Annotated in this window: 108 protein-coding genes and 2 pseudogenes (1 of these 110 only partly in view); 45 read left to right on the forward strand and 65 right to left on the reverse strand. The window is 62.9% G+C overall.

The genetic code is table 11. From position 1 onward, the window contains the following. Positions 1-132 precede the first annotated feature (132 nt). The 6 genes from XI06_RS01495 to XI06_RS01520 form a co-directional block, all read right to left on the reverse strand. The gene (locus XI06_RS01495) at positions 133-315 is read right to left on the reverse strand and encodes a hypothetical protein (RefSeq protein ID WP_271604481.1); all 183 of its coding nucleotides are present in this window, start codon (positions 313-315) and stop codon (positions 133-135) included. Between the two features lie 103 nt (positions 316-418). After that, on the reverse strand, positions 419-580 hold the full coding sequence (locus XI06_RS01500; protein ID WP_271604482.1) for a hypothetical protein: 162 nt from the start codon (positions 578-580) through the stop codon (positions 419-421). 273 nt (positions 581-853) lie between these two features. Further along, entirely contained in the window at positions 854-2,254 is a 1,401-nt protein-coding gene (locus tag XI06_RS01505) for a ThiF family adenylyltransferase (RefSeq protein WP_271604483.1), read from the reverse strand. Further along, positions 2,236-2,700, reverse strand: a complete 465-nt coding sequence (locus tag XI06_RS01510) for a Mov34/MPN/PAD-1 family protein (protein WP_271604484.1) — start codon at positions 2,698-2,700, stop codon at positions 2,236-2,238. Before XI06_RS01510 ends, XI06_RS01505 begins: the two co-directional genes overlap by 19 nt. After that, positions 2,700-3,137 carry a putative metal-binding protein gene (locus XI06_RS01515; protein WP_271604485.1) on the reverse strand — a complete coding sequence of 146 codons (438 nt, stop codon included), beginning with the start codon at positions 3,135-3,137 and terminating at the stop codon, positions 2,700-2,702. Before XI06_RS01515 ends, XI06_RS01510 begins: the two co-directional genes overlap by 1 nt. Then, positions 3,137-3,433: a hypothetical protein gene (locus XI06_RS01520; protein ID WP_271604486.1), complete on the reverse strand. Its 297-nt coding sequence runs from the start codon at positions 3,431-3,433 to the stop codon at positions 3,137-3,139. The genes XI06_RS01515 and XI06_RS01520 overlap by 1 nt, the downstream gene beginning before the upstream one ends. 126 nt (positions 3,434-3,559) lie before the next feature. Between XI06_RS01520 and XI06_RS01525 the strand changes: the two genes are divergently transcribed. Both XI06_RS01525 and XI06_RS01530 read left to right on the forward strand, forming a co-directional pair. Beyond that, a complete protein-coding gene (locus XI06_RS01525; protein WP_271604487.1) occupies positions 3,560-3,925 on the forward strand; it encodes a helix-turn-helix domain-containing protein in 366 nt (121 codons plus the stop codon). 10 nt (positions 3,926-3,935) lie between these two features. Next, positions 3,936-4,553, forward strand: coding sequence for an ImmA/IrrE family metallo-endopeptidase (locus XI06_RS01530; RefSeq protein WP_271604488.1), 618 nt, complete (start codon positions 3,936-3,938; stop codon positions 4,551-4,553). A 29-nt stretch (positions 4,554-4,582) separates the two neighbouring features. Here the strand turns inward: XI06_RS01530 and XI06_RS01535 are convergent, their stop codons facing one another. The 3 genes from XI06_RS01535 to XI06_RS01545 all read right to left on the reverse strand — a co-directional run bounded on the left by XI06_RS01535 (position 4,583) and on the right by XI06_RS01545 (position 8,400). Next, positions 4,583-5,983, reverse strand: a complete 1,401-nt coding sequence (locus tag XI06_RS01535) for a DUF2130 domain-containing protein (RefSeq protein WP_271604489.1) — start codon at positions 5,981-5,983, stop codon at positions 4,583-4,585. Between the two features lie 258 nt (positions 5,984-6,241). Then, positions 6,242-7,531 (reverse strand): hypothetical protein, encoded by a 1,290-nt coding sequence (locus XI06_RS01540; protein ID WP_271604490.1) that lies wholly within the window; start codon positions 7,529-7,531, stop codon positions 6,242-6,244. Between the two features lie 89 nt (positions 7,532-7,620). Continuing rightward, positions 7,621-8,400 carry an AbiU2 domain-containing protein gene (locus XI06_RS01545; protein ID WP_271604491.1) on the reverse strand — a complete coding sequence of 260 codons (780 nt, stop codon included), beginning with the start codon at positions 8,398-8,400 and terminating at the stop codon, positions 7,621-7,623. A 93-nt stretch (positions 8,401-8,493) separates the two neighbouring features. Here XI06_RS01545 and XI06_RS01550 point away from each other — a divergent pair, with 93 nt between their 5' ends. Together XI06_RS01550 and XI06_RS01555 are read left to right on the forward strand one after the other, a co-directional pair. After that, positions 8,494-10,269: an ATP-dependent nuclease gene (locus tag XI06_RS01550; RefSeq protein ID WP_271604492.1), complete on the forward strand. Its 1,776-nt coding sequence runs from the start codon at positions 8,494-8,496 to the stop codon at positions 10,267-10,269. After that, complete coding sequence (locus tag XI06_RS01555) at positions 10,259-11,716, forward strand: UvrD-helicase domain-containing protein (protein WP_271604493.1); 1,458 nt, start codon at positions 10,259-10,261, stop codon at positions 11,714-11,716. The genes XI06_RS01550 and XI06_RS01555 overlap by 11 nt, the downstream gene beginning before the upstream one ends. 49 nt (positions 11,717-11,765) lie before the next feature. Here XI06_RS01555 and XI06_RS43640 read toward each other — a convergent pair whose 3' ends face one another. From XI06_RS43640 to XI06_RS01565, 3 genes are read right to left on the reverse strand one after another with little or no spacing between them, the layout of a single operon-like run. Next, positions 11,766-11,912 (reverse strand): HepT-like ribonuclease domain-containing protein, encoded by a 147-nt coding sequence (locus tag XI06_RS43640; RefSeq protein WP_442868384.1) that lies wholly within the window; start codon positions 11,910-11,912, stop codon positions 11,766-11,768. A 6-nt stretch (positions 11,913-11,918) separates the two neighbouring features. Then, positions 11,919-12,128 carry a HepT-like ribonuclease domain-containing protein gene (locus XI06_RS01560; RefSeq protein WP_271604494.1) on the reverse strand — a complete coding sequence of 70 codons (210 nt, stop codon included), beginning with the start codon at positions 12,126-12,128 and terminating at the stop codon, positions 11,919-11,921. Continuing rightward, positions 12,128-12,469 carry a nucleotidyltransferase family protein gene (locus XI06_RS01565; protein WP_271604495.1) on the reverse strand — a complete coding sequence of 114 codons (342 nt, stop codon included), beginning with the start codon at positions 12,467-12,469 and terminating at the stop codon, positions 12,128-12,130. The genes XI06_RS01560 and XI06_RS01565 overlap by 1 nt, the downstream gene beginning before the upstream one ends. Before the next feature lie 345 nt (positions 12,470-12,814). On the opposite strand from XI06_RS01565, the gene XI06_RS01570 reads away from it, so the two are divergent. Next, complete coding sequence (locus XI06_RS01570; RefSeq protein ID WP_271604496.1) at positions 12,815-13,483, forward strand: hypothetical protein; 669 nt, start codon at positions 12,815-12,817, stop codon at positions 13,481-13,483. Positions 13,484-13,496: 13 nt separating this feature from the next. Here XI06_RS01570 and XI06_RS01575 read toward each other — a convergent pair whose 3' ends face one another. Then, positions 13,497-14,171 (reverse strand): hypothetical protein, encoded by a 675-nt coding sequence (locus XI06_RS01575; protein WP_271604568.1) that lies wholly within the window; start codon positions 14,169-14,171, stop codon positions 13,497-13,499. Continuing rightward, positions 14,068-14,559 (reverse strand): WGR domain-containing protein, encoded by a 492-nt coding sequence (locus tag XI06_RS43645; protein ID WP_442869397.1) that lies wholly within the window; start codon positions 14,557-14,559, stop codon positions 14,068-14,070. The genes XI06_RS01575 and XI06_RS43645 overlap by 104 nt, the downstream gene beginning before the upstream one ends. Before the next feature lie 684 nt (positions 14,560-15,243). On the opposite strand from XI06_RS43645, the gene XI06_RS01585 reads away from it, so the two are divergent. The 8 genes from XI06_RS01585 to XI06_RS01620 all read left to right on the forward strand — a co-directional run bounded on the left by XI06_RS01585 (position 15,244) and on the right by XI06_RS01620 (position 22,918). Next, positions 15,244-15,372, forward strand: a complete 129-nt coding sequence (locus tag XI06_RS01585; protein ID WP_256379163.1) for a hypothetical protein — start codon at positions 15,244-15,246, stop codon at positions 15,370-15,372. Positions 15,373-16,039: 667 nt separating this feature from the next. Continuing rightward, the gene (locus tag XI06_RS01590) at positions 16,040-16,369 is read left to right on the forward strand and encodes a helix-turn-helix domain-containing protein (protein WP_271604497.1); all 330 of its coding nucleotides are present in this window, start codon (positions 16,040-16,042) and stop codon (positions 16,367-16,369) included. 4 nt (positions 16,370-16,373) lie between these two features. After that, positions 16,374-17,081: an ImmA/IrrE family metallo-endopeptidase gene (locus XI06_RS01595; protein WP_271604498.1), complete on the forward strand. Its 708-nt coding sequence runs from the start codon at positions 16,374-16,376 to the stop codon at positions 17,079-17,081. 99 nt (positions 17,082-17,180) lie between these two features. Further along, on the forward strand, positions 17,181-18,032 hold the full coding sequence (locus XI06_RS01600) for a hypothetical protein (protein WP_271604499.1): 852 nt from the start codon (positions 17,181-17,183) through the stop codon (positions 18,030-18,032). A gap of 23 nt (positions 18,033-18,055) precedes the next feature. Further along, positions 18,056-19,543 (forward strand): ThiF family adenylyltransferase, encoded by a 1,488-nt coding sequence (locus XI06_RS01605; RefSeq protein WP_271604500.1) that lies wholly within the window; start codon positions 18,056-18,058, stop codon positions 19,541-19,543. A 111-nt stretch (positions 19,544-19,654) separates the two neighbouring features. Beyond that, a complete protein-coding gene (locus tag XI06_RS01610; RefSeq protein WP_271604501.1) occupies positions 19,655-20,590 on the forward strand; it encodes an SIR2 family protein in 936 nt (311 codons plus the stop codon). Between the two features lie 59 nt (positions 20,591-20,649). Next, the gene (locus tag XI06_RS01615) at positions 20,650-21,150 is read left to right on the forward strand and encodes a hypothetical protein (RefSeq protein ID WP_271604502.1); all 501 of its coding nucleotides are present in this window, start codon (positions 20,650-20,652) and stop codon (positions 21,148-21,150) included. A gap of 829 nt (positions 21,151-21,979) precedes the next feature. Then, positions 21,980-22,918, forward strand: coding sequence for an N-acetylmuramic acid 6-phosphate etherase (locus XI06_RS01620; RefSeq protein ID WP_271604503.1), 939 nt, complete (start codon positions 21,980-21,982; stop codon positions 22,916-22,918). A 61-nt stretch (positions 22,919-22,979) separates the two neighbouring features. Here the strand turns inward: XI06_RS01620 and XI06_RS01625 are convergent, their stop codons facing one another. The 4 genes from XI06_RS01625 to XI06_RS01640 form a co-directional block, all read right to left on the reverse strand. After that, positions 22,980-23,792 carry an ABC transporter permease gene (locus XI06_RS01625; RefSeq protein ID WP_271604565.1) on the reverse strand — a complete coding sequence of 271 codons (813 nt, stop codon included), beginning with the start codon at positions 23,790-23,792 and terminating at the stop codon, positions 22,980-22,982. Beyond that, the gene (locus XI06_RS01630) at positions 23,792-24,622 is read right to left on the reverse strand and encodes an ABC transporter permease (protein ID WP_442869402.1); all 831 of its coding nucleotides are present in this window, start codon (positions 24,620-24,622) and stop codon (positions 23,792-23,794) included. Before XI06_RS01630 ends, XI06_RS01625 begins: the two co-directional genes overlap by 1 nt. A gap of 88 nt (positions 24,623-24,710) precedes the next feature. Beyond that, the gene (locus tag XI06_RS01635; RefSeq protein ID WP_271604505.1) at positions 24,711-25,841 is read right to left on the reverse strand and encodes an ABC transporter substrate-binding protein; all 1,131 of its coding nucleotides are present in this window, start codon (positions 25,839-25,841) and stop codon (positions 24,711-24,713) included. Between the two features lie 33 nt (positions 25,842-25,874). Further along, positions 25,875-26,987 (reverse strand): ABC transporter ATP-binding protein, encoded by a 1,113-nt coding sequence (locus tag XI06_RS01640; RefSeq protein ID WP_333909302.1) that lies wholly within the window; start codon positions 26,985-26,987, stop codon positions 25,875-25,877. 118 nt (positions 26,988-27,105) lie between these two features. On the opposite strand from XI06_RS01640, the gene XI06_RS01645 reads away from it, so the two are divergent. Together XI06_RS01645 and XI06_RS01650 are read left to right on the forward strand one after the other, a co-directional pair. Continuing rightward, positions 27,106-27,618, forward strand: a complete 513-nt coding sequence (locus XI06_RS01645) for a 2'-5' RNA ligase family protein (RefSeq protein WP_237872789.1) — start codon at positions 27,106-27,108, stop codon at positions 27,616-27,618. A gap of 96 nt (positions 27,619-27,714) precedes the next feature. Next, positions 27,715-28,392, forward strand: coding sequence for an RraA family protein (locus XI06_RS01650; protein WP_271604506.1), 678 nt, complete (start codon positions 27,715-27,717; stop codon positions 28,390-28,392). A gap of 19 nt (positions 28,393-28,411) precedes the next feature. Here the strand turns inward: XI06_RS01650 and XI06_RS01655 are convergent, their stop codons facing one another. From XI06_RS01655 to XI06_RS01680, 6 genes are all read right to left on the reverse strand, one after another. Further along, entirely contained in the window at positions 28,412-29,371 is a 960-nt protein-coding gene (locus XI06_RS01655) for an amidohydrolase family protein (RefSeq protein WP_237891520.1), read from the reverse strand. Beyond that, the gene (locus XI06_RS01660) at positions 29,368-30,690 is read right to left on the reverse strand and encodes an MFS transporter (RefSeq protein ID WP_271604507.1); all 1,323 of its coding nucleotides are present in this window, start codon (positions 30,688-30,690) and stop codon (positions 29,368-29,370) included. The genes XI06_RS01655 and XI06_RS01660 overlap by 4 nt, the downstream gene beginning before the upstream one ends. Positions 30,691-30,715: 25 nt before the next feature. Continuing rightward, positions 30,716-31,630 (reverse strand): NAD(P)-dependent oxidoreductase, encoded by a 915-nt coding sequence (locus XI06_RS01665; protein ID WP_271604508.1) that lies wholly within the window; start codon positions 31,628-31,630, stop codon positions 30,716-30,718. Between the two features lie 2 nt (positions 31,631-31,632). Then, positions 31,633-32,997 (reverse strand): MFS transporter, encoded by a 1,365-nt coding sequence (locus XI06_RS01670; protein ID WP_271604509.1) that lies wholly within the window; start codon positions 32,995-32,997, stop codon positions 31,633-31,635. Positions 32,998-33,337: 340 nt separating this feature from the next. Next, a complete protein-coding gene (locus XI06_RS01675; RefSeq protein ID WP_237891523.1) occupies positions 33,338-34,261 on the reverse strand; it encodes an SMP-30/gluconolactonase/LRE family protein in 924 nt (307 codons plus the stop codon). A gap of 99 nt (positions 34,262-34,360) precedes the next feature. Continuing rightward, a complete protein-coding gene (locus tag XI06_RS01680; protein WP_237872782.1) occupies positions 34,361-35,107 on the reverse strand; it encodes an IclR family transcriptional regulator in 747 nt (248 codons plus the stop codon). Positions 35,108-36,146: 1,039 nt separating this feature from the next. On the opposite strand from XI06_RS01680, the gene XI06_RS01685 reads away from it, so the two are divergent. Next, entirely contained in the window at positions 36,147-37,175 is a 1,029-nt protein-coding gene (locus XI06_RS01685; RefSeq protein WP_237872781.1) for a glycosyltransferase family 2 protein, read from the forward strand. A 3-nt stretch (positions 37,176-37,178) separates the two neighbouring features. Here the strand turns inward: XI06_RS01685 and XI06_RS01690 are convergent, their stop codons facing one another. The 6 genes and pseudogenes from XI06_RS01690 to XI06_RS01715 form a co-directional block, all read right to left on the reverse strand. After that, positions 37,179-38,267, reverse strand: coding sequence for a Gfo/Idh/MocA family protein (locus XI06_RS01690; protein ID WP_271604510.1), 1,089 nt, complete (start codon positions 38,265-38,267; stop codon positions 37,179-37,181). Between the two features lie 3 nt (positions 38,268-38,270). Then, a complete protein-coding gene (locus XI06_RS01695) occupies positions 38,271-39,290 on the reverse strand; it encodes a Gfo/Idh/MocA family protein (protein ID WP_237865304.1) in 1,020 nt (339 codons plus the stop codon). A 25-nt stretch (positions 39,291-39,315) separates the two neighbouring features. After that, positions 39,316-40,089 (reverse strand): carbohydrate ABC transporter permease, encoded by a 774-nt coding sequence (locus XI06_RS01700; protein WP_237865507.1) that lies wholly within the window; start codon positions 40,087-40,089, stop codon positions 39,316-39,318. 91 nt (positions 40,090-40,180) lie between these two features. Next, a pseudogene (locus XI06_RS01705) lies at positions 40,181-41,041 on the reverse strand (carbohydrate ABC transporter permease); the annotation flags it as partial. Between the two features lie 89 nt (positions 41,042-41,130). Further along, the gene (locus tag XI06_RS01710; RefSeq protein ID WP_271604511.1) at positions 41,131-42,423 is read right to left on the reverse strand and encodes an ABC transporter substrate-binding protein; all 1,293 of its coding nucleotides are present in this window, start codon (positions 42,421-42,423) and stop codon (positions 41,131-41,133) included. Positions 42,424-42,601: 178 nt separating this feature from the next. After that, positions 42,602-43,549, reverse strand: coding sequence for a LysR family transcriptional regulator (locus XI06_RS01715; protein WP_271604512.1), 948 nt, complete (start codon positions 43,547-43,549; stop codon positions 42,602-42,604). 197 nt (positions 43,550-43,746) lie between these two features. Here XI06_RS01715 and XI06_RS01720 point away from each other — a divergent pair, with 197 nt between their 5' ends. The 5 genes and pseudogenes from XI06_RS01720 to XI06_RS01735 all read left to right on the forward strand — a co-directional run bounded on the left by XI06_RS01720 (position 43,747) and on the right by XI06_RS01735 (position 47,785). Then, positions 43,747-44,721, forward strand: coding sequence for an MBL fold metallo-hydrolase (locus XI06_RS01720; protein ID WP_271604513.1), 975 nt, complete (start codon positions 43,747-43,749; stop codon positions 44,719-44,721). A 13-nt stretch (positions 44,722-44,734) separates the two neighbouring features. Beyond that, entirely contained in the window at positions 44,735-45,751 is a 1,017-nt protein-coding gene (locus tag XI06_RS01725) for an alpha/beta hydrolase (protein WP_271604514.1), read from the forward strand. Positions 45,752-45,892: 141 nt separating this feature from the next. Next, on the forward strand, positions 45,893-46,219 hold the full coding sequence (locus tag XI06_RS01730; RefSeq protein WP_237865278.1) for a hypothetical protein: 327 nt from the start codon (positions 45,893-45,895) through the stop codon (positions 46,217-46,219). A gap of 129 nt (positions 46,220-46,348) precedes the next feature. Next, positions 46,349-46,714 (forward strand): annotated as a pseudogene (locus tag XI06_RS43650) (tetratricopeptide repeat protein); the annotation flags it as partial. Positions 46,715-46,774: 60 nt separating this feature from the next. Then, positions 46,775-47,785, forward strand: a complete 1,011-nt coding sequence (locus XI06_RS01735) for a glycosyltransferase family 9 protein (RefSeq protein WP_442869403.1) — start codon at positions 46,775-46,777, stop codon at positions 47,783-47,785. Positions 47,786-47,885: 100 nt separating this feature from the next. Here the strand turns inward: XI06_RS01735 and XI06_RS01740 are convergent, their stop codons facing one another. From XI06_RS01740 to XI06_RS01790, 11 genes are all read right to left on the reverse strand, one after another. After that, the gene (locus XI06_RS01740) at positions 47,886-49,238 is read right to left on the reverse strand and encodes a carbohydrate porin (RefSeq protein ID WP_271604516.1); all 1,353 of its coding nucleotides are present in this window, start codon (positions 49,236-49,238) and stop codon (positions 47,886-47,888) included. A 231-nt stretch (positions 49,239-49,469) separates the two neighbouring features. Next, positions 49,470-50,267: an adenylate/guanylate cyclase domain-containing protein gene (locus XI06_RS01745; protein WP_271604517.1), complete on the reverse strand. Its 798-nt coding sequence runs from the start codon at positions 50,265-50,267 to the stop codon at positions 49,470-49,472. 91 nt (positions 50,268-50,358) lie between these two features. Next, positions 50,359-51,564: an adenylate/guanylate cyclase domain-containing protein gene (locus XI06_RS01750; protein ID WP_271604518.1), complete on the reverse strand. Its 1,206-nt coding sequence runs from the start codon at positions 51,562-51,564 to the stop codon at positions 50,359-50,361. Between the two features lie 106 nt (positions 51,565-51,670). Continuing rightward, on the reverse strand, positions 51,671-52,255 hold the full coding sequence (locus XI06_RS01755) for a HutD/Ves family protein (protein ID WP_271604519.1): 585 nt from the start codon (positions 52,253-52,255) through the stop codon (positions 51,671-51,673). Between the two features lie 151 nt (positions 52,256-52,406). Then, positions 52,407-53,225 carry a hypothetical protein gene (locus XI06_RS01760; protein WP_237872769.1) on the reverse strand — a complete coding sequence of 273 codons (819 nt, stop codon included), beginning with the start codon at positions 53,223-53,225 and terminating at the stop codon, positions 52,407-52,409. 599 nt (positions 53,226-53,824) lie between these two features. Continuing rightward, positions 53,825-54,979, reverse strand: coding sequence for an ABC transporter substrate-binding protein (locus tag XI06_RS01765; RefSeq protein ID WP_271604520.1), 1,155 nt, complete (start codon positions 54,977-54,979; stop codon positions 53,825-53,827). A gap of 25 nt (positions 54,980-55,004) precedes the next feature. Then, positions 55,005-55,838: an amidohydrolase family protein gene (locus XI06_RS01770; protein WP_271604521.1), complete on the reverse strand. Its 834-nt coding sequence runs from the start codon at positions 55,836-55,838 to the stop codon at positions 55,005-55,007. Positions 55,839-55,858: 20 nt separating this feature from the next. Further along, positions 55,859-56,698 (reverse strand): shikimate dehydrogenase, encoded by an 840-nt coding sequence (locus XI06_RS01775; protein ID WP_237865265.1) that lies wholly within the window; start codon positions 56,696-56,698, stop codon positions 55,859-55,861. A 203-nt stretch (positions 56,699-56,901) separates the two neighbouring features. Beyond that, entirely contained in the window at positions 56,902-57,747 is an 846-nt protein-coding gene (locus tag XI06_RS01780; RefSeq protein ID WP_237865264.1) for an SDR family NAD(P)-dependent oxidoreductase, read from the reverse strand. 9 nt (positions 57,748-57,756) lie between these two features. Further along, entirely contained in the window at positions 57,757-58,308 is a 552-nt protein-coding gene (locus XI06_RS01785; protein ID WP_237865261.1) for a carboxymuconolactone decarboxylase family protein, read from the reverse strand. After that, positions 58,286-58,981, reverse strand: a complete 696-nt coding sequence (locus XI06_RS01790; RefSeq protein WP_237865259.1) for a TetR/AcrR family transcriptional regulator — start codon at positions 58,979-58,981, stop codon at positions 58,286-58,288. Before XI06_RS01790 ends, XI06_RS01785 begins: the two co-directional genes overlap by 23 nt. A gap of 96 nt (positions 58,982-59,077) precedes the next feature. Between XI06_RS01790 and XI06_RS01795 the strand changes: the two genes are divergently transcribed. Together XI06_RS01795 and XI06_RS01800 are read left to right on the forward strand one after the other, a co-directional pair. After that, entirely contained in the window at positions 59,078-59,617 is a 540-nt protein-coding gene (locus XI06_RS01795) for a VOC family protein (RefSeq protein ID WP_271604522.1), read from the forward strand. A gap of 101 nt (positions 59,618-59,718) precedes the next feature. After that, positions 59,719-60,531: a class I SAM-dependent methyltransferase gene (locus XI06_RS01800; RefSeq protein ID WP_237865254.1), complete on the forward strand. Its 813-nt coding sequence runs from the start codon at positions 59,719-59,721 to the stop codon at positions 60,529-60,531. 31 nt (positions 60,532-60,562) lie between these two features. On the opposite strand, the gene XI06_RS01805 is transcribed toward XI06_RS01800, so the two are convergent. From XI06_RS01805 to XI06_RS01820, 4 genes are all read right to left on the reverse strand, one after another. Beyond that, on the reverse strand, positions 60,563-62,134 hold the full coding sequence (locus tag XI06_RS01805; protein WP_271604523.1) for a L,D-transpeptidase: 1,572 nt from the start codon (positions 62,132-62,134) through the stop codon (positions 60,563-60,565). A gap of 277 nt (positions 62,135-62,411) precedes the next feature. Continuing rightward, on the reverse strand, positions 62,412-63,602 hold the full coding sequence (locus tag XI06_RS01810) for a CaiB/BaiF CoA transferase family protein (RefSeq protein WP_237865248.1): 1,191 nt from the start codon (positions 63,600-63,602) through the stop codon (positions 62,412-62,414). A 135-nt stretch (positions 63,603-63,737) separates the two neighbouring features. Beyond that, positions 63,738-64,751, reverse strand: a complete 1,014-nt coding sequence (locus tag XI06_RS01815) for a fatty acid desaturase (RefSeq protein ID WP_237865246.1) — start codon at positions 64,749-64,751, stop codon at positions 63,738-63,740. A 720-nt stretch (positions 64,752-65,471) separates the two neighbouring features. After that, positions 65,472-65,777 carry a GlsB/YeaQ/YmgE family stress response membrane protein gene (locus tag XI06_RS01820; protein ID WP_237891540.1) on the reverse strand — a complete coding sequence of 102 codons (306 nt, stop codon included), beginning with the start codon at positions 65,775-65,777 and terminating at the stop codon, positions 65,472-65,474. A gap of 343 nt (positions 65,778-66,120) precedes the next feature. Here XI06_RS01820 and XI06_RS01825 point away from each other — a divergent pair, with 343 nt between their 5' ends. Continuing rightward, a complete protein-coding gene (locus XI06_RS01825; RefSeq protein ID WP_271604524.1) occupies positions 66,121-66,801 on the forward strand; it encodes a Crp/Fnr family transcriptional regulator in 681 nt (226 codons plus the stop codon). A gap of 108 nt (positions 66,802-66,909) precedes the next feature. Then, entirely contained in the window at positions 66,910-67,188 is a 279-nt protein-coding gene (locus XI06_RS01830) for a hypothetical protein (protein WP_333909303.1), read from the forward strand. Between the two features lie 10 nt (positions 67,189-67,198). On the opposite strand, the gene XI06_RS01835 is transcribed toward XI06_RS01830, so the two are convergent. The 3 genes from XI06_RS01835 to XI06_RS01845 form a co-directional block, all read right to left on the reverse strand. Further along, positions 67,199-67,537: a hypothetical protein gene (locus XI06_RS01835; RefSeq protein ID WP_271604525.1), complete on the reverse strand. Its 339-nt coding sequence runs from the start codon at positions 67,535-67,537 to the stop codon at positions 67,199-67,201. Between the two features lie 13 nt (positions 67,538-67,550). Continuing rightward, positions 67,551-67,739 carry a hypothetical protein gene (locus XI06_RS01840; protein WP_271604526.1) on the reverse strand — a complete coding sequence of 63 codons (189 nt, stop codon included), beginning with the start codon at positions 67,737-67,739 and terminating at the stop codon, positions 67,551-67,553. Positions 67,740-68,158: 419 nt separating this feature from the next. Further along, positions 68,159-69,589 (reverse strand): oligosaccharide flippase family protein, encoded by a 1,431-nt coding sequence (locus XI06_RS01845; RefSeq protein ID WP_271604527.1) that lies wholly within the window; start codon positions 69,587-69,589, stop codon positions 68,159-68,161. 259 nt (positions 69,590-69,848) lie between these two features. Between XI06_RS01845 and XI06_RS01850 the strand changes: the two genes are divergently transcribed. After that, on the forward strand, positions 69,849-70,937 hold the full coding sequence (locus tag XI06_RS01850; RefSeq protein ID WP_271604528.1) for a glycosyltransferase family 1 protein: 1,089 nt from the start codon (positions 69,849-69,851) through the stop codon (positions 70,935-70,937). Between the two features lie 100 nt (positions 70,938-71,037). Next, on the forward strand, positions 71,038-72,108 hold the full coding sequence (locus tag XI06_RS01855) for an endo-1,4-beta-xylanase (protein ID WP_237891545.1): 1,071 nt from the start codon (positions 71,038-71,040) through the stop codon (positions 72,106-72,108). A gap of 56 nt (positions 72,109-72,164) precedes the next feature. Here XI06_RS01855 and XI06_RS01860 read toward each other — a convergent pair whose 3' ends face one another. Next, entirely contained in the window at positions 72,165-72,959 is a 795-nt protein-coding gene (locus XI06_RS01860) for a protein-L-isoaspartate O-methyltransferase family protein (RefSeq protein WP_271604529.1), read from the reverse strand. Beyond that, entirely contained in the window at positions 72,956-76,414 is a 3,459-nt protein-coding gene (locus XI06_RS01865; protein WP_271604530.1) for an ATP-binding protein, read from the reverse strand. Before XI06_RS01865 ends, XI06_RS01860 begins: the two co-directional genes overlap by 4 nt. Positions 76,415-76,549: 135 nt before the next feature. On the opposite strand from XI06_RS01865, the gene XI06_RS01870 reads away from it, so the two are divergent. From XI06_RS01870 to XI06_RS01885, 4 genes are all read left to right on the forward strand, one after another. Further along, positions 76,550-82,987 (forward strand): non-ribosomal peptide synthetase, encoded by a 6,438-nt coding sequence (locus XI06_RS01870; protein ID WP_271604531.1) that lies wholly within the window; start codon positions 76,550-76,552, stop codon positions 82,985-82,987. Between the two features lie 143 nt (positions 82,988-83,130). After that, the gene (locus XI06_RS01875; RefSeq protein ID WP_237865223.1) at positions 83,131-83,298 is read left to right on the forward strand and encodes a hypothetical protein; all 168 of its coding nucleotides are present in this window, start codon (positions 83,131-83,133) and stop codon (positions 83,296-83,298) included. Between the two features lie 262 nt (positions 83,299-83,560). After that, positions 83,561-84,259: a 4'-phosphopantetheinyl transferase family protein gene (locus tag XI06_RS01880; RefSeq protein ID WP_237865222.1), complete on the forward strand. Its 699-nt coding sequence runs from the start codon at positions 83,561-83,563 to the stop codon at positions 84,257-84,259. Beyond that, on the forward strand, positions 84,256-85,236 hold the full coding sequence (locus XI06_RS01885) for an LLM class flavin-dependent oxidoreductase (protein ID WP_271604532.1): 981 nt from the start codon (positions 84,256-84,258) through the stop codon (positions 85,234-85,236). The genes XI06_RS01880 and XI06_RS01885 overlap by 4 nt, the downstream gene beginning before the upstream one ends. 68 nt (positions 85,237-85,304) lie before the next feature. Here the strand turns inward: XI06_RS01885 and XI06_RS01890 are convergent, their stop codons facing one another. The 3 genes from XI06_RS01890 to XI06_RS01900 all read right to left on the reverse strand — a co-directional run bounded on the left by XI06_RS01890 (position 85,305) and on the right by XI06_RS01900 (position 89,417). Next, positions 85,305-86,330, reverse strand: a complete 1,026-nt coding sequence (locus XI06_RS01890) for a histone deacetylase family protein (protein ID WP_271604533.1) — start codon at positions 86,328-86,330, stop codon at positions 85,305-85,307. A 128-nt stretch (positions 86,331-86,458) separates the two neighbouring features. Beyond that, on the reverse strand, positions 86,459-87,400 hold the full coding sequence (locus XI06_RS01895; RefSeq protein ID WP_237872747.1) for an SMP-30/gluconolactonase/LRE family protein: 942 nt from the start codon (positions 87,398-87,400) through the stop codon (positions 86,459-86,461). Then, a complete protein-coding gene (locus XI06_RS01900) occupies positions 87,357-89,417 on the reverse strand; it encodes a PQQ-dependent sugar dehydrogenase (RefSeq protein WP_249803658.1) in 2,061 nt (686 codons plus the stop codon). The genes XI06_RS01895 and XI06_RS01900 overlap by 44 nt, the downstream gene beginning before the upstream one ends. A 222-nt stretch (positions 89,418-89,639) precedes the next feature. Between XI06_RS01900 and XI06_RS01905 the strand changes: the two genes are divergently transcribed. Further along, complete coding sequence (locus tag XI06_RS01905; protein ID WP_237865214.1) at positions 89,640-89,873, forward strand: DUF6894 family protein; 234 nt, start codon at positions 89,640-89,642, stop codon at positions 89,871-89,873. Between the two features lie 9 nt (positions 89,874-89,882). Beyond that, a complete protein-coding gene (locus tag XI06_RS01910) occupies positions 89,883-90,059 on the forward strand; it encodes a hypothetical protein (RefSeq protein WP_237865212.1) in 177 nt (58 codons plus the stop codon). Positions 90,060-90,151: 92 nt separating this feature from the next. On the opposite strand, the gene XI06_RS01915 is transcribed toward XI06_RS01910, so the two are convergent. Then, positions 90,152-90,925 carry an enoyl-CoA hydratase-related protein gene (locus XI06_RS01915; protein WP_237865211.1) on the reverse strand — a complete coding sequence of 258 codons (774 nt, stop codon included), beginning with the start codon at positions 90,923-90,925 and terminating at the stop codon, positions 90,152-90,154. Positions 90,926-91,041: 116 nt separating this feature from the next. Between XI06_RS01915 and XI06_RS01920 the strand changes: the two genes are divergently transcribed. Further along, positions 91,042-92,631, forward strand: coding sequence for a gamma-glutamyltransferase family protein (locus XI06_RS01920; RefSeq protein ID WP_271604534.1), 1,590 nt, complete (start codon positions 91,042-91,044; stop codon positions 92,629-92,631). Between the two features lie 2 nt (positions 92,632-92,633). Here XI06_RS01920 and XI06_RS01925 read toward each other — a convergent pair whose 3' ends face one another. From XI06_RS01925 to XI06_RS01940, 4 genes are read right to left on the reverse strand one after another with little or no spacing between them, the layout of a single operon-like run. Continuing rightward, complete coding sequence (locus XI06_RS01925; RefSeq protein WP_237865207.1) at positions 92,634-93,917, reverse strand: NAD(P)/FAD-dependent oxidoreductase; 1,284 nt, start codon at positions 93,915-93,917, stop codon at positions 92,634-92,636. A gap of 13 nt (positions 93,918-93,930) precedes the next feature. Further along, a complete protein-coding gene (locus tag XI06_RS01930) occupies positions 93,931-94,662 on the reverse strand; it encodes an amino acid ABC transporter ATP-binding protein (RefSeq protein WP_237865205.1) in 732 nt (243 codons plus the stop codon). Then, positions 94,659-95,312 (reverse strand): amino acid ABC transporter permease, encoded by a 654-nt coding sequence (locus XI06_RS01935; RefSeq protein WP_237865203.1) that lies wholly within the window; start codon positions 95,310-95,312, stop codon positions 94,659-94,661. Before XI06_RS01935 ends, XI06_RS01930 begins: the two co-directional genes overlap by 4 nt. Positions 95,313-95,336: 24 nt before the next feature. Continuing rightward, positions 95,337-96,101: an ABC transporter substrate-binding protein gene (locus XI06_RS01940; protein WP_237865201.1), complete on the reverse strand. Its 765-nt coding sequence runs from the start codon at positions 96,099-96,101 to the stop codon at positions 95,337-95,339. Positions 96,102-96,282: 181 nt separating this feature from the next. On the opposite strand from XI06_RS01940, the gene XI06_RS01945 reads away from it, so the two are divergent. Beyond that, positions 96,283-96,936 (forward strand): helix-turn-helix domain-containing protein, encoded by a 654-nt coding sequence (locus XI06_RS01945; protein ID WP_237865199.1) that lies wholly within the window; start codon positions 96,283-96,285, stop codon positions 96,934-96,936. A 95-nt stretch (positions 96,937-97,031) separates the two neighbouring features. On the opposite strand, the gene XI06_RS01950 is transcribed toward XI06_RS01945, so the two are convergent. Both XI06_RS01950 and XI06_RS01955 read right to left on the reverse strand, forming a co-directional pair. Further along, entirely contained in the window at positions 97,032-98,297 is a 1,266-nt protein-coding gene (locus XI06_RS01950) for a D-amino acid dehydrogenase (RefSeq protein ID WP_237865197.1), read from the reverse strand. 61 nt (positions 98,298-98,358) lie between these two features. Next, the gene (locus XI06_RS01955) at positions 98,359-99,687 is read right to left on the reverse strand and encodes an aspartate aminotransferase family protein (protein WP_237872739.1); all 1,329 of its coding nucleotides are present in this window, start codon (positions 99,685-99,687) and stop codon (positions 98,359-98,361) included. A gap of 149 nt (positions 99,688-99,836) precedes the next feature. Between XI06_RS01955 and XI06_RS01960 the strand changes: the two genes are divergently transcribed. The 3 genes from XI06_RS01960 to XI06_RS01970 all read left to right on the forward strand — a co-directional run bounded on the left by XI06_RS01960 (position 99,837) and on the right by XI06_RS01970 (position 102,345). Beyond that, the gene (locus tag XI06_RS01960) at positions 99,837-100,385 is read left to right on the forward strand and encodes a cupin domain-containing protein (RefSeq protein ID WP_237865193.1); all 549 of its coding nucleotides are present in this window, start codon (positions 99,837-99,839) and stop codon (positions 100,383-100,385) included. Positions 100,386-100,570: 185 nt separating this feature from the next. Then, positions 100,571-100,723 (forward strand): hypothetical protein, encoded by a 153-nt coding sequence (locus XI06_RS01965; protein WP_164934218.1) that lies wholly within the window; start codon positions 100,571-100,573, stop codon positions 100,721-100,723. 104 nt (positions 100,724-100,827) lie between these two features. Continuing rightward, complete coding sequence (locus XI06_RS01970) at positions 100,828-102,345, forward strand: lysozyme inhibitor LprI family protein (RefSeq protein WP_271604535.1); 1,518 nt, start codon at positions 100,828-100,830, stop codon at positions 102,343-102,345. A gap of 60 nt (positions 102,346-102,405) precedes the next feature. Here XI06_RS01970 and XI06_RS01975 read toward each other — a convergent pair whose 3' ends face one another. From XI06_RS01975 to XI06_RS01985, 3 genes are read right to left on the reverse strand one after another with little or no spacing between them, the layout of a single operon-like run. Then, positions 102,406-104,667 (reverse strand): xanthine dehydrogenase family protein molybdopterin-binding subunit, encoded by a 2,262-nt coding sequence (locus XI06_RS01975; RefSeq protein WP_271604536.1) that lies wholly within the window; start codon positions 104,665-104,667, stop codon positions 102,406-102,408. Next, entirely contained in the window at positions 104,660-105,715 is a 1,056-nt protein-coding gene (locus XI06_RS01980) for an FAD binding domain-containing protein (RefSeq protein WP_271604537.1), read from the reverse strand. The genes XI06_RS01975 and XI06_RS01980 overlap by 8 nt, the downstream gene beginning before the upstream one ends. After that, positions 105,712-106,209, reverse strand: a complete 498-nt coding sequence (locus tag XI06_RS01985) for a (2Fe-2S)-binding protein (RefSeq protein WP_237865185.1) — start codon at positions 106,207-106,209, stop codon at positions 105,712-105,714. Before XI06_RS01985 ends, XI06_RS01980 begins: the two co-directional genes overlap by 4 nt. Before the next feature lie 241 nt (positions 106,210-106,450). Here XI06_RS01985 and XI06_RS01990 point away from each other — a divergent pair, with 241 nt between their 5' ends. Both XI06_RS01990 and XI06_RS01995 read left to right on the forward strand, forming a co-directional pair. Continuing rightward, on the forward strand, positions 106,451-107,101 hold the full coding sequence (locus XI06_RS01990) for a TetR/AcrR family transcriptional regulator (RefSeq protein WP_271604567.1): 651 nt from the start codon (positions 106,451-106,453) through the stop codon (positions 107,099-107,101). Between the two features lie 65 nt (positions 107,102-107,166). Then, a complete protein-coding gene (locus XI06_RS01995; RefSeq protein WP_237865184.1) occupies positions 107,167-107,574 on the forward strand; it encodes a DUF4864 domain-containing protein in 408 nt (135 codons plus the stop codon). Here the strand turns inward: XI06_RS01995 and lspA are convergent. Then, positions 107,571-108,062, reverse strand: a complete 492-nt coding sequence (gene lspA / locus XI06_RS02000) for a signal peptidase II (protein WP_271604538.1) — start codon at positions 108,060-108,062, stop codon at positions 107,571-107,573. The genes XI06_RS01995 and lspA overlap by 4 nt on opposite strands. A 53-nt stretch (positions 108,063-108,115) precedes the next feature. Next, the gene (locus tag XI06_RS02005) at positions 108,116-109,303 is read right to left on the reverse strand and encodes an MFS transporter (protein ID WP_271604539.1); all 1,188 of its coding nucleotides are present in this window, start codon (positions 109,301-109,303) and stop codon (positions 108,116-108,118) included. 252 nt (positions 109,304-109,555) lie between these two features. Here XI06_RS02005 and XI06_RS02010 point away from each other — a divergent pair, with 252 nt between their 5' ends. The 5 genes from XI06_RS02010 to XI06_RS02030 all read left to right on the forward strand — a co-directional run. Next, positions 109,556-109,972, forward strand: coding sequence for a hypothetical protein (locus tag XI06_RS02010; RefSeq protein WP_237865179.1), 417 nt, complete (start codon positions 109,556-109,558; stop codon positions 109,970-109,972). Positions 109,973-110,045: 73 nt separating this feature from the next. After that, positions 110,046-110,330 carry a hypothetical protein gene (locus XI06_RS02015; protein ID WP_237865177.1) on the forward strand — a complete coding sequence of 95 codons (285 nt, stop codon included), beginning with the start codon at positions 110,046-110,048 and terminating at the stop codon, positions 110,328-110,330. A 9-nt stretch (positions 110,331-110,339) separates the two neighbouring features. After that, positions 110,340-111,779, forward strand: a complete 1,440-nt coding sequence (locus XI06_RS02020; RefSeq protein WP_271604540.1) for a TolC family protein — start codon at positions 110,340-110,342, stop codon at positions 111,777-111,779. A gap of 13 nt (positions 111,780-111,792) precedes the next feature. Continuing rightward, entirely contained in the window at positions 111,793-113,124 is a 1,332-nt protein-coding gene (locus XI06_RS02025) for a copper oxidase (RefSeq protein ID WP_237872729.1), read from the forward strand. Positions 113,125-113,160: 36 nt separating this feature from the next. Then, positions 113,161-113,214 carry the beginning of a cupredoxin domain-containing protein gene (locus tag XI06_RS02030; protein ID WP_237872728.1) on the forward strand. 402 nt of this gene lie beyond the right edge of the window, so 54 of the gene's 456 nt are visible here — the first part of the coding sequence; the start codon lies at positions 113,161-113,163; its stop codon lies beyond the right edge, outside the window.

A 113,214-nucleotide genomic window follows, 5' to 3' on the forward strand; every position in this document is an offset into this window, starting at 1 on the left:
AGAAGCTCAGCAGTCCTTGCGCGAGGGATCGAAGCCGCACGGCGGCCGAGACGCAAAGCGGCTCGGTTCACGAGAGCCCGCTGCGGCGGAAGCCGCACGCGCGCAAGCGGAAGAACCCGCCAGTTGAAGGACCTAAATTTCCTCGCGCGCATTTGTCTGCGCGTCATAGATCCTGATCTGAAGCATGGGAAAACGCTTCTTCAGTTCTTCTCCACCTGCCCTGGCGCCATCTCTGGTCGCAAATTCGGCTTTGAGTCGGCCGTCCACTTCGAGCGCGTAACCAGAGGCGGACAATTCACGGGTGACAGCAACCATTTCATTCCCATTTCGCAGCGAGGTAGTTGGGCATGATGAAGTAGCGTGAGTCGCCTAAACCGCGCTAGACTAGAGGCGCCCGCAAAACTGCGGTGATCGCCCATCACACATTGTGGATTGACACGCACATAGTACCAGTTCCAGCAACCGGTTTTGGGTCGATGGGCAGGCTGGTAACGCCGGGCGTGAAAAGGACTACGCCGCCGAAGACGAGTAACTGGCGGAAACGGTCGTTCGGGCTGCGGATTTTGATGGTGTCGGTCATGTGCGGTCTCCCTTTGTTATCGGCTGCGCCATTGCGGCCGGTCGGGAGAATTCAAGGCCCGCAGGCCTGAGCGGGCAGGCAAGGAGGCTCGCCCGAGGCCCCGTCTTCGGGATGCGGGTGGATGCCTTGCCGGCACACGCTGCAGGTGTATTCACCCGACCTCACCGGCCGGGTGGTGCAGATCTTTAACGGGAGCAGGCGTAAGATCGAACGAAACGAGATGGCCGTGCGGGGTCGACCTTTGCTTCACCGTCACATTGACCAATGCCGGCTTCAGCTTGCCCATAGCCTCGTGCGCAAACCACGCATCGCTCGCGCCCGGACCGAGTCCCCGCAGCACTCGCACGCGTTGAACCGGAGGCGAGTCAACCGACCTCGACTGAACGGCTCACGCCACGGCGAAACATGCCATTCGTTCGATTGTACCAATCCGGGCCGCGCGAGTCTGGTCATGACTTCGAACAGCAACAGCGTACCTGCCAAAACAGACACAAAGGCGAAGGGGGCAACGACTTGTTTGCCTACCGACGCATGCAGCTTGCCTGTTGCGCAGAGCGTCTTGTAGAGAGAATCGAATGCCTCGCCTTCGATTGTCGCCGGATCGAGGTGCGGGTGCTTTTGGGCAATCGCCGCCGCTGCGGCCGGCGATACCCGACTGGTCTTGACCTCGTCGACACTCACGCCAAGGTGTTCGGCGATGATCTGGTCTTGCGAGGCCTCTTTTTCATCCGCCTTATACAGGCATCCCAAGCAGGCGAGGTCCGAGCCCGCGCGGTTATAGTGGATGACCACCTCGCGAATGTCCGTGGTGGAGGCGTCAAACACCTCAGCCGCTAGCTCGTTCTGCAATTCACGGCGAGCACGGCGGCTGTCCACCGCGACGATAAGGCGCTTCAACCAGGCGCCTGATCGGTTCGGCAGGTCTTGCAAGCGCATGGGTTCAGGCTTTAGCCGGCAGCGGGGGATGTGTGGCTGCGCCTTCTCGCAAAGCGTTGAGGCCTTGGGATCGTCGATATCACCCTCGCCGAACCAGACCTGGCGCTGGAGATTGCCGGAGGAAACAACGTCATCATCGCAGACGCTGAGTTCTCCGCGCAGGTCAACGTGGCGAGCTGCCCACAGAAAGCCGTTGCCGATAGCGCCTGCACCGGCCAGGTGGGTCTCACCGATATCTACGGCTTCATTTAGGACACTCAGGTCGGACAGGATCTCGTCGTACCTGATTTCCAGGTGTTCCGGCGGGGGATTGGGAATGCCCTCTCCAACCGCACGGTGAACCGCGACAGCGGCACCGTAGCAGGCGGCGACGACCGAAAGCGCACTGTGAACCGGCTTTGAGCTGTGCACGCCTTCCGGCACGGGACCGAAGCAGCAGCTGTCGGGCCCGAGCCCGACGAAGACCGTAGTTGCACTTCCTCGCGGTTCGACTTCGCCGATGACCATTTCGACCAGGTAGCGCCGGCCGTCAGGCGTGTCGTGAACGTCTATGGTTCTCCCCAACACCGGCCGCAGTTCTTCATAGAACTGGCAGGCAGCAGCGTCGTCACGATCGAACGTGCAGAGCACTCGGCCATCAAGGCGCTCGGCGGCCTGTTCGGGCGTAATGCCCGCCGCGAGCGCCAGCGCCTTGACGTTTTCCTGGCGTGCCTCGGGTGTCAGGATATTTGAAGCCATTTGCCAATCTCCCAAGCCGCCAGTTCTTGCCAGTGATTGTCGGCGCTGAGCTTGAAGGTTTTTTGATCCTGCATGAATGAGAAAGCGGTGGTCTGGGCCGCGAAGTACGGCACGACCAGCGACAGCGCATTTTCATGTCGCACGATGGCCCACTTGTCGTCGGCCAGTGAATGGAAGGCCTCGCGCGGGTGCGAATGAACCTGCGCGGCAATCATCCAGCCGTGTTGGGCGAGGATGCCGATGATCTCGCGCATCGCCGGAGGGGGAATGCGGAAGATGTCCGCGCCCGCAACCTGCGCCGGCCGGCACACGGCCTCGATCTCGATGCCTGCAGCCGATTCGCGACCGAGCCAGAGCACCACGCACTCGTTGCCACGCCGGCCCGCTTCCTGGAGATGCTTCAGCGTCTCCTCGATGTGCTGGCGCTTGCAGATGACCTTCGACATTATCCGGCTCCTTTCAGCCATCCGTGCCACAGCTTGGTCATAAGGTCGCCGATGCCGAAGCCTGGCTTGCCCCTGAATTGGCTCCAAGGCTCACCGAGGTGGCTTGAGTGTGTGTGAAATTCCCGGGAGCCCGCCATGCAGACGAACGGCCGGCCGGTGATGGGGTGAGCTGATGGGTTGTAGATATTTGAGAGGTTGGGAGGCAGGGACGACAGCAGAGCGCCGGCCGAGGAAAGCAAGGCTATCGACGGCGGCAGGTCATCCCATTCATCGAACGACATCTTCAGCCTCAGCGGTGTCCGGCCGGGGCGCGTGAACTCGTAATCGATCACCGGGTAAGAGACCTCGTGCATTATCCAGCCGCGTGTAGAGGCGAGATCGGGCGGCCAGCGTCCGACCTCTTCTTCGAAGATCAGCTTGGAAGCTTCGGGGTGCATTAGCAGCCCCCGCCGCCTTCGCGCGGACCCCAGTGGATCACGACCGTGCCCGTCAGATGATTCTGCTCGTAGGTCTTGTTCGGGTCGATGACATTGCCGTCGACCGTCGCTTCCCAGCCGGTGACATCCGTCAGGTGCAGCGCGTGCTGCGCCTGCTTCAGGATCTTGTCGATCAGATCATCCGACTTGACCGATTCGCTGCCCTTGCGGGGAAACGCGCCAGACGTCGTGTAGACCGACGCCTGGATGGTCTTCGGATGCTTATCGTCCTGCTTCAGAACGTTCTCCGTCTCCATTTCAACCACCTCCTTTCCTTCGACCATCCTGAAACAGGATGATTCCGTCCTCATAAAGTAATGTTGCGGGAGGCGAACTGTCAAGCTATTCTAGGACAAATCAATCCCAAAACAGGAGAAGTCCGGATGGCGAATATTTACAACCACATAGGAGAAACAATTCAGAGGCTCCGGACAAACTGGCCAGAAGGAAAGCTGAGTCAGGAGGGTCTGGCCGAGAAACTGGGGACAGCCGCAAACACGGTTTCGAGGTGGGAGACGGGTACTTACAAGCCAACCGCCGAAGACCTAGATAGGTTGGCACGCCTATTTAAGGTTTCAATCACCGTTTTTTTCCCGGATCTGCAACATGATGACAAGCGAATCGCGGCGCTAACTTCAGCGACCGGCGGACTCGATAACGATGATTTTGAGGAAGTGATTCGGTACGCCGAGTTTAGAAAGGCGCGCCAAGCTCTTGAGAAGGCCAAGCGGCCGAAAAGCAAACGTTAGGAGATCCTAAATGACCCGCGATGAGTATTTTGAAGGGCTTAAAGCCCTCGCGCGAGAAAAGCGCATGTACCACGCGGTGCGTACAAACTCATTCGGCCTGCGAGAGGTCCGCCAAATCTACAAGAAAGAGGGCATCCGAATCGACCCCTGGCCTTTGCCCGCCAAGATCAAGGCCATGTACATGTGTGCGGACGGTGATTATTCCGTCGCCGTCCAACGGTCCTTGCCGGACGAGCCCAAGCTTTTCGCTCTCGTCCATGAACTCAAGCATCACTATGTCGACCAGGAGCAGATAGCCAACGGCGTGGTTACCTGCGGCGACTACAACCGCAATGAACTGATTGAGAAGGGCGCCGAAGTTTTTGCCGCCGAGTTCATTTATCCCGAGCAGGAGTTTTCAGAACTCGTGAAGTCCATCGGCATATCGACTTGGCGCCCGGAAGATATCGTCCAGCTCAAGCGTCGTATAGCGGCTAAGATTAGCTATACTTTCGTTCGAAAGCGTCTCGAACGGCTTGGGTTAGTGAGCCGCGGTGCGTTTGCGACGGTGCAGTTCAAAAAGCTCGAGGAGCAAATGTTCGGAGTGCCGTATTGGAAAGCTCGGATGCGCAGGAGGGCAGCGGGGTAGCTAGACGCACTGCAGGTCAAGTATGCGCCTCATTCAGCGGCCTGGCTTTTTAGCTCTGCAAACTTCGCCGCCATCGTCGGATTGCCCCGGGTCAGCTTCTTGATCGTCACATCCTGCGCCTTGTCGTTTGCAACGCGAAGGTTGCGATCTGCACCTATCAAGGCATCCTTCGTCTTCTGAAGATGGTCGATGGACTTGTCGATCTCAGCGATCGCCGTCTGGAAGTTCCTGGAAGCAAGATCATAGTTCTTCGAGAATGCGGTCTTGAAGGTCTCGAGCTGGCATTCAAACTGGGTGATGTCGATATTCTGCGCCTTCACAAGCGCCAGCTCGGTCTTGTATTTGAGCGAATTGATCGCCGCATTCCGCAAGAGCGTAATCATCGGTAGGAAGAACTGCGGCCGGATGACGTACATTTTCGGGTAGCGGTGGAAGACATCGACGATGCCGGTATTGTAGAGTTCGTTGTCCGGTTCAAGCAGTGAGACCAGGATGGCGTATTCGCAGCCCTTCTCGGTGCGATCGCGGTCGAGCTCCTTGAGAAAATCTTCGTTCTTGCTTTTCGTAGCGGTTTTGTCGCTCTCGTTCTTCATCTCGAACATGATCGAGATGATCTCCGTGCCGGCCTCGTCCAAGTCCCGGAAGATGTAATCGCCCTTGCTGCCGGTCCGCGCGTCGTTGTCTTTCTCGAAATAGGCTCGTGGGAAGGCCATCGACCGCACCCGGTTGAACTCGGTCTCGCAGTGTTGTTCGAGGGTCTCGCCGACCATCTTGGTCGATAGGCGGGCCTTCATATCTTTGAGGCGCTCGATCGCGTCATCCCGATCCTTGATCTGAGTTTCGTACTTGTCCTTGAGCGACTGCTCGGAGAGCTGCTTTTCAAGCTGTACCTGCTTGATGCCGCTTTTCAGCTCATCGCGCTCTTTCTCAACGGCGCCAACCGCTTCGGTCACGGCCAGCTTCTTCTCAAGCTCGACGGATTGAAGTTTGGCCTTCAGCTCTTGGATTTCTTTTTCCTTGGCAGCAGTGATTTTATGCTGCTCGCTGGCCAGAAGCGCTTCAGCAAGCTCCGAGGCTGCCTTCTTTTCGCGCTCGGACTCGGCTAGCGCGTTCGCGAGCCTGTCCCGCTCCTTCTCGACGGCGCTGAGCGCTTCAGCAACCGCGAGCTTCTGGGCGACGCCATTCCCCTCAACCTTGGACTTCAACTCCTGAATTTCAGCGTCCTTAGCAGCTGAGGTCTTCTGCAGATCGCTGCTTACCTGGGCCTTGGCCAATTCAACGGCGCTCTGCTTGTCGCGCTCGGCCAGTTCCAGCCGCTCGTGCAGTTGCTGTGCGAAATCGGCGTCACGGACCTGCTTCAGAATCTCGGCATAGCCGGACTCATCTACCTTGAAGGCCTTGGTACAGTGGGGACAGAGGATCTCGTGCATGGTGCCTGTCCGGTTCTTGGCAGCTGGTGTCGTCATTTCAAAATGGCATGGGTCGGCAGAATCGCACCCATGAGAACAAAATTAGAACATGCCAATTTGGAGGGTCAAGCCGGGAGCAATGCTTTTGCGCATTTTCATTCTAAAATCCCCCGATTTCGGAATAAAAGTCGCAGGTTGAGGTGCACACGAGAAGGCTCCGCGCGGGACTCAGGGATTCGCTTAGATGCTCTTGCCCGCATGGGGCTGGACTGGAAAAAATCAATCCCACATCGTCCTTACGCCAAATCCGACGTCTGGAAAGCGCTTTTCCATAACGTGCTTGGCGGCTTCGACGCCCGCCTCCGCTACAGAAAGTGCTTGGTCTTTGCGTCGCCCATGCCTTCCGAAATCAGACACGCGATACCCAACGCCCCCAATGATTGTAGTCTCGCCCAACGCGATTAGCGCCGATACGACAGAAGATTGCGAATCGTAAATCACTAGGTCGGCCCACCCGCATCCATCCGCGACAAATTTGCCACCTTCTACATATCGAGCCGTGAGAAGAAAGCTATCGACCGCGGCCTCGGCCGCGGTGTGGGCTTCCGCCAACGCGGATTTGACTTTAGCGATCAGCTCAGGCGTTGCCTCGGGTTGTTCGAACGTCTTGAGGGAGCTGGACGGCAGATCCTCCAGCCGGAGGTTTGCTGCATCTATGGTTGGCGAGATTGAAGCCAATTGTTCAAGGGAGACGATATGGGTGCCGAGCAGGGTCTTCCGCCTATACTCGTGACCATAATTGTGTGAGCCTGCATCGTGAAGTTCTTTGAGGAGATCAAGAATCCGGTGAGCTTCGCGATCGGAGGGTACAACAATCATGGTTTGAGAAAACTCTACCAGTTCTCCCTTCAGCCAAAGGGGGAGGCCGGGACATGAGCACGCGCCGTCGCTATCCGCCCAGCGCCACTCTCGCTCATGGGACCAGTCAATTGGCCTCTTTGAATCAAGGTTCATCGCGACGTAGCGATATTGCTCCCGCTCAGAGATGCCGCAAGATGGATCAAGCTTCCTAGGCCACAAATAGTGCGGTGGAGACGGAAGGGGCTTGGATATTTCCTTGTGGGGGCCACTCAAGCCATAGATGACCGGTCTCCCGCCTGCCGCGAAGAACTCCTGCTTCAATAGGCCGATAGCATATGCACCCACATACTCCTTTGAACGCTGCTTGGCGTATTCGATCAGGCCGTAAAGGGGCATCTCAGTGAAACAGCAGGCCGATCGTGGACCGTAAATCGTGGGGCGGTCGTTCCGAAACGACCATCCTGAGCGAATGTGCCCGTCCGATATAATTTTGAGGAGAACCGAGAACGCGTCGGCATCGGGCTCTAGGCCGTAATCGTTGTCGGCCCACTCCCATTGCTCAAACCGAGAAGGCGGCTGATCTTCTTGGAACGGAAAGAAGGGGGTCTCCTCACCCTCGTTTATATTGTACGCCGGGTCGTTGGCGTAATTTCTATCGTGAATAAAGTGCATGACCCAGCTGGTCATGTCTTTTCTGCTGCCGACCATTCAATCTCTCATCCGTTGGCTATCATTTCGATATGGTATCCGGCGTAGAGCGCCTTCGCCGCGGCCGGCAATTCGCCCAAGGCTCATTTCTAGGTAGAGGCTTTTGATGCTTCCTTTGACTTATCGATAATTTCGAATTTGCAGCAATTCCAAAGCTCCTCGGCGCATTTTTGGTCGATCTTCCGGGACTCCGCGAACGAAACCGCGATGCCATTGACCCACGAATACAGCAACTGGATGATCGCCAACGATCCGTCGAGGATTGGTCTCTCGTCACCCACCTTCATCGGCGGAATCGCATCGCCGCGGCGCTCTGCGCTGGATTGCGTCAAATAGTGGGCGATATGCTTGTCGCGCAGGTTCTTGAGCGATTTTAGCCCCGCAGATGATTTGATCTTGCGGGCGGCAGCTATCGCACCGCGCAGCCCTTGAGCTGCATTTGCGGCATGCTCTTCGCCGCGTATCCTGTTGGCTTCCTTCAACAGCTCAAGTGTCGCTTCATTACTCTTTTTGCCATCGGCCGGTTCGGGCAAACTGATGTATCGGGCACGAGCATTCTCGGCCAATGCCGCGATGACCTTGTCGTCATCGATCAACTCCACAACGGTCATGATCGCTTCGTTGTCAACGTGGGCTTGATCCCAGAGCGCGCTTAGCCTCACCATCTCGATCTGATGCATGGCTTCTCGAAGAACATTGAAGGCATTTGCGGCGTAGGATCGCGGAATTTGCTTCGACAGCCGGTCTGAATAGACAACGATCGCGTTGTTCTCCCGGATGTCGAGCAGGTAATGCGCATGATCGACTAGACGCTCGGTCAGCCGCTTGGCCTCGCTTATACGCTGATTGACGTCCCAAGTGTCGTACACCTGCCGGTCTCCCCTGAACGCGGGCTAAACCGCCAACGGCTACCACTAGTTGCGGCGCCGTGGTAGCCTCTTCGCGGCAGGGGGAGGTACGACTTGCGGATCGTCCACGTCGAGGTAGTTAACTTTAGAGGAATCAAGCAGCTCTCATGGTACCCGGCGCCAGGCACCAATTGCCTGGTGGGTCCGGGCGATTCGGGGAAAACGACCGTTCTCGATTCCATCGAGCTGGTATTTGCGCCACGCAACGGCGTCACCTTCGATGACACTGATTTCTATGCAGTTGACCCCGAAGCCAACCCAATCGCGATCACCATTACCATCGGTGATCTGCCCACTGAATTCCTGAAGGAGGATAAGTACGGCCATTACCTCAGGGGATGGGATGAGAGCGGTAAGAAGCTGGAGGACGAGCCGGATGAGCAGTCGGGCCTCGAGCATGTCCTTTCAATAAGACTCACGGTGGATCATAGCCTTGAGGCGGAGTGGACACTGTTTAATGAGCGGCTCAAGCAAGGCCAGCTAAGCACGCGGGCCTTGGCCTTCCAGGACCGCCAGGACATCGCGCCGAGCCGGCTCGGGCCTTATGCAGATCGGCATCTGGGCTGGGGTCGTCAGTCCGTACTCAATCGGATAACCAAGGGTCCAGCGGCATCCCGCGGGCTGATGGCGGAAGCTGGACGTGTCGCCCGCCAGGAGTTCTCGAAAGACTCGCAATCACTGTTCGCTGACCCGATAAAAGAGGCAAAGCTAGCCGCTCAGCGGCTGGGCGTGCCGGTCGGGGACCGGCTTCACGCGATGCTCGACGTTCAGGCCATGGGGCTGTCCGGTGGCGGGATCTCCCTGCACGACGGAGACTTGCCTTTGCGCCGATTGGGCGTCGGTTCGTCGCGCCTCTTCACGGCCGCCTTGCAAGATTACGCCAGAGCCAAGGCCTCGGTAGCTCTCATCGACGAGGTTGAACACGGCCTGGAGCCTCACCGCATATCCAGACTGCTGCGAGAGCTGAAGAAGGAAAAGGCCGACGGCAAGACTAAAGCTCAGGTGTTCATGACCACACACTCTCCAGTGGTCCTCCAGGAACTCAGCGTTAATGAACTGAATGTAGTCAGGCGCCATCCGAAGACGGGCGCTGCGACCATCGTTCCTGCCAACACTCCTTACCTGGTGCTAGACGTGCAGTCTCAGCCGCGGGCAAACCCACAGGCCTATCTGGCGCCGGCCATCCTGGTTTGTGAAGGAAAGACCGAGGTCGGGCTTATTCGCGGGCTCGACGACTATTGGGTTGGGCAACGGCTCTTGCCGTTTTCGACAGCTGGCGTCGTGCCGATTTCGGGCGGCGGAGTTGACAAGGCGCCGCCGATAGCAGGCTATTTCCGGTCACTTGGCTATCGGGTAGGCCTGCTGCTCGATAGTGACTGCGAACCGGACGATACAGAGATACTCAACAAGCTCACCCGCGCGGGTGTGACAATTTTCCGTTGGGCACCTGGCTACGCTACCGAAGATCATCTCTTTCGAGATCTTCCTACCAAGTCCGTGGCCGCCCTTATTAAGACGGCGGCCTCCTTCCAGGACAGCGAACAGTCGTTTCTCGACCGTCTCGCCAAGAAATACCCCAAAAAGCAATTTAAATCGGTCTCTGAGGTTGAGAACGCGGCGTCGGAGGTCGAACTTCGGATTGCCTTGGGCGAGCTCGCGAAGTCGCGAACCAAGGATAAAAAAGACGGCCGTGAACGCGGATGGTTCAAGGACATCAGCCACGCTGAATGGATCGGGCGCAGCCATGTCGGACCGAATCTCAGCGAATTGAAAGGAACGTTTCCGCAGACAATCGCCGAAATTCGGGCTTGGGTGGATCGTGAGCAATGAGCCCATCGTAGCCGCGGTTCTAACTTCGAGGATCGGGTCCATCGTAGCGCCCGCCGGCTGCGGCAAGACCGATTGCATTGCCGACGTGGTGAAGGCCGCGGGCGGCCCGGCCAAATGCCTGGTGCTCACTCACACCCTGGCCGGCGTCGATTCACTGCGTCAGCGGCTGAAGGAGAAAAACGTCAGTCTTCACCGCACCGACCTGGAGACGATAGCCGGCTGGTCATTGAGATTTGCGGCAGCCTTCCCGCAGAGGTCAGGCCTCGGAACCCCCGAGCCTCGCGGTGAGGAATGGCCCGCCGTATACGCCGCTGCCACGCAGCTTATTCGCGGCGGATTCGTCACAGGGGTTCTAAAAGCGTCTTACCAACGGGTGCTTGTGGACGAATATCAGGACTGCACCATCGAGCAGCACGCCTTGATCCTCGCGCTGTCGCAACATCTACCGACTTGCATATTTGGTGACCCGCTGCAGGCCATCTTCGGGTTTCGCGATGAGCAGCTCGCGGATTGGAGAACCGTCACTACCGACTTTCCAAAGATCGGCGCACTCAAGGAGCCTTGGCGGTGGAAGCGGGTCGAGAACGCGAAACTCGGGGACTGGCTCATCGGCATCCGTGACCAGCTAGAAAAGCTTGACCGCGTCGACCTGACCGCAGCGCCAAGATGCGTGTCATACATCGTTCCGCAATCCTCGACCAAGCAAGACCTGCTTAAGGCGAATATATCGGCAGGACGCTCGGTCAAGCTTCGGGGCGAAGAGACGCTGATCGTTATCGGCGACAAGGCCAGCGAACTCATCCGCGCATCACTGGCGGCGAAGCTGAAATGCTCCGCAATCGAGCCGGTAGCCTGTCAGACCCTGGGCAGCTTCCTCGAGGCTATAGAGAATTGTACAGGGCGGGACCGGCTCGCCCTCGTCCTCAACCTTGCGGCCGGTGCCATGTCGGGCTTGGCAAAGACCGCCTTCGAGCGTCGCGCGATCCGCATAGCGGGAGGATGGAAGCCCCGGAACAAGCTCTCCGAGGCCGAACGTGCAGCTCTTGACCTCCTTGCATCGAACGAGTTTGCGCACGTGCTGCGCCTGCTAGAGTGTCTACGTCGGCAGCCCGGCGTCGTGCCCTTCCGGAGAGAATTGCTATCAGCCGTGCAGAACACCCTCAAGCTGGTCGCGCGCGGTGAGTACTTGAGCCTCGCAGACGCTGCTTGGCATGTTCAGAACAAAATGCGACACGCTGGGCGGCGCCTGGCGCAACGGTCCATTGGAAGTACGCTCCTGGTAAAGGGCCTTCAGTTCGATCACGCCATCATCGTTGCGCCAGAAAAGCTGAGCCGGAATGACCTGTACGTGGCCCTCACGAGAGCTTCCCGGACAATCACCGTCGTATCAGCATCCCCGATATTGAATGCGAAGGTCGCCCCTGCCGAGTTCAAGAAGGGCAGCTAGACAATGAATAGCCGTTCAAAGGTGCCAAGCAACGCTGCTGACAGGAGGACTAGACTGGTTCCGCCTCACGCAAGCTGTCCGCGAGACGCCGTGCAGCTGCTAAGAGATTTGGCAAGTAGTCCTGCGTGATGCTCCAGATCAGCTCAGGGTCGACGTCGCGATACTCGTGACGTAGGAAATTGCCTAAGGTTTCGATCTTTCGTCATGCAACGTCCGGGGCATCATCCTTTAGCTCGAGGGGCAGCGTTTTTGCAGCTTCCGAGATAATAAGCAGTCCATGCTCTACGGCGCGCTGTAGGACCCAGGAATCCTGAAAGCTCGCGCTCGATACCCCGACGAGCGCGCGGCCGATTGCCTCGGCTTCATCTACAATGTGCAAAAGGCGGATAACAGGTGTCTTGCTGGGTGCCATTAGAACACTCGGATGGCTTCCCGCTCGACCTCGTCCCGGATGAACTTCGACAGGCCGGTACGCGTTCCACAATCGACATGGACTGGCAGAGCGGATTTCAAAACGTCGTAGGCGCCGATGAATGCATCGAGATCCAGTTCTGTGCCGGGAGCCCTGTCAATGAAGATGTCAACGTCGGAATCGGGCCCTGCTTCGTTTCTGGCGTAGGAGCCGAACAGGTATAGTCCACCCACGCCAAAAGCCCGCAACTGCGGTTCTACAGCCTTCAGGCGCGAAATGACGTCTGCATGCGCGTACAATACCACAGCTACATGGATGACGGCAAAAGCGCCTGCTGACATCCTCCATCGTTGCGGTCGCGATGTTGACTTGCTTGACACGCATCGTTGTAAGATCGCAAATGCGATTAGGCGCCGGCGACACCGTCCCCGTAGTCAATAGGAGGGACCCGGACGCTCGCGAAGTGCACTCACGGCTTACATAGCGATGCGCGGCGGGAGGTTCCTGTTGGCCCACGTGGGCGGCCGGAATGGTGCAGCCCAGCGTGGTGCGTCCAAGGAAAAAAGAGCCCACTATCCTTTGCTTACATCTCTCGCAGGAAAAGGATACGTTCCTGGTCAGCCTCGCCGCAGAAGGTTATGTACATTTCTGAGTGCGCCGCATGGCCCAGCGGATAAAGGAGCAAAGTGCAAGACGATCCGATCGAAACCGAGGAAGAGGGTGAATACTATTCACTGCCTGAAGAGGCGCTTCCGTTTCTTCCCGAGGAGTGGCGGGATCATTTCCAGGCAGTGGCTGACAATGGGAACGCCATTCTGGAATCTGTCGACAAGGAGTTGTCGCAGCTTGTCAGAATATCAAAGTCATTCACCTCTCTGGTGGCCTTGAAGTACGCGGCAAAACGCCTATCAGAATACAAGTTTGCCGCCGACATGGATGCCATTCTGGAGCTCGATATGCTCACGACGGCATTTGTCGTGACCTATGTTCGCCTGCATCAAGGCGGAAGCGGCAGCGGCTTTTCGCGCGACAGCCTTCCCGACAAGCTTCGCGGAGTGCACGATCAGATCCTCGAAATGAGGAACAAGAGATTCGCTCATAACGACGATCATCACTCCGTCTCGAACGCGATGGAGATTGGATTCGAGGGCACCCGCTTTCTCGTCAAATTCGATCTCACGCTCGAATATCAAATTGGAGGGGCCACAGAGTGGCAGGAGCTGGTCAAATTCCTTGACGCAATGACCGTCGATAAGATGAAAAAGCTGCTCGCCAGGCTCAAGGAGAAAACCGGCCACGACTGGGTCTGGCCGGCCGGCCCTGAGCCAGACGAAGCGGCTGGCACAGCTGCTTGATTCTGGTGCCGGCCTAACTCACAGTCACGGCTCGTACGTGCTGCACCGTCAACGCATCATGCACCCTTCCGTCTTCCCAGCTCATCGTGAGCCAGCATGTCGAGGTCGGGTACGATATGGTGATTCTTCCAGGCCGATGCTTCGCCCCTCGTAAGAAGGGATACTTGCTGACATCCAGCGGCTCGAGCAACAACACGAAGCTCAGGCCTAAGATATTGAGCGCCAGCGCTTCAATATCTTCTTGAGCGTTTGTGAGGGGCTGCAAGTGGAAGCGCGGGTGATTGGACATCCGGTCGCCCGCGTTCATGGTGCAATAGAGTCCGGCACCCTCCGGCCAATGGCGCGGGTCGTCGAGCATGTCCATTATCGCTGAATCCCGCGAGAACGCACCGGAAAGGGGTGTCCGCCCTCTTGCTAGATTCTTTGAGACGGCGGCAGCTTTGGCTGTCTTTAGAAGCCACCGCTCGACGTCATGCCCCGAAACTAGGGCATGCCGCATCCCCTCATCGCGTTCGAGATAGGATTTCAGCGACGCGAAGAAATAGCGCGCTGCGTCGTCAAGCGGATGCAGCGTGCTGTTGTGCTTAGTGCATAAGCAGTTCGTACGCAGGCTTTGGGGCGCCAGAATCTTCTCCTCGTCCGGCGCAAGCCAAGGTAGGCCCCCGATCGAGAACTCGCCGTTTCCCATCAAAACCCGTATTACCGACTCCGAGATGATGTGTTCGCCTGAAATCGGGGCAACGCAAGACCCCAACCCCTTCATGTAGCACTTGGGGACAATCGACGACCGCGGAAGCGTGGGTGAGGCGAAGCGAAAACGAGACGCGGTTCTCAACGGCCCCTGTCCGTGCGGCTCGAAGAAAGCGGCGCGCCTTTGTTGTTTCAATGGCAAGGAGTGGCACAAGCCAGCCGTCACTCTCGGGCTGAAGTTCGACGCGAACCGTACCGGCACGGCCGATGCGCCCCCATACCCTGACGAGCGAGCATTCACCGAATAATGTCGGTTGGACATCTAGCTTGTAGAACCGCGCCATATTGCGGTGGTTGTCGATGCGGGTGAGCATGATCGCGGCCATGCGATATCCTTCTCTTGTGGTTGGACGCTCTGCGCAGCTGTCTTGGCGGCACGCAAGTAGCGGTGGACGGTCTCCCGGCTAATACCGAACTCCCGCGCGAGCGCTGCCTTTTGCCATCATCCCGCTTTCTGTGCTTCCTGCGCCGATTGCCAGCTGACCGAGCATTGCAGTTTTTTGAATGCATCCTTTGAGGCCGACGAAGAGTTTCCCGAACTCCTAGATTCTAGCGGAGCGTTGGTTGCGGGGATAGGATTTGAACCTAAGACCTTCAGGTTATGAGTCTGAACGTTGGGCTTCAACCGCACCAGTTTCGCACCAGAAAGAACGCGAACGAATGGCCGTAAACACAATCGAACTCCAACAAAAATGCAGCAGAATCAACCTATCTGATCGATAGTCTGCCGCTCATAACGGTCTGGTTGCAGGTTCGAGTCCTGCCGGGCCCACCAGCCTTCGCTCGCTTCGCGAGCTCGGCTCGGCGAGCCGGTGCCACGAAAGGCAAGCGAAGGCTGCCGCGCCGAAGCCCACCGGGCGAAGGCGGGCGGAGCAGCCACGCAGGAGCCGAAGGGCGAAGCGTGTCCGGCATAGCTGGAGCGCAGCGGAAGCGACGACGGACTGGCGCTCTTGCGGACACAAGCTCTTACTAGCCACCAGTCGCCCCCACTCTCACGGCAGGAGATTTTCATGGCCAGCGAAAAAGGCCCGAACATCAAGAAGAAACAGAAATGCAAGAACTGTGAAGGCAAGGGCTTGCTCAAGAAGGGCGACAAGGTGGTGAAGTGCCAGCGCTGCAAAGGCACGGGGGTGCGGTAATGTTGGGTTGATGGCCCTTCAATTGCCAGAAGCTGCGGTGACAGTGCACTCGATGATCGACCGTCATCGAGCACCCAAGCTTGTGATTCACTGTAATCCCTACTCTGTGAGGAAATGTTCGGGATGGTCGAAAGCCGGTTCATGCTTGCAACTCCAAGGACCTTTTCGATAAATTTGCGACTATGACCTCCTTTGCTCAAGTCTCGGAGAAAGAGGCACGTACACTGCGATGGTTGCCCCTTGTTGCCGCTATTGCCGCGGTCACGACTGCGGCTCCCTTTGCATGGGATAAGGACTTTGGCACGTTTCTGCTTCTCATCTCACTCTACTTGCCCGCGGTGGCATTGGTTTGCCTCGGGCTCTGCATCTGGGCAGCAGTTGAGAGGAAATCACCCCGAGCGCGTTCAATCGTCATCTCGCTCGTGGTGATGCTCGCGCTGAGCCTCGGTGCCTCTGTGCATTTTTTTGTCCTCGACATCTCATTCATGACGCCTAAAGCGTGAAAGGATCGATAGATCAGAGCTCGGGCCGACCAGACCTTGCACAATGTCAGCCGTTTGAATGTATTGGTATGTCTTATCTTAATGCCTTGTTTGCGAAACTTGCGCTACATACTGACATGACAATCCGCTAATAAGCGGATAAGTTATGAACGAAGGGAGCCTCCATGCCTGTCGATATGTCATCCTTTGGGAGCGCCGTCGCATCCGCGCGCAAGGACATAGGATGGAGTCAGAAGGAGCTTGCCGCGAAAATTAAGAAGGAAGATGGAGAGGCTATCACTCCGCAGTATCTCAACGACATTGAACACAGCAAGCGAAGCCCGTCGTCGGACCATTTAGTAGGAGAGTTCGCGCGCGTCCTGAAAATCGATGCCGCGGCTCTTTTCGCCGTCATTGGAATGCTACCTGTCAATGAACGCAAGCTTGTAAGGAAGGCAACTCCGGATCAGGTCGAAAAGGCGTTTGTAGCGTTCCGGCGAACACTTTCAGGATAACACCTTGGTCAAATACGTCCGCGACACCCTGCACGGCTTCCGCGAGCGGCCTCACTATGAGCCGGCGGAACTCGATATGATGTTCGAAAAGATCATCGTCGATTTCTTGCGGAAGAAGCACGGGAAAGTGGACTTCCCGATCACTACGGACGACATCACCGTCCTCATCGAGCAGGACGTTTCCGACCTCGATCAGTTTGCCGACCTAACGCCCTACGGATCCAACGTCGAGGGCGTGACCGAGTTTGTGCGCAGTGGGAAACCCAGGGTTTCTATTTCCAAGGCTGTGCGCCGCTTCGAGAATCGGCTGCGCACGACGCTCACCCACGAGTACGGGCACGTCAGGCTGCACGGCTACTTGTTCGCGGCCGAGGAGCGCCGCCTTGGATTGCTCTCAGGACAGAAGGCTAACGCCATCTATTGCAAGCGCGACGCCATCCTCGGGGCCAACAAGACCGACTGGTTAGAGTGGCAAGCGGGCTACGTGTCCGGCGCAGCGCTCATGCCGAAGACCTACGTCCGCAACACCGTTGCAGCGATCCATCAAAGCCGAAACATCTATGGCCCAGTTTCGCCCACCAGCGACAACGGCAGGGCCTTAATCGAGGCCGTCATGGCCGGATTTGCCGTCTCCTGCGATGCGGCCACCGTTCGCCTGAAAATTCTGGGGTTTCTTGGCGTCGAGCCCGCGACCCGTTCCCTCTTCTCCTGAGCGCGTTCACTGCCGGGACTGACAGTCTCGGCTTCCGCCTTATTTTTACCAAAATCAGCTAATTAGCTGTTTTCAGTAAAAGTCAGCGCGGAGATCAATATGGATACCGACCCAGGACATGAAATTCCCGTCGACCATCCTCAGCCCGAACAGGATCAATGCGGCTGCGGCGGCGACACGGAGCAGAAGGCCCTTCACGAGATCGAAGAGGCCGAGGCCAAGATCGCGAAGGGGCAAGATGAAGTCCAGCATGGGCTGCATGATGTCGAAGAGGGCGTGCATCTGCTCGACAAGGCCAAGGCGGACCTCAAGGAGGCCCAGCGCCACCACGTCATTCACTTCACCGTGAACGGCGAGCCGGAGAAGACCGAACAACGGGAGTGGACGCCGGACGACATCATCACGAAGTTCGGGGAGGTCGATCCCGCCTCCAATTACCTCGTGCGAATCAAGGGCCATCACAAGGAGAGCTTCCAGGGCAAAGGCGAGATCCCGATCGAAATCCACGATTGCGACGATTTTCAGATCGTCTCCACCGGTCCCACGCCCGTGTCCGACGGCAGCAAGCTCACAGGCGCGAGCCTCTTTGTGGCCGGCTTGGAGGCGCTCGGCTACAAGCCGACCTTGCTCTCGGGCACGACCGATCACGTCGTGTTCGAATACCAGGTTCCGACCGGCAAATACGCGGGCCGGACCTTCCGGCTAGGCGTGGTGGTTCCTGCGGACTTCCAGCTGAGTTCCCCCGGAGGCCTCCATGTGTCGCCGCGCATCCATCCGAACAAGGGTGGGAAAATGCATCCGACTGAAGGCATCGCGGACAGCGCCGCCTTCCAGAGCAAGGCCGGTGGCGAATGGCACTATTGGTCGCGACCGGTCCCGGATTGGGCCACGAGCAAGAAAACGGTTGCCGCCTACATGCACCACGTTTGGTGGCTTTGGGACACACAGTGAGCCGCGCTCGACACAGCGTGGCGATGGCGGAGGCCATCGACGCCCAAGCGCGGCGGCATCTTCTTCGCGCCGATCGTCAAGAAGACCTGTGCTTCGCCCTTTGGCATCCCAGCACTGGACGCAGCCGACGAACGGCGCTCATTGAGCGCTTGATCTTGCCGGAGGACGGCGAAAGAAATGTCCACGGCAACGCGAGCTTTCAGCCTGCTTATTTTGAACGCGCGCTCGGCCTCGCCTCCGCCGAGGGCGCTGGTCTCGCGCTCTTGCACAGTCATCCCCTCGGCCGCGACTGGCAAGGGATGAGCGGCGACGACATCCGAGCCGAGCAAGGGCATGCTGGCGCCGTCTACGGCGCGACTAAGCTGCCTTTCGTCGGCTTGACGATGGCGGGCGATGGGGCGTGGAGCGCAAGGTTTTGGGAGCGCACGGCGCGCCGACACTATGGCCGATTCGACTGCGCCACCGTCCGGGTCGTTGGGCAGCGTCTGCGCATGACCTACATGAACCAATTAGCACCGGCGCCACGGCCTATGGAGGCGCAAATCCGCACGATCTCGGCTTGGGGTGAGCGCAAACAAGCAGATCTCGCCCGCCTACGCATCGGCGTTGTCGGTGGCGGCAGTGTCGGCGGCTTCATCGCCGAGGCTCTGGCGAGAACCGGCTTCGAAGACGTGCTGGTCATTGACTACGACTACATCGAAACCAAGAACCTGGACAGGCTCGTCTACGCCACCCGTCGCAATGTCGGCGAGCCCAAGGTTTCCGAATTGGCCACTCATCTTCGGGAGGCCGCCACGGCCGAGAAGTTCGAGGCCGAGCCGATCATGGCTGCCGTGTACGAGGAAGAGGGCTTCCGAGCCGCCCTCGACTGCGATGTCTTGTTCTCGTGTGTGGACCGACCATGGGGTCGGCACGTGCTGAACCTTATCGCCTATGCCCACCTCATCCCGGTCATCGACGGCGGAATTGCGGTTCGGCGCAACCGGAAGGGCGAGTTAGCCGCCGCAGACTGGCGCGCTCACACCGCGACGGTCGACCACCGCTGCATGCAATGCGTAGGGCAATATGATCCTGGTCTCGTCGAGCTCGAACGTCTCGGCCATCTCGATGATCCGACCTACATCGAGAACCTAGCGAAAGACCATCCGCTTCGCGTGCGCGAGAACGTCTTCGCGTTCTCGATGGCCTGCGCTAGCCAACAGATGTTGCAGATGCTGGCTATGGCGCTCGACCCTCTCGGCCAGCCCAACCCCGGTGAACAGCTCTATCACTTTGTGGGCGGCCACATGGAACCGCCAATATACGGTGTTTGCCATCCAGAGTGCCTATTCCCCGGTTTTGTAGCGCGAGGCGATCATTGCGGCTTCGTCGTTACCGGTGATCGACCGGCGCGACTGTCGCCTGGCAGCAAGAAGCCGGCAGCTCCCGATTCCATCGTTCGCCGTGGATTCGTAGCCATATCGACTGCCTTAGCCTTCATCGGCCGCGCCATCGGAGCGCGCTTGAAATAGGAATTGTTGAAGACTTTGCAGGCTAGCCGATCCGGCTGCTACTTTCGCAACTCACAAGGCCGCTCCAATTCAGTTTGTCGTCTCGCGGACCGGCGACCAAGAGTCTAAGCCATGACCAATCTTCTTCTAACCGGCGCAGGATTTTCCTACAATTGGGGCGGCCCGCTTGCCGCCGACGTTTTCAGTAACCTACTGACCGATAACGATATCGATGATCCTACTCGCCGCTCGTTGCTGGAGGCGGACGGCAAAGGCGGGTTTGAAAAGGTTCTTGCCGATTTGGAGCTATCCGGCGATTTAGACGACAAAAGACGTCATGGCGTCCTCCTCACGGCACTAGCCGGAATGTTTAACTTGTTGAACGGCAGCTTTTTGCAGCTAAAGCAGTTTGAGTTCGAGAATCCGCCCGACACCCGATATTGGCTTCACGGCTTCCTCAGCCGGTTCGATGCGATCTTCACCCTTAACCAAGACGCGCTTCTCGAAATTCACTACATCCCCCTCGTCATGAACAGCCGATGGGGTCAGGCTCATCTCCCTGGGCTAAAATACCTCGGAAACTTCCAGCCAACCGGGTCGATCCACGACCGAATTGCAATCATGGAACCGAATCCGCCAGAATTCAGGCTGGCACCCGGTGCTCAGCCCTATATCAAGCTCCATGGTTCGGCGAATTGGAATGAAGGCGGTTCTGGCGGCCGTGTGCTCATCATGGGCGGCGCGAAGTCAGCCAGCATCGATCGCTTCGCGATTTTAAGATGGTATCACAAAGAGTTTCGCGAAATGCTGATGAGGTCGGACGCCAGGTTGATGGTGATTGGCTATGGCTTCGGCGACGAGCATATTAATGACGCCATTCTCGATGGCCTAAACAAGAAGTTGAAGTTGTTTTTGGTCGACCCCAATGGCCATCGAGCGCTCGATGCCGATAAGCGCTTTGAGCCGTTTAAGCACCAGCTCATTGGGATATCACGTAAATCCCTCACCGAGACCTTTGGCGGCAACCGCCCGGAACACAACAATTTATCAAAGTTTTTCGACCGATGACACAGCGATGGCCGACATATGAGGTCGCCGACGACGAGGTCGTTCGCGCACTCGGCATCATGAATATCAACTACGTTCGCTTTGAACGCACCCATGTCTGGATGCTTGCCGCGACAGCAAACTTGACGGAAGAGCAAGCGGCCATCTTTGTGTCCCGCACGAACCCGAATGAACGTGCAACATTTATCGATACGTTCTTTAAGCGACGGCAATGGTCCGAGCCCGAGAGCTCCACCATCAGGCATTATATCGCTGCGACGCGCGTCCTGACCGAGAACCGCAACGCTCTCATACACGGAAACATCGTCACGAGCGGGGGGAGCGAGCCGGCTATTTTTTCGTTAAACCGGCGCGGCGAAATGGTGATGTTCAGATCATCCTTGGCGACCATTCGAGAGGTTGCGGATGATGCGGAATCATATTTTCAGTTCGGCTTAGAGCTTGCAAACTATATCGCCGTGGAAATCGATGGAGCGGCTCGACGGGTAGGCATGGTTGTTGTTCACGATTGCCCGCCCTGTCCACCAATGCCTCAGCCGGTGCGGCCGGTATTCGCCTAGCTTGAGCACCAGGTTGGTGTGGTTAGGTTGGAGGAAAGCGAGTACTGGTGACGAATTGAATGGTACAGCCCCGTCCTGGTTTGCGAGCAAGCATTTTGGACACGTCTCGATTACCAACACCGGAGCTCCACGCCGGAATCGCGGAGGAATTGCGCAAGCGTGGGATATCGCGAAGCGCAAATAATCCGACCGGCGAGCTTGCCGGATATCTCTTTTGCAAGGCATTCGGCATAACCGTTGCCAATTGCAATGGGGATAACTGGCGGCAGGTGGAGGGCCGCCGGTTTATCATCAACCCATGAGTGACGACCTACCGCGACAGGATGCGACTAGTCGCGACCGCTCGCTCGACGAGCTCTATTTCCTCTCGATAGAGAAAGTCGCGGACATGTACGAGGAAGCTGGTCAGTTGCGGTGACAGTGCACTCAATGATCGACCGCTATCGAGCATCCAAAGCTTTATGATCTAAGTGCACTGTCACGACCTCAAAGTTCGGATTGCGGGCGACGAGATCCACGCAGCATCAGCACATGTCGGCACCATCAAAGATGTGCTGCGCGGCAATCGAGAGAACGGCGGAAGACCCGCTTGGCCCATCGGTGCCGATCCAAGACTCGCAGTCACGGGCTCGTGAGGCGCCTCCCGTCCCGTTCGATCCCTCGAGGACACAGCGGTTTCGGGGACCCGGAGCCAATTCCTCGCGTTAACGTCCCACGGGAACAAAAGGTACCAGGCCTCTCGCCATTGATGGCGGCGAATTCAGCTGCCGCGCTGACCTGGCCAACCTGGACCTGGCCAAGCTGGACCTGCCGAGGAGAGAAACCTACTATGAACAGGCTCCGAAGTTCCGCGTTTGAGGCTTGGATCAGCGGTATGGCGACCGAAGAAGTCGATCCCAGATTTGCCGACCTTGATGCGTGGCCGCTGAATTCAGCGATGGAAGCGATGTGGGAGGGCCAGCTTGCGGCGGTCGCCGCAATCGGCCATGCCCTTCCCGCAATCACTGCGGCAGCCGAAGCGGCCAAGACTGCGCTCGGCGATCGCGGTCGCATCGTCTATGTCGGCGCCGGCACCTCGGGCCGCGTGGCAGTCCAGGACGGCGCCGAGCTGACGCCGACCTTCGCCTGGCCCCGCGAGCGCGTCCGCTTCGTGCTCGCCGGCGGTGACAAGGCGTTCGTCACCAGCATCGAAGGCGCGGAGGACGATGTCGATGACGCCGTCGCGCAGATCAGCGCCGCACGGCTCACGCCGCATGACGTGGTGATCGCGGTCGCCGCCAGCGGCACAACGCCGTTCACGGTCGCGGCGCTGCGGCACGCCGGCTCTTTCGACGCAGTGACTGTCGGTGTCGCCAACAATCCCGGCACCGCCCTGCTGGCATCGGCGAAGTTTCCGATCCTGATCGAGACCGGCCGCGAGCTGATCGCCGGCTCCACGCGGATGAAGGCGGGCACCGCGCAGAAGGTCGTGCTCAACCTGATCTCCTCGGGAGTGATGCTGCGCCTTGGCCGGGTGTATCGCGGCATGATGGTGAACATGCCCCCGACCAATGCCAAGCTGAAACGGCGCGCCGAGGCCATGGTGGCGCAAATCGCCGACTGCGACCCGTCGCACGCGGCACGCTCGCTCGAGCAGGCCGAAGGAGACGTCAAGACGGCGGTGCTTCTGGCGCTGGGTGTCAGCAGGGCTGATGCGGAGACCATTCTGAAGGACGGCGACGGCAATCTCCGCCGCGTGCTTGCCGAGCTCGCCAGGGATCGGGGCTAAAGCGCTATTGTTTGAGCATGATCTTTTCGGAAAACCGCTTCACACTTTTCCGGATCATGCTCTAGGCGCCGACCTTGGCCAGCACGTCGGCGCGCAGGAAGCGCTCGATGAAGAGCATGAACAGCACCGAGGGCACGAGGAGGATCAGCGCCGTGATCGAGGCGACCTGATAGTTGCCGCCCATCGCCGCATTGTAGAGCAGCAGCGGCAGGGTCGTGACCTGCGGCACGCCGACGAAGAAGGTGCCGGTGAACTCGTCGAGCGATTCCAGGAAGACAAAGATGCCGCTGGCGACGATGCCGGGTGCCGCCAGCGGCAGCGTCACCGAGAAAAACGTCTTGAGCGGCGAGGCACCGATGTTGCGCGCCGCAAGCTCCAGATCCTTGTCGACTGCGCCGAAGGCGGCGGCCGCGATCCAGACCGAATAGACCAGCCCGTGCGCGGCATGGACGAGCACCACGGCGAAGACCGTGCCGTTGATGCCGAGCTGGTAGAAGACGCGGGCGACGTTGATGTAGATCGCGACCGACGGAAAGGCCTGCGGCAGCAGGAATACAACCATGAACAGGGCGCGCGCCGGCAGCTTCAGCCGCGCCAGCGCGTAGCCGGCCGGAATCGAGAGCGCGAGCGCAACGACGACCGTCAGCACCGCGATCCAGACTGATGTGCCGAGCGAGGCCATGGCGTCGCCTGTCGGACGGAAGACCTGCTGCCAATAGCGCGTGCCGTAGGTCACCGGCAGCTTATAGGGCGTGTACCAGCGCTCGGCCACGGACCAGAGCGCGAGGTTGGCGAGCGGGCCGATCAGCACGAAAGCAAAGGCCGCGAGCAGGAACGCGGCCAACGCCGTGCGCAACGAAGATGCCAGACGCATCATGGCGCGCTCTCCTTGGCCATGCCGCGCTTGAGATAGATGATCGCAGCGCCGGCCGAGAGCAGATAGGTGATGACGCCGAGCGCATTCGCCGTGGCGTAATCGCCATAGGCGTTGATGCGGAAGGCCATGTCGACTGTCAGCAGGGTGGGCTGCGATCCCGCCACCATCATCGGGACCGACAGCACCGAGAGCATCGTCACGAACGACAGCACCAGCGCGACGAGGAGCTGCGGCATCACCTGAGGCAATGCGAGCTCGACCAGCACGCGCAAGCGGGAGGCACCGAGATTGCGGCCCGCTTCAAGCGTCGCGCGGTCGATCGCGGCGAGCGCACCCGCGAGCAGCAGGGCAACGAAGGGCGTCTGCTTCCAGACGAAGGTGGCGATGATGCCGCGCCAGTCGAGGAAGCTTGCCGCCTGGAGCGGCTCCATGAGCCCCATGGCGACGAGGAAATTGTTCATCAGCCCGTTCTTGGCAAGGAAGGTGCGCATGCACTGTGCCGCGACGATGAACGGGATGAAGAGCGGCCAGCGATAGAGCGCTTTCAGCGTGCCAACGATCCAGCGATTCTCGCCGAGCGTCAGCGTGCCGGCGATGATGATGGCGGCGAGCCCCGTGAACGAGCAGGAGGCGAGCACGATCACGACGGTGAAGAGGACGTCGCCGGAATAGAGCTCCCAGGCCTTGCGAAAGGCATCCAGCGAGACGCCTCCTTTCGGCCCCGTGAAGGCCGAGATCAGCGAGAAGCTCAGCGGATAGAGAAACAGCGCCGCCACCAGCGCGAGGCCAGGCGCGATGAGCAGCAGAGCGAGCTGGCGTTGGGAGATGGACATCGAACCTGCTGACAACGGCGCAGAGGAGAAAGGTCGTGACTCCCGGGCACGCGCCCGAGAATCACGACCCTCGCAACGAACCTCAATTCGCGACCTTCTTCTCGTAGCCCTCGAGGATGTCGTTGAAGTAGGGCGCTATCGGAAAGGGCTTGCCGTTGCTGGCGAGCTCGGCCGGCGTAACGTCGCTGAAGAGCTTGTCCCAGGCGGCCTTGTCGAGCTTGCCTTCGAGGTTCTTGGCGTCGATGCCCGGATACCAGTTGAACTTCTTGACGATGCCGTCGGCCTGGACTTGCGGCGAAGTTGCAAGCGCAATGAAGGCCTCGGCCAGCTTCTTCTGTGCCGATTTCTCCGGAATCGAATAATACATCGGCTGGCCGGGCATGCCGGGCGAGATCAGTTTCAGCTTCATGTTCGGCGGCAGCTTGCCGTCGGCCTGCCACGAGTAGAACATGTCGACCCAGACAGGGCCGATCGCAATCTCGCCGCGGTTCAACATGTCGAGCGTGCCGGCATTGCCGGGGGTGATGGTGGCGTTGGCGTTGAAGGCCTTCAGATCCGCGAAGGCCTTGTCCCAATTGGCCTTGGTGGCGGCGTCGTAGGGGCCTTTGATCAGCTTGTCGGCATCGCCGCCGAATGCGTAGACCCAGCCGGCGACGAAGGCGACCCCCGACATGCCACCCTTGATGCCGTTATAGCCGAACTGCTTCGGATTCTTCTTGGCCCAATCGGCGAGCTCGGCAAAGGTCGCTGGCGGCGTCTTGACCATGTCGGCATTGTAAGCGAGCGCGGTCTGCGACTGGAACATCGGGATGACGTAGCCGCTCACGTCGGTGCCGAGCGCGTTCCTGGACGCGTCGCCCGTGGCGAGCTTGGCGGTATCGACATCGGCCGAATATTTGTCGAGCAGGCCCTCCTTGACCATCTGGCCGGCGGCCTTCTGGTGGATCACCACCACATCGAAATCGGTTGCGGTCGCGCCTTTCTGGGCGTTGAGCTTCTCGTAGATCTTCTGCGAGCCGGCATCGCCCGGCCCGGTGCCGACCGCGACGATCTTGACGCCCGGATGAGCCTTCTCGAACATCGGGGCAAGGTAGTCCTTGACGTAGTCGACCATATTCTGATCGCCCGCGGAGGCGACGTTGAGCGTTTGCGCAGCGAGCGGCGAAGCCGCGATCAGCGCGGCGAACGAGGTGGCAATCGTGAGAAGGCGCATGAGTCTGGCTCCGTGTCGGATCGTTGGAAGGGGTCAGGCAGGGATGGACGCCTGTGCAGCCGGGAAGATGTGAAGGCGTGAAAGCGGGATACGCAGGCCGACGGCCGCGCCGGGCTCATGCCTGATGGCGTGATCAACGGTCAGCTGGCGGCCGGCGACCTCGACCCTGTAGCGGTAGAGCCCACCCGGATAGCTGCGCGCCGCAATGCGGCCCGGCACCACCAGATCCTCGCCCGGTGCAGCATCGGGCGCATCCAGACTGGCGACGTCGTCGCGGAAATAGGCGAGTGCTTCGCCCGCTGGCAGAGCAAGGTCGCGTTCACGGGGGAGCACATAGCGCGCCTCGCCAGCCGCGATCGTGGCGGGGCCCTCGCCGGACTCGACACGGACGGGCAGTACGTTCTCGGCGCCCATGAAATTGGCGACGAAGGCGCTGTTCGGCCGGTCATAGACCTCCTCCGGCGTCCCGATCTGCGCGATGCGGCCAGCATTCATGATGACCAGCCTGTCGGCCATCGTCATCGCCTCCTCGCGGTCATGCGTGACATGGATCGTGGTGACGCCGAGCCGCTGCTGGATGGCGCGGATTTCGTGACGCATCGTCATGCGGATCTTGGCGTCGAGGTTGGACAGAGGCTCGTCCAGCAGCAGGATGCCGGGGTCGACCGCCAGCGCGCGTCCCAGCGCCACACGCTGCCGCTGCCCGCCCGACATGGCCGTGACCTTGCGATCTTCGTAGCCGGCGAGCCCGAGCATCGCCAGCAGCGAGGACACCTTGGCGGCGATGTCGCGCTTGGACACCCCGCGCAGCTTCAGGCCGTAGCCGATGTTCTGGAGCACCGTCATATGCGGCCAGAGCGCATAGGACTGGAACACCATCGCCATGCCGCGCTTCTCGGGCGGCAGACCGGCGACGTCCTTGCCACCGACGGCAATCGAGCCGGACAAGACCGGCACAAAGCCGGAGAGCGAGCGCAGAAGCGTGGTCTTGCCGCAGCCGGAGGAGCCGAGCAGCGCCGTGAAAGACCCCGGCGCAAAATCGAGATCGACGCCGTGAAGCACTTTCGTGCCGCCATAGGCGACGTGCAGGCCGCGCACCTCGATTGCCGCGCCGACACCCGACATCACTTGCGAGCCCGCCCGCACGTTTCGCTCCTCCACGCCGCCCTATTTGCTCAGATGGAATTGTTCTTCCATTCTGCGATCAGCGTGGAATAAACATACCGACCCCTAGCGCGCTCGTGCAACAGATTTATGACTCCCGATGACCGTCGAGATCCGATCGCTCTGGCTCATGCCGTGCCCCGAAGACGAAGCGTTTCTCGCTTCGCTCATCGGCGAGCTTGCGGCGCGCTTCGGCACGCCGAATTTCGCGCCGCATCTGACGCTGCGCGGCGACACCAATGCAACGTTCGAGCATCTCCACGAGGATGCTCGGGCAGCAGCCGCTGCGTCGCAGGTCTTCGCCGAACCGATAGCTGGGATCGAGACGACGCAGGCGTTCTTCCGGGCCTTCTACGTGCGCTTCGCCGTTTCGGCGCCGCTCTCCAGGCTGAAGCAACGCCTCGATCCGCAGGAAGCTGAACGCTTCATGCCGCATGTCTCGCTGCTCTATGGCAACCTGCCGGAGGTCGTGAAGGCGCCGGCATCAGCCGAATTCGGGCAGCGCCTCGCGGGCCGCGCCATTACCTTCGACAGAATTTGCGTCGTCCGTTCAGGACAGGACATCCCCATCGCCGATTGGACGATCCAGGCCTCGGTGCCGCTCGGGCGCTGAGGCTTGTGAGGAGACCGACCAGTTCCTCTCATCATGCACATTGCGAAAAACGAAACGTCGTTCTATGGATTTTCCAGCCCATTTGGAGAACCATTCATGCCCGTCGGATTCAGAATCTTGAAACGCAACAGGAAGATCGGCGCCGATGTCGTCGAGCGTTTTGCGCGCCTGCCTGTCGCCAATGTCAGCGACAGCATGTCGCGCCTGACGGCCGGCGGTGCGCGGCTTCGTCCGATGCACGGGAGTGGCGGGCTGACGGGCGCGGCACTGACGGTCAAGACGGCGCCCGGCGACAATCTCATGGTGCACAAGGCGATCGCGCTGGCCGAGCCCGGCGACGTCATCGTCGTCGATGCCGGCGGCGACCTGACCAATTCCATCACCGGCGAGATGATGATGATGCAGATGGTCAAGCGCGGCGTGGCGGGCCTCGTCATCAACGGCGCGATCCGCGACGCCGGCTTCATCCGCAGCCAGACATTTCCGGTTTTCGCGGCGGGCGTGACCCATCGCGGCCCTTACAAGAATGGCCCGGGCGAAATCAACGTTGCGATCGCGATCGACGGCATGGTGATCGAGCCCGGCGACCTCATCATCGGCGACGATGACGGCCTGCTCTGCGTGCCGTTCGATCAGACCGAGGCGGTGTTCAAGGCCGCCACCGCGAAGTTCGAGGCCGAGCAGAAGCAGATGGCCAATATCGAGGCCGGCACCCACGACGCCTCCTGGGTGGACAAGCAATTGCGCGAGCTGAAGTGCGAAGGCGTCGATTGAGACGCCTTCGGCCAGGTGGTTAGAAGCCGAACAGTTCGACCGGATTATCGACCAGGATGCGCCGGCGGGTTTTTTCGTCCGGCGCCCAGACGGCGAGAAGATCGAGCAATAACGCATCATCCGGCTTGGTGCCGCGCTGGGTCGGATGCGGCCAGTCGGTGCCCCAGAGGATACGCTCGGGCGTGGCCTGCACGTAGGCACGCGCAACGTCGCTGGAATCCGCATAGGGCGAACCGAGCTTGCTGTCCTCATAGGGCTCGGTGACCTTCACCCAGGTGCGCCCCTCATCGAGCATGCGACGCACGGCGGCGAACGCAGGATGCTTGACGCCATCGGGCTGCGGAATACGCCCGAGATGGTCGATGACCACCTTGGTGGGCAGCGACCGGATGACTTTCTCATGAGTGACGATCTGATCGCCGGTCATCAGGATCTGCACGTGCCAGCCCAGCGGGCTGACGCGCCTCGCGAGCGCGGCAAGCATCTCCGGCGTTGTCGTTCCCCAGGTCTGCGGAGATACGAAATTGACGCGGATGGCGCAGACGCCGGCGTCGGCCAGCGCGCGCAGCTCTGCTTCCTCGACGTCGGCGTCGACCACGGCTACGCCGCGCGACGAGGAGCCGAGCTGGCCCAGCGCGTCGGCGAGACACCGGTTGTCGACCCCGTATGTCGATGGCTGCACCACCACGCTCCTGGTGGTGCCGAGCCGGCGACGGAGGTTTCGATAATCCGCGACGGTCGCACCCGATGGAAAGCCCTGGTGCCAATGCGGCGAAACGGGAAACCGTCCGTCGTAGATATGGTGATGGCAATCGCATGCGTCCGCGGGCGCGTTCAAGCGCGGCGGCGCCGACCCGGTGCTGTTGGGCACCGCCTGCTCGACGCCGTCCGCCCAGGCGCCCGTGCTCGCAGCCAGTAGACCAACGAGAACGCCGCGCCTGTTAATGGCGCGCCGTGACGTCTTGCCGCGCTCGCTCATGATTTCACCGCGACCATGTCGGCAGCACGCGCGACGTTGCGGCCGAGCACGAGGACGCAGGTCGCGGCCACGGCACACAGCAGCGCAAGCGGCAGCATCCCGAGCACGAAGCTTCCGGTCGATTGCTTGACCAGGCCAACCACGTTCACCATCAACCCGCCGCCGATCAAATTGGAGATCGCGTTGATGCCGGCGAGGCCGGCGGCGAGCGTGCTGGTCGAAAGCCAGCTTGCCGACAGCGCCCAGAACGGCCCCTTGAAGGCATAGGCGCCCACCAGGCAGAACGTCACCATGACGATGGTCGGCGCAACAGCCGTTCCCGTCAGGCCCAATGCGGTGAAGCCGCCGGCGGCGAGCAGCAGCGGAATGGCCGTGTGCCAGCGGCGCTCGCCCGATTTGTCCGAATGGCGGCCCCACAGCACCATGAGCACGGTCGCGATGCCGTAGGGGATCGCATTGACGAAGCCGGTCTGCAGATTCGACAGGCCAAACGATTTCAGCAGCTGCGGTTGCCAGACCGACAGCACACTGCCGGTGGCGGAGGCGCCGGAGCAGACCAGGGCCATGACCAGGAAATATTTGTTGGTGGCAAGCTGCCAGAGCGAGAGATGACCGACCGGCTTGCGCGCGGCTGCATCCGCCGCCATGCGTGCCGTCAACCAATCCCGCTGCTCATTGGTCAGCCAGGACGCCCCTTCGGGCCTGTCGATCAGAACGAACAGGCAGGCAAGCCCGAGCAGAACGGTCGGCAATCCCTCCAGGATGAACAGCCACTGCCAGCCGCGCAGGCCAAGCGCGCCGTCGAGTTCGAGCAAGCCGACCGACAGCGGTGACCCCAGGAAGGTCGCAAGCGGGATCGAGACCGTGAAAGTCGCCAGGATGCGCGCGCGATACTCGGACGGCAGCCAATAGGTCAGATAGAGGATCGCGCCGGGAAAGAAACCGGCCTCCGCCGCGCCCAGGATGAAGCGCATCGCATAAAGCGAGTACGGCCCCACGACGAACGCCATGCACGCCGTCACCAAGCCCCAGGTGATCATGATCCGGGCGATCCAGCGCCGCGCGCCGAATTTCTGCAGCGCCAGGTTGCTGGGGACTTCCACCAGGAAATAGGAGACGAAGAACAGGCTGGCGCCGAAGCCGAACATCGCCGGCGTGAGCCCGAGATCCTTGTTCATCTGCAGCGCCGCGAAGCCGACATTGACGCGATCGAGCAGCGCGAAGAAATAGCAGATCATCAGGAACGGCACGAGGCGCAGGATCACCTTGCGCATCGTCGCCTTCTCTATCGGGTCGATGTCCGTTCGAGCAGCCGTCACGTTTCTCTCCCTTTTATTGTTGGCTTTATTCGGCTGCTTTCGCGCTGGCCTGCATCCGGGTCGCGATCGCATCGATGGCGATCTTGTAGTTCTCGGGAACGACGCCTTTGAAGTGCTCCTTCAGGCCCAGGCTGTCCTTCCAACGCAGCCGTGCCGCGGTCGCGCGCGCCATCAGCGGCTCGATGCCGGCATCCTCGACCGCCTCGGCCGCCATCTCGACCTCTTCGGTGCGTCGCTTGGCGTGGATGACGCCTGAGGGCGTCAGGCTCTCGACCGTGTCCATGAACGGACGCGTCAGCGTCTTCGACGCCGAGGCCAATACGGTTTCGTCCAGGCCATAGGACCGGGCGGCGAGCAGCGTCTCGTCGATCAGCGCCTCGATGCCCTTGATCAGGACCGAACGAAGGATCTTGATGCCCGAGGCCGTGCCGAGCTTGTCGCCGGCGAATTCGATGCTCATGCCCCAGGGCACGAGCAGGTCGACCACGCGCTGGCCGGCGGGACCGCTCGACATCATGTGCATCGCATAGCCATGCTTGGGCGTGCCCATGATGGAGCCGTCACCGAGCGTGGCGCCTGTCCCTGCGAGCCGTTCGGCGACGCCATATTTCACCTTGGGCGTAGCTGAGGCGAAGTCGAGGAAGGTGTGGCGGCCATCGAGCACAGGCGCAAACGCGGCCGCGCTTTCGAGCGACCTGGAGCCCGGCGTGACGCTGAAGATCAGCTCCGCTGCGTCGGCCAATTCCTGATTGGACTTGACCAAAGTGACACCCGCCGCCTTGGCACGGCCCTGGATCAGATCGGCATACGGACCGTCGAAGGCATATTTGTCGTAGCAAAAGATCTGCTGCAGGCCGGCCTCGCGCAATCCCTTGCCCAGCGTGCTGCCGATCTCGCCATAACCGACGAGACCGAGACGGAACTGCTTTCGCTCGCTCATTTTCAAATTCCTTTCGAGAGGGGTGCGATCGCGCCCGCGCGGCCGTCAGCCGTTCCGGCCTGTCGCTGCAGACTGGCACCAACCAGGCGGATCAGGATGGCAGCCAGCGCAAGAAACGCAGCCACCGAGATCAGGGCCCATGAGAAGCTGTCGGTCGACTGCTTGATCACACCGATGAGATAAGGACCGACGAAGCCGCCGAGATTGCCGATCGAGACGATCATCGCGAGGCCGCCCGCGGCGGCGCTGCCGGTGAGGAAGCTCGACGGGATCGGCCAGAAGGTCGACTGGTAGCACATGATGCCGATCACGGCGCCGCAGAGGGCGACGATCGAGACCAGCGCGGACGATGTCGCGTAGCCGCAGACGATCAGCGAGGCCGCGCCGACGAGCAGGCCCGACGCCACGAACCAGCTGCGCTCGCCGCCGTTGTCCGACAGCCGCGCCCATAGCATCATCGTGATGGCGCCGCAGATATAGGGAATGGCGGCGATGAAGCCGACGGCGACGACGCCGAAGCCGAAACCTTTGATGATCTGCGGCATCCACAGCCCTAGACCGACCGAGCCGATGATGGCGCAGAAATTCACGGCAGCGCAGACGAGAACCCGCCAGTTGAGGAAAGCATCCTTGAGGCGGGATGAGTGTCTGGCGGCAATGGCCTCGCGTTCCGACGCCAGCACGCCTGCGAGCCAGGTCCGCTCCGCGGGGCTGAGCCAGCTGGCCTGTTCGGGCTTGTCGGTGAGCGCAAAGAGGCACGCGAAGCCAAGCAACGTGGCCGGCAGGCCCTCGATGATCAAAAGCCACTGCCAGCCATGCAGGCCGCCCAGGCCGTCAAGGGTGAGCAGCGAGCTCGAGATCGGCGCACCGATGATGTTGGCGATCGGGATGCCGAGCAGAAAAGCCGCAGTCGCCGTGCCGCGGACGCGCGCCGGAAACCAATAGGTGAAATAGAGGAACACACCGGGCGTGAAGCCGGCCTCGCCAAGTCCGAGCAGGAAGCGCATGACGCCGAAGCTCGCAGGACCAACCACGAATGCGGTTGCGGCCGAGATCAAGCCCCAGGTGATCAGGATGCGGGCAATCCATTTGCGGGCGCCGATCGCCTGCAAGGCGAGATTGCTCGGCACTTCCGCCAGGAAATAGCCGAAGAAGAACAGCCCGGCGCTCCAGCCGAATGCAGACGGCGAGATGCCGAGGTCGCCGTTCATCGTCAGGCTGGCGATGCCGACATTGACCCGGTCGAGATAGGCGACGATGTAGCAGAGCAGCAGAAAGGGCACGATGCGCCACAGCACCTTCGAGAGGATCTTCTCCTCCTCGGGTGTGAAGCCCTGTTGGGCTGAGGCGGCTGCAACGCTTGCCATGGGTTCCCTCCGGGCGCCGGTGTTCTCCCGGCCATGGGGAGCGCCTTAACAAAAATAGAACGGCGTTGCAATTCATTTTGAAACGCCGTTTCATTTTATTGAAAGGTGTCGCGCGCCCTTCGCAGCTGGTCGCAAGGAAAAGTGAGCGCCAATCGTCGGTTAAGGTGCGTCGCCGCAGCCTCGATCTCCACTGTCATGCCCCGGCTTTGACCTGGTTTTGACCGGGGCATCCAGCACGCCGCGGCCTTTCGGCTCGATCACTCTGTCTCGGAGTACTGGATCGCCCGGTCCTAGTGCGCAATTGCGCACTGGCGGGGCGATGACACCCAGTGTGTGGCAGCTAGTCGGCGTGCGAGAACATCGGAAGGCCCGGTGTTTCGAGTTCGGCGCGCAGCAGGGTTCCAGTGCGGCTCTCGGTGATGAAGAGGCTCTTTCGCTGCGGTCCGCCAAAGGCGAGATTGGTCGTACCGACACCCGCGCAGGAAACGATGCGGTCGAGCGGTTCAGCCAGTTGCGACAACCGCCAGACCGAGCCGAAGCCGGTGTGGCAGACCAGCAGATTGCCGCCGTCATCAAGCGCCAGTCCGTCGGGACCGCCGGGACCGCCATGCAGATGCGAGAAGATGCCGACCTTCGTGGTGAGGCCGCTCGCCGGCAGCGGCACGCGCCAGATCTGGTTGGCGCGCGTCACCGCGACGAGCAGAAAACTTTCCTCGGCATCGACGACGATGCCGTTCGGGCTCGGGATCGTGTCGATCAGGCAGCTGAGCCGGCCGTCCGGCGTCAGCTTCCAGACCCGGCCACTGGGATCGTGCATGCCCGTCTGGCCCTGGTCGGTGAAATAGAGATTGCCAGACGGTGCGAAGACGAGGTCGTTCACGCCCTTGAAGCTCTCGCTCGCCGCCGTCTCCAGGAACGGCGTCACAGCGCCGCTGGCCGGATCGAGCAGCATGATCCCGCGCTTGTAATCGGTGATGAACACGCGGCCGTCACGGTGGATCTTCAAGCCGTTCGGCCAGCCATCATATTCGGACACCAGTTCCCACACGCCGTCAGCGCTGACGCGGAAGATGCGGCCATAGGGAATGTCGGTGATGTACAGTCGCCCCTGCCGATCGAAGGACGGCCCTTCCAGGAAGGAGTCGATTTCGCGTCCGCCCTGGTTGGCATCCGCCCAGGCGGTGCGGCGCGGCTTGCGAAGATGATCAGGCAGCCGTGTGAAGATGCTGGTTTCGATCCGGCGCGGCGGGCTGAAGAACGTCATCGGCTAACCTTTGGGACGAGCTTGGCAGAACCATCGAGTCGACAGGATTGTCGCCCGCCGAGGCCGACGCGGCAAGCTAAAACGAAACGCCGTTCCGTTTCATGTCGAACCGGTCCGCCTGCGTCCGCTTTTCGCCGTGCCCGAGGTCGGAGTTCCTCCGCACGCTAGCGTCAGCTTGCTTGCGGCCTCGACCAACGGCGCCTTGATCTGCTCCGCGCGCGCCGTGGTGAGCCGGCTGACCGGGCCCGAGACCGCCAGCGCCCCGACCAGGGAGTCGCCGATGCCGAACACGGGCATGGCGAGCGCGGCCGCATGAGGATCGGTCACACCGGAGGTGAACAGCGGCAGTTCGTCATCAGGCTCGGGCGGCCCGGACTCATACCGCCGCAGCGTTTGCGCGATGGCGGACTTGTCCATGGGGCGGGTATCGCCCGGCTGCACGGTCATCCGGATGCGATTGCTGCTCTCCACCCGGAACAGACAAAGCCTCTCCTCGCCATTGCGAACATAGAAGGACGTCGTCTCACCGGTCTTTGCCGCAAGCTGCTCGAGCACCGGCATGACATGGTCGGCCAGACGAAACGCCTGCTGATAGGCGGTGCCGAGGCGCAAGGTCTCCGCATCGAGCCGGTAGGAGCCGTCCGGCAGGCGGGCGAGCAACCGGTATTGCTGCAGCGACAAGGCCAGCCGCAGGATCGTGCTCTTGACGAGGCCGGTCCGCTCCGCGAGCTCGGCCAGGCTCAAGGCGCCGTCGCCGCGGCGGAACGCGGTCAGCACCGCGAGTGCGCGTTCTGCTGCCGATACGCCCTTGAGTGCGGGCGGCTTCTTCACGGTCTGCTTTGCCATATCACCTCTCGTCCTCGTCACGTCCTAAGGCATTCTGCCGACGAGGAGAAGAGGCTACGACCTCGAATCGCGGTGCGCTCATGTTGCGCGACCGTAGGCAGCGTGAAGCTCCGATGTTCGCTGCATTCGTTCAACAGATGTGCAGCGACGGCCCAGAAGGGTTGATAGAAGCTCACCTCGTGACGAGGGATCGCGTCAATCGTCACGGCAAGACGGGTTTGCAGATTCGCACGAATTCCACCGTCACCCGAGCATGATGCCGCGGATGTTACCCGCCGCGAGGCGGTAGCGGATTGCGGGGACATCGACCGAGGCTCACTTGTTGGTTCACAGTAAGTCCACCGGAGAAATGACCATGCGATCAAGTCTGGTCCTGAGCCTTTTGATTTTCCTGTGCGCACCCGTCGGCGCCGCTACGGCAGCCCAGGGACATCGGCATCATGCAACTGTTCACTCTGGCCGAGTTTCAACGACAGGGGCCGCCGCGGCCTGGGCCTATTCACCGGGAGCGCCGGCCCGCCCTCAGCCGACCCCGCACTACGATGATCAGCCAGAACCAGGTCATAATCCGTTTGCGGGATGGGGCGGTTAGCACCGGACGCCAGCGCAGCGGCGCGGTCGCTGCTGCCGGCGGCCAGCCACCCTATTTCGGATGCGCCTTGCCCGTCCAACCAACCCGCGACAAGTTGCCGGTGCGCCTGCCTTAACAAAAGTGGTTACCCGAATATTGACGCTCAGAGGGATGACCCGCTTCACCACCTCTTCGTGCTGCGCGCGCCGCTGCGCCGGCCCTTGCGTGTTGAGCAACTCAGGTCGAGCCACGCATCGCCGGCAATGATCCCTCCTTTGCCTGCCGCGGTTCATTAACGACGCAGTACGAATTGGCTTCTGATGAAGGCCATCTTTGATAAATTCCGCATACGACCACAGAGGCGCCAATCCAGGCCGACCGCGCTCAGGCCGCCTCCCTTGAGCAGCTGATTCAGACGCGAGCTGTTCATGGACGTGACCGACCCGTGCACCGGCAAGGAAAGATGAGATGCAAGTCAGATCAGCGCTTCAGATCAATTTGCATCCGCTGGACGTGCGCCATGCGGTCCACACACTGCCGCATCAGCTCGACGTGTGGGGCGATCAGGTCGATCGTATCGTCTTCACCGTCGACACCAAGCAGAGCAAGAGCGGCCGCTATACCGGCAGCGCTTACGAGGAGAGCCGCAGGCGCCTGTTCGCATTGCTGGAGGCCATCGCGCTGAAATCGCCGAAGGCAGAGATTTCCGAGGTCGACTATTCGCCGGCGGCGCTCGAGGCCGTACGGCAGCGCTATTTCTCGACATCCAGCGCCTATCCGGAAAAGGCCTTCGATGGCGGGCCGTTCCACGCCTATTTCTACGGTCTGTTGAAGACGAACGCGGACTATGTCGTGCATATGGACAGCGACATGCTGTTCGGCGGCGGCAGCCAGGTCTGGCTGGAGGAAGCGATCGGCTGGCTGAAGACAACGCCCGATGCGCTGTTCGCCGGACCGCTTCCCGGGCCGCCCCGCACTGACGGCACACTCGGCGATCTGCATGGGGGCTTCCCGGGATTATCAGGCATCCAGCCGCCCGAACGGCTGGACGCCGCCTACCCCGCTTACCGTTTTCGCACGGTGAGCACGCGGATCTTCGTGCTTGATCAGACCAAGTTCGATGCATCGATCGGAGCGCTGCAACTGGTGCGTCCGAATCTCAAGCGCCGGATTCGCGCAAAACTGTTTCGCCAGTCGCCGCTGACGATGCCGGCGGAGGAGATCATCTCCGCGGCCATGATGCGCAATCATCTTTCCCGCATCGACTTTCTCGGTTCGGGCGCCGGGCTCTACTCGCTCCACCCACCTTATCGCACGGATACCTTCTATCGGGAATTGCCGCAGCTGATCGCGCGCATCGTCGCCGGTGCGATACCGGACGCCCAGCGCGGCGACTATGATGTCAATTCAAGCATGTTCGACTGGACCGAAGCGCTGCGGCAGAAGACCGTCAGCCGTCGTCTCGCCCGTGCCGCGCGCACACTGATGTCGAGCTGAGCATCATCCCGACGCAGTCGCCGCCGCCGGGCGCCAGCTGCGATATTTCGGGTGGCCCTTGCCGATCGGCAGCGCCACCGCCGTGCCTGTTTCAGCGGCATGATAGAGCGCGGTGATCAGCTCCAGCGAACGCCGCGCGTCGTTCAGCGTCACCGGCAACGGGCCGCCCGATTCCAGCGCCTGATGATAGGCTGCCATCAGGCCTTCGAAGCGCGATGGCACGAAGGTGAACCCTTCGAGCGCCGCGGCGATCCGCCCTTCTGCTTCCGGCGAGGTGGCGATGATCTGCCAGGGATCGTCGCCGGGAGCATAAGGCGAAAGCGAGCTCTCGAAGGTGACGTGCTCGAAGCACAGCCGGAGACGGCTGATCTCCTTGGCCGACCCCAGCGTCGCGGCCAGCGAGGCCAGCGCGCCGTTTGCCATCACGAGGCTCGCCACCGCACAGTCTTCGACCTCGATGTCATTGACGCGCGTTGCGGTGCGCGCAAACACTGAGGCGATATCGCCCATCAGCCAGGTCAGGATGTCGTGGGAATGAATGGCGTGGGTGAGCAGCGCCCCGCCCAATTCGGTCTCGAAGCGGCCGCGCCACGGCACCGCATAATATTTGGCGCCGCGCAGCCAGGCGGTCTCGATGGTCGCCAGATACGGCTTGCCGGAAAGGCCAAGCTCGATGATGCGCCGTGCCTTCTGCAGGCCGTTGCCGAAACGATACTGGAACACCGGCATGAGACGCCCGCGCGAGGTGGCCTCGGCGGCGGCGAGTTGGTCGACCTCTTGCAGCGAGCCGACCAGCGGCTTTTCGCAGATCACCTGCTTGCCGGCGGCGAGCGCCGCCATGACTTGCGGAAAGTGTAGTGTTGGCGGCGTGCAGATATCGACGATCTCGACGTCGCCCATGGCCAGCACCTCGTCGAACGAGGTGGTCCGGCGCGGCACCGCGAACTCGTCGCCGACAGCGGCGAGGCGCTCCTCGTTGAGATCGCAGATCACCTGCACATCGAACCGATCGCGCAGGCGCGCATAGCCCTCGTCGATATGGCTGCGGCCGATGCCGAGGCCGATGACAGCAACCGTTCTACGCTTCGACATGCTTTAGGCCCTTTCTTGCGCCTTGCCTTCCGCCATCGCCTGCGCGGTGAGCGCCAGCTCCATGGCCTTGAAGCAGCGGGCCTGCGGGATCGCGGTCTCGGTGCGATCACGCACGTCGGCGATGAGCTGGCGGCCATAGGGGAGTTGGACGTTGGAGCAGTCGATCCGGTGCACGCCCTTGCGGTCGACCATGATGAGGTGGTCGATGCCCCCCTGCCCCGCGATATCAATGTATTTGCGCAGCTCCATATAGCCCTCGGTGCCGAGAATGGTGATGCGGCCGTCACCCCAATTGGGCAGGCCATCGGGGGTGAACCAGTCGACACGGATATAGCCGGTGACGTCGCCGGTCCGCAGCAGCATCTCGCCGAAATCCTGCAAGCCAGGCCTATCAGGATTAGCGCGATTGGCGACCGTCGCGCTGACGACCTTGGCGTCGAGCGCGTCGGCGAAGAAAAGGAACTGTTCGCACTGATGCGAGGCGATGTCGGTCAAGACGCCGCCGGTGCGCTCGCGCGAATAAAACCAGTCGGGCCGCGGCAGGTTCTTCAGCTTGTGCGGACCGAGCCCGACGGTGTTGATGACCTTGCCGATGGCGCCTGATGCGACCAGCTCGCCGGCCTTCACGGTGGAGCGGGTCTCGAAATGCTCGGAGTAGCAGACAGAGTAAATCCGCTTGGTTTCGGCCTGGACCCGGCGCACCTCGGCCAGTTGCTCCAGCGAGGTCATGCCCGGCTTGTCGCTCATATAGTCCTTGCCGTGGCGCATCACCTCGATGCCGAGCGGCGCGCGGTCGGCGGGGATGCCGGACGAGAGGATCAGTGCGATGGACTTGTCTTCGAGCAATCGCGCCCGCTCGGCGACGCGCGGCGCTTGCGGGTATTTCGCGGCGAAAGCCTGGGAGAGATCGTCCTCGACCGCATGAAAGCCGACCAGCTCGGCGCCGGCGCGCAACAGGCAATCGACCTGGCCATAGATGTGGGCGTGATTGATGCCGATCGCGGCGAAACGCAGTTTGCTCATGATTTTTTTCCTTGGTTAGCGGCCGTCAGCCCTTCAACCCTGTCGTGGCGATGCCATCGATCAGGAGACGCTGGAAGAACAGAAAGAACACGAACAACGGCAGCAGCGTCAGTGTCGACATCGCGAACAGCGCGCCCCAGTCGGATTTGCCGGTGGAATCGACGAAGCTGCGCAGGCCAAGCTGGACGGTGTAGGAGTTCATGTCGTTCAGATAGATCAGCGGCCCGAAGAAGTCGTCCCAGGTCCAGATGAAGGTGAAGATGGCGGCCGTGGCGAGCGCCGGTATCGACAGCGGCAGGATCACGATCCAGTAGATGCGCCAGGGACCGCAGCCGTCGATCATCGCGGCCTCATCGAGCTCGCGCGGGATCGAGCGGAAGAACTGCACCAGCAGGAAGATGAAGAAGGCGTCCACCGCGAGGAATTTCGGCACGATCAGCGGCAGGAAGGTGTCGACCCAGTCGAGATTGAGGAACAGGATGTATTGCGGGATCAACGTGACGTGGTACGGCAGCATCAGCGTGCCGAGCATTAAAGCGAACCAGAATTTCTGGCCGCGGAACTTCAGTCGCGCGAACGCGTAGGCCGCCAGCGAGCACGACATCACGTTGCCCACCACGCTGCACAGTGACACCACCAGCGAGTTCAGGAAGAACTTGCCGAAGGTCACTTGCAGCCCCGACCAGCCGCGCCAATAGGCGGCAAGGCTGAAGTGGCGCGGCCAGAGCGAGGCATCGCCGAAGATGTCGCTGTCCGGCTTGAACGAGCTCGCCAGCATCCAGAGCAGCGGATACAGCATGGCGATCGAGGCGAGGCACAGCACGACATGATAGAGCAGCGTGCGGCCGCCTCGATTGCGAGAGGGCGAAACCTGATCCTGTCCTGCGAGATCAACCATCGTAATGCACCCAGTAGCGCGATGACAGGAAGGATAACGCGGTGAAGGCCGCGATGATCACCACCAGCACCCAGGCCAGCGCGGAAGCATAGCCCATGCGGAAATAGGCAAATGCCTCCTGGTAGAGATAAAGTGTGTAGAACAGCGTCGCGTCGATCGGCCCGCCGGTGCCGCCGCTGATGATGAAGGCCGGCGTGAACGCCTTGAAGGCGTCGATGGTCTGCACCACGACGTTGAAGAACAGCACCGGCGTCAGCAGCGGCAGCGTGATCCGCCAGAACTGCTGGCTGCGGCTGGCGCCATCGATCTCGGCGGCCTCATAGACGTCCTTCGGAATCTGGCGCAGGCCGGCGAGAAAGATGATCATCGGCGAGCCGAACTGCCACACGGCCAGCGCCACCAGCGTATAGAGCGCGGTGTCGGGATTGGAGATCCAGCTCGGTCCATGAATGCCGACGAGCTTCAGCGCCTGGTTGAGCAGGCCGTCGCTTGCGAACAACTGGCGCCACAGCACCGAGACCGCCACGCTGGCGCCGATCAGCGAAGGCAAATAGAAGATCGCCCGATACAGCGGCAGGCCGCGCAGGCCCCGGTTCAGCATCATGGCCACCAGCAGTGCGAAGGCGAGCTTGAGCGGCACGGATAGCGCCACATAGAAGAAGGTGACGTGCATTGCCGCGCTGAACTTGGGATCGCTGGTGGCGATGCGCACATAGTTGGCGGCGCCGACCCAGCGCGGGTTGCTGAGCAGGTCGTAATCCGTGAACGACAGATACAGCGAGACCAGCGCCGGTCCCAGCGTGAGCCCGAAAAAGCCGATGAGCCAGGGCGCGAGAAACAGATAGCCCGTGGCGCTCTCGCGCCAGGATGTCTCGGGTGCGCGTACCGCCGGCAAGGCCTGTCGGGACGTGGCGGCGTCGATCAGCGTATCCGCCACTGCTTCTATCCGCGGGCCAGAACGGCGGACGCCTCGGCGACGAACTGCTTGGCGCCGTCGGCTGGCGTCAGACGGCCGAAGCCGACCTGTTCATTCACCCGCCGCAGCACGCTCTGGATCTCGCCGGCGCCCCGCGGTGGCGGAGGCGGCAATGGCCCAACCTTGTCGCTGATCAGGCTGATGTAGTCGACCATGGCGCGGCCGAGGTCGTCGAGCGACGGCGTCACGACATTGCGCACCGCTGACGACGCCGGCACGCCGCGCTCGACACCGAGCAGCTTGCCGGCCTCAGTATCGGCAATGAAGTAACTGACCAGCTGAACCGCAGCCTCGGCCTGTTTCGACTGCGCGGAGACGCTCCACATCATGGCCGGCTTCAGATATTGGCCGGGTTTCGCGCCCTGCCCGCCGTCGGGAAACGTCGAGAGGCCGAGCTTGCTCTTGTTGATGGCCTGGAAGCCGACCAGCTGGTTGGAGTGGGCAAAGGTCATGGCGACCTTGCCGAGCGACAACAGGTTCGAATCGATCTCGCCGCGATCGAGCGCCTGAACGTCAGGCGCGGCGCTGGCGCCGCGTTTGCGCATATCGCTCCAGAATGCGAGCCACTCGGCCATGTCCTTGTCGTCGTAACCAACCTTGCCTTCGCTCGTGTACAGCGACTTGCCGCGCTGGGCGAGCCAGACCTCCAGCAGCGGCTCGTTGCCACCGCCGTCCTCCATGCCGGTAAAGCCGTCGCGCTTGGCGGCCTTGGTGACCTCGGCCGCGAGATCGCCAACCTCGCTCCACGTCATGTTCCAGACCGGTTCCTTCAGGCCCAGGCTCTGGATCAGCCCCTTGTCGTAGACCATCGCCGTCGAGTTGAGACCGAGGCTGACGCCGTAGATCTTGCCGTCGACCTTGCCACTGTCGACCGCGGCCGGGCTGAAATCCGTGAGGTTAAGGGCTTTCGGTACGTAAGCATCGAGCGGCAGCAGGGCACCCCGGCGCGCATATTCGAAGATGTAGCGGTAATCCATCTGCAGCACGTCGGGCGCATTGCGACCGGCGGTTTGCGTCGCAAGCCGCGCCCAATAATCGGTCCAGCCCAGCGTCTCGCCGGCGATTGTCATGTCCGGATGGCTGCTCAAATAGAGCTGATTGACCTTGTCGGTGCGCTCCGCCCGTTCCTTGGCGCCCCACCAGAACATGCGCAGCCGCAACTCTCGCGCCGCAGCGGGCAGGCCGCCCAGGCCCGCCAATGTTGCACCGCCGATACCGGCGCCGATCAATGAACGACGCGACAGCGCGAAGCCGCTCATGAACTGTCCTCCCTGACCACGTGTCAATTGAGGCGCGTGTGACCGGCCGATGACACAAGTTGACCGCTTGTCAATGCACGAGTTGCGCAACGTGCTTCTTTATTGCAAGCGAACCGAAGGTAGCGGCTAGGTCGGCTTTGTCAAACGCGGGCTCGGCTCATCCACGCGATTGCAGACATCACGTGGCGGCAGCCGCCTGGTAGAGGCGATCGCGCAACCAGGCGTGACCTGCGTCCTCCTGGTTGCGGGGGTGCCATAGCGCGACGATGCGTGCCGGCGGCAGATCGAGCGGCGGTGGCGCAAGGTCGAGCTCATGGGCAAAGCGCAGCAGAAATCGCCGCGGCAGGGTGCAGATGCAATCGCTGTGCGCGAGGATGATTGGGGCAAGCGCATAGGTCTGGATCGAGACCGCGACGCGCCTGAAACGGCCGAGCGCGGACAGCGCGTCGTCGACCAGGCCTGCGAAACCGCCGCCATCCGCGGAGATCAGCAGATGATCGGATGCGCAAAACGTGTCGAGATCGAGCGTACCTGTGCCGCGCGGGTGGCCCTTGCGCTGCGCGGTCAGGAAGCTGTCCTCGAACAGCGGTCGCTGCATCAGCTCGCCGCTGGTCCCGCCGGGTCCCGTGACCAGGATATCAATCTCACCTCGTTCGAGGCGATCGACGATGTCGGACGTGGGGTGGACAAGGGCAAGCCGCGTGCGGGGAGCCATCGTCGTCAATTGGGCAACGAAACCCGGCGCCAGCGTCACCGCCGGATTCTCGTGAATGGCAACGACAAAGGTTCGCTGGTCGCGCGCGGGATCGAACGCAGCCGGTCCCTCCACCATGCGGCGCAATTTGCCGAGCACCTCCGCAAGCTCCGCCTGTAGCTCCACCGCTCGCGTCGTCGGCACCACGCCCCGCCCCGCCGCCGCAGGCACGAACAGCGGATCGGCGAACACCTGCCGCAATCGGTTGAGCCGGGCCGATAGCGCCGGCTGCCCGATGTTCAGCCGCGACGCCGCACGGGTGACATTGCGCTCGCGCAAGAGCGCCTCCAACGCGAGCAACAGGCCGAGATCGATCTCGGCGAGCTCGGCATCGTCGGCCGACCGGCCCGGACCGCGTTCGACATCCGCCATCGCGGCACCTCCGTTCAAGGCAAACTATCGCGGCCATACGAGCCGCGCTGAGAGAAGTTAAGGCTTTCGCGCGGACATGAAAAGGCAGGCCGCCGGAACGCCCAGATATCACCGGCATCGATTGGACGTATCGGGGCCGCGGCCCTCCCGGCGGCGCAGCCCGGCGCGTACCTCACAGCCACGGCGGCGGGTCCAGGATGTCGGCAATCACGCCGCGTCCGGCGCCGACCGAAGCGGAGGATCTCTCAGTGACGAAGGAGACGAAGACCTATCACGTCGGCGATGCAGTCATCACGCGGATCGACGAACTGTCGCTCGCAGCCTTTCAGTTCGACACGCTCTATCCCGGCGCGGATCCGGACGCGCTGGAGCGCCAGCGGTCGCGGCTCGAGGCCGGCTCGTTCGATGCTGCGACCGGCACGTTCATCCAGAGCATCCACAGCTGGCTGATCAAAACGCCGCGCCACACCATCCTGATCGATACGGCCACCGGCAACGACAAGAACAGGCCCGACATTCCGCCGCTGCATCGGCTCAACGAGCCCTTCCTTGCGCGGCTGGCCGCTGCTGGCGTCAGGCCCGATGACGTCGACCATGTGCTCCTCACCCACGTCCACGCCGATCACGTCGGCTGGAACACGCGCCTCGTCGACGGTTGCTGGACGCCGACGTTCCCCAACGCCACCTACATCTTCTCTCGCGTCGAGCAGGCCTATGGCGAGAGTCTGGCCAATGGTGGGGAGCCAGCGGCCAATCCGGCCTTGGGCCCTGCGCTGCGCAAGCCCGCCGATCGCGTCTATGACGACAGCGTGCGGCCGGTGATCGATGCGGGCCTGGCACGGCTGGTCACAGTTGACGGCGGCGAAGTGCAGGAGGGAATTTCGTTCATCCCGACGCCAGGCCACAGTGTCGACCACGCCTCCATCCGCCTCGTCTCTCGCGGCGAGCAAGCGCTGTTTGCGGGTGATGTGATGCATCACCCGCTCCAGGTCTATGAGCCCTCGCTCAACTCCTGCTTCTGCGAATTCCCTGAAGCCGCGCTCCGCTCGCGCAACGCCGTGCTGGAGGATGCGGCCGAGAGCGGCGCAACCGTCTTCACCACCCATTTCGCGGAGTCCTCCACTGGGCGCATCAGGCGCAGCGGCGAGCGCTTCGCCTGGCAATTCCTCTGATCAAGGGAGACTGATGATGGACCAGACCATTCCCGCACATGGATACAGGCCCGATCTCGTGGTCGAAGATCTCGCTGTCCCGAGCGACACGCCCGGCATTTCGCTTCACCTTCGCAACAAGCGAGCCAGCGCGCAGAAGGCCTTTTCCGCCGAGCGGACCATCCTGATGGTCCATGGCGCAACCTATTCGTCGGCGAGCCTTTTCGACGTGCCGTTCGGTGGCCGCTCCTTCATGGATCATCTCGCCGCGCAGGGCTTTGATGTCTTCGCACTCGACGTGCGCGGCTATGGCGGATCGACCCGGCCGCCGGAAATGGACGCGCCGGCGCAGGACTCCGCGCCGCTCGTTCGCACCAATGTCGCAGTGCGCGACCTCGCCAGCGCGGTCGATTACATCCTTCGGCATCGCGGCATCCCGCGCCTCAATCTCGTCGCCATGTCCTGGGGCGGCTCGGTGGCCGGCGCCTATACTGCTGGCAACAACGACAAGGTCGTGCGGCTCGCGCTGGTCGCGCCGCTGTGGTTGCTGAACACCCCTGCCCCGATCGATTCCGGCGGCGCGCTCGGTGGCTACCGCACGGTCCCCGTGCTCGATTTCAGGGAGCGCTGGCTCGCGGCGGCGCCGGAAGCGGCACGCGCGAGCCTGATCCCGGAAGGCTGGTTCGAGCGCTGGGCGGAAGCCTCGCTCGCGTCAGATCCGCAAGGCAACACCGAGCGCCCCCGTGTGATGCGCGCGGTGAACGGTCCGATCCAGGATATCCGCGATTATTGGAGCGCAGGCAAAACGATCTACGACGCGAACGACATTCGGGTCCCCGTGCTCCTCGTTCACGCCGAATGGGACCGCGACGTGACCATGGCCACGATGCAAAATTTCTTCAGTTCGCTCAAACGGGCGCCATACCGTCGATGGGTGGAAATCGGCGAAGGCACCCACATGGTGCTGCTCGAAAGGAACCGCATGCAGGCATTCGACGCCATCAGTCAGTTCCTGACCGAGCGCGATCCGAATGGAACTCCATCCGCCTGACCCTCGCGGGATCCTGGAATAGCTGGAACCGAGCGGAGGCGAAGAGGGAGGCTCGCATGTTCCGCATCCCCCGCATCAGCGCATCGCGGGGAACGTCAGCAGCTACGCGTCGTTGATCCCTCTCGAAACTGGAGGACAGATATGAGGATCGTTCCAAGCATTGGCGTGATCGCCGCGACGATTGCAATGACTGCGATGGCAACCCCGAGCTTCGCTCAAGGCCCGGGTCCCTGCACAAGCTCAGGCAACAACGCGGTCGGCGCCGAGGGCCCCGCCATGAGCGGCGGTCAGTTGATGGCCGGCGTTGGAAATTGCCGACACCGCCACACGAGGTGGCGCGACAGCTATGGCTACTATCAGGCGCCGGCCCGCACCTATTATGATCGTGGGTATTATGACCGCGGCTACTACGACGGCGGGTATGACGGACCAGGCGTTACGATCGGCGTCGGTCCCGGTCGATGGTAACAACGGAAGTGAGGCCGCCGCGAAGGCGGCCTCTCTCGTTGTGTGAGCCTTTCGGGCAGCGCCAGCCTCGCACCAGCCTGGCACCAGAAAATGCCGCGACGGGACGTCGTCTCCATTTCTGGTCAGCCAATGAACCGCCAAGAGCGCCGGGCCGCGGCCAAACATTCCCCAAAATCCGCGCCGCAAAATCTGCAGATTGCGAAGAGCCTGGAGGCAGCAAAACAGGGCCAATCGCTGTTCAATCTCGGCCGGTTTGCCGAAGCCCTGGAATGCTTCAACGCATTCGAAAAGCTCAATCCCAATGTCGCACCTTTGTATCAAACGCGTGGCCTTTGCCTGCAGCGACTGGGCCGGTTCGCGGAGGCCCAGGCGGACTTAGAGAGATCCATCGCGCTGAACCCTGGCGAGGCGGAAACGCACAAGAATCTCGGCACGCTGCATTCGCGGCTGGGCCGCGTGGAGCAGGCTTTCGCGAGCTTCGATCGCGCACTCGCGCTTCGTCCCAATTTTTCCGCAGCACTCAACGAAAAGGCGCGGGCGCTGTGGAGCCTGCGATTGCTGGATGACGCCTTCGCGACGTTTCACCGATCGCTCGCGGTCGCCCCCGACAATGCGGACACGATCTGGAATCTCGCGCTGCTGCAGATGCTGACCGGAGATTTCGAGCGGGGCTGGCTGGGACGCGAGGCCCGTTGGAAAGCGCCGTCTTTGGGCCTTGCCGAGCGTGGGTTTTCGCAAGCACGCTGGCTGGGCGACCAGCCGCTCGAGGGCAAGACCATCCTGCTGCATGCCGACGAGGCTCTCGGCGACTCCATCCAGTTTGCGCGCTACGCGTCGATGGTAGCTGCGCCCGGGGCTCGCGTCGTCCTGGAGGTCAAGCCTGCAGTCCGGCGGCTACTGGCCGGGATCAGCGGCGTCGCAGATTGTATCGACCGATCGTCGACGCCGTCACGGGCATTCGACCTGCACTGTCCTCTCGGCAGCCTGCCGCTGGCGTTCGGGACGCGCCCGGATACGATTCCGTTCGCGGATGGCTATCTTCCTGCGCCGTCGACGGAGCGCGTGAAGGCGTGGGAGAGCCGGCTTGGCCCCCGCACGCGATTCCGCGTGGGCTTGGTCTGGTCGGGCGACCCGGGTCACAAGAACGATCACAACCGGTCGATCGCGCTACGCGCGCTTGTGCCGCTCTTGGATTGCGACGTCCAGTTCGTCTCCTTGCAGAAAGGCATCCGCGATGAGGACCGCGCCTTCCTTGCCGAATGCTCCAACATTGTCGACCTGACCGAGCAGCTCACCGATTTCAGCGAGACCGCGTCGCTGGTGTCCTGTCTCGACCTGGTGATCTCGGTCGACACCAGCGTCGTTCACCTCGCCGGCGCGCTTGGCGCACCGGTCTGGACGATGCTGCCCTTCAACCCGGATTGGCGCTGGCTGCTCGATCGCGACGATAGCCCGTGGTATCGGTCGATGCGGCTGTTCAGGCAGCCCACCAGAGGCGACTGGGGCAGCGTCGTCGATCGTGTGCGACGTGAACTGGATGGCATGGCCTCGGCGTGGCAGCCATAGCGAGAGCCGTCCACGCTTCTGCCTGCCGGTCCAGCACCAATCTGAGCCAGTGTCCGCCTGATCCGGCAACGTCGGCTCAATGCTCCGGCTCCACCTCGCCTCAGAACCGGACCGCGGTGCGCAGACCCAGCACCCACGCGTTGTCGGTCTTGACACCGGCGGCATTAAACCCGCGCCCGCCAGGATTGATGACGTACTGGGCGTCGAACTTGAGGTTCATCCAGCCGGTTGCCTGCAATCCGTACCAGAGCTCGATCGGAACTTCGTTACCTCCTGCATTCGGTCCGAGGGCTGCCGAGTTCACATGAGTCGTGCCCACCGCGAAGCCAACCTCGTCATCGGGGCGCGAGGCGAACGTTCCACTGTGCTTGACGCCCCAGGAGATCTGGTAGTCCTGGAACGACGTCCGGTGATCGGCCACGGTCGTGTTGAGGAACGTGTACCAGCCCTGCGTTTTGGGACCATCGACGGTCAACCGCTGCAGGATCGACTCATAGACGCCGAAGCGACCACGCTGATCTCCCAGATTTTGATCCGGGACACCACCGGCGCCCGGAATTGTCGCAACGATGCCCGGGAGGCCGCCATCAATCGTCGACGCGCTGTCGTACCAGCCGCCGAATCTCCAGGTCCCGTTCAGGGGACCACTCGGAGTCCAGGTCAACTCCACCGGGACGAGCACACCCGCCGCAGGGCTCGAGACAGGAATGCCGGGCAGGAAGTAGATCGTCGGATCTGACGTCGTCAGATGATTCGGATTGGCGTCGTAGACGCCGACCGAAATCTTCCATTCCTTGGTCAGATTGAAATGGGCCAGGCCGGCCCATTGGCTCACCGGCCAGTTGAAGATGTAGCCACCCAGGATGTTGCCGGGTTGGCCGCCGCAGAAGGTCAGGTTGATAAAATCGCACTCGCCGAAGAAGAAGTCGGAGCCGACGGGGAGACGGCCGCCCTTAAGCTCGAGGCGATCGTCGAGAAGCTTTTGCGAGTAGTAAAGCTCGGTCAGGCGCAGAATGGTGCCGCGGCCAAAGACCTCATTGGTGAGCTGCAGGGCGGGAATGTCAGCCTCGCTATTCAAATTGTTGCCGAAGCGGTCGACCAGCGTGAGGCCGACGGTACCGCCCTGGAGGCCGGCCAGCTTCGCCAGGTCGAATCTTGCCTGAAACGCCAGCTGACCGGCATTGGCGCCGGTGTTTCTGGCTCCGCCCGACAGGTTGGTGACGGCTTCGTCGCCCAGCGTCAGCGCGAGAGAGATGCCCTGCTCCTTCAGCCGCGTCCTGCCGAGATCGCCGAACAGATACGGCCTCGTCCAGAAATCATCGGCCGCAGCATAAGGAACAGGCGGCGCTTTCGTCAGAAGATCGGCCGCATGCGCTTCGCTGCCCAACAGTGACGACAAGACAATCCCCGCGCCGCACAGCCGTGCGGCGCTTGCAAACCTCTCCAACGACATCAGGTACTCCCAGGGTTTTCCGGCTTCTTCTGTTGTTGTGTTTCGTCTCCGCCCCATCGCGACGCCGCCGCGCGCAAACGCGCGCCGCGCGTATGCCGCGGTTCCCCTGGTGAGGATCAATTCGGGTTTGTGTTTATTCCCGGCCGGCGATCATCTGCGTCTTGCAAGGCCCGGCAGACAATCTTACGCGAGAGCGCTTCGGGAAGGACGGCGAGATCGGCCTCGCCTCCTTCAACCCTCCACCCGATAGAGCCGCCACCGCGCCGGCACGCCCTTGAGCTGGTGGCTGCCGTGATCCCGAAGGCGGATCTGGGATTGCGCTGCGAGCAGGTCCTTGACCGCGCTCGAGACCAGCACTTCGCCGGCGCGCGCCTTGGCGGCAACGCGGGTCCCGATGTGGAAGGCGAGACCGACCATCTCGCCGCCGCTGATCGTGTATTCGCCGGCGTGAAGGCCGACCCTGATCTCGAGGCCGAGCGTGCGCACGGCCTTCTGGATCGCAGTCGCGCAATTGATGCCAGCCGCCGGCGCCTTGAAGGTCGCAAGCACGCCGTCGCCGGTCGTCACGACCTCCTTGCCGCGCGACGATTTCAGCTCCTTGCGGACCGCGGCGTAGTAGAGGCCCATGACCTTGGTCCAGCGCGCGTCGCCGAGCTTTGCGGCCTTCGCCGTGGAGCCGACGATGTCGACGATCAGGATCGTGGCGAGCGTCTGCTTGAGCTCGGCGCTGCCGTTGGGAGATCTTCTCCTGACCCCAATGGCGCCACTGAGCGGTTCATAGTCATGGCTGCGCCGCCGTGCGATGGCGGATTTGGTGTAATCCTGGGCGCGCTGCGCCGTGCCGCAGCGGATCGTTTTCTCCTGCGGCAGGTGTGTCCAGTAAACCTTGCGGCCGTTGCCGGCGCCCTGCACTTCGACGGCGCCCCATTTCAGGAACACCGCCGAACCGACCCGCCGCACGCACCACGCCTTCGACGTGTACCCTGATACGTTCGACTGATGCAGGCCGACGCGAAGGAATTTGGGCATGACGATGCGGCTGATGCTGTACTGATGTGGCGAACCCGGAGCGTAATTCGACGCTCGCGCCTTGGCAACAGCGCGCGTCGCGCGGCGCGGTTTACGTCCGCGGCGACGGCTCAAACGCGAAAAGCTCGATCGGATCGCTGAAGCCGCGCACAGCATGCTTGCCGACCCGCTCCAGCTCAAACTCGCGAGCGACCAGCTCGGCGAAGTCGCGCGATAGCAGCACTGGCTTGCCGACCTGCTTGGTGAGCGCCTCGAGGCGCGAGGCCATGTTGACGGCGGGGCCGATCACGGTGAAGTCGAGCCGGCTTGATGACCCGATATTGCCGTACATGACGTCGCCGACATGGACGCCGATGCCATAGTTGAGCGGCGCGCGGCCCGTGCCGTTGTTGCGCGTGTTGAGCGCAGCCATCGCCTTCCGGGCCTCGGTAACGGCGCGCAACAGATTGGCGCATGCGTTGGGCTGGCTGAGCGGGAAGATCGCGAGCAGGCCGTCGCCGATGAATTTCAGGATCTCGCCGCCATGCCGCGCGATCGGGTCGGACATCGCGTCGAAATAATCGTTGAGGAGATCGATGACGTCGTCGCGCGGCCAATTGTCGGAGATCTTCGTGAAATCCCTGAGATCGCAGATCATGATCGCGGCGCGCACCGTCGTGCCGGTGCCGCGGCGGGTGGCGCCGGCCAGGATGAGCTCGCCGGCATGGGAGCCCACATAGGTCTCCAGCAGCGTGCGCGCCAGGCGGTTCTTGATGCGGATTTCGCTGACCAGCGCCAGCACCGGCAGCAGCTTCTTCAGCGCGACGATATGCGCAGCGTCGAATCCGCCGGGCCGATCAGTTGCGAACGTGACCAGATGGCGCTTGCCGAGCGTGTGGTAGAGCGGCCAGGCGACATAGTCGGTGAGGCCCCTCGCCCGCATCTCGTCATAGAGCGCGTGCTTGCGGCCAAGCGCGGGATCCTGCTCCAGATTCTCACGCACTTCAGTGGCGCCGTTCTGCATTTCGTTGGCAGGACTGCCGATATATTCGGACCGCTCCCGTACATCGAAATCAACCCGCGCAATCTCGGCCTCGCGCATGCCGTCGGCCCACATGAAACGCGCCCCCAACCATTGCGGGTGCTGGATCAGCACGTGAAGCGTCGACCGCTTCAGCGGAATGCCCGTTTGCTGGATGCGGTTGCACATCTCGGCAAAAATGTTGTCGATGAAGCGCTCGTTGTGCGTCCCCGTGGTCAGCCAATCGACGACACCGTCGGATAGTGTTGTAGCGGGAACCTTGTCTGGCGCGTTCATATCCTGGCCTTCAGCGGCGGTCTTTATGCCCGCACATATCGTGTTCCGGATCGGCTGCGTCAACCTAGCCAGTTGCACGGATTGTGCGCATTCGCACGACCGCCGCCTAGCTGACGAGCCGAATCGATGCCAGTACCGCGAGTCCCGAAACGAGCGTCAGCCTGGACGCCTCGGTCAGTTCGATTTTCAGCGTGCTGCCGCCGGAAACGAGAAATTCCTCGCACTTGAGTTGAATGTCACAATCGCGAGATAGCGCGTATACCAGATGCGTGCCGGCGGGCAATGGCCGCTCGCCGGGCTCCTTCAGCGCCACCAGCTCGATCTCCGCCGCACCGCGCCGCGCCATCAGGTTGACGACCTCGACCGGGCCGGCCTCGAGCTCGGTCACGATCTCCATCTCGCCGGTGAAGCGGACGGTCGTGAACGGCTCGCGCTCGTCGAGCTCCTGCCCCCCGGCTTTCAGCACCAGCCCGCGCCCGCCGATCACCATCTGCAAGCGATCGATATCAGGCATGTGCGAGAACGGCCCGGGCGCAACGATCGGCGTGGACGCAAAGCGCCACAGCAGGCTGTCCCAGTTCTTCACCACCGTGCCGGGCCGATGCGCATCCGCGATATCGGTAAAGACGCCGCCGCCGTTCTTCCAGGGCGCACGGGTGTAGTCTTCGGCATTCAGCAGCGTGGTTTTCATAAAACAGCATCCGGAATCAACGGGCTCATCATGCCCGCGATCGGCCGGCGCTGCTAGCGGTGGCGATGCAATCCGATCCTGGGGCCGGCTGCCAGGCCACGTCGCGGCCGGCCTTACAAATTGCAGGCAGCAGTCGCGCGACCTCGACCCGTCACTTGGCAGATTTTCCCTGCAAAGGAACTCTCAGCACAGCCGGGGCTCCAGGCTGGCTGCACGTTGCCGACAACCACTGGTCCGTTTGCAACACGTCAATCTCCCACTGACGCAGCTTGATTTCGCATGAGGCGGTCAACTCTGTCGACGGATAGACAATGGCTTTCGTCGTAATTACGAGCTTATGGTTAGCCTTGGCAGCCGCCAGGAAGTCGTCCCATTGGACGAAATTGCCCCGCGGATCGCATTTCTTGTCGCCCTCCCCGCAATCAACCTCCCACGCGGCGAACAACGTCTCGTGACTGACGGCCGAGGCTGCGTTGACCGGAAACGGACGAGCCTCGCTGTCGCGCTTGAATTCCAGCGCGCCATCCTTGAGATCTGAGCTACCGAACTCATACCATCTGTGTTCGACGGTACGGTCGCCGAACGTCATCGTTATGTATTCACGGCGCACAATTGCGTTGTGACCCACATCCCCCTCGTTGGAATAGGCCATGGTCGCAATGAGCGCGAGATTGTTGTCCTGGCTGCGATAGTTCTTGCCGAGCTTTTCGACCGTCGTCAGAACAATCTGATCGGAAGGAAACAGCTGAACCACCGCGCCACGGGCAAAATTGAAAACCTGCCAAAGGACACCGCCCAGCGAGAGCATAAACGCGACAAGGGCGATGATCTCCGTCTTGCGGCCGACCCGCAAGCCCAGAACGTCCCAAGTCAGATCGGGTTCGGCCGACGTATCGGCGACGGCCGCGGGAATCGCTTCCTGCCGTTTCTGCCCGGCAAGCTGCGCCTCCGCCTTCTGCTGCTTGCACATCTCGACCTTCACTTTGCGGGCGACGGCGTCGATGGCGGCTCGCGCGGTGGCGCCATGGGAGGTGGAGCCGGCAATTGCAGCTGAACCGGCTGCTCACCTGGCGGAGGACGCGGAATTGGAGGCTCGCGTGGTGCCGGTGCTTTCGGAGCTGGAGGCTCGCGCGGTGCCGGGGCCTGCTGCACCGTACGCAGAAAATCGAAGAATCCACTTAACTTCAGAATATCCGGTGCAACTTGAGAAGCTCCGGGCGCTCGATTCACAGGCGCAAGATCCGAACCAAGTTTATCGAGTGACCTCAACGCCGGTCCGTTCTCATAAGGCCGAGCATCTGCATGCAGAGGAGGACAGACTGCAAGCATAAAGAGTATTGCAATGTTGCCACGCCTTGCCATGGCACACTCCTGAAATAAAGTTATCGCAAAAATAAGCTTTCCGCGGCCAATCTGCTGCCGCTACCAGAGGATGCACCAAAGAAAAACACCGCGCAAGGGAATTGCGCGGTCCACTAGGACAGGAAAGCAGGCCTGTCGCAACGAAGGGATGAAGCGGGTTGTGCCGTCGGCGGAGTCATCCGACGGCACGTCTTGCCTACGCGCCCTTCATTCGCTCTTGCTGCCATTCAGCTTCGGCAGCGTCTCCACGATCTTCTGCTTGCCGTCGACGATCTCGGCGAGGAAGCTGGCGCGGTCGATGTCGCCGTTCTGGTCCCAGCTGGCTTCCATCAGCATGCCCGGTGCCTTGTCAGGCGTCAGCGTCAGGCCCTTCATCGCCGCGCCAAAGGCCTTGCTGTCGAACTTGCCGATCCTCTCGGTGACATATTTGACGAGATAGACCGCGGTGTAGCCCTTGATCCCGTTGTGATCGGGGCGGTACTTGAAGCGGTCGCTGAACTTCTTGGTGAACTCCTCGATTGCCGGAATCGGAGCGTCGGCGCTGAGGCCGACATGACCGCGCACGCCGTTGGCGGCGGAGCCGGCGAGCTCGACCACCTTCTGGCTGAGCAGCGTGGTTTCGCCGAACAGCGGCGTCGACAGGCCTTGCCGCTTCGCCTCGATCAGGAAGCGCGCGCTCTCCTCCTCGTTGGTGTAGATGAAGGCGGCATCGGCCTTGGCGCCCTTGAGCTTGATGACATCGGAGCCGAAATCGACCTGGCCCTGCTCGGTGGAGATATCGGCCGCAATCTCGATGTTGCGTGCCTTCATCTCCTTCACGAAATTGTCGTGGCCGCCCTTACCGAAATCATTGTTGACCCAGAGCACCGCGACGCTTTTCACGTTCAGCTTGTCGTGCAGATAATTGGCGATCTTCGGCATCGAGAATTGCTGGCCGAAGGCGGTGCGGAAAATCCAGGGGTTGCCCTGCGTGGTGATGTCGGCAGCCTCGGCGCCGACGATCTGAGGGATTTCGGCTTGTTGCGTCAGCGCCATGTTGACCTTGACCGAACCGGAATAGATCGGCCCGAGCACGACATAGGGATCCTTGTCCAAAACCTTCTGCACCTGCGCGCGCGAGATGCCGGGGTTGCTCTGGGTGTCCAGATGCTCGGTCTGAATCTTGCGACCCAGGATGCCACCGGCGGCATTGATCTCGTCAACTGCGAGCAGGACGCCGTCACGCCAGTTGGTGCCCGAGACGGCGCCGGGGCCGGAGAGCTCGATGACGTCGGGGATGTAGACGGTGTTCTGCGCACGGGCTGCGCCCGTGGTGAGCGATGCTGCCAAGGCGATGGCGAGCGTGCCTGCAAGATGCCTCATGATGTCCTCCCCGTTGCTTTCCTTGTTATGATCCATCGAAGCCGAGCAGTTTCGCCGGCGTTCGCCATAGCAGGCGCTGCTGGTCGCCCGTGTCAGGAAACAGCGATGTCAGCACCGCGAGCAGCGGCCCGTAGTCGAGCCTTTCGGCTGCGCGCAGGAACGGATAGTCCGAGCCCCAGACGCAGCGATCAAGCGTGAAGGCCTCGACAAGCGCTGCAATGAACGGCCAGGTGTCCTTATACGGATGCGGCTGTTGCGAGAATTTGTAATAGCCTGACAGTTTGATGTGCGCGTTACGCTCGCGGCCGATCGCAAGCAGGGCCTGAAAGGTCTTGCCTTTGACACCCCGGCCGACCGAGGGTCGGCCACAATGGTCGAACACCAGACGCACTGGCGATTTGTCGATGAGGGGCAGCAGATCAAGCAGCTGATCGTTCTCGACCTGGATCTGGAGGAACAGACCGAGGCTTACCAGCTTCTCCAGCAGCGGCGCGGTGTTGCGATAATAGTCGGCGCCGTGAAACGGCACGTTGTAGGCAACGCCGATGACGCCGGCGGCTTTCAAGCGTTCGAGCTCGCGGATGTCGACGTCGTTCTCGACCACGGCGACGCCCCTGAAGCGGCCGCCGCCCTGCCTCAAGGTGTCGAGCAGGATGCGGCTGTCGCTGCCGTAGCCGGTGTTGGTGGCGACGACCAGCGCATGGCGAACATCAAATGCGTCGAAAACACGGATGAGTTGCGCGGCCGGCGCGATCTCCTGCCCGCTTGGGCGGTACGGCGTATCGGCGCCATAGGGAAAACGGACGGGATCGATGGCGTGGATGTGACAGTCGATCTTGGGGCCCGCCGGCAATGTCATGGCACAAAGCTTCCCGCGGTTCAGAACGTGGCCTCGATCGCCTTGATCAGCTCGGGCGTGACGTCAGGCATCACGCCGAACCAGGCCTTGAAGGCGAGCCGCGCCTGGTTGAGCAGCAGGCCGAGCCCGTTCACGGTGACGCAGCCGCGCGCGCGGGCCCCGGCCAGGAACGGCGTCTCCAGCGGCGTGTAGATGAGATCGGCAGTGAGCGTTGCCGGGTTCAGCCGCGACAGATCGATCTCGAGCGCGCTCTTGCCGACCATGCCGCGATCAGTGCAGTTGACCAGCAGCGCGACATCGCCGAGCGCGGCTGCGCGATCGTCCCATGCCACGGTGCTGACGGCGGAACCGAACTCCTTCGCAATCGCCTCCGCCTTCTCCGCGGTGCGGTTGGCGATCCGGATCTCGCGTGCGTCGTTCTCCAGCAGCGCCACGACAACCGCGCGCGAGGCGCCGCCTGCGCCGAGCAACAGGATCGGGCCGGCATCGCCGCGCCAGTCTGCTTTCGCGTCGCGCAGGCTCTGCACAAAACCATTGCCGTCATTGTTGAAGCCGGACAGTGTGCCGTCTGCCTCGACCACGATGGTGTTGACGGCGCCGATGCGCCTGGCGGTCTCGTTGACTCGAGCGAGCTGCGCCATCGCCGTCTGCTTGTGCGGCATGGTGACGTTGCAACCGCGGAATCCGAGCGCGACGAGGCCGCGAAGCGCATCCGCGAGCCGCTCCGGCTTGACCGCGAGCGGCACATAGGAACCGCGGATGCCGTGCGCCTTCAGCCAGTAATTGTGAATGACCGGGGAGCGCGAATGCGCGACCGGCATGCCGATGACGCCAGCCAAGCCAAAACCATCCTGCGACATGCTGCGCTTCCCGTCCCTGATCGCGTCTTTAGCGCACGACCATGCTATTTGGTCATTTGTACAAGACAATTAGAGGGAATGGCTAGCGGGCGCAATGTGAATCTAGGGGGCGGGAAGACCAGCTGATGGAGCAGAGGCGCGTCAAATCTCACCGTCGTCCTAGCGAAAGCCAGGACGACATCGGAGAGGCATCGCGCCTTGCCTTACATCCCGCTCAAGCCGCTATCCACCGCCAGCGTCTGTGCGGTGACATAAACGCTCTCATCCGACAGGAAGAACAGCACGGCGTAGGCGATCTCCCAGGCGGTCGCTTGCCGTCCGAAGGGAACATGCCCCTTGCCGCGGTTGGGGCGGCCGGCCCCGGCTTCGCGGCCGTTGGGCGTGTCGACGAGGCCGGGATAGACGAGATTGGCGCGGATGCCACGGCGCGCACCAAGATGGGCGATGTTGCGCATCAGACCGCCGAGCGCGGCTTTGGAGGAATCATACACCGCCATCTGCGATCCCGCCTTCAGCGCGGCGATCGAGGAGATGAAGACGATGGCGCCGCCGCTGTCGAATATTGGCAGCGCGGCGCGACAGCACAGCATGGGGCCGCGGACATTGACGTCGAAGATCCTGTTCCACTCTTCCGGGCTGACATTGTCGAGGCCGGTCTTGCCGAAGGTGCCGATGTTCAGCACCATGCCGTCAAGACCGCCCATGGCGCGGCGGGCTTCGGCAATCATGCGCCGGACGTCGGCTTCAGAGGTGACGTCGGCCGCAATGGCAAAACCCTCGCCGCCTTCGTCGGTGATACGCTTGACGGTTTGCTGCGCCGAGGCGTGGTTGAGATCGGCGACTGCGACCTTCGCGCCTTCGCGGGCACAAAGAATGCTCATGGCGCGGCCATTGCCGATCGGATCGGTGGCGGCATCGAACACGCGCTGGCCACCGCCGACGATCAGGACGCGGCGGCCCTTGAGGCGTCCCCTGCCGGGCGCTTCGCCCAATGACTCCGGACTCGGCGGGCGGACGTAGCGCTCCGGCTTGCTCTCCGTGTCCGCCATCTCAGCCGCCTATGTCTTGCCGCCGTCATAGACCTTCATGCCGGCGGCAGGATCGAGGTCGGTTTCGGTCGCCTCGGTGACGCGGGCCATCATCATGTAGAAGCCGATCGCGACGATGGATTCCACGATCTCCTGGTCGCTGAAATGTCTTCGCGCAGCGATGAAGATCGCGTCAGGCACGCGGACGTTCTCGACGACCTCGCGACCGAACTTGAGCAGCGCGCGCTCGGCCTCATTCAGCGCCGCAGAATCGTAATCGCCGCGCTCGACCGCGTCGACCTGCGATTGCGTGCAGCCGACGCCGAGCGCGATCGGCACGTGCTGGCGCCATTCATAGGCGCCGCCTTCGAGCTGCGCGGCCTGCAAGATCAAAAGCTCGCGGTTGACCGCGCTGAGCTTCTGCTTGTGAAGAATCGAATTGCCGAGCCGCATCGCCGGAATCATGTTGGCCTCGGCATGGGCCATCATGCGGAAGATGTTGAGCTTGACCGGCATGCGGTCGAACGAGGCGCGGATATCGCCGCTCGTCGTCTCCGGATCAATCAGGGGCAGCCTTGCCACGCGTCTCTCCCTTGGTTCTTTTTCTCTTGTTGTCGTCGTCGCCCGCCGCAATCAGCGACAGAAAGAAGGCGAGATAGCGGTCGATCGCCTCGATCACCTTCGGCCGTGGCGAGGGTGCCGCGCCCATCACGTAATGCTCGAGCCTGATGTAAATGAGGCCGGCCGCGAACAGCCGGGCCGTTTCGCGCGGGTCCGGTGTCGAGACGAGGCCCGCCAACGCGAAGCCGCGAAAAAAATCCGTCATCAGGCGCTGCTCGCGCGCGTAGAACTGATCGGCGAACTTGGCGCGGATGCCGGGCACGCGGTTGCGCTCGGCGGTGATGACCTTCTGGAATTGGTGCTCGCGCGGATCGGACCATTGCTCGACCAGGTCAAGCGCGAACTGGCGGCAGAATGCGGCGGGCTGGCGCGCGAGCTGCTTGTAGCGCGGCTCTTCCAGCCGGCTCGCGGAACTGGCCGGACCGTGCTCGCTGACGATCGCTTCCAGGATCGCGGCCTTGCCGGAGAAATGATTGTAGAGGCTGCTCTCGCGGACGCCGACGCGACGGGCCAATTCGCGCATCGAGGCGCCGCCATAGCCGCTCTGCGCAAACAGGTTGAGCGCCTCGTTGAGGATGCGCTCACGGGTGGTGGGCGCAGCCACTTCCGCCGCGCTCGGGGGGTGAACAGCCATGACGGATTGACTAACGAACGATCGTTCGTTAGTCAATCCGGAGACGTCAACTCCGCGCGGGATCGAGACGCGGAGAGCAATCAAGGGAGCGCGGGCATGAGCCGCATCTTCGGCGCCGTGCGCCAGAATGGATATGTGGTGCGGGACATCCAGGCCGCGATGACGCACTGGATCAAGGTGATGGGCGTCGGCCCCTGGTACTACATCGACCGTGTCACGACCGACTGGTTCCGCTATCGCGGCCAGGATTCCGCGGTCGAGATGAGCATCGCACTCGCCAATTCCGGCGATCTCCAGATCGAACTGATCCAGCAGCGCAACGACGCGCCCTCGCTTTACAAGGAATTTCTGGACGCCGGCCACGAGGGCCTCCAGCACATGTCCTATTGGAGCCACGATTACCAGGCGCTCTACGACAAGGCGATCGGGCTCTGCTACAAGATCGGTCACGAGGGTCAGATCGGCGGCGACAAGGGTCGCTTTGCCTATTTCGACACCGAGGCCCATCCGGGCACGATCATCGAGATCTCCGATATCAGCGGCACCAAGGGGCCGTTTTTCGACAAGGTCAGACAGGCGGCGATGAATTGGGACGGCTCGCGACCGATCCGCGAGGTCGGCGGCGCGAGATCATAGCTCCCGTTTGCCGCGCCGCACGTGAGGACAGGCACACCGTTGCCGGACCGACGATGCATGGTAACATAACGCCTCCCGGCCCGGAGCTCAGCGAGGCAAGCATGTCTGCAACTGACAAGGTTTTCGCCGGCTCAGTCCCAAAGCTTTACGACGAATATCTGGTCCCGCTGATCTTCTCCGTCTACGCCGACGACCTTGCCAGGCGCATCGCTGCGCTATCGCCCTCGGACCTGCTCGAGATCGCGGCGGGCACCGGCGCGGTCACACGGGCCGTGGCGGCGTTGCTGCCTTCAGGCGTCCGCTATGTCGCGACCGACCTCAACGAGCCGATGCTCGCGGTTGCCAGGCAGAGTCAGAATGACGATCCCCGCATGACCTGGCGTCAGGCGGATGCACTGACGTTGCCCTTCGACGATGCGGCGTTCGACGTGGTCTGCTGCCAGTTCGGCGCGATGTTCTTTCCGGATCGCAGCAAGGGCTACGCCGAGACGAGGCGGGTGTTGAAGCCTGGCGGCACGTATCTGTTCAACGTGTGGGACCGTATCGCGGACAATGTGTTCGCCGATGACGCGACCGCCACGCTCGGCAAGGTGTTCCCCGACGATCCGCCACTGTTCATGGCGCGGACGCCGCACGGCTATCACGACAAGGCCGTCATCAAGGCCGATCTCGAGCGTGCAGGCTTCAGGGACATATCGATCGAAACCAAGACAGCGATGAGCCGTGCGCCCTCCGCCGAATATGTCGCGATCGCGTATTGCCAGGGAACGCCGCTGCGCGGCGAGATCGAGGCCAGGGATGCGAGCAAGCTCGAGGCCGCGACCGATGCCGTCGCCGAGGCGATCCGGAAACGCCATGGCTCGGGACCGGTCGAAGCGAAGATTCAGGCGCTCGTGATCACGGCCCGGCCGTGATGGCCGGAGCAGCTATGCTCCAGCCCTGCCCTTACCAAAAACTCCGCTGCATCGGCATCGGCTGTGCCGGCTGATAATACTGGTACTGGCCGGCGCGGCGGCGCGGATTGACCGGCTGCGGATTGGGATCGCGCTGCCCAAAGAAGAAGAAGCCGTTGCCGCCGAAGCCACCGCCCCAGCCATCGTCGCTGGCCATTTCCACCGACGGCGCGGTCGGCTTGCGGGTGATGAAGCCGCCTTGCGGATGATTGCTCAGGACCGCGACGAACTCGGTGCGATAGTTGGTCTCGGCGCTCAAGGGCTCGTCCGAGATGATGATCGAGGAACGCGGCAACGCGGTCGGCGCGATGCGATCCCACACCTCCTGCGGGATGGTGATGCGGTCAAGCGCGTCCTTGGCGGTGTCGCCCTCGTCGATGCTGACAACGCTCCAGCGCAGACCCGTATCGTTCTTCGCCATCGCCGTGAAGATATGCGTGCCGAGCGGCTGGTCGGGATTGCGGATGGTGACGGGAACCTCGATGCTGGTGTCGAACACCTCGCCGCCGCCATCCGGCGCGGGCTTGTGGGTGTTGCGCCGTACATAGAGCTTCTGCGTGGCACGGCTGATGTAGACCGAGACAGGCTCCAGCGCGAGCTTGGCATCTAGCGCAGCCTTCACAGCCTCGACCTTTTTGGCCGCGGCGACCTTGGCCGCGTCCTTGGTCGCGGCAACCGCGTCGCGCTTGGGCTGCGCGGCGGCCTTGGCGGCGTCGAGCTGGGTTGCGGCATCAGCGGCCTTGGCCGCCACCTTCTGTTTCAGCTCGTCGGCCTTTGCCTTGGCCTGATCGTTCTTGGCATTGGCAACCAGCTTGTCGGCATAGGTGTTCTCGGCGTCGGCGCGAGCCTTCTGCTGCTCGAGCTTGCGCAGCGTTGCCGGGAGCGATTGCGCTTCCTTCGCCGCTGCAGCCGCAGCCTTCTTGGCTTCGTCCGCAGCCCTGATGGCCTCCTCGGCCTCGGCAGAAAGCTTGCCGATACGACCAGGCGCTGCCGCGATGGCCTCCTTGCTCGGTATGAACAGCGAGGGATGCGAGAAATCGACCGGAGCGGCATCGTTCGGCGAGATGATCACCCGCATGCCGATGCTGGTCTTGTCGAACAGGCTCTCGGCAAAGTTGAAGGGCATGCGCACGCAGCCGTGCGAGGCCGCGTAGCCGGGCAGCGGTCCGCCGTGCAGCGCGATCCCGTTCCAGGTGATGCGCTGCATGTTCGGCATCCAGGCATCGTCATACATGGAGGAGTGGTGGTCCTTGTCCTTCTCGATGACGGCGAAGACGCCGGCGGGCGTCTCGCGGCCGGTCGTGCCGGTCGAGACCGGCGCGCGCAGGATCCAGCCCTCGGAATCGTAGAACGTCACCTGCTGGCTCTTGATCGAGACGATCGCCATGATCGGCTCGCCCGCTTCGCGCGGCGCCACCGCCTCGGCGGTCTGGCGCGGCTGCTTGGCGGCAAAGGCTTCGCTCGGGGCGGCCAGGGCAAGTGCCGCCGCGAACATCACAATTCCGGGAGTCCCCCAACGCCGCATCACCCGATTGGATTGCGCCGTCGTCATCAGGTCTTTCATGCCATTCCCCGGTTGCCTGTCCGCACTTGCATCGATGATCCGTCAGATTGCGATCTTTGGATTAAGAATTCGCAGCCACCATCTGTTCCGTTTCCGGCATTATTCGGTCCGTTCCAGCGGCGAAACTCTCTTATACGAGGGTCCGTGCGGGCGAAAGGGCGGTCGGCGGCCAAGGCTGGCCCGGGGCTGGCGATGGCGGGACGGCCGCGAAGCAATGTTCGCCCATGGAGGCAGCCTGGCCGGATGTGACCAGAATCACAGAAATGGCGCGCCCGCTTTACGGCGCACCGACGGCCTTGTTCGCCACGAGCAATTCGATTTCGGCGTCGCTCAACCCGGCCTCGCGCAACACTTCACGCGAATGCTCGCCAAGCCGCGGCGCCATACGATGGATGCCGGCCGGGCTCGCGGAGAATTTTGTCGCAGGGCGCGCCTGGCGAATGCGACCTTCCGTCGGGTGATCGATATCGGCAAACAAGCCGACGGCTTCAAGATGCGGCTGCTCGCCGATCTCGGTCAGCTTGGCGAAAGCAGTGTGCGGCACGTCGAGCCGCAGCAAAAGCTCCTCCCACTCCGCGGTGGTGCGGGTCGGCCCGATCTCGCTCATGCGATCGTAGACCTTGTCGATGTTCTGGGAGCGCAGCACGGGATCGCGCACGCCGAGCTCCTCGATCAGCTCGGGGCGGCCGACGGCCTCGAAGAAGGCGCACCAATTATCGCCCGAATAGGGCAGCATCGTCAGCCAGCCGTCCTTCGTCTTCACCGGGCGCCGGTTCTTCATGCGCTTGTAGCCGGTCGGGCCGATCGGCGGATCGAACGCATGCCCGCCCAGCATCTCGATGCTGTTGAAGCCTGCGATCGTCTCCAGCATCGGCACCTCGACCATCTGCCCCTGCCCGGTGCGCTCGCGGCGAAACAGCGCCGCGGACACCGCGCCGACCATCGCCATCGCGCAGATCTTGTCGCCGATCAGGCTCGGGACGAATTGCGGCTCATCGTCAGATCCGATCGACGATGCGAGGCCCGAGGCCGCCTGGATGATCTCGTCGAAGGCCGGGCGCGCGGCCCACGGGCCGTCCTGGCCGAAGCCGGTCGCGGCGGCATAGACCAGCCGCGGATTGAGCTTTGCGCAGTCCCCATAACCGAAGCCAAGCCGGGCCATCGCGGCCGGGCGGACATTGGTGACGAGCGCGTCGACCGTCGGGATCAGCTTGGCCAGCACCGCCTTGCCATCAGGATGTTTCAGGTCGAGCGCGAGGCTGCGCTTGTTGCGGTTGACCGCCATGAACTGGCCGCTCATGCCACGGTTCCGGAACAGGCCGGTGTAGCGCCAGGTGTCGCCGGCGAGCGGCTCGATCTTGATGACATCGGCGCCCCAGTCGCCGAGCATTTGCGCGGCATAGGGACCGAACAGCACGCTCGTCAGATCGAGAACGCGGATACCGCTGAGAGGGCCTGATGGTGCCATCGTCGCTTCGCTGTGGTTGGAGGACGCATCGCTCGCGATGCCGGCGAGGCAGACGATACATTGATTGTCGGGCGTGAGATGTAGCGCAGGATTCAGATGCGTATGCGCAAGCCGCAGCCGTTGCGTTTTACCGGCTCACCTGGCGCGCCGAGCCCACGCCTCTCCGAAAGAGACCAGCTGCAACCGCTCCTCGTCCCACAGGGCCAGCCGCATGGACCGCAGACTTGGGAGCAGGGTCACCCGTCCGACACCCGCGAGTTGCGGATACTCCCGCAACACTTCGGGCAATCGGTAGCAGGGAATCCGGCTGCACAGGTGATGGATGTGGTGGATGCCGATATTCGCCGTGAACCATCGCAGGACCGCCGGCAAGTGGTAATGGGAGCTACCATGCAATGCAGCTTCGTGAAAACTCCAGCCTTCGTCATGGGACCAGTACGTATGCTCGAACTGATGCTGGACGTAGAACAGCCAGACACCGATCGACGCCGCCAGAATCAGAATGGGCAGATGCACAAGCAGGAAAGGCCCATAGCCCACCAACCGCACCGCCGTAGCGACGAGAACCGCGATGGCGGCATTTGTGCCCATCGTACTCAGCCAGGGTCTCCAGCCGCCACGCATTCTCCCTACCGGCCATCGATGCTTCAGGATGAAGAGATAGGCGGGACCGACGCCAAACATCACCAGGGGATGCCGATAGAGACGATATAGCAGCCGACGCCCGCGCGGCTGCGCGAGAAACTCACCCACGGTCAATGTGTCGATGTCGCCCAGTCCCCTGTGGTCGAGATTGCCGGAGTTCGCATGATGGCATGCATGGCTGTATCGCCAATAATCGTAAGGCGTCAGGGTCACAACACCGAGAGTTCGGCCAACCCAATCGTTCACGACCCGGCTGCGAAAGAACGAGCCATGTCCGCAATCGTGCTGGATCATGAAGAGGCGCACGAGCAAGCCAGCCGCGGGCGCCTCCAGCAGCAGGCCAGGCCAATAACCGTGACTAAAAGCACCCTGGATCAGAGCCCAGATGAGCAGGAACGGCACAGCCGTGATCACCAGTTCAAAAACCGCACGCGTGCTGTCGGGTTCGCGATAACGGGCGAGCAATTGTGGCAGTGCGCGGATTTCCGGCAATGTTGGGCTCATATCTGATTTGCTTCCGAACATGCCCGCACAAGCCGATAAGGTTCTCGCGCACGGACGCCTCCGCCAGCGGCTCCGGGGTCGCGCCCCACGTACTTCCATATTGATCAGTGCGCGGATGCTTTGCTGAGCAATATTGCACAGTCCAGGATCCAGCGATCCCATCCGAACATCCCGGGCCGCGCGGCTCACCGCGATCGGAGGCGGCCCAGCGCTCGCTCCGGCCATCAGGCAATTGCCGCATATGAGCAATATTGAACAGTGGCCGACATGGGAGCGCGGCATGCTCACGCCGTCGTAGCGGGCGAATCGGCTGCGAGCGGCGGCGGCTTCGGGTGCGGCATACCCCGCCATATCGGCAGGAGCTTCATATGTCAGAGGTCTACGCTCGTCCCGAACCGACGCTGATTCCCATACCCCGGCCACTCTGTCCGGCCTGCCAAACCCGCATGATGCTGATCCACGTCGCGGCAGGTTGCGACGGGCCCAATCTACGGATCTTCGAATGCTCGAAGTGCGGGAATGTCCACAAACTATCCAGCGTCGATCCGACGGTGGCAGCCAAGTAGCGGCTGAAGGGGAACGTTGGAAGAAGCGACCCTGGCACAGGGGCTGCGAGCCAGGGCCGCCATTCATCGGATACGATGAGTGGGCATCGTATCCGGTCGCCATCACCAAGTAGCCCCGGCGACGTTCGTTCCAAGCGCACGCTCTCGCGAGGCGCTACCAGCGTTTCCGCCAAGCGCCGCCCCAGCTTCCGCCCCATCGGCTCCGCCCGCGGACGAGCCCGATGATCAGGAGCAGCAAGATCGCGCCGATCGCTGCGTCAACGATCTGCGCAACCATCCCAGAACCGAGATGGAATCCAAGTTGCGGAAATATCCAGCTCGCAACGAAGGCTCCTGCGATTCCCACGACGAGATCGCCAACCAGACCCAAGCCCGTACCCATGACGATCTGACCCGCCAGCCAGCCAGCCGCAACGCCCACGACCAATATGACGAGAAGGCTCTCACCGGATATGTTCATGTTCACGTCCTCACCAACAAACTGCGGAACTTCCGCCACCGCTCAGAATAGACCAGAGCGACAGCGCGGGATGTGCAAAACGGCTCAGATGCCTGTCGTCTGAGCGGCGCGGGGCTTGCCGCTATTGCGGACCAATCCTCCGACAGGGCTGAGCAATTCTGCTCTACGGAGACGCGACCTAGCTGCTGGACTCGATGACGTCGCCCACTATTCGAAACGACCAACCGCATCGCGGAGCTTAATGCCGCACTCATGATGAGCCGGCAGAAAGCAAGATTCGGCTAACCGACCAGGTGTCGGCCTGCTAAACTGAGGTGATCCTGCAGAGGACTTCCACGACATCATGCCAAAAGCGCCGAAAGGAACATTCGATCCAAAGACCTTTCTCGCCAAGGTCGGCGACGGCAAAGCCATATTGAAATTCGACAAGAACCAGGTCGTGTTTTCGCAAGGCGATGCTGCGGATACCGTTTTCTATATCCAGAAGGGGAAGATCAAGGTTCTGGTCGTCTCCGAGCAGGGCAAGGAAGCGGTGGTCGGAATCATGGAGCCGGGGCAATTCTTTGGCGAAGGCTGCCTGAACGGACATCCCTTGCGAATTTCGACGACGGTGGCGATGGAACAGTGTGTGATCACGTCCATCGCGAAGCCAGCGATGCTTGCGACACTCAAGAGCGAGCCGAAGTTTTCCGAATTGTTCATGGGGTACCTTCTCAGCCGAAACAGCCGCATCGAGGAAGACCTGATCGACCAGCTGTTCAATTCCAGCGAGAAGCGGCTCGCACGGCTCCTCCTGCTGTTGGCGAATTTTGGAAAAGACGGCGTCGCCCAACCGATTGCAGTGCAGATCAGTCAGGAGACGCTCGCCGAGATGATCGGGACAACGCGCTCCCGGGTCAGCTTCTTCATGAACAAGTTTCGAAAGCTCGGCTTCATCACCTACAACGGCAAGATCGAAGTTCACAATTCCCTGCTGAACGCGGTCTTGTATGACAAGCCAGAGATCGTGAGGGACGACGACTGAGCCATTCGGTCGGAAGGATCGAAGCGGTCCGGGCGATCTCCCGCGCATAGCGGAACATCAAGCGCGCCGTCTCGTTGCCTATAATGGCAGTCGATCACGCGAGGCGCGATGCAGGACAATGACCGGCGCTTCGACTTTGCAACGATGCGAGAAGAACCAATGAAAAAGCCCCCTGCACCAGCAGACGAGAGTGAGCCGAGAATCGTTCAAAGAGCCGACGTGGCGCCAACGGACGGCTTCTCGCTGGTGGTCGACGGTCGCTTGAAGGCGCATTACGACGACCAGAATGCCGCTCAGAAAGCCGGGGCCGAACTGCTGGGCAGGTTTCCAATGCTACAGATCCTGATCTACGATGCCGCGACGAGGACGAGATCCCCGCTGCAATGACGCTCCGCGCTCATTCCTTCTTGCGACGATCGGACGTGGCGTCGGGGACCATCCGACGGAGACGTATTGCTTGCGCGAAGCTGGCAGACGGCTGCCGCTTCGGGACGGCAGGCTTCTCCAACTTGATAGATTCCGGGCGTCCTCGGACGGAAAGAAGCTCTTGGCTGTGGCGATCCAGACGCTTGTCCGAGCCAGGCGTATCGAGCAAATGGCCGACCAATTCGCCCGAGAGACGATAGATATCGTTGCCCCTGAGCTCGTAAACCTTTCTGCCGGCAAGGTCGAAGATGGCCGTGCCGGTCTGAAGTCCAGCGCGAGCACCCTTGTTGTTGATAATGTACCCGCTCATGACACACCCTCCATCAAGAGTTCCTTGATGGTGCGCCCATCGTCAGCCATCCGGCCGCGACCGGAACCTTCGCCTCTTCTTCGATGAGACGTTTCAATAGCCACTGCCGTCGGGCATTGTCCTGGGCCAGATCAAGCTGCCTTCTGAAGAGTTTCAGGTTCTCGCGGTGAACGAATTCCTCCAGATCATCAATTCGGGTCACTCGGTCAGGTCGGCGGCCTGAGTTCGTGACTGGCGAGCCAGAGGACGGCTGTCGAGCGCATCGGATCTGCTTCAACTGTGGCAGCATAGATGTGCTGGCAACAGTCGCAATCGAACATTCCGATGTCCAATGCGGATGGCTCTCTAATTCTTACCAGGTTCACGTGTCCACCGCACTTGGGACAGCGCGGCTGCAGGACCGGTGCAAGTGACGGGCCGGATGAGTGGAAGTATTGCGAAAGCAAACGATTCACTCCTATCGGGCGAGAGCGTTACATCGCCGATAGTTGCCCATAGGGACGACGACCAGGACACCATGTGCCTCCGGGTCCGAAGTTGCTGGTCAATATTGCTCGCTGGAACAAACCCCGCGCCGTAGCCGGATGCGCGCCTCCGAGGGGAATGAGGCCGAAACCGCCCCTAGACGCCTAGCGCCTTGCGATTGAACGTCCGCAGGAAGCGCAGCGACAACGTCCGCACATTGGCGACATTGAGAAGCCACGCGAGGGCGACATAGGCAAAGCCGCCCGCAACGCTCACGATGATCAGCGCCGCGATACCCGTCCCATGGATCTGCGACCGCGCGAGGAGGATCGCAGCTGCCATTGCCGCGGCAGAAGCGGCGACGCCGGCCAGGCGATTGACGTCGAACGGCACGGGATGGGCACGGCGCATGAGAACGACGGCGACGACGAAGCCGATCACCTCGGTTGCAAGCGTCGCCAGCGCAGCGCCGTAGATGCCGTAACCCGCAACCATCGTGAACATCAACGCAATGCTCAAGACCAGCGTGAGGAACGACTGTGCCGCCAGCATGAAGGGCCGTTCGGCGAGCTGGAAGCTGAGCTGGACGTAGAATTGATTGGCGATGCCGAAGCAGCGGGCGAGCACCAGCGTCGGCAGCAGCGCGGACACGCCGGCGCGAAAATCGACACCGACGAGCGTGCCCGTGACCTGATCTGCGGCGAGCGCAAGCCAGACCGCGACGGGCGCGACGACGACAAGCAGCAGCTCGAGACTCTCGGTCAGCCGCTCCCGCGTCGTGTCCTGCTCCGACAGCGAGCGGAACACCATCGGCACGGTGGCCGCGGCAACGCTGGTGGCGATCATGACCATGAACTGGCGCGGCAGATCGGCGGCGACACCGAAGATGCCGGCGGAGTCCCTGCCGAGCAAATAGGCGACGATCAGCCGGTCGCTGGCCGAGTAGACGGCGACGGACAATCCGGCCAGCGTCAACGGCAGGCCGTAGCGCGCGAGCTGCATGAACTGGTTGCGCGAAAAGCTTGCGACCCTGGCGCGATCGCTGACGAGATTGAGGATGACGCCGGCGAACGAACCGAGGCCAAAGGCTGCGAGCAGGCCCATGCCGCCCCAGCCAAGCCAGATCCCGAGCAGGCCGAATCCGACGCTCGACACGCTGCGCACCATCGAAATCGCCGCAAATCGAAAGGGCCGAAACTTGGCACGTTCGAACTCCTGGCCGACATCGAACCCATTCGACATGATCGCGACGAACATGCTGGCGAGCACCAGTTCGACACTGACGTCGCTACGGAACAGGAAGACCAGCGGGGTCGCCGCACACATGGCAAGGACGGTCAGTGCAAAGCCAACCATCGCCGTGCCGCGAAAATCCACTTCCGCCGACATCGCCTGATAGCGCGACACCGACAGCTTGATCCAGGCGAAGAAGATCGCGCCCAGAATGCCGGCGATGCTCATGCCGACGACATAGACGCCATACTCCGCCGGCGTCAGCAGCCGCGTGTAGGCGGTGACCGCGAAAAAGCCCATCGCAGCAGACAGGATGTAGCTGACGAGGTAGATGGAGAAATGGCGGTTCAGCATGCGTGCACGGGACCGGCGGCCTTGAAATCGAGCGGCCGTTAATCAGTTGGACTTTGGCGTGATGGTTCGACTGCGCCGCAGCATCTCCCAAGATAGTCATTTAAGTCTGCAAATCGGCCGCCGAATGGGATGGCTCCACCGCTTTCGCGCGTTAGCGTTAAATTTGCCCTGTCCTTGAACGGGCCGCCGCGATCACCGAAAAGAAACCATGATTTCAAGACGTCGCCCGGCGTTTGGTTAACGTATGGACGTGGCTAAAATGGACGTTGTCGAACGCATAGGGGCAAACCCGAGCTCCCTGCCCCATGGCGGGACCGATGCGTCCCTGGTCCCGGCGTCCCCTGGGGACGGGGACGGGCGGATGACGCTCAATCTGTTCTTCGAGGAGCGCGACGACCGCTGGTTTCCCGGCGACCGTCACGTCCGGCCGCTGGTGCGGCGGATGCTGCTCGGAAAATCCTGGATCAGCGGCCAGCGGCGCGTGTTCCTCAATCTCTGCGCTGGGCTCGACCGGGTCGGCATCCCCTATCGCGTCAATGACTACAGCTACATCCGCAAGCATCCGGAGGAGCTCGCCTGCATCCTCGGGCGCCCCTTCGTGCTCGACTGGTTCGCGTGGAAGAACCCGCTGCTGCTCGGCGTCGTCATGTACAACCATCCTGTCGACGTGCCCGAGCGCCTCAAGGAGTTTCACGAGAACACGATCCTCGTGCCCTGCGACTGGTATGCAGAGATGTGCCGGCCATATTGGCCGCGTATCGAGGTGTGGCCGGTCGGCATCGAAACCGATTTGTGGACGCCAACGCCGGCCGCGCAGAAGAGCGTCGACGTGCTGCTCTATGACAAGGTTCGCTGGGACCATGACCGCTATGATCGCGAGCTGATCGAACCGATCCGCAAGCATCTCGAAGCAAGCGGCCGCTCGGTGGAAGTGATCCGCTACGGCCATTACAAGGAAGATGACTACAAGGCCGCGCTGGCGCGCTGCCGCAGCATGGTCTTCCTCTGCGAGCACGAGAGCCAGGGCATCGCCTGCCAGCAGGCGCTATCTAGCGGCGTGCCCGTATTCGCCTGGGATCGCGGCGGCCCGTGGCAGGATCCGGAATATTTCCCGGACCGCGTGAGATACGAAGGCGGCGTGTCCTCCGTGCCCTATTTTGACGCACGCTGCGGCGGCACATTCGTCGATGCCGATGGCTTCATCGCCGGCTGGAGCGGCTTCTGGTCGCAGGCGAGCGCAGGCAGCTTCGCGCCTCGCGACTATGTGATCGACCATCTCACGCTCGAAAAGGGCGCGCTTCACTATTACGACATCGCCGAAGCGGTGATGCAGCGCCACGCGCGCTGAGCGGAACATTCGCGACAATTAACCCAACAACAGGAAACCGCGGCGCTGCAAGGCGCCGCTTGGTACGATGGCGCGTTGGTTCCGAAAGGACTTCCACCACGTGACGACGCTCGACAGACGCCAATTTCTCCTCGGCAGCGCCGCAACGCTCGCGACAGGCGCGTCGGCGTCCGCGGCCCCGCCAGCGTCGAAACTTGTCCAGCGTCATCAGGGCTATGGCGCGGCCGCCACGCTCTGGGATTTGCAGGCCGATCCACGGCTGGGCGAGGCCATCAGCACCTATTGCACGCAGGTGGTGCCGGTGCTCGAGCTGAAATGGCCGATGCTCCGGCCGGACGCGCACACCTTCGCCTTCGAGCGCGCCGACGCGATCTATGATTTCGCGCAAAAGAACGATTTGACCATGCGCGGCCATACGCTCGCCTGGTATCACGACATTCCTGACTGGACCAAGCAGATCAAGGATTCGAAGGGCGTCGAGCGCGCCTATGTCGATCACATCAACACCGTCGTGTCCTATTACAAGGACAAGCTGACCTCGTGGGACGTCGTCAACGAACCGATCCCTGACAATCCCGGGAGCGCCAAGGACCGTCGCGATACATTCTGGACGCAGCATCTCGGCGACGGCTGGATTCCGCTCGCGTTCCGAACGGCCGCAGCGGCCGATCCCTACGTCAAGCTCGCGATCAATGAATACGATATCGAGTCAGCGAAGGATTCATTCATCGCCAAGCGCGCGGCCTACCGCAACCTCATCATGGAGCTGCTGGATCAAGGCGTGCCCCTGCACGCGGTCGGGCTGCAATCGCATCTGCATGCCGAGCTCGAGATCGACACCCACGGGCTTGCCGAGTTCGTGACCGAAGTCCGCTCATGGGGCCTCGAGGTCTTCGTCACCGAACTCGACGTCGACGACCAGAAGCTGACCGGAAGCCCTGCGGAGCGCGATGCCATCGTCGCCAAGCGCGTCGACGATCTCCTGACCGCGATCTCGACCAGCGGACCTGTGCGCTCGGTCCTGACCTGGGGCATTTCCGACCGTTACAGCTGGATCAACGGCTACGTCAAACGCCCGGACAAGCAGCCGAACCGGCCATTGCCGCTCGATAGCGAGTTCAAGCCCAAGCCGTTGATGAATGTCATCAGCAAGTTCACGAAGGACGTGTGAGGATCAGCGCCTGTCTTACCTCGTCCTCACCGGGACAGGTGAAACTCGGCTCTTCGTCAGCCATCCGACGGCAGTCCCTGCTCGAGCCCGCGAAAGCGCAGCGGCGCCAGGGCGGATGCGCGTTGCCACCAGTCGGCGACGCGGTCGTCGAGTGCCGTCACCCCGCGGCCATGGCCCGGAAAGATCCGAATCTGCTGCACCGCTTCGGCGACGAACCCCTTGCCCCGGCGCATGATCTTGAGTGCGGCGCCTTCGCGGTCCCGCTGCGTCAGCGGCACCAGCAGCCGACCGCGCGGGCGGAGCGAGGCAAGCCAGAGCGGATGCGGATGCGAAAAGCCGGCATGCACGATGATGATATCGGCCGGCTCGCCGATATCGCGACAGCCGTCGCCGTTGATAATTTCGACATTGGGATAGGCCCGCAGGTAATTCGCAGCGCGCGCCGCGAGCCGGGCGTCGCATTCGATTGCACGCACCCTGCCTTTCGCCCCCACGATCTCCGACAGGATCGCGGAGAAATAGCCGAGCCCGCAACCGATCTGGACCACATGATCCTTCGCTCGGACATCGAGCAGATCGATGAAATGGGCCCACAGGCTCGGCAATCCGGTGTCGAGCTTGCGGCGCGCGTCGATGGCGACGAGCACGTTATCGTAGAGATGAACGGGATCGGCGCTGGGTGTCAGCCGATAGCTGCGCGCCGCCTCGGTTTTGGTGCGCCAGGGCCCCTTCGCCAGAAAATTTTCACGCGGCACCGACGCGAGGGCGGCAAGCAGTCGCTGCGAAGCAATCCGCTCGCGCTTCGCAATGAGCTCGACGTAGCGCGCCCGCGCGGCGGACAGATCGCTCATTTCACCGGATCGGCCTGTGGACGCGCCGGTGTATCGCCGCCGAGTTCGTGCACCAGCTGTAAGGCGAGCTTCAGGTCGGGCGTCAGGAAACCCTCGTTGAACTTGCCGACGATCGGCACGAGCAGAAGGCTTGCGTGCTCGCGCTTGCCCGATGCGTGCGACAGCCGCGCGAGACTGACCGCGGTTCTGAGCTCCCAGGACAACGCGCCCTGCTTGCGCGCCGTCTCCAGCGACAGGTCGAACAGATCTTCGGCCTCCTGCACCGAGGCCGGATTGCCATCCGACAAGGTGATCTCGCCTTGCAGGCGGTAGACCTCGGCGAGATAGGAGTGATCGCCGGTGCGCTTTGCGGTCGCAAGCGCACCGTCCAGCGCGCGCAAGGCGGCGTCGCGCATGCCGACCTTGGCATAGGCCTCCGCGAGCAGGCAACGGAACCAGCAGCCGGCGAGCCAGGAATCCATCGCCTCATATTCATCGAGGCCAAAGCGCATCTGGCTGATGCCTTCATCGGCATCGCCGAGCTGGGCCAGCGCCCAGCCGCGCAGGATCGCGGCCTGCTGCTTCCAATGCAGGAAATTGTGTTCGGTGGCGATGATCATGGCGCGGTTGGCATGATCGCGTGTGCCCTCGATATCGCGCAGATGCTGGCAGAGATAGGCGCCGAACACGAGCGCGAAGGCGAGCGAGAACGGATGGCGGATCTTCTCCGCGAGTGCAATCGCCTGCTCGCTGTGCTGGCGCGCCGCATCGGGCTGGCCGAGGAACCAGAGGAGATAGCCGAGATAGGACAGCGAGACGACGCCGGGATCGGTGCCGTGGCGCTCCATCAGGTCGGAATGCAAATCGGGACTGTAGAGATCGATGCAGCGATGCAGATGATGCTGCGCGGCGGCGAAGCGACCGCGATAGAGCATGGTCATCGCGATCGAGCGGTGCGCCTCGATCAGGTAGCCAGTCTGCTGCACCGTGTCCTCATTCAACCGCTCTCGCTTGGCGAATTTCAGCAGTTCGACGCTGAGATCATGCGCGCGGGTGAGGTCGGCACGGATGAAATGGCACACCCATAGCCCGCGCGTGGCCGCAAAGGCCTTTTCGTCGTCGTCCAGCTGCTGGCCGAGCTCGAGGGCGCGGATGTAATTCTCCTCGACCTCCTGCACGGCGTAGCCCTTGGCGGCGATCAGCGCGTTGCCGAGCGCGATCCGCAGCTCGAGCTCGATCTCGTCGGCGCCCTGCATGCGTGCATTGGCCTGCACGACGCTCAAGCCCCGGCGGAGATGGCCGATCGCCTCGAGGTTGGCGCCGCTCTTGGCCGCTTGCTTGCCGGCCTTGAGCCAGAAGCTCGCCGCGCCTTCGCTCTGCCCGGACTCAGTCAGATGATGGGCCAGCAGCTCCGGCTCGCGATCGGTCTTCTCCGGATACATTTCGGCCAGGACCTGGGCGATGCTGGCATGCAGCTTGCGCCGCTCACTGTGCAACAGGCTGTCATGCGCCGCGTTCTGGATCATGACGTGCTTGAAGGAGTAGAGCGCATCGGGCGGATGCCCCCGGCGCATGATCAGGCCGGCCTCCTCCAGATGGGTCAGCGCCGCCTCGATCTGCTCCGCCGGCATGTTGGCGACCGCGTGCAGGGTCTCGTAGGAGAATTCGCGGCCGATGGTCGCGCCGATCTGTGCGATCCGCTTGAAAGGCCCCATCCGGTCGAGACGGGCCATCAGCGAGTCCGTCAAGGTCGCCGGGATCGCGAGCTGCCGCCACGGGCCCGACAGCACGTAGCGCCCGTGCCGCTCGGTCAGAAGGTTGGATTCGAGAACCGTCTTGGTCAACTCCTCAAGGAACAGCGGCACGCCGTCGGTCTTGACGATGATCTCCTCGACGACCTCCTTGGGAAGCTCTCTGCCCGCAACGCGCTCGACCAGCGTGGTGCGCAGCGCCCGGCTCAACCGGTTCAGCACCAGCGTTGTGATGTGCGAATGCGCATTCCAGCTCGGCTGGAATTCGGAGCGCGCCGTGATGATGGCCAGGATCGGCTGGTTCTGCACCTGCTCGACCAGCAAATCGACAACCTCGCGCGACGTCGGATCGATCCAGTGCAGGTCCTCAAAGGCCATCACCAGCGGCATCTCGCGGGCGAGCCCCAGGAAATGATTGACCAACGCCGCGACAGTTGCGTCTTTCTGTTGCTGCGGCGACAGGTCCAGCGGCGGATAGCGCTCTCCGGTCGGGATCGACAGCAGCGCCGCGAACAGCGGCGCCACCTGCTCGATATCGCCATGGGCCGCTGCGATCGCATTCTCCAGGCTGGCCAGCGACAGCGCGGAGGCATCCTCGCGGTCGAGGCCGAGGGAGAATTTGAGCTGCTCGACGAAGGGATAGAACGCGGTGGAGGTGTAATAGGGCGAGCACTGGAACGCGACATGCCCATGCCGGTCACCTGCGATCCGCTCAAAAATCTCCTGGATGATGCGCGACTTGCCAATCCCTGGCTCGCCGAACTTGACGACGACCTGGCCGTCGCCCTCCTTGACCTGCTGCCAGCGCGCCATCAGCAGCGCAATTTCCTCCTCGCGGTTGACGAGCGGGGTCAGTCGCGTGCCCATGGCGGCGGCGAAGCGGGTCTCGACGCGCGTGGCGCGCACGACGTGCCAGGCCTGGGTTTTTTCCGAGATGCCTTTCAACGCCTGGGCGCCGAGATTGCGGTAGTCGAACTTGCCCTTCAGCAGCGATTGCGTCGAGGCGGAGATCACCACACCGTTGGGCGGCGCCAGCGCCTGCAGACGCGCGGCGAGATTGACGGTCTCGCCAACGGCGGAGTCGCGCTCCTCGGTACCCTGACCGACGAGGTCGCCGACCACGACGAGGCCCGTCGCGATCCCGATGCGGACGGCGGGCGCGTGGCTGAGCGCACCGCGCGGCTCGATTGCGCGCGCGGTCGACAGCACCCGCACGATCTCGAGCCCGGCGCGCACCGCGCGCTCGGCGTCGTCCTCATGCGCAGTCGGATAGCCGAAATAGACCAGAATACCGTCGCCGACGAAGCGGGCGGCAAAGCCTTCGTAATGCTTGACGACGCGCACGCAGGTTTCGCGAAAGCTGGCGATCATGTCACGCACGTCTTCCGGATCGAACTGGGCCGAGAGGGCCGTGGAATCCACCATGTCGCAGAACATGGTGGTGAGCTGGCGCCGCTCGGCGCCAACCTCTATGCGGGTCTGCGGACGCGCCGGCGCAACCGGCGCCTCCACTGTCTCCGCCTTGAACAGCGCGGCCATGGCCCGCTGCAACCGCTTGCGATCGCCGAGCGGCAGCCCGAGCTCGGCAAGATCCGCCTCGGTCAGGTCGCCCATGACGTCGAGATCGAGGCGGTGCTGCGCGAACAGATCGGTGTAGTGACCGAGACCAATGCCTTCGAGCCAACGCTTCAACCCGACTTCAGTCCCCGGCTCATTCTCCAGCATGGTGATCCCGCCGTACACTCCCTCCGCCAAAGGGCTTAAGGTCCCTCAACCACAGATTTTGGGGCCTAAACTTCACCTCAGACTGGACGCGTTCCCAAACTCCAGGGAAGAATAGCCCAATCGGATCAAAAGGGAATGGCATTGTCGGATATTGCACCCGAGGCGGGAGATAGACTGGCCGGCGCGGGCGTCGAAACCGAGAACCTTGCCGATATCGGTAGCATTCTCGCTTTTCACGCGCGCGCGATGCCAGCGGCGCCCGCGCTGCTCGCTCCCGGCCGGCCTCCTCTGACCTATGGCGCGCTCGGCACGAGGATCGCGCATGTCGTCCGCACGCTGCGCGGGCTCGGCATTACACCTGCCGACCGAATTGCCGTTGCACTGCCGCGCGGGGCCGACAGTGCATTGGCGCTGCTCGGGGTGGCATCGACCTGCGCCTGCGTCCCCGTCAATCCCGACTTCACGGCGGACGAGCTGCAACGCTATTTCAGCGAATTGAAGCTCACGGCGCTCGTCACACGGGCGGACATGAATTCGCCGAGCCGCGACGTCGCCAGGGCGCTTGATATCGCGGTGGTCGATTTCGTGCCGGGACCGGAGGCGGATCTCGGCGGCTGCGAGTTCGTTGGCCCGACGATCGGCCCGGCCTGTGCCGACGGCGCCGCCCGCGCGGAGAACGACGCCTTCATCCTGCTGACGTCGGGCACGGCCGCGCGCCCGAAGATGGTGCCGCTGACGCACCGCAATGTGTGTCTCTCGGCGCAGAATGCCGGCCGGGTGCTCGCGCTCACACCACATGATCGCCTGCTCAATGTCCTGCCGCTGTTTCATGCCCACGGCCTGATCTCCGGCCTCCTGACCGCGCTCGCGGCGGGCTCCAGCGTGATCGCGACCAATGGTTTCGACGCGCCGTCCTTTTTCGGCTGGATGCGGGACCTGCAACCGACCTGGTACACGGCGGTGCCGACCATTCATCGCGCGCTGCTGACGGCCGGGGAAGCGAGCCCCGAGCGCGTCCGGTCATCGTCGCTGCGGGTGATCCGTTCGGCCTCGTCCTCGCTTGCGCCCGCGATCCTCAACGGGCTGGAGGCGATCTTCGGCGTCCCCGTGCTGGAAACGTACGGGATGACGGAAGCTGCCTCGCAGATCGCCGCCAATCCGTTCGAGTTGCGCAAGATCGGTTCGGTCGGCCGTGCCGCAGGCCCCGAGATCGCGATCATGGATGAAGCGGGCCGCCTGCTTGCGCACGGCCAGCATGGCGAGATCATGCTGCGCGGGCCGAACATGAGCCGCGGCTATTACAATGACGAGGCGGCAACGCAAGCCGCCTTCCGCAACGGCTGGTTCAGGACCGGCGACCTCGGCTATCTCGACGCCGACGGCTATCTCTTCATCGTCGGCCGCATCAAGGACGTCATCAACCGCGGCGGCCAGAAAATCTCACCGCTCGAGGTGGAAGAGGTGCTGCTGGCGCACCCCGCTGTGCTGGAAGCCGGTGTCTTCGCCATTCCCCATGCCAAGCTCGGCGAGAACGTCGCCGCCGTCGTGGTGCTCAGGGACAATTCCGAGACAATCTCGGACCAGCTGCGCCAGTTCGCGCGCAAGCGTCTCGCCGCCTACAAGGTGCCGGGCCTGATCCACAGCGTGGCCGCACTGCCGAAGGGCGCCAGCGGCAAGGTCAAGCGCAACGCGCTGGCCGAGCTGATTTCAGCGCCCCACGACGACGACGAGACGCAGCTGCCGCGCAACGAGCTGGAAACCCAGCTTGCCGAGACCTGGGCCGATCTGCTCGAGCTTCCGCAAGTCGGAATCGATCAGGATGTCTTTGCGCTCGGCGCGGATTCGCTCGCGGTCACGCAGATGCGTTCGCGCCTGCGCGAGCGGTTCAGCGTCGATTTCTCCTTCGAGGACATCTTTGATTGCGCCACGGTCGGTGCTCTCGCCGCCCGGATCGAGACCACGGCGCACCGCGACGCGAGGCTGCCGGCATGGCGCCAGGAGGCTTCCGGAGGAGACGCCCCGCTGTCGTTCCAGCAGCAGCGGATGTATGTGCTCTCAAGGCTCGATCCGACGCGTTACAATTATAACGTGGTCGAGGTCGCGCTGCTGAAGGGCGCGGTCGATATTGCTGCGCTTCAGGTCAGCCTCGCTGCGATCTGCACACGCCACGAGGCGCTGCGTTCGGTCTTCGTCGAGCGCGAGGGCGAGCCTGTGCAGCGCGTGCTTCAGGCATCGCCACAGTTCGAGCGGATCAAACTCAAACCCTGCCCTCCGCACCGGCGCGTTGCCGTCGTCAGGCGCGAGGCGCTCAAGCTCGCGCAGTCCGCATTTGATCTTGCCGGTGAGCCGCCGCTGAAGGTCACGCTGCTTTCCTTCGACAAATCCAGCCATGCGCTGGTGGTCAATGTCCATCACCTCGTCACCGACGGCTGGTCGCAGCGGCTGTTCTGGGAGGCGCTTGCCGCCGGATATTCTGCCGCGCGCGAGGCGAGTGTGACGGCGTTGCCCTCGCCCAGCTTTCAATATCGCGACTTCGCCCGCTGGCAGCAGAGCTGGGCGCAGACGCCGGCCGCGAAGGAGCAGCTCGACTATTGGCGGACCCAGCTCGACGGCGTCACCACGCTGCCGCTGCGGACCGACCGGCCGCGGCCGGAGGTCTGGAGCGGTCACGGCGCCCGTCATCATTTCGAATTCTCCAAGGCCCTTTCCGCCGACATCCGCTCGCTGAGCCAGGACCAGGGCGTGACGCCTTTCATGGCGCTGCTCGCAGTGTTCCAGTGCCTCCTGTTCCGCCACACCTCGCATGAGGACGTCGCGACGGGATCTCTGATCGCGAACCGCAACCAGATCGAAAGCGAGCGACTGATCGGACTGTTTGCGAACACGCTGATCCTGCGCAACGATTTCGGCGGCGACCCGACCTTCGGCGAGCTGCTGCGCCGGGTGCGTCAGGTCACGCTCGATGCCTACCGCAACCAGGACCTTCCGATCGAGGAAGTCCTGCGCGCGTTGCAGGTCGCGCGCAGGAGCGACGGCAATCCGCCGTTCCGGATCATGTTCATCCTCCAGAATGCATCGATCGAAGCCGCGCGCTTCCCCGGCCTGTCGACGCGGCGGCTGGAAATCGATCCGGAAGTCGCACGCTTCGACATCACGCTCGAGCTGGTCGAGGCCGAGGGCCGCTTCACCGGCTTCTTCGAATATGCCACCGATCTGTTCGACGCGGGTACGATCGAGAGCATGGCGGACCAGTTCAAGACCCTGCTCAAGGCGGTCATCGCCAATCCCGAGCAGCGCGTCTCGCATCTGCCGTTGCTGACGGCCACCGAGCGCCGGCAAGTGCTGGCGAAGAGCAGGCCTGTCAACTTCGCAGCGCGCGGAAATCTCTGCGAACGCTTCGAGCGGCAGGCGAAAAAGACGCCGAATGCCGTCGCGGTTTCAGATGCACATGTGTCCTTGAGCGATCGCGAATTGGCAGGCCGGAGCCAGGCTATCGCGCGCTGGCTCGCCCGCGAAGGTGTCGGTGCGGAAACCGTGGTCGCGCTGCTAGCGGATCGCGGACCGGACCTGCTCGCAGCGATGATCGCGGTGCAGCGTGTGGGCGCGGCGTTCCTCAATCTCGATCCCGAGCAGCCGCCGGCGCGGCTCGCAACCATCCTCGGCTCGAGCTGCGCAAGCGTGCTGCTGACGGGTCGCGCGCAGTCCGCCATGGTCGACACGCTGCTCGAACCGCTGGTCGCGCGCATCCGGGTCGCCGAGCTCGACGAGACAATCGCATTCGCATCGACCAAGCCGGGCCGCCCTGCGCGGCGCGTGGATTCGAGCCTGGCCTATCTCATCTATACGTCCGGCTCCTCCGGCGCACCGAAAGGCGTCATGATCGAACAGCGCGGGCTGTCGAACCATCTCGCCTCGCTCATCGACGAGCTCGGCCTCACGGCCAAGGACGTGATCGCGCAGACTGCGCCGCAGAGTTTTGTGATCTCAGTCTGGCAGTTCCTTGCCGGTCCCATGGTTGGTGCGCGCGTCCATGTCTGCGCCACCCCAGCCGTGCAGGATCCGATCCTGCTGGCACGGGAGATCGAGCACGCGGGCATCACGGTGCTTGAGATCGTGCCCTCGCTGCTCCGCGTGATCCTCGAACGGATGGACGAGGCGCCTGTGCTGCGCGCCTTTGCGAAGCTGCGGCTGCTGATCTCGACCGGCGAGCCGCTGCCGGTCGATCTCTGCCGCGCCTGGTTCGCCCGCTGCCCGAAGGTGCCGCTGATCAACGCCTATGGCGCCTCGGAATGTTCAGACGACGTCTCCCTGCACCGGCTGACCCGCGCACCTGAAGCCGCGACGACCAATGTTCCAGTCGGAGCGCCGCTGCCCAATACCCAGATCTACGTGCTCGATCCGCATCTGGAGCCGCAGCCGATCGGCGTGGTCGGCGAGCTCTGCATCGGCGGCGCCGGAATCGGCCGCGGCTATGTCAACGATCCCGCGCAGAGCCGGGAGCGCTTCGTCCCCGATCCGTTCGCGCGGAGGGAAAGCGACCGGCTCTACCGCACCGGCGATCTTGCCCGCCGGCGCGCCGACGGAACAATCGAATGCCTCGGCCGCGCCGACCTTCAAGTCAAGGTCCGTGGTTATCGCATCGAGCTCAAGGAGATCGAGGCTGCGCTGGCAGACCATGCGAGCGTGCGGGCCGGCGTCGTCGAGCCACGGCGCGACGGCAATGGCGATGTCAGGCTGATCGCCCATGTCGTTGCCAAGGCCGGCAACAAGATCAGCGCCAGCGAGCTGCGCGATTTTCTCAAGATCCGGCTGCCTGTTCATGCAATCCCGTCGGCGTTCCTGTTCCTGGATCAGGTCCCGCTTAATGCCCACGGCAAGCTCGATCGCTCCGCCCTGCTGGCGCCGATGCAGCAGGAGAGCACCGCGACCGAGACGGCCGTGCCGGCGCGCCGCTTCACGGAAAAGGTCCTGTCCGACATCTGGGTCGACCTGCTGAAGGTCGAAAGCCTCGGCGTCACCGATAATTTCTTCGATCTCGGCGGCCATTCGCTGCTCGCCGGCCAGGCAATGGCGCGCATCGCCCGGGCACTCGGCGTATCACTGCCGATCAAGACCATCTTCGAGGCACCGACGATCTCGGAGCTCACCCGGCGGGTCGACGAGGCCGCGGCCACGACGCGGCAAAAGCCCGCGGCCGGCGTTCCACGCCTGGCCGAAAGCGCGCCCCCCACGCTGTCGATCGCGCAGGACCAGATGATGCGGATCGAGCGGAACCTGCCCGATCTGCCGCTGTTCAACCTGCCCTTTGCCTTCCACCTCGAAGGCCCGATCAATCCGCGCACCCTGGCGCAGGCCATCGACGACATCGTGCGCCGCCACGAATCATTGCGGACGGCGTTCGGCTGGAATGGCGAGGAGCCGGTCAGCCGGGTCCTCGCGCCAGCCACGCTCGGTCCGGTCCTGACCGTCGAGACCATCGGTGACGGACGACCCCACAACAACCGGCGGCGCAAGGCGCTCGAACTCAGGAAGATCGAGCTCCTGGTCGCGCAGGAGGCCTATAGCCCCGTTAACACCGCCCGGGCGCCGCTGCTGCGGGCGCGGCTGCTGCGGCTTCACGCCGAGGATCACGTCCTGTTGCTGACGCTGCACCATGCCATCGCTGATGGCTGGTCGATCGGCGTGCTGTTCGAGGAATTGTCCAACCGCTATGCCGCGCTGGCAGGCCATCCACCGCCGCCCCTGCCGAAGATGCCGCTGGCGTTTTCCAGCGTCGCGCGCTGGCAGCGCTGGTGGTGCGGAACCGATGCGGCCCGCCGGCAGGCCATCGACTGGGCCGAGAATCTACGCGGTGCAGCCCCCTTGTTTGACGGCGAAGGGCGCGCGGGCGCGGCGACCGGCCATCATCCGCTCAGCCTGGAGCGTGATCTCGTCGCCAGTCTCGCCTCCTATGCGCGCCAGCAGAACAGCACGCTGTTCATGTGCCTGCTCACCGGCTTGAAGGCCCTGCTGCTGGCGCGGACCGGGCGCACCGACATCTCGGTCGCCACCGCCATGGCCAACCGCGCTCACCCAGACACTGATCGCATCATAGGCCCGTTCGAAAACACCGTGATCGTCCGCAGCCGAATCACGCCCGATCTGTCTTTCGCGCAGGCCTTGGACCGCGTGCGCCGGGGCGTGCTCGACGCGCATGCGCGGCAGGAGCTGCCGTTCAACATCCTGGCCGACCATCTGGAGCAGAAGGGCATCGACCCGGCTTCACTGCTCCAGGTCTATTTCACGCTGCAAAACCCGCTGCGCCAGCCGCTCGACCTGCCCGATGTCACGGTGCGATCAATCGGAAACGTCGCGCGGGAGGGCCAGCCGGTGCTGCCGGTCGACCAGACCTGGCTGTCGCTGATGCTGAAGGAGCGTCCGACCGGGATCACAGGTTCGTGCAATTACAAGGACGACCTGCTCGACGGCGCCACGGTCGGCGCATGGATGGAGGATCTCGTCGCGCTGCTCAAGGCCGCCATCCTCAGGCCAAACACGCCGCTGCAGCGCTTGCTCGCTCGCAGGGCCGCATGACCGGCCGTACAGGACCGGCGAACACGAGTTCACCCGTCAAAGCTGTGAATGCCCAAGTTGCATCTTGATTATTTGGCTCCAGCGCGCAAGATTATTCGCGCCTTTTGATTTGGACTGATATTTTCAACCGGGGGAGTGTGATTATGGGTTTCATCAAATTTACCAAAGGCACCTCGCTCAGCGACAAGGACCGCAAGTCGCTGCAGAAACTGCTCACTGCCGAGAAGAAGAAGCTTCAATCCGCACTGAAGGACGTCGACGCCAGCCTTTCGATGCTGGGCGGGTCGAAGAAGGCTAAGAAGAAGAAGTAAGATTCGGCGGCCGGGACGCCGCGCGGATCTTTGGATTTCATTATCGGATTTTGGCCGCTCGCCTGTCGGGTTGGGGTCTCGCACAAGCTTGCGCCTGTAAACCGGCCAGCAATCGACAAGAATTTGCCCGGGTGGGCCGCTAGAAGCGGTCCGCCGAGTTGCTTCCTGTTCGGTTGATCCTTCAGTCAGGGCCGGATTTGGCCTCCGCCTGACGCTATGGGCCCAATTGATGGCAGACGACGGAATTGGACTGTTTATCGGATTGATTGAGAGCATTGACACGCCGGGCACAGTCGATGCGTGCCGACGGTTGCTCTCGCTCGACGAGAGGATGCGCGCCGACCGCTTCAAGTTCGAACGGCATCAGCGGCAATATGTCTTCGCGCATGCGATGCTGCGGCTCGCGCTGTCACACGCAGCGCCGGATGTCGAACCGACCGACTGGTCGTTCTCGACCGGACGCTATGGGCGGCCCTTTGTCGCGGCACCTGCGACCTCGACGCCGCTGCATTTCAGCCTGTCTCATGCCGATGGCTGCGTCGCGTGCGTCGTGTCGAAGCACGAGACCGTCGGTGTCGACGTCGAGACCGTGTCGCGGCGCGTCGCGCCGCTCTCGACCGCGCTCCGCTTCTTTGCGCCGGAAGAGGTCGAGACACTCCGCACGCTGCCGGAGCCCGCCGCGATCGAGCGATTCTTCGACTATTGGACGCTGAAGGAAGCCTATCTGAAAGCGAGGGGTTTTGGGCTCAATCTGCCGCTGGATGCCTTCGCGATGCAGGTGTCGCGGGAGGCGATCGGGATCAGCTTCAAGCCCGACATCGCCGATGACCCTGCAGGCTGGCGCTTCTCGCTGTGCTCGCCGTCGCCATCGCATCGCCTCGCGATCGCCGACGGCTCGCGCGCGGCCGGCGGCCTGCGCATCACCCGCAACGCCTGGCCGCTCCAGGAAGCGGCGGAGTGATGCCGGCGCGGCTGCGCGTCTTTCCCGCGATCTCGCGCAACCGCGATCCCAAAAAATATGTCGGCGAACTGATGCGGGTGGCTGATTTCGCCGACCGCAACGGCTTCGAAGGCATTTTGCTGTTCGAGGGCAATGACGTCTTCGTCGAGCCCTGGGCCATGGCCCAGCACATCCTCGCGGCGACGACACGATCTTCGCCACTGATCGCCGTTAACCCCGTCTACATGCACCCGTTCGCGGCAGCGAAGTTCGTCTCGTCCTTTGCGCAGCTCTACGGCCGCAAGGTCTACCTCAACATGATCACGGGGACGGCGATCAGTGACCTGCAGGGGCTGGGCGACGAGCAGTCTCATGCCGACCGCTATGTCCGGCTCGGCGAGTTCGTCACCTTGATGCGACAGCTGCTCTCGAGCCCGCGCCCGGTGAATGTCGACGGCCGATTCTATCGCGCCAGCAATCTGCAACTGCGGCCGCGCCTGCCCGCCGAGCTGATGCCGGAATTTCTGATCGCGGGGCAATCGGACGCTGCCAGGCACGTCGCCGAGGAGACCGGCTGCATCAAGATGCAGATGTTGCCGCCCGACCTCGATCGCGGCCTCAGCGCATCAGGCATGAATTTTGGCATCTTCGCGCGCGAGGGCGGTGAGGAGGCGCGGCAGGCGGCCAAGGCCCGTTTCCGCGACAACCCTGACGATCGCGAGCTGCTCGCACTTACGGTCGAAAATTCGGATTCCGTCTGGAAGCGGCGATTATATGAGGGGCAAAGCGGCGAGCTCGCCGACAATGGCTATTGGCTGCTGCCCTACCTCACCTTCCAGGCCGACTGCCCCTATCTCGTCGGCAGCTACGCCGAGATCGGCGCCAAGCTGAAGGAGTTTGCGGCGAAGGGGCTGACCACAATCATGCTCGACATGGTCGCGGATAAGGCCGAGATGCAGCATGTTTGCAACGCGCTCAAGGCGAGCGGGATGTTTTAGAATCCTCTCTCCCCGCACCCGCCTTCGCCAAGGCTCCGACGAGACAAGCGCGGGAAGAGGTAAAAATCTCACCGCGCCTCTTCGAAGCCCGCCAGCACCGAGGTCAGGTTGGCGCCGAGAATATCCGAGAGGTAGCCGCCCTCCTGCACGAACACGGTCGGCAGGCCCATCTTCGCGATGGCCTGGCCGATGCGACGGAAGCCGGGCGTGGTGACCGCGAGACCCTTCAGCGGATCGTGCTCGGAGGCATCGAGGCCGAGCGCGATCACGAGTGCGCCGGGCGCAAAGGACTCGATCGCCTTGCGCGCGACGTCCATCGCCTTGAGGTAGCCGTCATCGCCTGTGCCGATCGGCAAGGGAATGTTGAGATTGGCGCCGAGGCCGGGGCCCTCGCCGCGCTCATGCGCGTAGCCCCACACATAGGGATAGTAGGCGATCGGATCGGCGTGGATCGAGATCGTGTAGACGTCCGGCCGCGCGTAGAAGATCCCTTGCGTGCCGTTGCCGTGGTGGACGTCGACATCGAGGATCACGACGCGCTCGTGCTTCTGCCGCAGATGCGCGGCCGCGATGGCGCTGTTGTTGAGGAAGCAGAAGCCGCCGGCCATGTCGCGATAGGCGTGATGGCCGGGCGGACGGCAGAGCGCGTAAACAGCATCCTCACCGTCCATCACCATCTGCGCCGCGGTGACCGCGACATCAGTCGCCGCGCAGGCTGCAGCCCATGTGCCGGGGCCGATGGGAGCTGCAGTGTCCGCTGTGTGCCAGCCGAGCTTCCCGACGATATGGGTGGGATAAGTCGCTGCGTGGCGCACGGGATGAACATTACCGATCATCTCCGGACCGGAATCGCCGAGCGCCGCCCAGGCATCCCAGGCTTCGCTGAGGAACGACAGATATTCCGGGCTGTGAATGCGCGCGCGCGGGCCCTGGCCGAATTTGGTCGGATCGACCAGCTGATGCTTGCCGTCCTTCAAGCCCTTGAGCAGGCGGTCGGCGCGCTCGGGCTGCTCGGTGGTGCGCTTGACCACACCGCGAACCAGGAAGAATTGCGGGTCGTGGCTGCGGTGCAGTTCGGTATGGACGGCTTTCACTCAACACTCCGTGCTCTTCAACAGCGCCACAGAGTTCTTGATCGCTGCGGCGGCCAGATGCAAGCAAGAAGAATGCCGGCCTCGCCTAGCCGTCCTGCGTCGGAAGCAGATCGCCTCTGAGCAGGCGCTCAACAGCGCCCGCGCTGAAGGCAGTGCTCGCGACCCTGCTGGTCGGTCCGGAAGGACTCGATGAAGCCGCCCTGGCGCTGGGTGACGTAGACGGTCTTGCCGTCGCTGCCGCCGAAGGCGAGATTGGTTGGCTCTTTCGCCCTCAGTGCGATCTCGCGCTCGACCACCCCACTCGGCTTCATCAGCGCGATCGTGCCCTTCAGAATGCGCGCGACGTAAAGCCGGCCAGCGACATCTGTGCGCAGGCCGTCGATGGTGTCGGGCTGGAATGTCTTGACGAGCTTGGCATCGGCGAGCTCGTTGCCGCGGATGGTGTAGGACCAGACCTGACCATTGCTGGACTCACCGACGTAGAGCGTCTTGCCATCGGGGCTGAGATCGATGCCGTTGGTGGTGCCCATCGCACGCGGTGCCGACATGATCTGTCCTTGCACCACGCCATCGGCGGCTTTCGCAATGCGCCAGATGTGACCTTCCCGTCCCTTCCAGTTCGGATCGCTCGCGTAGATCGCGCCGTCACGGGCGATGGTGATGTCGTTGGGCTGGTTCATCTCGTCGGCGTGAAACCAGACAATCGGTTCTGTTGCGCCCTTCGCGATCGCAAAGATGTTGTGCTTCTTGTAGTCGGCGATGAACATCGTGCCATTGCGATCGAAGCGAATCGCATTGCCGACGCTTCCCTCGGGAAGCTCCGTGAAGGCTTCAGACGCCGCAGCGCCCGCGGGCAATCGGCCGATGGTGCCGGGCTTGCCGAAATTGACGACGAAGAGATTGCCATCGAGATCGGCGGCGGGCCCCTCGATGCCATGTGTGTATTCACCGTCGGGCGTGACCTGCACGCTTTCGAACAGCTTCGCCTCGGCTGCGAAGAGCGGCGTTGCGACGACAAGCAGAATGCTACTGCACAGGCACCAGAAAGTCCTGCCGGATGTAATAGCCATCATCGTCGCTGCAATCGCCATTCAGATAAGGATCGGCTGGCCGGAAGAAGCGGCTGAAGCCGGGTTTGTCTACAGCGTTCCTTTGTGTCACGACGACGACCTTGGCAGCCGGTATTTCGCCGCATTCCTTGTTCGCTTTGCTGAAGAATTTGCGCTGCGGCAGGCCAAGCCTGATGAGCATCGGCGTTCCCGGAACCATCCTGGCAACGAGCAGATCCGCGGTGGTGAGCAGGGCCGCGTAGCCGGGCTCGGTCTTCGGCAGGCTCTCGCCGCCGGGCGGCATCAGCTTCTCCGCGCCTGTGCCGCGCAGCCGTGTGCGCAGTCTGCCGGAGACGGGATCGCCTGGGTAGATCCAGCCGTCCTGGGACAGCATGAACTTCAGCACGGTCGCGTCCTTGTCTGCATCCGACTGCCCCGCCTTGAGGCCGAAATCGGAATGACAGCCGACGCAATGCTTTTCAACGAGGTTCTTGCGCAGCGTGGTGAGCCGTATCTTGTTCTGCGGGTCCTTGGCGACGAAAGCGGCGAGCTGGTCGATCAGCGCCTGGCTGCGGGTATCGCAAGGCAATGGCGGCGGAGGATCGCCGGCGGCGCGATCGACGCGGATGATGGTCTGGTTCTTATCCTCGACCAGCCAGATTGCACCGTCCTCCGCGACCGTCATGCCGACCGGCGCGCCTTGCGGCCGCGTCCCGTTGACGCGGTGCCAGCCGGCGATCAGCTCGTCGAACGGTGCCGCGGCGACATCGCCGGCGTCGGTCTGGAAATTGTGGGTCGGATCAGCCGCGCAGCTGACGTGGTAGCGCACCGGCGGCGGAGCAGGCTTTGGGAAGCCGTGATCGTCGACGTCGTAGATCAGCACGCGGCTGCCGGTCGGGCGATAACCGTGCAGGCCGATCAGGAGCTTGCCTTCCAGCTCGGGGAACTTGGCACCGTGATAATACAGCATCGCGAGCGGCGCACCGTGTGGCGGCAGCAGCGAGAACGGCTGCTTGTAGAGCGTGTTCGCCGTACAGAGCGATTTGTAGACGCCCGATTGCAGCACGCTTTTGAACTCGGGGCTCGGCGTCGACAGATCGTAACAATAGGGCCAGCCATAATGCCTGCCCTGCTCGATCGCGTTGATCTCCTCGTTCGGCTTGAAGATATCGGGCAGGTCCCGACCGTTCTCGCCTTGCAGGAAGGCATAGCCGGCGTCGGGGAAGTTCGGATGCAGGGCCAGCGCCAGCGAGTTGCGCAAGCCGCGCGCGTAGATCGTGTGAGCCGGATCGGGATCGCCAGGCTTCAAGGCCGGGAAGACGCCGCCTGACGGCGGCGTGAACAGCCAGAGCGCCGCCATGGCGGACGTGCCTTCAGCCGGCGCGCAAGGCTTCGTGATCGGCGCCGGCGTGATGCAATCATCGCTGTGGGCACCGACATTGACGAACAGCCGTCCGTTCTTGTCGAAGACAAACTGCTTGAGCGGATGCGCGGCCTCCTCGAGCTTGGTGCCGTCAGGCAGCGTGATGCGGCGGCCCGGCATGTGACGGATGATGGTCTCGACCGTGCCGCGCGGATTGTCGGCGAGTGGATCGAAGCGGAAGATCGTCTCGGCGGTCGAGGCATAGAGCTTCTTGTCCGGCCCGATCACGAGCCCGAACGGATATTCAATTCCGGTTAGGAGTTCCTTGAAGCGTTGGCCGCTGGCGGCGCGGGGATCAAGCAGCAGCAACCGGCCATCGCTGTGGCCCCAGCCGCCCATGTCGGCCACCACGAACAGATCACGACCGGGCACCTGGATGATCGACCGGGGAAATTTCAGATGGTCCTCCTCGCTGCCGACGAGGCCGGCGCAGAAGCCCGCCTTCATGTCGATCTGGACCTTGGGAAAGGCGAGATCGCCGCTGCCGCAGGTCTCTGGTCCCACCGCATAGCCGCTTTTCCGCAAGGGATCGGACGCGGCCAGAGAGGCAAAGCCGAGCAAGACCGCGCTGACGACGACGGCAGCTGCGCACAAGCTTCGGCGTCCATTCTGCAAAGTGAGATGATTCACGACGGCCTCCCCAGGCTTTCGGCTGAGGGTTGTTCCATGCCGTTTAGGCGCCGTCCAGTTGGACATCACCGGCCTGTGATCAAACCCGCAAGGCGCGTGATGCCGACCAACCTCCGTAGATTTCCTTACCGGGCTTGACCCGAATATTTTTCGGCTCTTTCGGGTGGTACCGATATGCCATCCAAATCGCTTTCAGAGGAGGCGTGTATGGTTCAGATGTATTTCCACTGCTCGAATGCCGAAGGCACTCTGGTTGATCGCTACGGCACCGCAGTCGCCAATCTGACCGAAGCGCGCGACCGCGCCGCCCAGATCATGCGCTCCATGATCGAGACGCCAGGCGCGGAAGACTGGCGCGATTGGGTGATCCACATCAGCGACGACGACGGCGAGGAAATCTTCGATCTCCCCTTCACCGCCATGCTCGGCAAGCCCCATTGAGGTGATGCCATGCTGTTCGCTTCCCTGACCCTGCTCCGCCATCCCCTCACCTTCGTCGCCAGCAAATGGCAGAAGCTGGTGCAAGTCGCCGGCAACCCCTACCGCCCCGAACTGCACTACATGCGCGGCCCCGGCCCAAAATGGCACGCCAAATATCAGGCCAGCCGCCTGAACCGCACGCTCTGAGTTCGGCGGCTTTTGCCGCTTCCCCGCAAATCTCCTCTTCAACAAGGCCGGGCTTGACCCGGCCTTGTTGCGTTTAGGAGCTGGCCCGCCCTTCACCTCCCCGTGAACTTCGCCTTACGCTTCTCAACAAAGGCCCTGCGACCCTCGATCGCATCGGCACTTGTGCGGACCGTGGCCTGAAGCTCGATCTCGCGGCGGAACTGCGCCTCGTAGCTGCTGTGCTCGCTCTCCTCGACCAGAGCACGCGTCGCCACCAGCGCGCGCGTCGGCCCCTCCGCCAGACGACGCGCCAAGGTCAGCGCCTCCTCCATCAGCCGCTCGTCGTCGACGACCTGCCGCACCAGGCCGATCTCCTGGGCGCGTTCGGCCGTGAGCAGCTCGTTCAAAAGCATCAGCTCAAGCGCGCGCTGCCGGCCGATCAGCCGCGGCAACAGCCAGGTCGAGCCGAGGTCGGGCACCAGCGCAATGCGGCTGAAAACTTGAATAAAATTGGCTGAACGCGCCGCAACAATCATGTCGCCGGCCATCGCCAAGCTGAAGCCGCCACCGGCCGCGACGCCATTGACAGCAACGACGACAGGCACGCGGCATTCGCGCAGGGCCTTGAAGGCCGGCCAGTAGAAGCGCATCACGCCGGCGGCGAGGTCTTCGCCCAGCGCTCCGGCCGCCTTCAAATTCTGTCCTGAGCAAAATCCGCGCCCCTCACCGGTGAGGACAAGGGCTCGGACTTCCTCATCCCCAGTCATGTCGGCGATCGCAGCGGCGAGTGCGCCGAGCAGGTCTGGCGTCATCGCGTTCAGGCTTTCAGGCTCGTCGAGCGTCAGGATCCCGACAGCGCCATCCCGCGCCTGTTTCACACCTGCCATGTCGCCTCTCCGTTTCGATGTTCTCGTTGCCGGCAATGTGCCATCCTTCGCGCGCTCCGCCAATTACGGAGCGTCAAGGTCATCGCAACAAAGCCAAAACAAGCACAAGCGACATCATGCCTCATCAGTTCAGCCTCAACCAAACCGTCCGCAAACCCGCCGTGAAATCCAAGGGCGGCATTGTCGCTTCGCAATCGCGGCGGGCGGCTGAGGTGGGAGCGCAGGTGCTGGCGGCGGGCGGCGACTGCGCCGACGCGATCGTGGCGACCACTTTTGCACTGAACGTGCTGGAGCCCTGGAACAGCGGCATCGGTGGCGGCGGCGCGATGGTGCTCTACCGCGCCAAGGAAAATCGCTATGAGGTGATCGACTACGGCATGAGCGCACCGCAAAGCCTGCGGGCGGCCGACTATCCCATCACCGGCGACCGCGTCGCCACCGACCTGTTTCCGTGGCCACGGGTGAAGGACGATCGCAACGTTCACGGCCCCGGCGCGATCGCGGTGCCCGGCGTCGTCGCCGGCATGGAAGAGGTGCACCGTCGCCACGCCAGGATGCCGTGGAAGGACCTGGTCGAGCCAGCTGCGAAACTCGCCGGCGAAGACCTGCTGGTCGACTGGTGGACCGAGCTGACGATCGCGGGCTCGGCGGCAGATCTTCGCCGCTATCCCGCGAGCGCGGCCATGTTCTTGAAAGACGGCCTGCCTCCGAGCCCGCCCTGGAGCATTGAGGCTGAGATCCGAATGCCGCAGGACAATTTGAAGGCGACGCTGTTGCACCTCGCCGAGGCAGGGCCGCGCGACTTCTACCAGGGCGATCTCGCCAAGAGCATCGCGTCCGACGTCAAGGCCGATGGCGGCTCGCTGTCGGTCGAGGATCTCGCCGCATTCCGCGCCCATCTGCGCGAGCCGCTGGCGATCCCCTATCGCGGCGGCAAGGTGCTGGCGACGCCCGAGCTCACGGCCGGCCCGACCATGGCACATGCGCTGCGCCTGTTGCAGCAGGCTTTGAAACCGACAGCCGCGCCGGATGCGGCCGCCTACACAGAATATGCCGCCGCGCTGCAAGCCGCCTTCCGCGAGCGGCTCAAGGACATGGGCGATGCCGACGGCAAGCGCTCGCTCGGCGCTGAATATCTGGCACCCGCCTGCACCACGCATTTCTCCGTGGTCGACCGCGACGGCAACATCGCCGCGGTGACGCAGACGCTGCTCTCGTCCTTTGGCTCGAAATATGTGACGCCGCACAGCGGCATTGCCATGAACAATGGCATCATGTGGTTCGACCCGACGCCGGGCACCACCAACTCGCTCGCTCCAGGCAAGCGCTGCCTCACCAACTACACACCTGTCATCGCCGAGACCAGCGACGGCAAGCGCCTCTCAGTGGGCGCCTCCGGCGGCCGCCGCATCCTGCCTTCGGTCCTGCAGCTCGTGTCCTTTGTGATGGATTTCGACATGGATCTCGATACTGCCATCCACCAGCCCCGCATCGATTGCAGCGAGGGCGCGATCGTGCTCGGCGACACCAGGCTGCCCGCGGATGTGCGCAAGGCGCTTGCCGCGCGCTTCGAGTACAGGGAGGCGCCGGTGCAGACCCTGCCGATGAAGTTCGCCTGCCCGAGCGCGGTGATGCGCGACGGCGACATCAATTCAGGCGCGGTCGAGACCTTCCAGCCCTGGGCCGACGCGGTGGCGGAGGCCTGAGGCTAGATTCCCAGCCGGTCTCGCACGCGGCCCGCAATCACCGCCGTGGTTACGCCGACCGGCCAGAACGCATGCATCGGGATTGGCTTGATGCCCGTGATAGGCATGTCGATCTCGGCCTTGGCGCCGCCGATCAGACGACGCGCGAGCTGCGCGCCCATCGCGGTCGAGAGCGCGACGCCGCGACCGTTGCAGCCGAGCGAGATCAGGATGCTTTCCGTGGGCTCGTGCACGTGCGGGTAATGGTCCCCGGTGATGGCGAGCCGGCTGTTCCAGCCGTGGGTCCAGGCCACGCCCTTGAGCTGCGGCCATAACCGCTCGGCGTAGCGCATGAGATAGGCGACATCAGTTGGCGACTTGATCCAGCGCATCGGGCCGCGACCGCCCATCAGCAGGCGGTTGTGCTGGTCGATGCGGTAATAGACGGTGATGTGCCCGCTCTCGTAGAGCACGGGACGCGTCGGCATGATCGAGCGGGCGACCTCGTCGGAGAGGGGAGCCGTGGCCGCGATCGAGGAAAACACCGGCACGATGGTGCGGCGGAGTGCGGGCCACAGATCGTCGGTAAAGCCGTTGGTGGCGAGCAGCACCTTCTCCGCATGCACGACCGCACGCGGCGTCTCGATGCGCCAGCGACCACCGTCGCGGCGGAGCGATAGCGCCGACGTCTCGCCATATACTTTCGCGCCTGCTGAGATTGCCGCGCGCGCGAGGCCGCGGGCGTAGCTGAGGGGATGCAGATCGCCGCCGCGGCTATCCAGCATGGCGCCGATATAGCGGTCCGTGCCGGTCATCTTGCGCAACTGCTCGCGACTGAGATACGACACCGGCATGCCGCGGCGGATGCATTGCTGGGCGGTCTTCTCGATCGCGGCGGCGCTGGCCTCGTTATACGCGGCGCGGAGCGTCCCGTTCTGGCGCGCTTCGCACGGGATCTGGTAGCGGCGGATCAAATCATGGGTGAAGCTCGGCGTGCCGTAGGAAAACTCGATCATGCGGCGGCCGAGATCGGTGCCGAAATCGGCCTCGATCTGATCAGGGTCGTGCTTCAAGCCGGGATTGGTGTGGCCACCATTGTTGCCGGACGCGCCCCAGCCCGGCTCCTGTGCCTCCAGCACCAGCGCCTCGACGCCCTGCTCCGCCAGATGCAGCGCCGTGGACAAACCCGTGTAGCCGCCGCCGACGATCGCGATGGAAACGCTCTTGTCCATATCGAGCGGCGGCGTCGCCACCGGTGCGACGGCAGTGTCGGCATAGAGCGATGGCGGCAGAGGCAGGCGTGTCATTGTAGAAGTCCGGTCAGAGCGGATGCAGCACGCGGCGCAAAAAGTCCTGCGTGCGCGGATGCTGGGGCTGGTTGAGCAGCGTTTTCGCCGGCCCCTGCTCGACGATGATTCCACCGTCGATGAACAGCACGCGGTCGGCGACGTCGCGGGCAAAGCCCATCTCGTGGGTGACGACGACCATAGTCATGCCGTCGTCGGCAAGCTTGCGCATGACGCCGAGCACGTCGCCGACCAGCTCGGGGTCGAGCGCCGAGGTCGGCTCGTCGAACAGGATCGCCTTGGGCTGCATGGCCAGCGCGCGCGCAATCGCGACACGCTGCTGCTGGCCGCCGGAGAGCTGCGGCGGGTGCGCGTCGGCCTTTTCGGCGAGCCCGACCTGGGCGAGCAACGCACGCCCGCGCTCGGTCACCTGGGCACGCGGCTCTTTCTTCACGAAGAGCGGACCTTCGATGACATTCTCGAGCACCGACCGATGCGGGAACAGGTTGAAGCGCTGGAACACCATCGAGACCTGGGTGCGGATGTTCACGATCGACGGCGCGTCGCGGTCGACCTTCAGGCCTTCGACGCTGATGTCGCCGCGATCGTAGCTTTCCAGCCCGTTGATACAGCGCAGGATGGTGGACTTGCCCGAACCCGACGGGCCAATGATGCAGACCACCTCGCCCTTTTCGACCGACGCCGTGATGCCCTTGAGCACCTCGTTCTGGCCAAAGCTCTTGTGGACGTCGCTCAGCTCGATCATTTCTTGCCCGCCCGCTTCTCGAAGTGACGGACCAGCAGGATCAGCGGGATGCTCATGGTGAGATACATCAGCGCAACGAGCGTGAACACGTTGGTGTTCTTGAAGGTCGAGGATGCGATCAGCTTGCCCTGCAGGGCAAGCTCAGCGACCGTGATGGTGGAAGCTTGCGAGGAGTCCTTCAGCATCATGATCATGACGTTGCCGTAGGGCGGCAGCACGATGCGTACCGCCTGCGGCAGAATCACGCGGCGCATGGTCAACCACCAACCCATGCCGATCGACTGGGCCGCCTCGATTTGTCCCTTGTCGATGGCCTCGATGCCGGCACGGAAGTTTTCGGCCTGGTAGGCCGAGTACGCAATGCCGAGCCCGAGGATGGCAGCCTGCAAGGCTGACAGCGTGACGCCGAGATCGGGCATCACGAAGTAGAGATAGAACAACAGCACGATGATCGGGATGCCGCGGATCACATTGATCAGGCTGGCGCTGAGCATCGACAGCGCCTTGATGCCGGAGACCCGCATCATCGCCCAGATCAGGCCGAGCACCGTCGAGAGCAGCAGCGAGCCGATCGTGACGATGATCGTCAACGCGACGCCGTTCATCAGGATCGGGAAGAACTCGACAGCGTCGTGCCAAAAGCCTTTCATCGGAAAGCCTGCGATCAGCCTCTATCAGCTTTGCGCCTTCTGGCCCCATTTTTCGAGGATCTTGCCGATGGTGCCATTGGCCTTGAGCTTCGCCAGCGAGGCGTTGATCTTGCCGAGCAACTCGGTTTCGCCCTTGCGGACCCCGATGCCGACCGAGCCGACGGTGACAGGCTTGTAACCGTCGACGAGCCGCACCTCGGGGAAGCCGCCCTGCTTCAGATTGTAGGCAAGGATTGGATAGTCGGCGTAGCCGGCCTTGAGGCGGCCGGTGTTCACGTCGCGCAGGATGTCCGGAATCGTGTCGTAGGCCTTCACGTCGGCGAACAGGCCGGACTTCTTCAGCGCATCGACGAAGGCGGTGCCGACTTGCGCGCCCACCGTCTCGCCCTTCAGATCATCCTGCGTGGCATAGGCCTTGGTGTCGCTCTTCGGGACGACCAGGCCTTCGCCATAGGTGTAGATCGGGTCGGAGAAGTCGACGACTTCCTTGCGTGGCGCAGTGATGAACATCGCGGCCGCGATGATATCAATCTTGCTCGAGGTCAGCGATGGGATCAGTGCCGAGAACTGCATCGGCTCGATCTGCACGTTGAAGCCGGCGTCCTTGCCGATCTCGGTGACGAGATCGACCATGATGCCCTGAATCGAATTGGTCTTGGTGTCGAGGAAGGTGAAGGGAATGCCCGTCGGCGTCGAGCCGACCTTCAGCACCTGCTGCGCCGACGCCGGCGTCACCGCAGCAATTGCGAGCGCCGCGACCGCGGCCAGACCAAAACGCTTTAACGCCATCGCATCCCCCTTTGGGTCCGGCCGATGACGGCGCTCGCAGACGTCTTGATCGCAGACGTTGCGGGCCAAGCCGTTTCGGCCTATTTTCACCAATATGAAAATTTGGTCACACTTTCGCCGACGATGCAAGCGGTTTTCATGCACATGAAGGAAGCGTTTTGACGTGAGCGGTGGCAAGAGAATGCGCAAACCGGCTGTCGCAAAGCCGGCCAGGAATGGCAACAAGAGCGGGAAGAAGGCTACCGCGAAGCCGACGGAGCCCGCAATGGACGTCGCGGTCGGCCGCCGTATCCGCGATCTCCGGCGTGTCAGGCAGTTTTCGCTCGAAACGGTCGCGGCGCGCACCGAGCTTTCGATCGGCTTCCTCAGCCAGATCGAGCGCGGCTTGTCGTCGCCGTCGCTGCGCGTGCTGGCAACGCTCGCCGACGTGCTCGGCGTTGGCATCGCGGCTTTGTTCGGTGCGAGCCCAAGTGCCGACGGCGCCTCCGACCAGGTGGTGACGCGCGGGCTTCAGCGGCCGGAACTGAAACTCTGGCGCAGCGGAATTTCGAAGCAATTGCTGAGCGCTGCGGGCAGCGACAACCGGCTCAATTTATTCCTGGTGCATATCGATCCCGGCGGCTCCGCGGGCGACGAGCTCTACACCCATGACGGCGAGGAAGCCGGTCTCGTGCTCGAAGGCGAGATGATGCTGACGGTGGACAGCGAAACGTGGTCGCTGAAGGCAGGCGACAGTTTTCGTTTTGCCAGCCGAAGGCCGCACCGGTTTTCGAATCCTGCGCAGGAGACGAAGGCCGTGGTACTGTGGGTGAATTGCGTGACGGGGGCGGGATAAGCTCACGGTCATTCCGGGGCGATGCGAGGCATCGGACCCGGAATCTCGAGATTCCAGGTTCGCCTCTTCGAAGCGCCCCGGAATGACAGCATGAATCACCCAAACCGGTGCTGATACCGGTCCACCGTCAGCGCGCTCACATCCACCTCCGGCTTCTTGCCCGAGAGCATGTCCGCGAGCACGCGCCCCGAGCCGCAGGACATGGTCCAGCCGAGCGTGCCGTGGCCAGTGTTGAGGTGGAGGTTGGCGTATTGGGTCGGGCCGATCACTGGCGGGCCATCCGGCGTCATCGGGCGCAGGCCGCTCCAGAACGTCGCCTTGGAGAGGTCGCCGCCGCGCGGAAACAGATCGGTCAGGGAGTGATCGAGCGTGGCGCGGCGGGCGCCGTACAGCTTGGTCGAGAAGCCCGAGATCTCCGCGGTGCCGCCGACGCGGATGCGATCGCCAAGGCGCGTGATCGCGACCTTGTAGCTCTCGTCCATCACGGTCGATTCCGGCGCGCCGGAGGCGTCCTTGATCGGCACCGTGATCGAATAGCCCTTGACCGGATAGACCGGCAGCGCGATGCCGAGCGGCGCGGCCATTCGTGACGAATAGCTTCCGAGCGCGAGAACATAGCTATCGGCCTGCAACATCCCGGCGCTGGTCGCGACACCGCTGACGCGTCCGCCATCCGTGACGATACGGTCGATGCCGGTATTGAACATGAAGCGCACGCCGAGCGCCTCGGCATGCTTGGCCAGCGCCTGCGTGAACATGTGGCAGTCGCCGGTCTCGTCCTGCGGCAGGCGAAGGCCGCCGACGAATTTTTCCTTCACACCTGATAGCGCCGGCTCGACCGCGATGCAGCCTTCGCGGCTCAACGTCTCGTAAGGCACGCCGTATTGCTTGAGCACGGCGACGTCTTCGCCGGTGCCGTCGAGCTGCGCCTGGTAGCGGAACAGCTGCAGTGTACCTTTCGAACGTTCGTCATATTGAACGCCGATGTCGCGGCGGAGATCACGCAGAGAATCGCGGCTGTACTCCGCGATCGGAATCATCCGGCTCTTGTTCACCGCGTAGCGCGCACTGGTGCAGTTGCGCAGCATCTTGAGCAGCCAGACCCACATGACAGGGTCGAGCTTCGGCCGGATCACTAGCGGGCCGTGCTTCATCAAGAGCCATTTGACCGCCTTCACCGGCACGCCGGGGCCGGCCCATGGCGAGGAGTAGCCTGGCGACACTTCGCCGGCATTGGCAAAAGAAGTCTCAAGCGCCGGCTCGGGCTGACGATCGACGACCGTCACCTCGTGGCCGGCACGGGCGAGATAGTAGGCAGAGGTGACACCAATGACACCGCTGCCGAGGATCAGAACTTTCACGCTTGGTCAAACTCCCGCGGCATCACGCTCGCCGCTGCATCATTGCTGCAAAGAGCAATTATCAGGCCACCTTCTTGATGGCGTCGCCAAGGATCGAGACGATCTGGTCGATGTGGCTCTTCTCGACGATGAGCGGAGGCGACATCGCGAAGCTGTCGCCGCTCATGCGCAGGTAAAGGCCGGTGTTGAAGCAGTCGACCATGACGTCGTAGCCGCGCGCGCCGACGGCGCCCTCGCGCGGGGCGAGCTCGACCGCGCCCATCAGGCCGCAATTGCGGATGTCGACGACGTTGGGCAGGCCCTTGAGCTGATGCAGCGCATCGCGCCAGTATTCGGCCATCGACGCACCGCGCGTCAGGAGGCCCTCGTCCTTGTAGATGTCGAGCGTCGCAATGCCGGCAGCGCAGGCGGTTGGATGCGCGGAATAAGTGTAGCCGTGGAACAGCTCCATCTGGTTCTCGGGGCCGACCATCAGGCCGTCATGCACCTTGCGGCTGGCGAACACCGCGCCGCAGGGGATGGTGCCGTTGGTGATGCCCTTCGCCGTGGTCATCAGGTCCGGCGTGACGCCGAAGAAATTGGCGGCGAACGGCGTGCCGAGACGGCCGAAGCCGGTGATGACTTCGTCGAAGATCAGCAGGATGCCGTGCTTGTCGCAGATCTGACGCAGGCGCTGCAGATAGCCCTTCGGCGGCGGCAGCACCGCGGTCGAACCCGGCACCGGCTCGACGATGACGGCAGCGATGGTCTCGGCGCCATGCAGGCCGACCAGACGCTCGAGATCATCGGCGAGCTCGGCGCCGTGCTCGGGCTGATCCTTGGCGAAGGCGTTGCGGGAAAGATCATGGGTGTGGCGGATATGGTCGACGCCCGGCAGATGCGTGGCGAAGGCGCGGCGGTTGGCGACCATGCCGCCGACCGACATGCCACCGAAGCCGACGCCGTGATAGCCGCGCTCGCGGCCGATCAAGCGGGTGCGGCTCGACTGGCCGGTGGCACGATGATAGGCCAGCGCGATCTTCAGCGCGGTGTCGACCGATTCAGAGCCGGAGTTGGTGAAGAAGATTCGGTCGAGGCCCTTCGGCGCGATCTCGGCGAGCCGCTCGGCGAAGTCGAAGGCCAGCGGGTGCCCCATCTGGAAGGCGGGCGCGAAGTCCAGCGTCATCAACTGCCGCTCGACGGCGGCGGCGATCTGCTTGCGACCGTGGCCGGCATTGACACACCAGAGGCCGGCGGAGCCGTCGATCACCTTGCGGCCGTCGACGGTGGTGTAGTGCATGCCCTCGGCCGAGGAGAACAGGCGCGGCGCCTTCTTGAACTGACGGTTGGCCGTGAACGGCATCCAGAACGAGTCGGTCTTGATAGTGTTCGGAATCTGATGAAGGGTCACGGGCCACGCTCCTTTGCTGACGGGATAGCAGAGCCACGGCTTCAATAGCGCAACAAGTCCTTTTCTGGTGACCTGCAAGCCATTGATTTCCCTAGGGCAGCCGGTCCATATTTGCGCGATCCGCAACACTTGCAACAGGGACCAGAGGCATGAGCGTCGACATCGGTGGACGGCTGCGATTCATCCGGGCCCGCCAGAAGCTGTCGCAGCGCGAGCTCGCCAAGCGCGCCGGCGTCACCAATTCGACGATTTCGCTGATCGAATCCAACCAGATGAACCCGTCGGTCGGCGCGCTCAAGCGCATCCTCGACGGCATCCCGATGGGGCTTGCCGAGTTCTTCGCACTGGAGCCGGAGTCCAGGCGCAAAATCTTCTACCGCGCCGAGGAGCTGACCGAGGTCGGCAAGAAGCCGATCTCGTATCGGCAGGTCGGCGACAATCTGTTCGGCCGCAGCCTGCAAATCCTGAAGGAGTGCTATGAGCCCGGCAGCGACACCGGGCGCGTGCACCTCGTCCACGACGGTGAGGAAGGCGGCATCGTGATATCAGGCAAGCTCGAAGTCACCGTCGAGGACGAACGGCGCATCCTCAATCCCGGCGATGCCTATTATTTCGAAAGTCGCCGTCCGCATCGCTTCCGCTGCGTCGGCGGCAAGCCCTGCGAGGTGATCTCGGCCTGCACGCCGCCGACGTTCTAAGGCGCGATTGCGACCTCCGCAATCATACGGAGCACCGGCATCTTACGGAGCTTGAGCCAGCTCAATTTCCGCGGACCGAGCCGCTATATATTACGAGATGTAGCCGAGCAGCCTCGCGCAAAGGTGCTGAGGTTATGGCCCCGGACTCCTAGGCGCTCCGGGGCCGCTTCGTAACAGGGCTCGCGATGAAGACCACCCTCGCCAATGCAGAAGCTGCGCTCGACGAAGTTCAGCGCGATACCAGAAAGCTCCATTCTCGGGAGCTGCGCGCGGCTATCGAGAAATATATCGAAGAGCAGAGAGAGCAGATCAAGGCGCTCCGCCGGATGATGAACTGATCCGGCCGCCAGGGCGGACGCGACGTCACGCGGCCTCCTGAACCGGAAGGATGCAAGCGGCGACCAAGGAGCAGATCCGAACCTGCTTCGACCACGAGCCGCCCATGTCCAGGCCTGTCCGCCTCGCGCTGCTTGCAGCCGCGTTGCTCAGCCCCGCCACTGCCGACGCGATGGATGATTTCATGCGCGCCAGCAGCAGCGGACCGCTGGCGATGACGTTCTGCGCGAAAAACTCCGACGGCAGCAAGATCGAGGGCGGCGCGAGCAAGTTTTGCAAGGCCAACGGCTACGACAAGCACGTTGCTGCGGTCGAGGCATCGTTTGCGGCGGCCATCGCCAAGGCACCGGCAAACGTTCGGCCCCTGTTCAAGCGCGACCAAGTCTGGTTCAACGAGATGATCCAGGAAGCCGCCTATACCGTCGAGGAAGCCGACGAGGCCGAGCTGCGCCAGAACATGACCAACGTGCTGCGCCAGCGCGCGACCGTGCTGGATGACCTCGCGCGCGGCTTCGGTCGCAGCGGCCTGACCGGCGGCTGGGCCAACGCCTTTGGTGGCATCACCGTCGCGGCGACCGAGACGGGCAGCTATCGTCTCGATGCGGAGCTGAACTCCGATTATGGCAGTGACAAGCATTGGCACTGCACGCTCACGGCAAACGTCAAGGCCGGCGCAGACGGCTGGCTCGCAGGCGTCACGGTCCCGACACAACCATCCGAGCCCGGCGCAAAACCTGCCGATCCGGTTTCGATCAAATTGCGGCGCCAGGGCGACACGCTCCGCGTGGTGATCCTGGCAAGCGAGGAGCAATGGTCGTTCTCCAACGATCCGGATTGCGATCGCCTCGGCCAGGTGACCGGCACCTATTTCGCGAGCGCCAAGCAGAATGGGACCGACAAGATCGATACCGCCTTCGTGTCTCCGACGTTCGACTGCACTCGCCCTGAAACGGCGACCGACGAGGAAATCTGTGCCGACCCGGATCTGGCCGCGAACGACCAGCGGCTGAACCGTGCATGGAAAGCGCTGTTGCCGCGGCTGGACGAAGCAACGCGACGCGGGTTGACGGACGACCAGCGCCACTGGGTGAGCGCCCAGTCTCTGCAATATCCCGAATTCCTGCATCCCGCATGGGAGAAGCAGACATCGGCGATGCATTACACGGTGTTTGGACGCGACCGTCTCGACAGCCTGCAACGCGAGCGCATCGCGCTGCTCGAAGGCTTCGACGACAAGCGCGCCGGCCTCGCCGGCACCTGGCTTGCCTATAACGCCGTCATCAGGATCACCGTGGACAAGGACGATTCGGTCGACGCCCAGGGATGGAAATGGTCGCAGGCTGACTGGAAAGGCGGCTGTGACTACGAGATCAGCGGCGACATCAAGGGCGGCACGTTCCACTCAAGCGAGCAGCGCAAGAACCCTGATACGCTCGAACGCGACCATGGCATGCTCGTCGTCAACCGGCTCGACGACGTTTTTGCCAGGAAACGCGAGGGCAAGAACGACAACGCCGACGACGAACCGAAATGCAAGCGCAACACCACGATCTCCTCGACGGCACGGCTGTTTCCGGCAAAGCCGTCCGAAGACATCGACAAGCCGACGAGTGCGATACGCTAAAACGCGATGAGATTCTGGTGAATCATCATCGCGCTTTGCGGCAGCATCGATTGTCGGACCTCAGCGCTGCGTCAGCAGCTCCTCGATCCTGATCGGGAAGCGGCGCACCCGCACGCCGGTCGCATGCCAGACGGCATTGGCAACCGCGCCGGCACTGCCGGTGATCCCGATCTCGCCAACACCCTTGATGCCGAGCGCATTCACATGCGGATCGTGCTCCTCGACCGTGATCACATCGAGCGGCGGCACGTCGGCATTCACGGGAATGTGGTACTCGCCGAGATTGGCATTTAGGATCCGGCCGCTGCGGCGGTCGGTGATGGCTTCCTCGTGCAGCGCGAAGGACATGCCCCAAATCATGCCACCGAACAGCTGGCTCTTCACCAGATGCGGATTGACGATGCGCCCCGCCGCGAAGGCGCCGACCATGCGGGTGACACGGATCTGGCCAAGCTCGGGATCGACCTTCACCTCCGCGAACACCGCGCCATGTGCGTGCATGGCATACTCTTCCATCGCGGCCGGGTTCGGTGCGCCGGTGCCGCGCGCCTCGACCTCGGCAACGCCGGCGCGCGCCAAGATCTCGCTGTAGCTCTCGCTGCGGCTGTCGTCGTCCCGCCGGATCAAGCGGCCGTCGCGCGCGATCACACCGGTATTGCCGGCGCCGAACAGCGGCGAGCGCTCATCATTGGTGGCGAGGTCGGCGAGCTTTGCGATCACGGCCGCACCGGCGCTGTGGATCGCAGCACCCGCGGTCGCCGTGTGTGCCGAGCCGCCGGCGATGCCGGCATCCGGCAGGTCGGACGTGCCGGCCTTGAAGTTGACGCTGTCGATATCGAGGCCGACCGCATCGGCCGCGATCTGGGCCAGCGCCGTCCAGGCGCCCTGCCCCATATCATGCGCGCCGATTTCCATCGCGCCGGTGCCGTCACGGCGGATCGCCGCGCGCGCTTCAGCCTGGAACATCAGCGCGGGGAACGTCGCGGTGCCCATCCCCCAGCCGACCAGCAGTCCGGCATCGTCGCGCATCTGTCGCGGCCGGAGCGAGCGCTTCGCCCAGCCGAAACGCGCCGCGCCCTGATCGTAACAGGCACGCAGCGCTTTCGAGGAAAACGGTTTTCCGGTGATCGGCTCGACCTCGGCATAGTTCTTCAGGCGGAAGGCGAGCGGATCCATCCCGCAGGCCCAGGCCATCTCGTCGATCGCACTTTCCAGCGCGATCGAGCCCGTTGCCTCGCCCGGCGCGCGCATGAACAGCGGCGTGCCGGTGTTGACGCGCACGGCGTCATGCGAGGTGCGAATCGCAGGCGCCGCATAGAGCGTGTGCGAGGCATCAGCAGCCGGCTCGTAGAAATCGTCGAACGTGCTCGACACAGTGCGCGCGTGGTGATCGAGCGCGGTCAGGCGACCTTCGGCATCAGCCCCAATGCGCAAGCGCTGACGCGTCGGCGCACGATGACCGACCGGGCCATACATCTGCTCACGGCGCAGCACCAGCTTGACCGGCCTTCCGACCAACTTTGCCGCCATGATGCCGAGGACCGGAGGACCGGCCATCAGCCCCTTCGAGCCAAACCCGCCGCCGAGGAACGGGCTGCGGATGTGGATCTTGTCATGCGCAATGCCGAACAGCTCGGCGACGCGCGCCAAGGACAGCATCAATCCCTGGGTCGGCATGTCGATCTGAAGATGATCGTCGTTCCAGTGAGCTACGATCGCATGCGGCTCCATCGCATTGTGATATTGCGCCGGCGTCTCGTAAGTCGCATCGATCTGCTTGTCGGCTGACGCAAGGCCTGCTGCGACATCGCCATGATGATTCTCCGAGGGATTGCCGACGCCGACGACGGGAGGCACGTAACTCTTGCCGGAATCGAGCCCGACCAGCGCGGGCAGCGTCTCGTAGCGAGGCGCCAGCAGCACCGCGCCTTCCGTCGCCGCCTCGAGTGTCTCGGCGATCACGACGGCGATCGGCTGGTTGGCGTAGCGGACCTCGTTGCCCTGCAGCACCTCCATCCGGAACACGAACGGATTGGTCTTGATTTCAGGATCGATCGCAAGCTGCGGCTTGTGATCCGGCGTCATGACATCGACCACACCCGGATGACGCTTGGCAGCAGCGACATCAAGCGAGGTGACTCGGCCATGCGCAATGCTGGAGACGGCGATCACCGCGAACAACATACCGGGCGGATGATTGTCGGCGGCGTAGGTCGCCTGCCCCTTGACCTTGAGCACGCCGTCGCGGCGCGTCAGCGGCTGGCCGATGCTCGAGCCGTGACGAAGATGCGCGGGAGCGCTGGTGAGATTGAGCTCAGGCATGAATGGCTCCAGAGGTCGAAGCAAAGGGAGATGCCGGCAGCGCGGGGATGCGCGCGGGCGTCCCGGCAGCGGCAAGGGTCAGCGCGCGCATGACGATGCGGCGCGCCAGCTCGATCTTGTAGGCGTTGTCGCCGGACGGTTTTGCGTCGGTCAGCGCGCGCCAGGCGGCTTCCTGGAAGGCATCTGCGGTGGGCGCGACGCCTTTGAGGACATCCTCCGCGGCCCGGGCACGCCACGGCTTTGCTGCAACACCGCCGAGAGCAAGCCGCGCATCTGCGATCTTGCCGTTCTCGATCCGCAACGCTGCCGCAGCCGAGACAATGGCGAACGCATAAGACGTCCGCTCGCGGACCTTGAGATAGCGCGCATGCGCGGCAAACCCGCGCGCCGCGGGCGGCAGGCGCACCGCGACGATGAGGTCGCCGGGCTCGAGCGCAGATTCACGCTCGGGCGCGTTGCCGGGCAAGCGATGTAGTTCGTCGAGCGCGATCTCGCGACGACCGTTCTTGCCTTCGATCTCAACGATGGCGTCGAGCGCGACCAGCGGCACGCAGAAGTCTGAGGGGTGCGTCGCGATGCAGCTGTCGCTCCAGCCAAGCACGGCATGGGTGCGGTTCTCGCCGTCTCGGGCGTCGCATCCGCTGCCGGACTCGCGCTTGTTGCAGCGGCTGGCGGTGTCATAGAAATACGCACAGCGCGTCCGCTGCAACAGATTGCCGCCCACCGTCGCAGCGTTACGCAATTGCGCAGACGCGCCGGAGAGCAGCGCTTCCGCGACGGCCGGGTAGGCCTTCGCAAACTCAGCATCATACGCAAGATCGGCATTGCTCACGAGCGCACCGACCCGCAACGACCCGTCCGCGAGGCGCTCGATTCGATCGAGCCCGTCGAGATGGGTGACGTCGACCAGCCGGTCCGGACGGCTGATATTACCTTTCATCAAATCGAGCAGATTGGTGCCGGCGGCAAGATAGACAGCGCCCGGCTGGGCGGCGGCGGCAACGGCTTCGGTGACCGTCGCGGGCCTGACATAATCGAACTGTTTCATGCGGAGCGCCTCTGGTTGGTTTCGTCGGCACCGGCCTGAGCCTCGAGCACGGCATCGACGATACCGGCATAGGCGCCGCAGCGGCAGAGATTGCCGCTCATGCACTCGCGGATGCGTTCGGGATCATTGCCGGCCTGGGCTTCCCGCATCATGCCGATGGCACTCATGATCTGGCCGGGCGTGCAGAAGCCGCACTGGAATCCATCATGGGCGATGAAGGCGGCCTGCACGGGATGAAGCTGGTCGCCTCGAGCGACGCCTTCGATGGTCAGGATGTCGGCGCCATCATGACTGATGGCGAGCGCAAGGCAGGAATTGATACGCTTGCCGTCAACGAGAATGGTACAGGCGCCGCACTGGCCGCGGTCGCATCCTTTCTTGGTTCCGGTGAGATGCAGGCGCTCACGCAGGAGATCGAGCAGCGTGACGCGCGGATCGTCGAGGACGAAGTCGCGCCGCGCACCGTTCACGGTGAGGCTGATGGAGTGGTTCATAAAGGGCTCCGATCAGATATGGACATGGCTCATCGTTCGGCGCGCCACCGCCGTGGTCGCCGTCGATATCGCGCCAGCGCGGACATGTTCCGGCCGACACCCGCGAAGATACGGAGGCACCCTCCGTTTAACAAGGGGCCCCCCGAAAATATTTGGAATTCGTCAAAAGCCCGTGGGCTGACAACGCGATGCAGCAGGCTCGGGGTTCAATCTAACCAATTCGTGATCTACATTGCCTGATATGGACGACCACACCGACCATGCCCGAAAACCCCGCGCCGATGCCGTGCGCAATCGCGAACGCGTGCTCGAAGCGGCCAAGCTCGTGTTCAACGCGGGCGGCCCGGAGGCGAGCCTCGAGGCCGTGGCCAAACGCGCCGGGGTCGGCATCGGCACCCTCTACAGGCATTTCCCGACGCGCGAGGATCTGTTCGAGGCGGTGTACCGGCGCGAAGTCGAGCAGCTCAGCGAGTTCGCCGAGCAGTTGAAGAACGCCAAGGACCCGGTCGATGCGCTCAGGCGCTGGCTCTGGTCAGGTGTCGAGTTCGTTGCCACCAAGAAGGGCATGGTCGCAGCCCTGGCACTTGCGGTGCAGAGCGGGTCCGAGTTGCATGCTTTTTCCTTCGAGCGCCTGACCAAGGCGGTCGGCTCGCTGCTCGATCGCGCAGTCGCAGCCGGCGCAATGCGCGCCGATATCAGTCCCGAGGATTTGCTGCGCGCGTTCTTCGGCATGTGCTACATGCACGACCAGCCCGGCTGGCAATCCTCGGTGCTGCGGATGCTAGACGTATTCGTAGACGGATTGCGCGTGCAGCCCGTCGCAAAGGCCAAGACACGTACCAACACGCGCACAGCCAAACCGGCGAAGGCGGCGGTGAAACGGAAGCGGTAGCACGTCCGTATTTCCCCAGGTCGTGTTCGCGTCAGTATCGCCGGGATATCAACGCGGAGTCTGTCATGCGCATTGCAGCCCTGGTCGTCGCCCTCACCATTGCCCTGAGTCCCCTCGCCGCGCGCGCCGACGATGTCTCGGCGGCACAAGACGCGATCCGCGCGCAGGAGCAGGCCTTCATCCATGATGATGCGAGCGCCGCCTATTCCTATGCCGCACCGGCGATCAAGCAGATCTTCCCCGCACCCGATATTTTCATGTCGATGGTGCAGAACGGCTACGCGCCGGTGTACCGCCACAAGAGCTTTGAGTTCGGCGACAGCAAGACCGAGGGCAGCTCGATTGCCCAGCGCGTCCACATCATCGATGCCAATGGCGAAGCCTGGGAAGCGCTCTACACGCTGGAGCAGCAAGCGGACGGAAGCTACAAGATCACTGGCTGCTCGCTGCTGAAGGCGGGACAGGCGGTTTAAGCCGCCTCGAGCATCAAGGACATCACGGTCGCGATGGCACCCAAGGTGATGGCCGTGTCGGCGACGTTGAAGATGGCGAACGACCAGGTCCCGTAGGAGAGATGGACGAAGTCGATCACCGAGCCGATCCGGGCGCGGTCCAGCAAATTGCCGAGCGCGCCGCCGATGATCAGGGCCAGTCCAGTGGCCAAGATCGGCTGGCGCGCCGGCACGCGGCGAAGCCACCAGGCCAATAATCCGCAAGCGAGGAGCGACAGGCCAACCAGCGGCCAGCGCTGCGCATCGCCGGCGAGTCGCAGGAAACTGAACGACACGCCTTTGTTGTAGGAGAGCAGAAAGTCGATCGACGGCAATGTGCCGGACGCGAGAATGATCATCGGTCGATCCGGCTCCAGTAAGCCGACGACGAGCTGCTTGGTGCCCTGATCCAGCAGCACGACGACAACAATGATCAGCCAGATCCACCGGCGTGACGGCGCCAGCGGCATGGTCAAAGTGTTCCGGTCTGCATCGATACGACCTCGCGCCGACGGTGCGCGGCTCAAGTCGCGAAGCCGGCCCCTGCTCTTGCCGTGTTCATGCGCGAGCGGATCAGCAGCGTCAAGACGATGCCGACATTGAGGGCATTCCACGCGACGCCGTTGGCGAATGCTGCGCCGTAGGAGCCGGTGGCATCAAAGATGATGCCGGACACCCAGCCGCCAAAGGACATGCCGAACACGGAGGCGAAGATCACGATGCCGACGCGAGTTGCGGCTTCACTCGCCGGCATCGCCTCGCGCACGATGATGGCGTAGCTCGGCACGATGCCGCCCTGGAACAGGCCGAACATCGCGGAGATCAGATAGAGCGAGGTGAGGCTGTCAAAGAATAGATAGAACACGAGCGCAAAGCCTTGCGCCAGCGAGCCGAGCAGCAGCGTACGGATGCCCCCGATCTTGTCGGCGAGATAGCCCGAGCCAATGCGGCTGACGATGCCGCAGGCCATCATCAGCGACAGCATCTCGGCGCCCCGCGCCACGCCGTAACCGAGATCCCCGCAATAGGCGACGATATGCACCTGCGGCATCGCCATGGCGACGCAGCAGGAGATACTGGCGATCGAGAGCAGCACCGTCAACGTGTTGGTCGAGAGCTTGAGATCGACGCGCGGCGGCGGCGCGTTGGCGTGATTGCGGACCTTGTCGTCGCCCATCTGCGCGCGCAGGACCAGCACCAGCATAGCCATCAGGCTCGCACAGACGAGGCCAATACCGATGTGAGTGGTGCGCCAGCCCACCGTACTCATGCCGTAGCTCACGATTGGCGGCCATATCGTGCCCGCGACATAATTGCCGCTTGCCACGATGGTCACTGCGAGCCCGCGATAACGCTCGAACCAGTGCGAGGCCTCCGCCATCAAAGGGGCAAAGGTCGCCGAGGTACCGAGACCAATGAGAAAGTAGGCAGCCACGAACTGCCAAAGCTGCGTCGACAGCCCGGCCAGTACGTTAGCGATGCCAAGGAAGGCGATACTGATCGCCATCGCCGGCACGATGCCGAAGCGGTCGGTGATCTTGCCTGCAATCACGCCGCCGAGGCCGAAGCCGAACATCATGAGCGTGAAGGCGAGCGACACCGCGCCTCGTGTGGCAGCGAATTCGGCCTGCACCACGGGAATCACCACGACCACAGCCCACATGCCGACGCTGCCGATCGAGCCGATCACCAGTGCGAGCAAAAGCCGCACCCAGGCCTGACGCGAGTCAGGGGCGAATGAGTCTGGTCTTTGTCCTGGATGATTTGGCGCGTGCACGGCCGGACCATGGCCTGTGGATCGCGACACGGTCAAGCAACGTGGCGATATATTGGGCATGCGTGGTGCGCTGCGGTAAGAAGGAGCTTGGCGAACGCGCGTTTTGCCACTAGTTTGCAATCAGCGTGAGCAACCTTGCCGCGCGAGGAGCATATCGGCGGAATGTTGTTGCGGTTGACGCGACCAATGCGGATCAGGGTGGGACGGATCATCGCCCTTGCCTATCTGCTCTGCGTGCTCGCGCCGGCGGGAGGCCTCGCCTGGGGCACCGGTCCCGCGCCATGCCTCGACGATACGCTCGTCGCCGACCTCGTGCCGGTGCATCAGCAGATGGCGAGCCATCTACATGGTGATTCCTCGCACGAACATGCGGGAACCCATGCGCATCACCAAATTGCGGCAAAGGACGCACCCGCTCCGCATAACCATGGCGGCAAGGGAACCGTGGGTCCTTGCTGCGCGATGATGTGCGTCAGCGCGCTGCCAGCCGATCTGCCCAGCGTTGCCACACCGGTCCGGCCGACCTCGACCTGCGCGCCCGAGATCGTGGCCAGCCTGCACAGCACTGCGCCGCCCCAGCACTACCGTCCCCCCATCGCCTGATCTGACGCAACGACGTCGGTTCGAGCGCGCGTCTGCGCGCGCGAACCTGTGGTTTCCAGATCAGGGATGAATCATGCTTGCGCTTTTCGGGGCGAAGTCTGCCGCCGCATCTGCGGTGGATGGACGATATTTTCGATTCAATTGGCTGCTGCCGGCCTTCGCCGCGTTGGCGCTGTCCGGCTGCATGCCGGCAACGACACAAGTCACCAGCGCCGACCCCGCCGATCCAGCGGCAAAGGCGGCACGCGTCGGCTATCGCTCGACCATCGCGCCCTACACCAGCCTGCGGCCTGCGGCACCGACACCGTGGCGGGACCGCAACGACGCCGTCGCGCCGCAACCGAAGCAAGACCGGTAGGGGCGCGCCATGGCACATCATCTTGCGCGGGGCCTGCTCATGCTCACCGCGTTCGGACTTTCGTCCATAGGTCTTGCCGGCTGCATGGCATTCTCGCCGGACGGCGGCATGACAACGGTCTCGGACCTCACCAGCCAGACCATCAAGAAGGACGTCGCCTTCGTCCGATCGGCCGAAGGTGCCGAGGCCGTCGATGCAACCGTCCGCCGGTTGCTGGCGCGCACGCTGACGATCGAGACCGCGGTGCAGATCGCGCTGCTCAACAACAAGGGTCTGCAAGCCGCGTATAACGAGCTGGCGTTGGCCGAAACCGATCTGGTCGAGCAGAGCCTGCCGCCCAACCCCGTGTTCTCGATCTCGCGCATCAGCGGGAACGGGGCGAGCGAGGTCGAGCGCCAGGTGGTCGGCGACATCCTCGCGCTGGCGACGCTGCCGTTCCGCTCCGACATCGCGCGCGACCGCTTCCGTCAGGCCCAGTTGCGTGCGGCACTGGCGACGTTGCGGCTCGCTGCCGACGTGCGCCGCGCCTATGTCCGCACAGTTGCCGGCAACGAGATGGTTGCGCTGCTCACCGACGCGAAGGCGACGGCGGAATCCACCGCGCAGCTTGCAGTCAAGCTCGGTGAAACCGGCTCGCTCAACAAACTCGACCAGGCCCGCGAGCAGGTGTTCTACGCCGAAACCACCGCCGATCTCGCGACGGCGCGCCAGGCGGCGACGAGCGCGCGCGAAAGACTGGCGCGCCGGATGGGACTGTGGGACGACGGCCTCGACTTCCGTCTGCCCAACGCGTTGCCGTCGTTGCCAGGCCGGCCGCAGGCCCTGCCCTCGATCGAGGCCGATGCGGTCGCTCATCGCATCGACCTGCAGATCGCGCGGCTCGAACTGACGGCCCTGGCGAAGTCGTTGAACCTGACCGAGGCGACGCGCTTCGTCACGCTGCTCGATCTCGCCGGCATCTCCCGCCGGACCCAGGATCCAGAAGGCGCCCCGTTCCGCGAACGCGGCTTCGACGTCCAGTTCCAGATCCCGATCTTCGACGGCGGCGAGGTGCGCGTGCGGCAGGCGGCGGAGACCTACAATCTCGCTTTCAACCGCCTGACCGAGCGTGCCGTGAACGTTCGCTCGGAGGCGCGCGATGCTTATCGCGCTTACCGATCGACTTACGACATCGCCAGCCACTACCAGCGCGAGATTTTGCCCTTACGAAAAATCATCACCGAGGAGATGCAGCTGCGCTTCTCCAGCATGCAGGTCGACATCTTCGCGCTGCTGACCGAGGCACGGCAGCGCCTCGCGTCGCTGCGCGGCGCAATCGACGCCAAGCAAAGCTTCTTCCTCGCCCAGTCCGAGTTGCAGGCCGTCGTCAATGGCGGCGGCACGCCTGCGTCCGGCGGCGACAGTCCCACCAATATCGCCGCGGCAGCGCCTGCCGATGGCGGTCACTGACATGGAGACCAGCATGTTTTCCCGCCGAGGATTTTTGGGCACCGCCGCGCTCGTCAGTGCGTCAGCCGTCAGCGGCCGCGTCCAGGCCGCGTCGATTCCGGAAGCGCCCACCATGGATAAGGTGGTGATGCAGCCGCCGCTGCACCCGATCAACGGCCCCGACTATCGCCCCGTGGTCACGCTGAACGGCTGGTCGCTGCCGTTTCGCATGAACGGCGACTGGAAGGAATTCCACCTCGTCGCCGAGCCCGTGGTGCGCGAATTCGCAGAGGGGATGAAGGTGAATTTGTGGGGCTATAACGGCCAGTCGCCGGGCCCGACCATCGAAGCGGTCGAGGGCGACAAGGTCCGCATCTTCGTCACCAACAAACTGCCCGAATACACCACCGTCCACTGGCACGGCATGATTGTGCCGAGCGGCATGGACGGCGTCGGCGGCTTGACCCAGCCGCACATCCAGCCCGGCAAGACCTTCGTCTACGAGTTCGAGATGAGGAAGAGCGGGACGTTCATGTACCACCCGCATTCCGACGAGATGGTGCAGATGGCGATGGGCATGATGGGCATGGTCGTCGTGCATCCGCGCGATCCGAACTTCAGGCCCGTCGACCGCGACTTCGTTTTCGTGATGAGCACCTACCGCGTCGATCCCGGCACCTATCTGCCGCGGGTCAACGAGATGACCGACTTCAACATGTGGACCTGGAATTCGCGGGTGTTTCCGGGCATCGACCCCTTGCCGGTCCGGCTCGGCGACAAGGTGCGCGTGCGCATCGGCAATCTCAGCATGACCAACCATCCGATCCACCTGCACGGCCACAGCTTCGCGGTGACCTGCACCGACGGCGGCTGGATTCCGGAGAGCGCGCAGATTCCCGAAACCACGACCGACGTTCCCGTCGGCGCTGTCAGGGTGTTCGACGTGCTCGCCGACAATCCCGGCGACTGGGCGTTCCACTGCCACAAGTCACATCACACCATGAATGCCATGGGACACGAGGTGCGTACCCTCATCGGCGTGTCGCGCAAGGATCTCGCCAAGGCCGTCGGCAAGCTCGCGCCCGACAGCATGGCGATGGGTTCGACCGGCATGGCGATGGGCAACATGGAGATGCCGGCGCCCGACAACACGTTGCCGATGATGACCGGCAACGGCCAGTTCGGCCCGATCGAGATGGGCGGCATGTTCACGGTGATGAAGATCCGCGAGGGCCTCGCGCGCGACGATTACCGCGATCCCGGCCCCTATCAATTCCCGCAAGGCACCGTCGCCTACGAGATCGCCTCGCCCGCGGCGGAGCCTCCACGGCAACCGGCGGCGCCGATGCCGAAGATGAAGATGTAGCCGAGCGTTTCCATGAACTACCAACCGGAGACTACAATGAAGAAGACGATCGAACTCGCTCTCGTGCTGGCCGCGCTCTCGGCCGCACCC

The organism is Bradyrhizobium sp. CCBAU 11434 (genome assembly GCF_028128895.1).
GTDB lineage: Bacteria > Pseudomonadota > Alphaproteobacteria > Rhizobiales > Xanthobacteraceae > Bradyrhizobium > Bradyrhizobium zhengyangense.

What these genes read in the sequence shown, in the direction of transcription:
- XI06_RS01975 (WP_271604536.1), bottom strand. Translation starts at nt 104,667, where the DNA reads ATGCCTGAGCTCAATCTCACCAGCGCTCCCGCGCATCTTCGTCACGGC.
- XI06_RS01940 (WP_237865201.1), bottom strand. Translation starts at nt 96,101, where the DNA reads ATGGCGTTAAAGCGTTTTGGTCTGGCCGCGGTCGCGGCGCTCGCAATT.
- XI06_RS01620 (WP_271604503.1), top strand. Translation starts at nt 21,980, where the DNA reads ATGAACAGGCTCCGAAGTTCCGCGTTTGAGGCTTGGATCAGCGGTATG.
- XI06_RS01915 (WP_237865211.1), bottom strand. Translation starts at nt 90,925, where the DNA reads ATGGCAGGTGTGAAACAGGCGCGGGATGGCGCTGTCGGGATCCTGACG.
- XI06_RS01600 (WP_271604499.1), top strand. Translation starts at nt 17,181, where the DNA reads ATGGATACCGACCCAGGACATGAAATTCCCGTCGACCATCCTCAGCCC.
- XI06_RS01505 (WP_271604483.1), bottom strand. Translation starts at nt 2,254, where the DNA reads ATGGCTTCAAATATCCTGACACCCGAGGCACGCCAGGAAAACGTCAAG.
- XI06_RS01590 (WP_271604497.1), top strand. Translation starts at nt 16,040, where the DNA reads ATGCCTGTCGATATGTCATCCTTTGGGAGCGCCGTCGCATCCGCGCGC.
- XI06_RS01635 (WP_271604505.1), bottom strand. Translation starts at nt 25,841, where the DNA reads ATGCGCCTTCTCACGATTGCCACCTCGTTCGCCGCGCTGATCGCGGCT.
- XI06_RS01655 (WP_237891520.1), bottom strand. Translation starts at nt 29,371, where the DNA reads ATGAGCGAGCGCGGCAAGACGTCACGGCGCGCCATTAACAGGCGCGGC.
- XI06_RS01725 (WP_271604514.1), top strand. Translation starts at nt 44,735, where the DNA reads ATGATGGACCAGACCATTCCCGCACATGGATACAGGCCCGATCTCGTG.
- XI06_RS01870 (WP_271604531.1), top strand. Translation starts at nt 76,550, where the DNA reads ATGGCATTGTCGGATATTGCACCCGAGGCGGGAGATAGACTGGCCGGC.
- XI06_RS01585 (WP_256379163.1), top strand. Translation starts at nt 15,244, where the DNA reads ATGGCCAGCGAAAAAGGCCCGAACATCAAGAAGAAACAGAAATGCAAG.
- XI06_RS01965 (WP_164934218.1), top strand. Translation starts at nt 100,571, where the DNA reads ATGAAGACCACCCTCGCCAATGCAGAAGCTGCGCTCGACGAAGTTCAG.
- XI06_RS01650 (WP_271604506.1), top strand. Translation starts at nt 27,715, where the DNA reads ATGCCCGTCGGATTCAGAATCTTGAAACGCAACAGGAAGATCGGCGCC.
- XI06_RS01540 (WP_271604490.1), bottom strand. Translation starts at nt 7,531, where the DNA reads ATGGTCGGCAGCAGAAAAGACATGACCAGCTGGGTCATGCACTTTATT.
- lspA (WP_271604538.1), bottom strand. Translation starts at nt 108,062, where the DNA reads ATGCCGCTGGCGCCGTCACGCCGGTGGATCTGGCTGATCATTGTTGTC.
- XI06_RS02020 (WP_271604540.1), top strand. Translation starts at nt 110,340, where the DNA reads ATGGCACATCATCTTGCGCGGGGCCTGCTCATGCTCACCGCGTTCGGA.
- XI06_RS01820 (WP_237891540.1), bottom strand. Translation starts at nt 65,777, where the DNA reads ATGAACATATCCGGTGAGAGCCTTCTCGTCATATTGGTCGTGGGCGTT.
- XI06_RS02015 (WP_237865177.1), top strand. Translation starts at nt 110,046, where the DNA reads ATGCTTGCGCTTTTCGGGGCGAAGTCTGCCGCCGCATCTGCGGTGGAT.
- XI06_RS01775 (WP_237865265.1), bottom strand. Translation starts at nt 56,698, where the DNA reads ATGTCGCAGGATGGTTTTGGCTTGGCTGGCGTCATCGGCATGCCGGTC.
- XI06_RS01645 (WP_237872789.1), top strand. Translation starts at nt 27,106, where the DNA reads ATGACCGTCGAGATCCGATCGCTCTGGCTCATGCCGTGCCCCGAAGAC.
- XI06_RS01730 (WP_237865278.1), top strand. Translation starts at nt 45,893, where the DNA reads ATGAGGATCGTTCCAAGCATTGGCGTGATCGCCGCGACGATTGCAATG.
- XI06_RS01530 (WP_271604488.1), top strand. Translation starts at nt 3,936, where the DNA reads ATGACCCGCGATGAGTATTTTGAAGGGCTTAAAGCCCTCGCGCGAGAA.
- XI06_RS01685 (WP_237872781.1), top strand. Translation starts at nt 36,147, where the DNA reads ATGCAAGTCAGATCAGCGCTTCAGATCAATTTGCATCCGCTGGACGTG.
- XI06_RS01805 (WP_271604523.1), bottom strand. Translation starts at nt 62,134, where the DNA reads ATGAAAGACCTGATGACGACGGCGCAATCCAATCGGGTGATGCGGCGT.
- XI06_RS01525 (WP_271604487.1), top strand. Translation starts at nt 3,560, where the DNA reads ATGGCGAATATTTACAACCACATAGGAGAAACAATTCAGAGGCTCCGG.
- XI06_RS01615 (WP_271604502.1), top strand. Translation starts at nt 20,650, where the DNA reads ATGAATATCAACTACGTTCGCTTTGAACGCACCCATGTCTGGATGCTT.
- XI06_RS01720 (WP_271604513.1), top strand. Translation starts at nt 43,747, where the DNA reads ATGTCGGCAATCACGCCGCGTCCGGCGCCGACCGAAGCGGAGGATCTC.
- XI06_RS01810 (WP_237865248.1), bottom strand. Translation starts at nt 63,602, where the DNA reads ATGGCACCATCAGGCCCTCTCAGCGGTATCCGCGTTCTCGATCTGACG.
- XI06_RS01910 (WP_237865212.1), top strand. Translation starts at nt 89,883, where the DNA reads ATGCTGTTCGCTTCCCTGACCCTGCTCCGCCATCCCCTCACCTTCGTC.
- XI06_RS01845 (WP_271604527.1), bottom strand. Translation starts at nt 69,589, where the DNA reads ATGCTGAACCGCCATTTCTCCATCTACCTCGTCAGCTACATCCTGTCT.
- XI06_RS01935 (WP_237865203.1), bottom strand. Translation starts at nt 95,312, where the DNA reads ATGAAAGGCTTTTGGCACGACGCTGTCGAGTTCTTCCCGATCCTGATG.
- XI06_RS01795 (WP_271604522.1), top strand. Translation starts at nt 59,078, where the DNA reads ATGAGCCGCATCTTCGGCGCCGTGCGCCAGAATGGATATGTGGTGCGG.
- XI06_RS01605 (WP_271604500.1), top strand. Translation starts at nt 18,056, where the DNA reads ATGGCGGAGGCCATCGACGCCCAAGCGCGGCGGCATCTTCTTCGCGCC.
- XI06_RS01745 (WP_271604517.1), bottom strand. Translation starts at nt 50,267, where the DNA reads ATGCCCAAATTCCTTCGCGTCGGCCTGCATCAGTCGAACGTATCAGGG.
- XI06_RS01670 (WP_271604509.1), bottom strand. Translation starts at nt 32,997, where the DNA reads ATGGCAAGCGTTGCAGCCGCCTCAGCCCAACAGGGCTTCACACCCGAG.
- XI06_RS01995 (WP_237865184.1), top strand. Translation starts at nt 107,167, where the DNA reads ATGCGCATTGCAGCCCTGGTCGTCGCCCTCACCATTGCCCTGAGTCCC.
- XI06_RS01575 (WP_271604568.1), bottom strand. Translation starts at nt 14,171, where the DNA reads ATGGGAAACGGCGAGTTCTCGATCGGGGGCCTACCTTGGCTTGCGCCG.
- XI06_RS01715 (WP_271604512.1), bottom strand. Translation starts at nt 43,549, where the DNA reads ATGGCGGATGTCGAACGCGGTCCGGGCCGGTCGGCCGACGATGCCGAG.
- XI06_RS01960 (WP_237865193.1), top strand. Translation starts at nt 99,837, where the DNA reads ATGAGCGTCGACATCGGTGGACGGCTGCGATTCATCCGGGCCCGCCAG.
- XI06_RS01905 (WP_237865214.1), top strand. Translation starts at nt 89,640, where the DNA reads ATGGTTCAGATGTATTTCCACTGCTCGAATGCCGAAGGCACTCTGGTT.
- XI06_RS01830 (WP_333909303.1), top strand. Translation starts at nt 66,910, where the DNA reads ATGCAGGACAATGACCGGCGCTTCGACTTTGCAACGATGCGAGAAGAA.
- XI06_RS01930 (WP_237865205.1), bottom strand. Translation starts at nt 94,662, where the DNA reads ATGATCGAGCTGAGCGACGTCCACAAGAGCTTTGGCCAGAACGAGGTG.
- XI06_RS01865 (WP_271604530.1), bottom strand. Translation starts at nt 76,414, where the DNA reads ATGCTGGAGAATGAGCCGGGGACTGAAGTCGGGTTGAAGCGTTGGCTC.
- XI06_RS01695 (WP_237865304.1), bottom strand. Translation starts at nt 39,290, where the DNA reads ATGAGCAAACTGCGTTTCGCCGCGATCGGCATCAATCACGCCCACATC.
- XI06_RS01760 (WP_237872769.1), bottom strand. Translation starts at nt 53,225, where the DNA reads ATGTGCAAGCAGCAGAAGGCGGAGGCGCAGCTTGCCGGGCAGAAACGG.
- XI06_RS01765 (WP_271604520.1), bottom strand. Translation starts at nt 54,979, where the DNA reads ATGAGGCATCTTGCAGGCACGCTCGCCATCGCCTTGGCAGCATCGCTC.
- XI06_RS01665 (WP_271604508.1), bottom strand. Translation starts at nt 31,630, where the DNA reads ATGAGCGAGCGAAAGCAGTTCCGTCTCGGTCTCGTCGGTTATGGCGAG.
- XI06_RS01850 (WP_271604528.1), top strand. Translation starts at nt 69,849, where the DNA reads ATGGACGTTGTCGAACGCATAGGGGCAAACCCGAGCTCCCTGCCCCAT.
- XI06_RS01790 (WP_237865259.1), bottom strand. Translation starts at nt 58,981, where the DNA reads ATGGCTGTTCACCCCCCGAGCGCGGCGGAAGTGGCTGCGCCCACCACC.
- XI06_RS01825 (WP_271604524.1), top strand. Translation starts at nt 66,121, where the DNA reads ATGCCAAAAGCGCCGAAAGGAACATTCGATCCAAAGACCTTTCTCGCC.
- XI06_RS01750 (WP_271604518.1), bottom strand. Translation starts at nt 51,564, where the DNA reads ATGAACGCGCCAGACAAGGTTCCCGCTACAACACTATCCGACGGTGTC.
- XI06_RS43645 (WP_442869397.1), bottom strand. Translation starts at nt 14,559, where the DNA reads ATGGCCGCGATCATGCTCACCCGCATCGACAACCACCGCAATATGGCG.
- XI06_RS01990 (WP_271604567.1), top strand. Translation starts at nt 106,451, where the DNA reads ATGGACGACCACACCGACCATGCCCGAAAACCCCGCGCCGATGCCGTG.
- XI06_RS01565 (WP_271604495.1), bottom strand. Translation starts at nt 12,469, where the DNA reads ATGTCAGCAGGCGCTTTTGCCGTCATCCATGTAGCTGTGGTATTGTAC.
- XI06_RS01875 (WP_237865223.1), top strand. Translation starts at nt 83,131, where the DNA reads ATGGGTTTCATCAAATTTACCAAAGGCACCTCGCTCAGCGACAAGGAC.
- XI06_RS01860 (WP_271604529.1), bottom strand. Translation starts at nt 72,959, where the DNA reads ATGAGCGATCTGTCCGCCGCGCGGGCGCGCTACGTCGAGCTCATTGCG.
- XI06_RS01815 (WP_237865246.1), bottom strand. Translation starts at nt 64,751, where the DNA reads ATGAGCCCAACATTGCCGGAAATCCGCGCACTGCCACAATTGCTCGCC.
- XI06_RS01500 (WP_271604482.1), bottom strand. Translation starts at nt 580, where the DNA reads ATGACCGACACCATCAAAATCCGCAGCCCGAACGACCGTTTCCGCCAG.
- XI06_RS01755 (WP_271604519.1), bottom strand. Translation starts at nt 52,255, where the DNA reads ATGAAAACCACGCTGCTGAATGCCGAAGACTACACCCGTGCGCCCTGG.
- XI06_RS01770 (WP_271604521.1), bottom strand. Translation starts at nt 55,838, where the DNA reads ATGACATTGCCGGCGGGCCCCAAGATCGACTGTCACATCCACGCCATC.
- XI06_RS01680 (WP_237872782.1), bottom strand. Translation starts at nt 35,107, where the DNA reads ATGGCAAAGCAGACCGTGAAGAAGCCGCCCGCACTCAAGGGCGTATCG.
- XI06_RS01800 (WP_237865254.1), top strand. Translation starts at nt 59,719, where the DNA reads ATGTCTGCAACTGACAAGGTTTTCGCCGGCTCAGTCCCAAAGCTTTAC.
- XI06_RS01535 (WP_271604489.1), bottom strand. Translation starts at nt 5,983, where the DNA reads ATGCACGAGATCCTCTGTCCCCACTGTACCAAGGCCTTCAAGGTAGAT.
- XI06_RS01510 (WP_271604484.1), bottom strand. Translation starts at nt 2,700, where the DNA reads ATGTCGAAGGTCATCTGCAAGCGCCAGCACATCGAGGAGACGCTGAAG.
- XI06_RS02010 (WP_237865179.1), top strand. Translation starts at nt 109,556, where the DNA reads ATGCGGATCAGGGTGGGACGGATCATCGCCCTTGCCTATCTGCTCTGC.
- XI06_RS01625 (WP_271604565.1), bottom strand. Translation starts at nt 23,792, where the DNA reads ATGCGTCTGGCATCTTCGTTGCGCACGGCGTTGGCCGCGTTCCTGCTC.
- XI06_RS01945 (WP_237865199.1), top strand. Translation starts at nt 96,283, where the DNA reads ATGCGCAAACCGGCTGTCGCAAAGCCGGCCAGGAATGGCAACAAGAGC.
- XI06_RS01515 (WP_271604485.1), bottom strand. Translation starts at nt 3,137, where the DNA reads ATGCACCCCGAAGCTTCCAAGCTGATCTTCGAAGAAGAGGTCGGACGC.
- XI06_RS01675 (WP_237891523.1), bottom strand. Translation starts at nt 34,261, where the DNA reads ATGACGTTCTTCAGCCCGCCGCGCCGGATCGAAACCAGCATCTTCACA.
- XI06_RS02025 (WP_237872729.1), top strand. Translation starts at nt 111,793, where the DNA reads ATGTTTTCCCGCCGAGGATTTTTGGGCACCGCCGCGCTCGTCAGTGCG.
- XI06_RS01610 (WP_271604501.1), top strand. Translation starts at nt 19,655, where the DNA reads ATGACCAATCTTCTTCTAACCGGCGCAGGATTTTCCTACAATTGGGGC.
- XI06_RS01560 (WP_271604494.1), bottom strand. Translation starts at nt 12,128, where the DNA reads ATGGCACCCAGCAAGACACCTGTTATCCGCCTTTTGCACATTGTAGAT.
- XI06_RS01925 (WP_237865207.1), bottom strand. Translation starts at nt 93,917, where the DNA reads ATGACACGCCTGCCTCTGCCGCCATCGCTCTATGCCGACACTGCCGTC.
- XI06_RS01740 (WP_271604516.1), bottom strand. Translation starts at nt 49,238, where the DNA reads ATGTCGTTGGAGAGGTTTGCAAGCGCCGCACGGCTGTGCGGCGCGGGG.
- XI06_RS01835 (WP_271604525.1), bottom strand. Translation starts at nt 67,537, where the DNA reads ATGAGCGGGTACATTATCAACAACAAGGGTGCTCGCGCTGGACTTCAG.
- XI06_RS01980 (WP_271604537.1), bottom strand. Translation starts at nt 105,715, where the DNA reads ATGAAACAGTTCGATTATGTCAGGCCCGCGACGGTCACCGAAGCCGTT.
- XI06_RS01985 (WP_237865185.1), bottom strand. Translation starts at nt 106,209, where the DNA reads ATGAACCACTCCATCAGCCTCACCGTGAACGGTGCGCGGCGCGACTTC.
- XI06_RS01700 (WP_237865507.1), bottom strand. Translation starts at nt 40,089, where the DNA reads ATGCTGTATCCGCTGCTCTGGATGCTGGCGAGCTCGTTCAAGCCGGAC.
- XI06_RS01710 (WP_271604511.1), bottom strand. Translation starts at nt 42,423, where the DNA reads ATGAGCGGCTTCGCGCTGTCGCGTCGTTCATTGATCGGCGCCGGTATC.
- XI06_RS01970 (WP_271604535.1), top strand. Translation starts at nt 100,828, where the DNA reads ATGTCCAGGCCTGTCCGCCTCGCGCTGCTTGCAGCCGCGTTGCTCAGC.
- XI06_RS01690 (WP_271604510.1), bottom strand. Translation starts at nt 38,267, where the DNA reads ATGTCGAAGCGTAGAACGGTTGCTGTCATCGGCCTCGGCATCGGCCGC.
- XI06_RS01895 (WP_237872747.1), bottom strand. Translation starts at nt 87,400, where the DNA reads ATGGCTATTACATCCGGCAGGACTTTCTGGTGCCTGTGCAGTAGCATT.
- XI06_RS01495 (WP_271604481.1), bottom strand. Translation starts at nt 315, where the DNA reads ATGGTTGCTGTCACCCGTGAATTGTCCGCCTCTGGTTACGCGCTCGAA.
- XI06_RS01520 (WP_271604486.1), bottom strand. Translation starts at nt 3,433, where the DNA reads ATGGAGACGGAGAACGTTCTGAAGCAGGACGATAAGCATCCGAAGACC.
- XI06_RS01780 (WP_237865264.1), bottom strand. Translation starts at nt 57,747, where the DNA reads ATGGCGGACACGGAGAGCAAGCCGGAGCGCTACGTCCGCCCGCCGAGT.
- XI06_RS01920 (WP_271604534.1), top strand. Translation starts at nt 91,042, where the DNA reads ATGCCTCATCAGTTCAGCCTCAACCAAACCGTCCGCAAACCCGCCGTG.